General features: G+C 72.1%; 100 protein-coding genes and 1 pseudogene (1 of these 101 only partly in view). 52 read left to right on the top strand and 49 right to left on the bottom strand.

What is annotated here, in order from left to right:
• Both ABEA82_RS15045 and ABEA82_RS15040 read left to right on the top strand, forming a co-directional pair.
• Positions 1-1,248: the 3' portion of an NAD(P)/FAD-dependent oxidoreductase gene (locus tag ABEA82_RS15045; RefSeq protein WP_345661964.1), read on the top strand. 36 nt of this gene lie to the left of the window's left edge; the window shows 1,248 of its 1,284 coding nt (coding positions 37-1,284); its start codon lies off the left edge, out of view; its stop codon occupies positions 1,246-1,248.
• A 112-nt stretch (positions 1,249-1,360) separates the two neighbouring features.
• Complete coding sequence (locus tag ABEA82_RS15040; RefSeq protein WP_345661963.1) at positions 1,361-3,340, top strand: heavy metal translocating P-type ATPase; 1,980 nt, start codon at positions 1,361-1,363, stop codon at positions 3,338-3,340.
• A 10-nt stretch (positions 3,341-3,350) separates the two neighbouring features.
• Here ABEA82_RS15040 and ABEA82_RS15035 read toward each other — a convergent pair whose 3' ends face one another.
• From ABEA82_RS15035 to ABEA82_RS15020, 4 genes are all read right to left on the bottom strand, one after another.
• Positions 3,351-4,415, bottom strand: coding sequence for a LacI family DNA-binding transcriptional regulator (locus ABEA82_RS15035; RefSeq protein WP_345661962.1), 1,065 nt, complete (start codon positions 4,413-4,415; stop codon positions 3,351-3,353).
• 86 nt (positions 4,416-4,501) lie between these two features.
• Positions 4,502-6,889: a beta-galactosidase gene (locus ABEA82_RS15030; RefSeq protein ID WP_345662356.1), complete on the bottom strand. Its 2,388-nt coding sequence runs from the start codon at positions 6,887-6,889 to the stop codon at positions 4,502-4,504.
• A complete protein-coding gene (locus ABEA82_RS15025; RefSeq protein ID WP_345661961.1) occupies positions 6,883-8,652 on the bottom strand; it encodes a glycoside hydrolase family 35 protein in 1,770 nt (589 codons plus the stop codon). Before ABEA82_RS15025 ends, ABEA82_RS15030 begins: the two co-directional genes overlap by 7 nt.
• A 29-nt stretch (positions 8,653-8,681) precedes the next feature.
• On the bottom strand, positions 8,682-9,875 hold the full coding sequence (locus ABEA82_RS15020) for an MFS transporter (RefSeq protein WP_345661959.1): 1,194 nt from the start codon (positions 9,873-9,875) through the stop codon (positions 8,682-8,684).
• A gap of 367 nt (positions 9,876-10,242) precedes the next feature.
• Here ABEA82_RS15020 and ABEA82_RS15015 point away from each other — a divergent pair, with 367 nt between their 5' ends.
• Positions 10,243-10,902, top strand: coding sequence for a maltokinase N-terminal cap-like domain-containing protein (locus ABEA82_RS15015; protein WP_345661958.1), 660 nt, complete (start codon positions 10,243-10,245; stop codon positions 10,900-10,902).
• Positions 10,903-11,061: 159 nt separating this feature from the next.
• Complete coding sequence (locus ABEA82_RS15010) at positions 11,062-11,463, top strand: SseB family protein (protein ID WP_345661957.1); 402 nt, start codon at positions 11,062-11,064, stop codon at positions 11,461-11,463.
• A gap of 38 nt (positions 11,464-11,501) precedes the next feature.
• Here ABEA82_RS15010 and ABEA82_RS15005 read toward each other — a convergent pair whose 3' ends face one another.
• The 9 genes from ABEA82_RS15005 to ABEA82_RS14965 are packed head-to-tail and all read right to left on the bottom strand — an operon-like array spanning position 11,502 to position 20,226.
• Positions 11,502-12,878 (bottom strand): FAD-binding oxidoreductase, encoded by a 1,377-nt coding sequence (locus ABEA82_RS15005; RefSeq protein WP_345661956.1) that lies wholly within the window; start codon positions 12,876-12,878, stop codon positions 11,502-11,504.
• Positions 12,875-13,981 (bottom strand): acyl-CoA dehydrogenase family protein, encoded by a 1,107-nt coding sequence (locus ABEA82_RS15000; RefSeq protein ID WP_345661955.1) that lies wholly within the window; start codon positions 13,979-13,981, stop codon positions 12,875-12,877. Before ABEA82_RS15000 ends, ABEA82_RS15005 begins: the two co-directional genes overlap by 4 nt.
• On the bottom strand, positions 13,978-14,985 hold the full coding sequence (locus ABEA82_RS14995) for an ABC transporter substrate-binding protein (RefSeq protein WP_345661954.1): 1,008 nt from the start codon (positions 14,983-14,985) through the stop codon (positions 13,978-13,980). Before ABEA82_RS14995 ends, ABEA82_RS15000 begins: the two co-directional genes overlap by 4 nt.
• A gap of 10 nt (positions 14,986-14,995) precedes the next feature.
• Positions 14,996-16,093: an LLM class flavin-dependent oxidoreductase gene (locus ABEA82_RS14990; RefSeq protein WP_345661953.1), complete on the bottom strand. Its 1,098-nt coding sequence runs from the start codon at positions 16,091-16,093 to the stop codon at positions 14,996-14,998.
• A gap of 13 nt (positions 16,094-16,106) precedes the next feature.
• Positions 16,107-17,075, bottom strand: coding sequence for an ABC transporter substrate-binding protein (locus tag ABEA82_RS14985; RefSeq protein WP_345661952.1), 969 nt, complete (start codon positions 17,073-17,075; stop codon positions 16,107-16,109).
• Positions 17,072-17,785, bottom strand: a complete 714-nt coding sequence (locus ABEA82_RS14980) for an ABC transporter ATP-binding protein (protein WP_345661951.1) — start codon at positions 17,783-17,785, stop codon at positions 17,072-17,074. Before ABEA82_RS14980 ends, ABEA82_RS14985 begins: the two co-directional genes overlap by 4 nt.
• 3 nt (positions 17,786-17,788) lie before the next feature.
• Complete coding sequence (locus ABEA82_RS14975) at positions 17,789-18,667, bottom strand: ABC transporter permease (RefSeq protein WP_345661950.1); 879 nt, start codon at positions 18,665-18,667, stop codon at positions 17,789-17,791.
• A gap of 15 nt (positions 18,668-18,682) precedes the next feature.
• A complete protein-coding gene (locus ABEA82_RS14970; protein ID WP_345661949.1) occupies positions 18,683-19,525 on the bottom strand; it encodes a sulfurtransferase in 843 nt (280 codons plus the stop codon).
• Complete coding sequence (locus ABEA82_RS14965; RefSeq protein WP_345661948.1) at positions 19,522-20,226, bottom strand: alpha/beta hydrolase; 705 nt, start codon at positions 20,224-20,226, stop codon at positions 19,522-19,524. Before ABEA82_RS14965 ends, ABEA82_RS14970 begins: the two co-directional genes overlap by 4 nt.
• A 324-nt stretch (positions 20,227-20,550) precedes the next feature.
• Here ABEA82_RS14965 and ABEA82_RS14960 point away from each other — a divergent pair, with 324 nt between their 5' ends.
• Positions 20,551-21,420, top strand: a complete 870-nt coding sequence (locus ABEA82_RS14960; protein ID WP_345661947.1) for a LysR family transcriptional regulator — start codon at positions 20,551-20,553, stop codon at positions 21,418-21,420.
• 11 nt (positions 21,421-21,431) lie between these two features.
• Here the strand turns inward: ABEA82_RS14960 and ABEA82_RS14955 are convergent, their stop codons facing one another.
• From ABEA82_RS14955 to ABEA82_RS14935, 5 genes are all read right to left on the bottom strand, one after another.
• Positions 21,432-21,821 carry a MarR family winged helix-turn-helix transcriptional regulator gene (locus tag ABEA82_RS14955; protein ID WP_345661946.1) on the bottom strand — a complete coding sequence of 130 codons (390 nt, stop codon included), beginning with the start codon at positions 21,819-21,821 and terminating at the stop codon, positions 21,432-21,434.
• Between the two features lie 71 nt (positions 21,822-21,892).
• Positions 21,893-22,924 (bottom strand): LacI family DNA-binding transcriptional regulator, encoded by a 1,032-nt coding sequence (locus ABEA82_RS14950; protein ID WP_345661945.1) that lies wholly within the window; start codon positions 22,922-22,924, stop codon positions 21,893-21,895.
• Positions 22,921-23,826, bottom strand: a complete 906-nt coding sequence (locus ABEA82_RS14945; protein WP_345661944.1) for a carbohydrate ABC transporter permease — start codon at positions 23,824-23,826, stop codon at positions 22,921-22,923. Before ABEA82_RS14945 ends, ABEA82_RS14950 begins: the two co-directional genes overlap by 4 nt.
• On the bottom strand, positions 23,823-24,749 hold the full coding sequence (locus tag ABEA82_RS14940) for a carbohydrate ABC transporter permease (RefSeq protein ID WP_345661943.1): 927 nt from the start codon (positions 24,747-24,749) through the stop codon (positions 23,823-23,825). The genes ABEA82_RS14945 and ABEA82_RS14940 overlap by 4 nt, the downstream gene beginning before the upstream one ends.
• Entirely contained in the window at positions 24,746-26,065 is a 1,320-nt protein-coding gene (locus tag ABEA82_RS14935; protein WP_345661942.1) for an ABC transporter substrate-binding protein, read from the bottom strand. Before ABEA82_RS14935 ends, ABEA82_RS14940 begins: the two co-directional genes overlap by 4 nt.
• 184 nt (positions 26,066-26,249) lie before the next feature.
• On the opposite strand from ABEA82_RS14935, the gene ABEA82_RS14930 reads away from it, so the two are divergent.
• From ABEA82_RS14930 to ABEA82_RS14860, 15 genes are all read left to right on the top strand, one after another.
• Positions 26,250-28,271, top strand: a complete 2,022-nt coding sequence (locus ABEA82_RS14930) for a beta-galactosidase (RefSeq protein ID WP_345661941.1) — start codon at positions 26,250-26,252, stop codon at positions 28,269-28,271.
• A 112-nt stretch (positions 28,272-28,383) separates the two neighbouring features.
• Positions 28,384-29,943 (top strand): glycoside hydrolase family 53 protein, encoded by a 1,560-nt coding sequence (locus ABEA82_RS14925; protein WP_345661940.1) that lies wholly within the window; start codon positions 28,384-28,386, stop codon positions 29,941-29,943.
• A 207-nt stretch (positions 29,944-30,150) separates the two neighbouring features.
• A complete protein-coding gene (locus tag ABEA82_RS14920) occupies positions 30,151-30,408 on the top strand; it encodes an ArsR family transcriptional regulator (RefSeq protein WP_345661939.1) in 258 nt (85 codons plus the stop codon).
• 48 nt (positions 30,409-30,456) lie between these two features.
• Positions 30,457-31,416: an SMP-30/gluconolactonase/LRE family protein gene (locus tag ABEA82_RS14915; RefSeq protein WP_345661938.1), complete on the top strand. Its 960-nt coding sequence runs from the start codon at positions 30,457-30,459 to the stop codon at positions 31,414-31,416.
• Between the two features lie 215 nt (positions 31,417-31,631).
• Positions 31,632-32,087: a fluoride efflux transporter CrcB gene (gene crcB / locus ABEA82_RS14910; protein ID WP_345661937.1), complete on the top strand. Its 456-nt coding sequence runs from the start codon at positions 31,632-31,634 to the stop codon at positions 32,085-32,087.
• Positions 32,084-32,464, top strand: coding sequence for a DUF190 domain-containing protein (locus ABEA82_RS14905; protein ID WP_345661936.1), 381 nt, complete (start codon positions 32,084-32,086; stop codon positions 32,462-32,464). Before crcB (ABEA82_RS14910) ends, ABEA82_RS14905 begins: the two co-directional genes overlap by 4 nt.
• The gene (gene crcB / locus ABEA82_RS14900) at positions 32,461-32,808 is read left to right on the top strand and encodes a fluoride efflux transporter CrcB (protein WP_345661935.1); all 348 of its coding nucleotides are present in this window, start codon (positions 32,461-32,463) and stop codon (positions 32,806-32,808) included. The genes ABEA82_RS14905 and crcB (ABEA82_RS14900) overlap by 4 nt, the downstream gene beginning before the upstream one ends.
• A gap of 124 nt (positions 32,809-32,932) precedes the next feature.
• Complete coding sequence (locus tag ABEA82_RS14895; protein WP_345661934.1) at positions 32,933-33,769, top strand: undecaprenyl-diphosphate phosphatase; 837 nt, start codon at positions 32,933-32,935, stop codon at positions 33,767-33,769.
• Positions 33,770-33,955: 186 nt separating this feature from the next.
• Positions 33,956-34,633 (top strand): FadR/GntR family transcriptional regulator, encoded by a 678-nt coding sequence (locus ABEA82_RS14890; RefSeq protein WP_039931813.1) that lies wholly within the window; start codon positions 33,956-33,958, stop codon positions 34,631-34,633.
• Positions 34,630-36,072: an amino acid permease gene (locus tag ABEA82_RS14885; RefSeq protein WP_345661933.1), complete on the top strand. Its 1,443-nt coding sequence runs from the start codon at positions 34,630-34,632 to the stop codon at positions 36,070-36,072. The genes ABEA82_RS14890 and ABEA82_RS14885 overlap by 4 nt, the downstream gene beginning before the upstream one ends.
• A gap of 32 nt (positions 36,073-36,104) precedes the next feature.
• Positions 36,105-37,121, top strand: coding sequence for an asparaginase (locus ABEA82_RS14880; protein ID WP_345662355.1), 1,017 nt, complete (start codon positions 36,105-36,107; stop codon positions 37,119-37,121).
• 126 nt (positions 37,122-37,247) lie between these two features.
• A complete protein-coding gene (gene aspA, locus ABEA82_RS14875) occupies positions 37,248-38,660 on the top strand; it encodes an aspartate ammonia-lyase (RefSeq protein ID WP_345661932.1) in 1,413 nt (470 codons plus the stop codon).
• A 36-nt stretch (positions 38,661-38,696) separates the two neighbouring features.
• Complete coding sequence (locus ABEA82_RS14870; RefSeq protein WP_345661931.1) at positions 38,697-39,629, top strand: glutaminase; 933 nt, start codon at positions 38,697-38,699, stop codon at positions 39,627-39,629.
• A gap of 389 nt (positions 39,630-40,018) precedes the next feature.
• On the top strand, positions 40,019-41,413 hold the full coding sequence (gene mptB, locus ABEA82_RS14865; protein ID WP_425588520.1) for a polyprenol phosphomannose-dependent alpha 1,6 mannosyltransferase MptB: 1,395 nt from the start codon (positions 40,019-40,021) through the stop codon (positions 41,411-41,413).
• Positions 41,410-42,792 (top strand): glycosyltransferase 87 family protein, encoded by a 1,383-nt coding sequence (locus tag ABEA82_RS14860; RefSeq protein WP_345661929.1) that lies wholly within the window; start codon positions 41,410-41,412, stop codon positions 42,790-42,792. Before mptB ends, ABEA82_RS14860 begins: the two co-directional genes overlap by 4 nt.
• A 59-nt stretch (positions 42,793-42,851) precedes the next feature.
• Here ABEA82_RS14860 and ABEA82_RS14855 read toward each other — a convergent pair.
• The 4 genes and pseudogenes from ABEA82_RS14855 to ABEA82_RS14840 form a co-directional block, all read right to left on the bottom strand.
• Positions 42,852-43,616: pseudogene (locus ABEA82_RS14855) on the bottom strand (D-alanyl-D-alanine carboxypeptidase family protein); the annotation flags it as partial.
• Positions 43,617-43,817: 201 nt separating this feature from the next.
• Positions 43,818-44,960 carry a transcription termination factor Rho gene (gene rho / locus ABEA82_RS14850; RefSeq protein WP_345661928.1) on the bottom strand — a complete coding sequence of 381 codons (1,143 nt, stop codon included), beginning with the start codon at positions 44,958-44,960 and terminating at the stop codon, positions 43,818-43,820.
• Between the two features lie 251 nt (positions 44,961-45,211).
• The gene (locus tag ABEA82_RS14845; RefSeq protein WP_345661927.1) at positions 45,212-46,039 is read right to left on the bottom strand and encodes a class I SAM-dependent methyltransferase; all 828 of its coding nucleotides are present in this window, start codon (positions 46,037-46,039) and stop codon (positions 45,212-45,214) included.
• A 69-nt stretch (positions 46,040-46,108) separates the two neighbouring features.
• Positions 46,109-46,507 (bottom strand): nuclear transport factor 2 family protein, encoded by a 399-nt coding sequence (locus ABEA82_RS14840; RefSeq protein WP_345661926.1) that lies wholly within the window; start codon positions 46,505-46,507, stop codon positions 46,109-46,111.
• Positions 46,508-46,673: 166 nt separating this feature from the next.
• On the opposite strand from ABEA82_RS14840, the gene ABEA82_RS14835 reads away from it, so the two are divergent.
• Positions 46,674-47,429, top strand: coding sequence for a methyltransferase domain-containing protein (locus ABEA82_RS14835; protein WP_345661925.1), 756 nt, complete (start codon positions 46,674-46,676; stop codon positions 47,427-47,429).
• Here the strand turns inward: ABEA82_RS14835 and ABEA82_RS14830 are convergent.
• The 7 genes from ABEA82_RS14830 to ABEA82_RS14800 all read right to left on the bottom strand — a co-directional run bounded on the left by ABEA82_RS14830 (position 47,396) and on the right by ABEA82_RS14800 (position 53,329).
• Entirely contained in the window at positions 47,396-48,142 is a 747-nt protein-coding gene (locus ABEA82_RS14830; protein ID WP_345661924.1) for a GntR family transcriptional regulator, read from the bottom strand. The two genes, ABEA82_RS14835 and ABEA82_RS14830, sit on opposite strands and share 34 nt — an antisense overlap.
• 130 nt (positions 48,143-48,272) lie before the next feature.
• Positions 48,273-49,439, bottom strand: coding sequence for a serine hydrolase domain-containing protein (locus ABEA82_RS14825; RefSeq protein WP_345661923.1), 1,167 nt, complete (start codon positions 49,437-49,439; stop codon positions 48,273-48,275).
• Positions 49,440-49,550: 111 nt separating this feature from the next.
• Positions 49,551-50,519, bottom strand: coding sequence for an acetylxylan esterase (locus ABEA82_RS14820; protein ID WP_345661922.1), 969 nt, complete (start codon positions 50,517-50,519; stop codon positions 49,551-49,553).
• A 148-nt stretch (positions 50,520-50,667) separates the two neighbouring features.
• Positions 50,668-51,252 (bottom strand): Rv1733c family protein, encoded by a 585-nt coding sequence (locus ABEA82_RS14815; RefSeq protein ID WP_345661921.1) that lies wholly within the window; start codon positions 51,250-51,252, stop codon positions 50,668-50,670.
• A 182-nt stretch (positions 51,253-51,434) separates the two neighbouring features.
• Positions 51,435-52,190, bottom strand: a complete 756-nt coding sequence (locus tag ABEA82_RS14810; RefSeq protein ID WP_345661920.1) for a ferredoxin reductase — start codon at positions 52,188-52,190, stop codon at positions 51,435-51,437.
• Positions 52,183-52,788: a sulfite oxidase-like oxidoreductase gene (locus ABEA82_RS14805; protein WP_345661919.1), complete on the bottom strand. Its 606-nt coding sequence runs from the start codon at positions 52,786-52,788 to the stop codon at positions 52,183-52,185. The genes ABEA82_RS14810 and ABEA82_RS14805 overlap by 8 nt, the downstream gene beginning before the upstream one ends.
• Positions 52,789-52,891: 103 nt before the next feature.
• Positions 52,892-53,329, bottom strand: coding sequence for a MarR family winged helix-turn-helix transcriptional regulator (locus ABEA82_RS14800; protein ID WP_345661918.1), 438 nt, complete (start codon positions 53,327-53,329; stop codon positions 52,892-52,894).
• A 277-nt stretch (positions 53,330-53,606) separates the two neighbouring features.
• Here ABEA82_RS14800 and ABEA82_RS14795 point away from each other — a divergent pair, with 277 nt between their 5' ends.
• Positions 53,607-54,410, top strand: coding sequence for a putative protein N(5)-glutamine methyltransferase (locus ABEA82_RS14795; protein ID WP_345661917.1), 804 nt, complete (start codon positions 53,607-53,609; stop codon positions 54,408-54,410).
• 12 nt (positions 54,411-54,422) lie between these two features.
• Here ABEA82_RS14795 and ABEA82_RS14790 read toward each other — a convergent pair whose 3' ends face one another.
• On the bottom strand, positions 54,423-56,501 hold the full coding sequence (locus ABEA82_RS14790; RefSeq protein WP_345661916.1) for a SpoIIE family protein phosphatase: 2,079 nt from the start codon (positions 56,499-56,501) through the stop codon (positions 54,423-54,425).
• 241 nt (positions 56,502-56,742) lie between these two features.
• On the opposite strand from ABEA82_RS14790, the gene ABEA82_RS14785 reads away from it, so the two are divergent.
• A complete protein-coding gene (locus ABEA82_RS14785; protein WP_345661915.1) occupies positions 56,743-57,111 on the top strand; it encodes a hypothetical protein in 369 nt (122 codons plus the stop codon).
• Between the two features lie 7 nt (positions 57,112-57,118).
• On the opposite strand, the gene ABEA82_RS14780 is transcribed toward ABEA82_RS14785, so the two are convergent.
• Positions 57,119-58,285, bottom strand: coding sequence for a M20 family metallopeptidase (locus tag ABEA82_RS14780; protein WP_345661914.1), 1,167 nt, complete (start codon positions 58,283-58,285; stop codon positions 57,119-57,121).
• A 97-nt stretch (positions 58,286-58,382) separates the two neighbouring features.
• Between ABEA82_RS14780 and ABEA82_RS14775 the strand changes: the two genes are divergently transcribed.
• Together ABEA82_RS14775 and ABEA82_RS14770 are read left to right on the top strand one after the other, a co-directional pair.
• Entirely contained in the window at positions 58,383-60,398 is a 2,016-nt protein-coding gene (locus ABEA82_RS14775; RefSeq protein WP_345661913.1) for an oxidoreductase, read from the top strand.
• A 32-nt stretch (positions 60,399-60,430) separates the two neighbouring features.
• Positions 60,431-60,991, top strand: coding sequence for a PadR family transcriptional regulator (locus ABEA82_RS14770; RefSeq protein ID WP_345661912.1), 561 nt, complete (start codon positions 60,431-60,433; stop codon positions 60,989-60,991).
• A 107-nt stretch (positions 60,992-61,098) separates the two neighbouring features.
• Here ABEA82_RS14770 and ABEA82_RS14765 read toward each other — a convergent pair whose 3' ends face one another.
• Together ABEA82_RS14765 and ABEA82_RS14760 are read right to left on the bottom strand one after the other, a co-directional pair.
• Positions 61,099-61,644, bottom strand: a complete 546-nt coding sequence (locus tag ABEA82_RS14765) for a hypothetical protein (protein WP_345661911.1) — start codon at positions 61,642-61,644, stop codon at positions 61,099-61,101.
• Between the two features lie 183 nt (positions 61,645-61,827).
• Positions 61,828-62,820 (bottom strand): fibronectin type III domain-containing protein, encoded by a 993-nt coding sequence (locus ABEA82_RS14760; protein ID WP_345661910.1) that lies wholly within the window; start codon positions 62,818-62,820, stop codon positions 61,828-61,830.
• Between the two features lie 376 nt (positions 62,821-63,196).
• Here ABEA82_RS14760 and ABEA82_RS14755 point away from each other — a divergent pair, with 376 nt between their 5' ends.
• A complete protein-coding gene (locus ABEA82_RS14755) occupies positions 63,197-63,967 on the top strand; it encodes a glycoside hydrolase family 75 protein (RefSeq protein WP_345661909.1) in 771 nt (256 codons plus the stop codon).
• 230 nt (positions 63,968-64,197) lie between these two features.
• On the opposite strand, the gene ABEA82_RS14750 is transcribed toward ABEA82_RS14755, so the two are convergent.
• From ABEA82_RS14750 to dhaK, 3 genes are read right to left on the bottom strand one after another with little or no spacing between them, the layout of a single operon-like run.
• Complete coding sequence (locus ABEA82_RS14750; protein WP_345661908.1) at positions 64,198-64,608, bottom strand: PTS-dependent dihydroxyacetone kinase phosphotransferase subunit DhaM; 411 nt, start codon at positions 64,606-64,608, stop codon at positions 64,198-64,200.
• Positions 64,601-65,200: a dihydroxyacetone kinase subunit DhaL gene (gene dhaL, locus ABEA82_RS14745; protein ID WP_345661907.1), complete on the bottom strand. Its 600-nt coding sequence runs from the start codon at positions 65,198-65,200 to the stop codon at positions 64,601-64,603. The genes ABEA82_RS14750 and dhaL overlap by 8 nt, the downstream gene beginning before the upstream one ends.
• A gap of 49 nt (positions 65,201-65,249) precedes the next feature.
• Positions 65,250-66,242: a dihydroxyacetone kinase subunit DhaK gene (dhaK, locus tag ABEA82_RS14740; RefSeq protein ID WP_345661906.1), complete on the bottom strand. Its 993-nt coding sequence runs from the start codon at positions 66,240-66,242 to the stop codon at positions 65,250-65,252.
• Positions 66,243-66,764: 522 nt separating this feature from the next.
• On the opposite strand from dhaK, the gene ABEA82_RS14735 reads away from it, so the two are divergent.
• From ABEA82_RS14735 to ABEA82_RS14725, 3 genes are all read left to right on the top strand, one after another.
• Complete coding sequence (locus tag ABEA82_RS14735) at positions 66,765-68,180, top strand: family 2B encapsulin nanocompartment shell protein (RefSeq protein ID WP_345661905.1); 1,416 nt, start codon at positions 66,765-66,767, stop codon at positions 68,178-68,180.
• Between the two features lie 80 nt (positions 68,181-68,260).
• The gene (locus tag ABEA82_RS14730) at positions 68,261-69,586 is read left to right on the top strand and encodes a 2-methylisoborneol synthase (protein WP_345661904.1); all 1,326 of its coding nucleotides are present in this window, start codon (positions 68,261-68,263) and stop codon (positions 69,584-69,586) included.
• Positions 69,587-69,601: 15 nt separating this feature from the next.
• Complete coding sequence (locus tag ABEA82_RS14725) at positions 69,602-70,477, top strand: geranyl diphosphate 2-C-methyltransferase (protein ID WP_345661903.1); 876 nt, start codon at positions 69,602-69,604, stop codon at positions 70,475-70,477.
• Between the two features lie 140 nt (positions 70,478-70,617).
• Here the strand turns inward: ABEA82_RS14725 and ABEA82_RS14720 are convergent, their stop codons facing one another.
• Entirely contained in the window at positions 70,618-73,101 is a 2,484-nt protein-coding gene (locus tag ABEA82_RS14720) for a SpoIIE family protein phosphatase (protein ID WP_345661902.1), read from the bottom strand.
• 337 nt (positions 73,102-73,438) lie between these two features.
• Between ABEA82_RS14720 and ABEA82_RS14715 the strand changes: the two genes are divergently transcribed.
• The 3 genes from ABEA82_RS14715 (at position 73,439) to ABEA82_RS14705 (ending at position 77,611) form a co-directional block, all read left to right on the top strand.
• Complete coding sequence (locus tag ABEA82_RS14715; protein ID WP_345661901.1) at positions 73,439-75,670, top strand: alpha-L-fucosidase; 2,232 nt, start codon at positions 73,439-73,441, stop codon at positions 75,668-75,670.
• A gap of 120 nt (positions 75,671-75,790) precedes the next feature.
• A complete protein-coding gene (locus tag ABEA82_RS14710; RefSeq protein ID WP_345661900.1) occupies positions 75,791-76,285 on the top strand; it encodes a MarR family winged helix-turn-helix transcriptional regulator in 495 nt (164 codons plus the stop codon).
• A 270-nt stretch (positions 76,286-76,555) separates the two neighbouring features.
• Entirely contained in the window at positions 76,556-77,611 is a 1,056-nt protein-coding gene (locus ABEA82_RS14705) for a LacI family DNA-binding transcriptional regulator (protein ID WP_345661899.1), read from the top strand.
• Positions 77,612-77,660: 49 nt separating this feature from the next.
• Here ABEA82_RS14705 and ABEA82_RS14700 read toward each other — a convergent pair whose 3' ends face one another.
• Entirely contained in the window at positions 77,661-79,421 is a 1,761-nt protein-coding gene (locus ABEA82_RS14700) for a cellulase family glycosylhydrolase (protein ID WP_345661898.1), read from the bottom strand.
• A gap of 115 nt (positions 79,422-79,536) precedes the next feature.
• Positions 79,537-81,048, bottom strand: a complete 1,512-nt coding sequence (locus ABEA82_RS14695; RefSeq protein ID WP_345661897.1) for a glycoside hydrolase family 43 protein — start codon at positions 81,046-81,048, stop codon at positions 79,537-79,539.
• A gap of 217 nt (positions 81,049-81,265) precedes the next feature.
• On the opposite strand from ABEA82_RS14695, the gene ABEA82_RS14690 reads away from it, so the two are divergent.
• Positions 81,266-81,982 carry a FadR/GntR family transcriptional regulator gene (locus tag ABEA82_RS14690; protein WP_345661896.1) on the top strand — a complete coding sequence of 239 codons (717 nt, stop codon included), beginning with the start codon at positions 81,266-81,268 and terminating at the stop codon, positions 81,980-81,982.
• 204 nt (positions 81,983-82,186) lie between these two features.
• Here the strand turns inward: ABEA82_RS14690 and ABEA82_RS14685 are convergent, their stop codons facing one another.
• From ABEA82_RS14685 to ABEA82_RS14675, 3 genes are all read right to left on the bottom strand, one after another.
• Complete coding sequence (locus ABEA82_RS14685; RefSeq protein WP_345661895.1) at positions 82,187-83,803, bottom strand: glycoside hydrolase family 43 protein; 1,617 nt, start codon at positions 83,801-83,803, stop codon at positions 82,187-82,189.
• A 254-nt stretch (positions 83,804-84,057) separates the two neighbouring features.
• Complete coding sequence (locus ABEA82_RS14680) at positions 84,058-84,963, bottom strand: SDR family oxidoreductase (RefSeq protein ID WP_345661894.1); 906 nt, start codon at positions 84,961-84,963, stop codon at positions 84,058-84,060.
• 38 nt (positions 84,964-85,001) lie between these two features.
• A complete protein-coding gene (locus tag ABEA82_RS14675) occupies positions 85,002-85,778 on the bottom strand; it encodes an SDR family oxidoreductase (protein WP_345661893.1) in 777 nt (258 codons plus the stop codon).
• Positions 85,779-85,856: 78 nt separating this feature from the next.
• Between ABEA82_RS14675 and ABEA82_RS14670 the strand changes: the two genes are divergently transcribed.
• Genes ABEA82_RS14670 through ABEA82_RS14655 form a run of 4 tightly spaced genes read left to right on the top strand, consistent with a single transcriptional unit; the run spans position 85,857 to position 89,411 of the window.
• Positions 85,857-86,648 carry an enoyl-CoA hydratase family protein gene (locus ABEA82_RS14670; protein WP_345661892.1) on the top strand — a complete coding sequence of 264 codons (792 nt, stop codon included), beginning with the start codon at positions 85,857-85,859 and terminating at the stop codon, positions 86,646-86,648.
• Positions 86,645-87,508: a CoA transferase subunit A gene (locus ABEA82_RS14665; protein ID WP_345661891.1), complete on the top strand. Its 864-nt coding sequence runs from the start codon at positions 86,645-86,647 to the stop codon at positions 87,506-87,508. The genes ABEA82_RS14670 and ABEA82_RS14665 overlap by 4 nt, the downstream gene beginning before the upstream one ends.
• Positions 87,505-88,275, top strand: coding sequence for a CoA-transferase subunit beta (locus ABEA82_RS14660; protein WP_345661890.1), 771 nt, complete (start codon positions 87,505-87,507; stop codon positions 88,273-88,275). The genes ABEA82_RS14665 and ABEA82_RS14660 overlap by 4 nt, the downstream gene beginning before the upstream one ends.
• Positions 88,272-89,411, top strand: coding sequence for an NAD(P)H-dependent flavin oxidoreductase (locus tag ABEA82_RS14655; RefSeq protein ID WP_345661889.1), 1,140 nt, complete (start codon positions 88,272-88,274; stop codon positions 89,409-89,411). The genes ABEA82_RS14660 and ABEA82_RS14655 overlap by 4 nt, the downstream gene beginning before the upstream one ends.
• On the opposite strand, the gene ABEA82_RS14650 is transcribed toward ABEA82_RS14655, so the two are convergent.
• From ABEA82_RS14650 to ABEA82_RS14640, 3 genes are read right to left on the bottom strand one after another with little or no spacing between them, the layout of a single operon-like run.
• Positions 89,331-90,317: an acyl-CoA dehydrogenase family protein gene (locus tag ABEA82_RS14650; RefSeq protein WP_345661888.1), complete on the bottom strand. Its 987-nt coding sequence runs from the start codon at positions 90,315-90,317 to the stop codon at positions 89,331-89,333. The genes ABEA82_RS14655 and ABEA82_RS14650 overlap by 81 nt on opposite strands.
• Positions 90,317-91,486, bottom strand: a complete 1,170-nt coding sequence (locus ABEA82_RS14645) for an acyl-CoA dehydrogenase family protein (protein WP_345661887.1) — start codon at positions 91,484-91,486, stop codon at positions 90,317-90,319. The genes ABEA82_RS14650 and ABEA82_RS14645 overlap by 1 nt, the downstream gene beginning before the upstream one ends.
• Positions 91,486-92,343 carry an enoyl-CoA hydratase gene (locus tag ABEA82_RS14640; protein ID WP_425588519.1) on the bottom strand — a complete coding sequence of 286 codons (858 nt, stop codon included), beginning with the start codon at positions 92,341-92,343 and terminating at the stop codon, positions 91,486-91,488. The genes ABEA82_RS14645 and ABEA82_RS14640 overlap by 1 nt, the downstream gene beginning before the upstream one ends.
• A 90-nt stretch (positions 92,344-92,433) precedes the next feature.
• Here ABEA82_RS14640 and ABEA82_RS14635 point away from each other — a divergent pair, with 90 nt between their 5' ends.
• The 3 genes from ABEA82_RS14635 to ABEA82_RS14625 all read left to right on the top strand — a co-directional run bounded on the left by ABEA82_RS14635 (position 92,434) and on the right by ABEA82_RS14625 (position 95,092).
• Positions 92,434-93,222, top strand: coding sequence for an SDR family oxidoreductase (locus ABEA82_RS14635; protein ID WP_345661885.1), 789 nt, complete (start codon positions 92,434-92,436; stop codon positions 93,220-93,222).
• Between the two features lie 15 nt (positions 93,223-93,237).
• Positions 93,238-93,867, top strand: a complete 630-nt coding sequence (locus ABEA82_RS14630) for a TetR/AcrR family transcriptional regulator (protein ID WP_345661884.1) — start codon at positions 93,238-93,240, stop codon at positions 93,865-93,867.
• Positions 93,868-93,934: 67 nt separating this feature from the next.
• The gene (locus tag ABEA82_RS14625) at positions 93,935-95,092 is read left to right on the top strand and encodes an acetyl-CoA C-acetyltransferase (protein WP_345661883.1); all 1,158 of its coding nucleotides are present in this window, start codon (positions 93,935-93,937) and stop codon (positions 95,090-95,092) included.
• 43 nt (positions 95,093-95,135) lie between these two features.
• Here the strand turns inward: ABEA82_RS14625 and ABEA82_RS14620 are convergent, their stop codons facing one another.
• Positions 95,136-96,599 carry an aldehyde dehydrogenase family protein gene (locus ABEA82_RS14620; RefSeq protein ID WP_345661882.1) on the bottom strand — a complete coding sequence of 488 codons (1,464 nt, stop codon included), beginning with the start codon at positions 96,597-96,599 and terminating at the stop codon, positions 95,136-95,138.
• A 185-nt stretch (positions 96,600-96,784) separates the two neighbouring features.
• Here ABEA82_RS14620 and ABEA82_RS14615 point away from each other — a divergent pair, with 185 nt between their 5' ends.
• The 3 genes from ABEA82_RS14615 (at position 96,785) to ABEA82_RS14605 (ending at position 101,613) form a co-directional block, all read left to right on the top strand.
• A complete protein-coding gene (locus ABEA82_RS14615; RefSeq protein ID WP_345661881.1) occupies positions 96,785-99,214 on the top strand; it encodes a SpoIIE family protein phosphatase in 2,430 nt (809 codons plus the stop codon).
• 61 nt (positions 99,215-99,275) lie between these two features.
• Positions 99,276-99,971: a TetR/AcrR family transcriptional regulator gene (locus ABEA82_RS14610; protein WP_345661880.1), complete on the top strand. Its 696-nt coding sequence runs from the start codon at positions 99,276-99,278 to the stop codon at positions 99,969-99,971.
• A gap of 85 nt (positions 99,972-100,056) precedes the next feature.
• Positions 100,057-101,613: an MDR family MFS transporter gene (locus tag ABEA82_RS14605; protein WP_345662354.1), complete on the top strand. Its 1,557-nt coding sequence runs from the start codon at positions 100,057-100,059 to the stop codon at positions 101,611-101,613.
• Between the two features lie 35 nt (positions 101,614-101,648).
• Here ABEA82_RS14605 and ABEA82_RS14600 read toward each other — a convergent pair whose 3' ends face one another.
• Together ABEA82_RS14600 and ABEA82_RS14595 are read right to left on the bottom strand one after the other, a co-directional pair.
• Positions 101,649-102,878 carry an acyl-CoA dehydrogenase family protein gene (locus tag ABEA82_RS14600; protein ID WP_345661879.1) on the bottom strand — a complete coding sequence of 410 codons (1,230 nt, stop codon included), beginning with the start codon at positions 102,876-102,878 and terminating at the stop codon, positions 101,649-101,651.
• A 78-nt stretch (positions 102,879-102,956) separates the two neighbouring features.
• Entirely contained in the window at positions 102,957-103,976 is a 1,020-nt protein-coding gene (locus ABEA82_RS14595; protein WP_345661878.1) for an amino acid ABC transporter permease, read from the bottom strand.
• Positions 103,977-104,516: 540 nt separating this feature from the next.
• Between ABEA82_RS14595 and ABEA82_RS14590 the strand changes: the two genes are divergently transcribed.
• The 9 genes from ABEA82_RS14590 to ABEA82_RS14550 all read left to right on the top strand — a co-directional run bounded on the left by ABEA82_RS14590 (position 104,517) and on the right by ABEA82_RS14550 (position 112,894).
• Positions 104,517-105,653: an LLM class flavin-dependent oxidoreductase gene (locus ABEA82_RS14590; RefSeq protein WP_345661877.1), complete on the top strand. Its 1,137-nt coding sequence runs from the start codon at positions 104,517-104,519 to the stop codon at positions 105,651-105,653.
• Positions 105,650-106,147 (top strand): GNAT family N-acetyltransferase, encoded by a 498-nt coding sequence (locus ABEA82_RS14585; protein WP_345661876.1) that lies wholly within the window; start codon positions 105,650-105,652, stop codon positions 106,145-106,147. The genes ABEA82_RS14590 and ABEA82_RS14585 overlap by 4 nt, the downstream gene beginning before the upstream one ends.
• Positions 106,148-106,155: 8 nt before the next feature.
• Positions 106,156-107,097, top strand: coding sequence for an ABC transporter substrate-binding protein (locus tag ABEA82_RS14580; protein ID WP_345661875.1), 942 nt, complete (start codon positions 106,156-106,158; stop codon positions 107,095-107,097).
• A 3-nt stretch (positions 107,098-107,100) separates the two neighbouring features.
• Positions 107,101-108,033, top strand: coding sequence for an amino acid ABC transporter permease (locus ABEA82_RS14575; RefSeq protein ID WP_345661874.1), 933 nt, complete (start codon positions 107,101-107,103; stop codon positions 108,031-108,033).
• Positions 108,030-108,794 carry an amino acid ABC transporter ATP-binding protein gene (locus ABEA82_RS14570; protein WP_345661873.1) on the top strand — a complete coding sequence of 255 codons (765 nt, stop codon included), beginning with the start codon at positions 108,030-108,032 and terminating at the stop codon, positions 108,792-108,794. Before ABEA82_RS14575 ends, ABEA82_RS14570 begins: the two co-directional genes overlap by 4 nt.
• 35 nt (positions 108,795-108,829) lie before the next feature.
• Positions 108,830-109,813: an ABC transporter substrate-binding protein gene (locus ABEA82_RS14565; RefSeq protein ID WP_345661872.1), complete on the top strand. Its 984-nt coding sequence runs from the start codon at positions 108,830-108,832 to the stop codon at positions 109,811-109,813.
• 50 nt (positions 109,814-109,863) lie between these two features.
• On the top strand, positions 109,864-110,991 hold the full coding sequence (locus ABEA82_RS14560) for an MsnO8 family LLM class oxidoreductase (RefSeq protein WP_345661871.1): 1,128 nt from the start codon (positions 109,864-109,866) through the stop codon (positions 110,989-110,991).
• A 151-nt stretch (positions 110,992-111,142) separates the two neighbouring features.
• Positions 111,143-112,243, top strand: a complete 1,101-nt coding sequence (locus ABEA82_RS14555) for a winged helix DNA-binding domain-containing protein (RefSeq protein ID WP_345661870.1) — start codon at positions 111,143-111,145, stop codon at positions 112,241-112,243.
• Between the two features lie 69 nt (positions 112,244-112,312).
• Entirely contained in the window at positions 112,313-112,894 is a 582-nt protein-coding gene (locus ABEA82_RS14550; protein WP_345661869.1) for an Rv1733c family protein, read from the top strand.
• A gap of 235 nt (positions 112,895-113,129) precedes the next feature.
• Here the strand turns inward: ABEA82_RS14550 and ABEA82_RS14545 are convergent, their stop codons facing one another.
• Complete coding sequence (locus ABEA82_RS14545) at positions 113,130-113,588, bottom strand: hypothetical protein (protein ID WP_345661868.1); 459 nt, start codon at positions 113,586-113,588, stop codon at positions 113,130-113,132.
• Positions 113,589-113,666: the final 78 nt, after the last annotated feature.

The raw sequence follows: 113,666 nt of genomic DNA, 5'->3' as shown, positions 1-113,666 counted from the left end.
GCCCTGCCCGACCGCTCCCGGAAGGACCTGCCCGACGAGGCGGACGTGGTCGTGGTGGGCGGCGGCCTCACCGGCCTGTCCACCGCCTATCACGCCGCCCGCAAGGGAGCCCGGGTCGTCCTCGTCGAGAAGGACAAGGTCGGCTCGGGCGCCTCCGGGCGCAACGGCAGCATGTGCACCCAGGGCCTCACCATCGGTGTCGGTGAGGCCCGCAAGCGGTACGGCCAGGAGCGCGCCCGCGAGCTGTACGACGCCTTCCGCGAGGCGGTCGACGTGGTCGAGGAGATCACCCGGACCGAGCGGATCGACTGCGACTTCCACCGGGCGGGCCGGCTCGGAGTGGCCTTCAAGCCGCGGCACTTCGAGTCGATGCGGGCCACCCAGCGGGATCTGGCCGAGAACTTCGGCCACGAGACCCGGCTGCTGAGCCGCGGCGAGCTGAAGTCCGAACTGAACTCCGACCACTACCACGGCGCCCTGCTCGACCCGCTGAGCGCCGCCCTGCACGTCGGCAAGTACGTCCACGGTTTCGCCGAGGCCGCCGAACGCGCCGGGGCGGAGATCCACGAGCGCAACGCGGCCACCGGGCTCACCCGCCTGCCGGGTGGCGGCTTCGTCGTCGAGACCCTGAACGGCACCATCCGCGCCAAGCAGGTGATGGCGGCGACGGACGCCTACACCGACAAGTCGATGCCCTGGTTCCGCAAGCGGCTCATCAATGTCGGCAGTTTCATCATCGTCACCGAGCCGCTGGGGGAGGCCCGCGCGAAGGAACTGATCCCGAACGGCCGCCTGGTGGTCGACTCGAAGAACATCGGCCACTACATCCGGCTGACCCCCGACCACCGTCTCGCCTTCGGCGGCCGGGCCCGCTTCGCCCCGTCCAACCCGGCCTCCGACATCAAGAGCGGCGACGTTCTGAAGGCCGAGATGACCGAGATCTTCCCGCAGTTGGCGGGAGTGCGGATCGACTACGTGTGGGGCGGCATGGTCGGCTTCTCCTGGGACCGGCTCCCGCACGCGGGTGAAGCCGACGGCCTGTACTACTCGATGGGCTACTGCGGCCACGGCGTCCAGATGGCCACCTACATGGGCCGCGCGGTCGCCGAGATGATGGACGGCCGCCCGGAGGCCAATCCGCTGCGCGGGCTCGGTTTCCCCAAGGTCCCGGTCCCCTTCTACAACGGCACGGCCTGGTTCCTGCCCTTCGGCGGCGCCTACTACAAGGCGAAGGACAAGGTGCGCTGACCCCGTCCACCCCCGGCATCCCTGATGGGGAATGAAGACATGAATCAGTCTTCATATGTTCCTGTATGGTGAGGGGCCACGCGCCACGCGCACCCCGCCAGAAGGACCCCTGATGACCTCCACCCTCACGCCCCGGCCGGTCGAACGGGCGAAGCCCGCACCCGCCGGGGCCGCGGCCCGGCGGCGGACCCGCGTCCTCGCGCTCCCCGAGGCACGCTGGGCCGCCGCGGCCACCGTCTCCTTCCTGCTCGCGCTGCCCCTGCAGTTGACCGGCGCCCCCGCCTGGACCTGGGGCCCGCTCTACGCCCTGGCGTACGTCACGGGCGGCTGGGAGCCGGGCTGGGAGGGGCTCAAGGCGCTGAAGGACCGCACGCTCGACGTCGATCTGCTGATGGTGGTCGCCGCACTGGGCGCGGCGGCGATCGGGCAGGTGATGGACGGCGCGCTGCTCATCGTCATCTTCGCCACCTCCGGCGCCCTGGAGGCGCTGGCCACGGCCCGCACCGCCGACTCGGTCCGGGGCCTGCTCGACCTGGCCCCGGCCACGGCCACCCGGCTGGCCCCGGACGGCGGCGAACAGACCGTGCCCGTGGACGAGCTGGCCGTGGGGGACACCGTCCTGGTACGTCCGGGAGAACGCGTCGGCGCCGACGGCCGCGTGCTGGACGGAGCGAGCGAGGTGGACCAGGCGACCATCACGGGCGAACCGCTCCCCGTGGCGAAGGAACCGGGCGACGAGGTCTTCGCCGGCACCCTCAACGGCACCGGCGCCCTGCGCGTCCGGGTCGACCGCGACGCGTCCGACTCGGTGATCGCCCGGATCGTGCGCATGGTGCAGGAGGCCGCCGAGACCAAGGCGCCCACGCAGCTGTTCATCGAGAAGGTCGAACAGCGCTACTCGCTGGGCATGGTGGCCGCGACCCTGGCCGTCTTCCTGGTGCCGCTCGCCTTCGGCGCACACCTCACCGACGCGCTGCTGCGCGCCATGACGTTCATGATCGTGGCCTCGCCGTGCGCGGTCGTGCTGGCCACCATGCCTCCCCTGCTGTCGGCCATCGCCAACGCGGGACGGCACGGAGTGCTGGTGAAGTCGGCCGTGGTGATGGAGCGGATCGGTCAGACGGACGCGGTCGCGCTGGACAAGACCGGCACGCTGACCGAGGGCAGCCCGCGCGTCACCGACGTCCGGCCGCTGGCGGAATCCGGCCTGGACGCGGACGGGTTGCTGCGGCTCGCGGCGGCGGCGGAACGGCCCAGTGAGCATCCGCTGGCCCGGGCCGTCGTGGACGCGGCCCGCGAACGCGGACCGGTGCTGCCCGACGCGCAGGACTTCACCTCCGCTCCCGGCGTGGGAGTGACCGCCGTCGTGACGGGCCGTACGGTCCAGGTGGGCGCACCGTCCCGCCTGCTGGACGGCCCCCACCGCGCGGTCGCCGACCTGGCCGGGGACCTGGAGGAATCCGGCCGTACCGCCGTCCTGGTCGTCGTCGACGGCGCCCCCGCCGGACTGCTGGGCATCGCCGACCGGCTCCGCCCGGACGCCGCCGCCACCGTCACCGCGCTCGCCACGCTCACCGGCGCCGCCCCCGTGCTCCTCACCGGCGACAACCCCCGTGCCGCCGCGCACCTCGCCGCCGAGGCAGGCATCGACGACGTGCGGGCCGGGCTGCTGCCGCAGGACAAGCTGGCCGCCGTGCAGGAGATGGCGAGCGCGGGCCGCAAGGTGCTGGTCGTCGGGGACGGCGTCAACGACGCACCCGCCCTGGCCGCCGCGCACACCGGCGTCGCCATGGGCCGGGCGGGCTCCGACCTCGCCCTGGAGACCGCGGACGCGGTGATCGTGCGCGACGAACTCGCCGCGGTCCCCACCACCGTCGCCCTGTCCCGCCGCGCCCGCAGGCTGGTCGTCCAGAACCTCGTCATCGCCGGGGCGTTCATCGCCGGCCTCGTCGTCTGGGACCTGGCCGGGACCCTGCCGCTGCCGCTCGGCGTCGCGGGCCACGAGGGCTCCACGGTCCTGGTCGGCCTGAACGGCCTGCGCCTGCTGCGGGAGACGGCCTGGCAGCGTGCGGCCGCCCGGGAGAACGGCTGACGGAACGGTCTCAGCGCGGCGGCGGGCCGCTGCTGGCCCGCACCACGAGGTCGACGGGCACCAAGGTCTCCACTCGGGGCCGCTCCCCGGGACCGTCGATACGGTCCAGCAGCAGATGCAGCGAACGGGTGCCGATCTCGGCGAAGTCGGTGCGCACGGTGGTCAGTGGCGGCAGGAGATGCGCGGCCTCGGGGATGTCGTCGTAGCCGACGACGCTCACGTCGCCGGGGACGGACCGCCCCGACTCGTGCAGGGCGTGCAGCAGGCCCAGGGCCATCTGGTCGTTGGAGGCGAACACCGCCGTCACCTCCGGCCGCCGGGCCAGCCGGCGGCCCAGCTCGTAACCGGAGTCGGCGCTCCAGTCCCCGGCGAGCGGGGCCGGGACGTCGGCACCGGCCGCCTGGAGCGTGGCCTGCCAGCTGCCCAGCCGGTGATCGGCCGAGGTCCAGCCGGCCGGGCCCGCGATGTGCCACACGGTGGTGTGCCCGAGAGCGAGGAGGTGCTCGGTGGCCTTGCGGGCGCCGGTGCGGGAGTCGCCGGTGACCGGGGGCGTGCCGCTGTCGAGGGCGCTCTCCAGCACCACCAGAGGCGTGCCGAGGTCGGTCTCGGCCAGGGCCCGGCCCACCCACTGCTGAGGGGCGATCGCGATGACGCCGTCCGCGCCCTCGGCCGAGAGGCGGTTCACGGCCTCGACGACGGTGTCGTGGTCGGCCGTGTCCAGGGCGATGGAGCTCACGAGGTATCCGGCGTCCTGGGCCGCGGTGTTGATCGCCGTCAGGATGGAGGCCGGCCCGTACCGGGCGGCGTCGAAGGAGATGACCCCGAGCATCCGGGTCCGGCCGCTGGCCAGGGACCGTGCGCTGCGGCTGGGCCGGTAGCCGAGGGTGCGCATGGCGTCCAGGACCGCCTCGCGTGTCCCGGGGCGTACGGCCGGGTGGTCGTTGAGCACCCGGGACACGGTCTGCTTGGAGACGCCGGCCAGCCGGGCCACGTCGGCCATCACCGGCCGCGTCCCCGCGAAGTTGCGCCGGCTGCGGCCCCTGGGGACAGGGCTGTCGGTGGCGCTCGGTGTCATGGCGGGTGATTCCTCGACGTCGGATACGGCGGTCCTGGGCCGCCCGGCAGGAGCACAGCATAGGCCGGGCGGCGAGGGCAGGGGCTTCAACCGGCCCTGGCCGCCCAGGAGCGCGTGACCACCCACTCGGCGCGCCGCACCACCGCCTCGCGCCAGGCCTCGCCCACCTGCCCGGGCACATGCACCCGGGCCTTAGCGGCCAGCGGCAGCACCCGCAGCCGCAGTCCCCGCGCGCGCACCTCCTCGACGGGCAGCCGGTCCAGGCCGATGTCCCACACACGCCCCGAGTAGAACTGGTCGGCGACGAGGACGTCCCCCACGTAGGCCCGGGCCAGGTCGCCCGTCCAGCTCAGCCGCAGCAGCACACCTGCGGGCTCCCGCAGCAGGTCCTCCGGTACGTCGACGTGGTACTCGGCGGACACCGTCTCCACGTACTCGTCCGCCGGTGCGCTCGCCCGGCCCTGCACGCCGTACTCCGGCTCGGGCGCCGGACCGGCGGGCCTGACCAGGCTGACGGGCGCGGCGGTGTCCGCCAGGGGCTCCCCGGCCTCGATCGTGTACCGGGTGAAGGCACCGTCCGTCGCCTCCCGCACCCGCGCCCCCTGCACCACCGGAGCGGCCTGAGGTGCGGGCAGCACCGCGAACGACGGCTCGGCGGCCCGGCTGCGCAGCCGCACCTCGTCCCCGTCGAAGACGACACCGTCCCCGCACAGCACCAGCCGCTCGGCTCCCCACGCGGTACCCCGGTAGACGGTGCGGGCTGTCGCCGCGTCCAGGATCAGCAGGCCGACACGTGAACCGTCCGCCGTGTCCACCTCGACGAGGGCGTCGGTGCCGGGCCGCACTCCGCTGACCAGGATCCGGCCGGCGACCGGTGTCACGTCGCCGGACGGTGTCGCGACTGACTCCACCGTGCCCGCGTCGAGGGCGAGTTCGGGTGCGATGCCGTCGGTCGCGGCCAGCACCAGGACCGTACGGCCGTCCGCCTCGACGGTGCACACCGGTTGTGCGGTCGCCCACTCCAGCCGCAGCCCGGCCACCTCCAGCCGCAGTGGCCAGCAGAAGTACGCGCCGGAGGGCACCGTGACGGGAGTGCTGGGCAGCGTCAGGGCCGGCGCGTCCGGGAAGCCGATCGTGAAGGCCGTGTCCGGATGGTCGGGCAGCGGTTCGTGCGGCTGGTGGTTGGTCACGAAGAGAAAGCCCGAGGTGCCGTCGGTGCGGACGGCCCAGCGCAGGGTGTCCCGGTCGTGCTGTCCGGCGGGCCTCCGCTCCGGAAGCACGGACTCCATGGGCGCGATCCGCTGCCCGAAGCAGGCGAGCAGCAGGTGCTGGAGCCGCAGTTCGTGGTAGGAGGGACGCACTTGGCCGTACTCGCCGAGCGGGGCCTGGAAGTCGTAGCTCAGCACCGGCAGGTCGTTGGGGTAGCCGGTGGCGTGCGACTCCTGAAGGGTCGTCAGCTCGCCGGGCGGGTTGGTGCCGCCGTGGAACATGTAGTAGCCCTGCCACACCGAACCGCAGCCGATCTTGGTGAGCCCCAGCGCGCCGACGTCGGCGGCCTCGACCCTGGGCCGCCGGTGGTAGGCCGCCGCCATGCCGCCGCCCAACTCGCAGGTCGCCCAGGGGAATCGGTCCGCCGGAACCGGACCGGCTTCGCGCACCGAGGTGGGGCGCAGGTCGGCGCCGATGCCTTCGTCGTCGCGCTCGTGGGTGAAGAAGAAGTGCTTGCGGCAGGTGTCGGGCCAGCCGCCGTCGGCCTCCGTCCAGAACGCCTCCGGATAGCCGCCGTACAGCGGCAGCAGCTCCTCTCCCGGGAGCCGCACCCCGCCCCAGGCGGTCGACGTCCACAGCGGTGCGCTCAGCCCGGCCTCCTGGGCCAGGCGCTTCAGCGTCCGCAGGTGGCCCGGCTGGTCGTAGAGCTCGTTCTCGACCTGGATCGCGACGATCGGGCCGCCGTGCTCCCGGTCCAGGCCGCGCAGTTGGTCCGCGACGGCCGCGAACCAGGTGCGCACGGCCGCCAGATAGGCCGGGTCGTCGGTGCGCGGGGTGAGGGCGCGGGCGAGCAGCCAGTCGGGCAGTCCGCCGCCCCGGACCTCCGCGTGACACCAGGGCCCGATGCGGGGGACGAAGTCCAGGCCGTGCCGGGCACACAGCGCGGCGAAGCGCCTGAGGTCGCGGTCGCCGTCGAAGCGGATCCGTCCCTCGAGCTCCTCGTGATGGATCCACAGGACGTAGGAGGCGACGGCGGTCACCCCGCCCGCCTTCATCTTCAGCAGCTCCTCCTCCCACTGTCCGGCCGGGTAGCGGGAGTAGTGGAACTCGCCGGAGACCGGGAACCAGGGGCGGCCGCCCCGGGTGAGCCAGCGGCTGGTGACCTCGATGGGGTCGGGCACGCCCGGGGCGTCGGCGAAGGGGAGGTGGCCGGTTCGCGGGGGAGCGGAGGGCGCGGGTACGCGCAGCCGGTGCGGGGTCACCAGGTGTTCTCCGGGCCGAGGTCGGGCGTGTCGGTGAAGCGGGCGCGGGTGGCGGTCGTGCCGTGCAGCTCCAGCAGGACCAGCTCGTTCGCACCCGGACGCAGCACCGGCCCGGGCACGTAGAGCGTGCGCTGCGGCCCACGGTTCCAGTAGCGGCCCAGGTGGAAGCCGTTGACCCAGGCCTGCCCTTTCGTCCAGCCGGGCAGGGCGAGGAAGGCGTCGGCGGGCGCGGCCACCTCGAAGGTGCCGTGATGGAAGGCCGGTACGGTGACCGCCGCCGTCTCGCCGGCCGGGGAGAACGGCACCGCGCCGGGGTCGTCCAGCGGCAGCGGGTGGCAGTCCCAGCCGCGCAGGGTGTCGCCGTTGAAGGAGACCGGCCCGAGCAGGCCCTTGGGCGCTCCGATACGAGGCCCGTAGTTGACACCGCCCATGTTCTCGACGAGGACCTCCAGCGTCGCGCCGGATCGTGGGACGCGCACGGGCAGGGTCTCGTCGTGGCGTTCGCGCTCCAGTACCCCGACCGGCGCGCCGTCGACGAGGACCTGGGCACGATCGCCGACACCACCGCCGAAGTGCAGCAGGCCGTCTCCGGCGGCGGGGAGAGTGGTGCGGTAGAGGGCGTAGCCGGTGCGCTGCCCGAGCTCGCCCATGGTCAGCGGAGCGTCGGCACGGACGGGAGCGGCGAGCGCCTCGGCGAGGGGCAGCAGAAGTGCCCGGCCGTCCAACTCGACCTCGGCCGACGGGAGTTTGGCGCCCGGCTCCGGGGCCGGCTCGTCGGGAACGGACGCATGGCGGGCGATGACCTCGCGGAAGGCGTGGTACTTCGGGCCCGGGTCGCCGCACTCGGTGAGCGCGGAGTCGTAGTCGTACGACGTGATGGTCGGCGTGTACGCGTGCTTGTGGTTGGCGCCGTTGGTGAACCCGAAGTTGGTGCCGCCGTGGAACATGTAGATGTTGACGGAAGCCCCGGCGGACAGCAGCCGGTCCAGGTCGGCGGCGGCGTCCGCCGCGTCCCGCACGTGGTGCGGACCGCCCCAGTGGTCGAACCAGCCGATCCAGAACTCGGCGCAGAACAGCGGGCCTTCGCTCCGGTGCTCGCGCAGCCGCCCGAGTGACTGCTCGACGCGGCTGCCGAAGGTGCCGGCGGTCAGCACGCCCGGCAGGCTGCCCGCGGCCAGGTGCTCGGGATCGGCCTGGTCGCAGGTGAACAGCAGCTCCTCGACGCCCCGGGAGCGAAACGCGTCGGCCAGGTGCTTCAGATACGCGGAGTCGTCACCGTAGGCCCCGTACTCGTTCTCCACCTGCACCGCGATCACGGGTCCGCCCGCCGCCGCCAGATGGGGCCGGAGCGCCGGGAGCAGTTGGTCGAGGTAGCGGTCGACGGCTCCGGTGAAGCGGGGATCGCTGGTGCGCAGCCGGATGTCCGGGTCGGAGGTCAGCCAGTCGGGGAGGCCACCGCCGTCCCACTCGGCACAGATGAACGGGCCCGGACGCAGCAGCACGTGCAGTCCCTCGTCCTGGGCGAGCCGGAGGAACCTCGGCAGGTCGAGGATGCCGTCGAGGACCAGTGGCCCTTCGGGGTCGGGCTGGTGGTGGTTCCACGGCAGGTACGTCTCCACCGTGTTGAGCCCCATCAGCCGTGCCTTGCGCAGTCGGTCGGACCACAGGTCGGGGTGGACGCGGAAGTAGTGCAGCGCGCCGGAGAGGATCCGGAACGGCTCGCCGTGCAGCAGGAATCCGTCGGACGTCGTCGTCAGAGCGGGCATGCGGAGGCATCCCTTCGGGGCAGGGGCGGTCAAGAGGATCGGGTGCTGCGGATCAGCCAGAGCGTGGCGGCCAGACAGAGTGCCGAGACCCCGCACAGCAGGAGCGGCACCGCGCGGACCCCGGACCACTCGATGGCCTTGCCGAGGGCCGGCCCGGCCGCGACACCGCCGATCATGGAGGCCGCGATGACCAGCGCACCGGCCCTCCGGGCCCGGGGTGCCGCCCGGTTCAGCCACGGCAGTCCGGTGGGGAAGATCGGCGCGATGAACAGACCGACACCGGCGTAGGCGTAGGGCGCGAGCGCCGGTGCGGAGGCGGCCAGCAGGCAGAGCGTCATGCCCGCGCAGGAGACGGTGATGATGGCCTGGGCGGAGTAGCGCAGCGCGAGCGGGGCGACCAGGAACCGGCCGACGGTCATCATCAGCCAGTACACGGAGGTGGCGGTGGCGGCGACGCCCGCGCCGTGGCCGACGGTCTCCAGGTGCGTGGGCTCCCAGCCGCCGACACCGGCCTCGATGCCGACGTGCAGGACGTAGAGCGCGACGAAGACGGCGAGGACCGAGCCGAGGCTCCGCAGGAGAACCGGACCACCGCCGGTGTCGTCCGAGGCCGGGAGGGGGGCGTCGTTCCGTACGCCCCTCAGGCACAGCAGCAGAGGCAGGTTGGCGAGCGCGAAGCACAGGAAGACGGCCGGGTAGTGCTCGGAGCCGACCGCGCCGATCACGGCCGGGCCGAGGATGGCGCCGATGCCGAAGTGGGCGTTGAGGATGTTCAGCATCGCGGTCGAACGGTGTCCGAAGCTGACGGCGAACAACTGGTTGAGCCCGTAGTCGATGCCGCCGAAGCCGAGTCCGGCGAGCAGGGCCGCCGCCAGGGCGGCGGGCCAGCCGGGCGCCAGTGCGAAGCCGGCCGCGCCGACCGCCATGAGCAGGTAGGAGCTGCCGAGGAGCCGACGGTTGCCGATCCGGCCGTAGAGCCGGTCGAACAGCAGCACACCGGCCACGCCCCCGACGAAGTGGGCGCTGAGCCCGAGCCCCGCGGTGGACGGGGAGAGCCCGAACTCCGCACGGAAGGCGGGGATCGCGGGCCCGTACAGGGCCTGCAACGCACCGATGAGCACGAAGCCCACGCAGGAGGCGACGACGGAGGCCCTGCTGAACACGGGGGTGGACGGGGCGGGGGAGAGGGGGGTGGCGCGCTGTGCGGTGTGCTGGTCGGTCACGCGGACTCCGGGGGACGGCCCACGGGCGGGAGTGGGCGGAGGACACCGTCGCGTACGTCGGAAACAGAGGTGATGTTACCGGTAACATGACGTCCGTCAACACCGTTTCAGCGCTGGCGGAGTGGCCGCGGGTCCGGATCGCGGGTCCGCCCCCTCTGCTTGCCGCCCGCCGACTCGGATCACCCGAAAACGCCTGGTCAGACGGGCGCGGCTGCTGATCTAATGCGCGGGTGGACACCTCGCCGAACGCCGCACCGAAGGTCATGCGGCGCAACTGCCCGGCGCACCACCGTCCTCAGCGCGCACACGCCCTGACCGGCCAGTCCGGCTCACAGCTCGCACCGACACAACGGAAGGGAACCGCGGCATGGCCGTCATCCACCGCACCACAGTCCAGCCCACCAAACTGGAACTCCTCACAGCCTGGCTGTCCTCCCGCCCCTGGTACCGCGGTGGCCCCGCCGAACCGGAGCTGGCCAAGGCGGGCGGGTTCCGGCTGGACGACCCGGAGGGCGAGGTCGGGATCGAGTTCATCGTCGTCACCGACACCTCCGGCGACCGTTCGACCACCTACCTGGTGCCGCTCACCTACCGCGGCGCCCCGCTCGACGGCGCGGAGCACGCCCTCGTCGGCACCATGGAGCACGGCGTGCTCGGCCGTCGGTGGGCCTACGACGGCTGCCACGACCCCGTCCTGCTCGCCCAGTTGCCGGCCTTGATCGACGGCCGGGCGCAGGCCCAGGACCAGAACCTCACCGACGTCCCCGACCGCGACATCGTCGCCACCTACACCGGCGAAGGCCCCCTCCCCGCGGACTTCACGACCACCGACGACCAGGAAGGCACCCGGCTGACTGCGCCACACGGCCCGACCCTCCGCCTCCACCGCGTCCTGGAGCCCACCCCGGACGGCCCGTTCCCCTCCCCGCAGGGATCCACCGGTCACCTGACGGGCACCTGGCACTCACCGGACGGGGCCCGCACCCGAGGGGTGTACGCCGTCCTGTACCCCGCCCTCCCGGCCTAGCGCACGGCGGGCATCCTCCTGATCCCCAGAACCTCTCCCCTGAACCTCCAAGATCGAGAAGGGTTGCCCGGAGCCCGTTCGGGTACGCGAGCAGAACCGTGTCCGGGGCGGATCTTGCCCCGGGCAGGCCGCACGACCGCCGCTACCAGGGAATCTGCCATGGAGACACCCGCAAACGACCCCACGCCCACGCCCGCCCAGCGGGCACTGGACGTCCTCGCCGAGAACACCGAGGACGCGGCGGCTCTGGACGCGCTCGCCAACAGCGACGTGCTCATCCCCGTGCCCGACGACGCCAACGACGCCGACGCCGCCAACCCCTCCGCGGTGGCGCTGCCCGTGCTGGAGCAGCCGGGCGGCGAGCCGGTGGTGCCCGTGTTCACCTCCGAGGTGGAGATGGCCGGGCTGCTGCCGTTCGTCTCCCGCTACCGCATGGTGCCGCTCGGGGCCCTCGCCGCCCAGTGGCCGGCCGACGACCTGTCGCTCACCATCGACGGCAGTTCGGAGCACCGCCTGACGCTGACCTCGGAGGGAGTCCGCACCCTGCTGGCCCGTCCCTAGGACCCGCTCGAGCCGGGCGCCCACGCGGTCGTGGCAGGTCAGAGCGCCTTCCCGGGGTTCAGGATGCCCCGCGGGTCGAGAGCCTCCTTGATCCGCCGCTGCACCGCGTGGGCCGCCGGCCCCAGCTCCTCGGCGACCCACTGCCGCTTGAGCACACCCACGCCGTGCTCCCCGGTCAGTGTCCCGCCGAGCCGCAGCGCCAGCGCGAAGATCTCGCCCGCCGCTTCCCACACCGCGTCCGGCAGCCCGCCCAGGGCGGCGTCGACGACGATGATGGGATGCAGATTGCCGTCCGCGGCGTGCGCGATGGTGAACACCGGTACGCCGTGGCGTGCCGAGATCGCCCGGATCTCCCGGACCGCCTCCGCGAGCCGGGAGCGAGGGACCGCGATGTCCTCGATCAGCGGGCGGCCCAGACGCTCCAGTGACGGCAGCGCGAGCCGGCGCGCGGCCAGCAGCGCCTCCGCCCGAGCCGGATCCTCCGTCCGCTCCACCGTCGTCGCCGATGGTTCCAGCAGCCGGGCGACCGCCGCCGCCTCGCTCGCCGCGCCCGCACCGTCGCACTGCACCACCAGCAGTGCGGCTCCCCGTTCCCGCAGCGCCGGGTCCACGGCCCGCAGCACCGGCCCGTCGACCAGTTCCGCCAGGGCGGGCTCCACCCCGGCCCGGGTGATCGCGTACGACGCCTCGGCCGCTGCTTCGAAGGTGTCGAAGTACGCCGCGAGCGTCGCCGTCGCCACCGGCACCGGCCGCAGCCTCAGCGTCGCCGAGGTGATCACGGCGAGCGTGCCCTCCGAACCCGTGAGCAGCGCCGTCAGGTCGTAGCCGGTGACACCCTTGACGGTACGGCGGCCCGTACGCACCACCGTGCCGTCCGCGAGGACCGCCTCCAGGCCCAGTACGCTGTCGCGGGTCACCCCGTACTTCGCGCAGCGCAGCCCGCCCGCGTTGGTCGCGATGTTCCCGCCGATGGTCGACCAGGCCGCGCTCGCCGGATCCGGTGCGTAGCGCAGGCCGTGCTCACCGGCCGCCCGGTCCAGTTCGGCGGTGATCACCCCGGGCTCCACGACGGCCAGCTGGTCGTCCGCCGAGAGTTCGAGGATCCGGTTCATGCCGGACAGGTCCAGGACCAGCGAGCCCTCTCCGGCCGCCGCCCCGCCCGAGAGGCCGGTCCCGGAACCCCGTGGCACCACCGGCACGCCCAGCTCGTGCGCGTGCCGGAGGGTGACGATGACGTCCTCGGTACGGCGGGCCCGTACGACGGCCAGCGGCTCCCCGTCCGGCCGGGTGCCGGAGCGGTCGGTGGCGTGCGCGGTGATCGTGCCCGGGTCGGTGAGCAGCCGGTCGGGCGGCAGGTCACGGGCGAGCAGTCCGAGCAGACGCGCGGAGACGGTTGTTTCGGGTGCCACTGTCATGGGTTCAGTGCCTTCGTGCCGAGGGCGAGCAGGGCGATGTCCTCCTGTGGTGCGTGGACCGGGGCGCACTGGATGTCGCGGAAGTGCCGCTCCAGCGGATTGCCGCGGGCCAGCCCCGGGTTGCCGAGCAGCCGCACGGCCAGTTCCACGGCCCGCACCCCGTGCCGGTCGGCCAGGACCCGCGCGCCGAGGGCCTGTTCGGGGGTGTAGTCGGGGCTGGCGGTGTCCACCCGGGCGGCGCCGTCGAACACGAGCTGCTCGGCGGCGGCGAGCAGCACCTCGATCTCACCGGCGGTGCGCCGGAAGCGCTCCGTGCGGGCCACCGGATGACCGAGGTTGGCGGGCACGCGCGCGTGGGCGAAGGTGTGGAAGAAGGACTGGGCGGCGCGGGCCACTCCCAGGTAGAGGGCGGCGAGCGGGAGATGGAGACTGGCGCCCGCACGGTTGTCCTGCTCGGCGGCCGGTCCGTACGGCCCGAGCCCGATGACGTGCTCGTAGGGGATCTCGACCTCCCGGAACGTCACGTCGTGACTCCCGCTGGCCCGCAGGCCCAGCTGGTCCCAGCGGCCGGTGATCTCGACGCCGGGCGAGCCGCCGGGCACCAGGAACGTGCCCACGCGCGGCTCCGGTTCGTCGGTGGTCGCCCACACCAGGAACCAGTCGAGCCCCTCGGCGCCCGTGACGAACCGCTTGGTGCCGCTGACCGCCCAGCCGCCGGTGGTGCGCCGGGCCCGGGTGGCGGGCAGCCCGCCCCGCGCGGGGGAGCCCAGATCGGGCTCCACGCGCGCGTGGTTGAGGAGGACCGGCCGCTCGAACGACTCCTTCACCACCCGCGCGTACAACTCCTCGGGCCAGTGCGGCCGCACCGCCTGCCGGGCGTGGTTGGTGAGCGTCATCGCGGCGATCAGGGCGACGGACGGATCCGCCCGCCCCAGGCGGTGCAGGATCCGCGCGGTCTCCTCGACTCCCGCGCCCTGACCGCCGTAGGGCCGGCCGATCGTCGCGGTGAGCAGCCCGGCCTCGTGGGCGAGCCGGAGGGACTCGGCGGGGAAGGCGGCCGACCGGTCGTGCTCGGCGGCCAGTTCGGCGATGCGCTCGGTCACAGGGCCTTCTTCAGGTCGGCGTCGAGTGCGGTGGTCCAGAAGGACTTCACGTCCAGGTGCTCCTTCAGCGCTCCGAGTTCGGTGAAGGCGTCGGCGACCTTCTGCTGGGAGGCGATGGTGTCGTCGCCGACCGGGCGGGCTCGCGTCGGGCGCTGCTTCTGGGCGTCGACGAGGTCCTTCCTCGCCTGGGCCAGGGGCTGGTGGGTGGCGGCGGCGGTGATCTTCGCGAAGCCTTCCTCGCGGCCGTCGCGGACGTAGGCGTACGCCTTGGTGATCCGGGCGATCAGATCGGCCGCCGCGGCCCGCCGTGCCGGGCTCTGAAGCACGTTGTCGCGCGCCGACCACAGGAAGTTGCCCGACAGGATGTCCTTGCCCGAGCCGATCGTGCGGGCGCCCTGCTGGTGGGCGGTGATGATCGACGTGCCGTAGGAGGCGAGGGCGTCGATGCTGCCGCCGTTCAGGGCCGCGAGCCCGTCGTTCGGCAGCAGTGGTTTGGCGTCGATGTCCGACCACTTCAGACCGGCCTGTTTCAGCAGCGTGTAGAGGAAGTAGTGGGCGGTGGTGTTCTGGACGTAGCCGACCTTCTTGCCCTTCAGCGCCGCGATGCCGGTGAGCTTCGAGCCCTTGGCGGCGACGACCTCCTGGTTGAGGGTCGCCCCGCGCTGCACGGCGACGACCTTGAAGTTCGGGGCGCCGTCCGCGGCGGCGAAGACGGGTGGGATCTCACTGGACGAGGCGAGGTCAAGGGCTCCGGCCCGGACGGCCTGGAGCTGCTGCTCACCGCCCTGGAACTGGCTCCACCTCACCTTGTAGGGGGTGTCGTCGAGGTGGGCGTACTTCAGGACCGCCTCCTCGGTCTTCCAGCCGGTGGCGCCTACGGAGAGCGTGACGGACGACAGGTCGGACGGGGACTCGGCCTGCGCCGGGCCGCCGCAGCCCGCGGCGAAGGGCAGGATCAGGGCGAGGGCGGCGGCGGACGTACGCAGGGTGTGCCGGAACAACACGGGCTCTCCATCAGGCGGCTTGGGTGCTGGCGCGGTGGGCGAGTTCCTGGCGGACCAGGGGCAGGACGTGGCGGGCGTAGTCGATGGCGTCGTTCAGCGGGTCGTAGCCACGGATCGACAGCAGGTCGCAGCCGATGTCGACGTAGTCCAGCAGCGCCTTCGCGACCGTCTCGGGCGAGCCGACCAGGGCCGTCGACGCGCCGGCCGCGTTGGTGGCGGCCGCCGGGGCCGTCCACAGGCAGCGGTCGTGCACCTCGCCGCGCTCGGCGATGTCCAGCAGCCGCTGCGAGCCGACGTTGGCCGGGCGGCCGGTCGTGCGGTAGTGCCGCAGCAGCTCCGTGTTGCGCGCCTGGTCCTTCAGCACGCCCAGGGTGCGGTGCGCCTTCTCCCAGGCCAGTTCGTCGGTGGGCGCGATGATCGGGCGGAACGACACCCAGATACGGGGGTCCGGGCGCCCGGCCGCCGCCGCCACCTTGTTGACGGCCGCGATCTGCTCGGCCGTCTCCTTCAACGGCTCGCCCCACAGCCCGAAGATGTCGCCCTGCTGCCCGCCGACCCGGTACGCGTCCTGCGACGAGCCGCCCACCGAGATCGGCACCAGCCCGTTCACCGGCTTCACGTCCGAGTGGTAGCCCTCGAAGGTGAAGTACTTGCCCTCGTGCGAGACGGGGCCGTCCGCCTGCCACACCTTCCGCAGGATCTGTATGTATTCGTCGGACCGCTCGTACCGTTCCGCCTTCCCCAGGTAGTCGCCCTCCCGGCGCTGCTCCTCGTCGCTGCCGCCGGAGATGATGTGCACGGTCAGCCGGCCGTCGCTGATGCGGTCCAGGGTGGCCAGCGCCCGGGCGGCGTGGGTCGGGAAGATCACGCCCGGCCGGTGGGCCAGGATCGGGCGGATCCGCTCGGTGTGGGTGGCGACGAACTGGGCGATCTGGAAGGCGTCCGGCGAGGCCGAGTGGTAGGCGACCAGGGTGTGGTCGAAACCGCCGTCGTCCAGGGCGCGGGCGTACGTGCGCAGATGGTCGACGTCGAGCCCGGTGCGGCTCGCGGCGGCCGGCCCGGAGGCCCCTGCGTCCGTGTGGACGGCGCTGATGAATTCCACAGGCATGTACGGCTCCTGGTCAGTCGAGAAGGGAGGGGTCGGCGGACTTCGCCACGTCGACGTTCGGGTCGAGGACGCCGATGCCGTGCATGAGGTCGGCCACGCCCTGGACGGTGGCGTTCACATCGCCGGTGATGGGCAGGACCTCGCTGTAGCCGGCGGAGGCCAGCGTCTTCGCCACGGCCGGGTCGGCGCCGTTACGCGTCTGGATGGCCTTGGCGTAGGCCTCCCGGTGCGTGCTCGTCCACTTCAGGGCCGTGCCGAGGCGCTTGAGGAAGTCGGCGAGCGCGGCCTTCTTGGACGAGTCGGCGAGGGCCTTCTCACTGGCGTTGACGAAGCCTATGCCGCTGACCCGGCCGTCCCCGCCGTCGACGAGGAGGCGCCCGCCCTGCTTCAGCCCGACGGCCTGGTAGACACCGAAGGTCGCCCAGACCTTGACCTTCCCGGAGGCGAACGCGGCCTGCGCGTCGGTCGGCAGCAGGTACTGGACCTTGACGTCCTTGTAGTCGAGCCCGTTCTGCTTCAGCACGTTGGCCAGCAGGTACTCGGAGACGCTGCCCTTGGCGGAGGACACCACGACCCGCTGGCCCTTGAGGTCCTTCACGCTCTGGATGCCGGAGTCCTTGCGCACGACGAGGCCGACATGCCGGCCGTCGTTCTTGAGCGCGGCCACGTTCTTCACCTTCACCCCGCCGCTGAGCGCCTGGAGCGCCGGCAGGTCCGCGGAGTACCCGGTGTCGGCGGCACCCGCCTGCACGGCCTGATAGAGCGGGGCAGCGCCCTCGAACTCGGCCCACTTCACCTTGTACTTCGCGCCCTTCAGGGCATCGGCCGCTGCGACCATCGTCTGGAGCGTCCCGGCCTGGTCGCCGATGGTGAGGGTGGTCGCCTGCGGCGATGAGGCGTCCGCCGAGGAGTTCCCTCCACAGGCGGTCAGCGCCAGCAGGGTGGTCATGCTCAGCGCGGCGGCTGCGGTACGGCGGTTCACGACGGGGTTCCTTCCAGGGTGCGCACGCCCAGCCAGTTCAGGAGGCGGGCGCGCAGGGACACGAATTCCGGGGCGGTGAGGTCCCGGGGACGCGGCAGATCGACGCTCAGCTCATGCGCGATCCGTCCCTCGTCCATCACCAGGACCCGGTCGGCGAGCAGCAGCGCCTCCTCCACGTCATGGGTGACCAGGAGGATCGCGCAGCCGTGCCGCTGCCACAGCTCGGCCACCAACTGCTGCACCTTGCCCCGGGTGAGGGCGTCCAGGGCGCCGAACGGCTCGTCCAGGAGCAGCAGTTCGGGCTCGCGGACGAGAGCCCGGGCGAGCGAGACGCGCTGCGCCTGGCCGCCGGAGAGCGTCTTGGGCCAGAGGGTCGCGCGGTCCGCGATGCCCACCTCGTCGAGCGCCTTGAGCGCCAGCGCCCTGTCGGGGCGGCCGGGCAGCCCCAGGACGACGTTGCGCCAGACCTTCAGCCAGGGCAGCAGCCGAGGCGACTGGAAGGCGGCGCTGCGCCGGGCGGGCACGGTGACCTCGCCGCCGATCTCCTCGTCGAGCCCGGCCAGGATCCTCAGCAGCGTCGACTTGCCGCAGCCGCTGTGCCCGAGCAGGGCCACGAACTCGCCCTCCCGGATGTCGAGATCGAGATCGTGCAGGACGGTGTTGCCGTCGAAGGACCGCGAAAGTCCCCTGGTTTCCACACTGTTGGTCATGTCCTACGCCTCGCCCTCGAAGTTGGCGCGCCAGGTCAGCAGCCGGCGTGAAAGGATCCGTACGGCGAAGTCGCAGGCGAGCCCCAGCAGCGCGTACACGACGAGGCAGAGCACGATGACGTCCGTGCGGAAGTACTGCTGGGCGTTGCTCATCAGATAGCCGAGGCCCGCGTCGGCGTTGACCTGCTCGGCGAAGACCAGCGCCAGCCAGGCCGTCGACAGCGCGTACCGGAGTCCCACGAGGGCCCCGGGCAGGGCGCTCGGCAGGATCACGTACTTGATCAGCCCGAGCCTGCCGAGCCCCATCATGCGGGCCGCCTCGACGAGCTGGGAGTCGGTGGAGCGGATGCCGCCGTAGATGTTGAAGTAGAGCGGGTAGGTCACACCGAGCGCGACGAGCGCGATCTTCGGGGTCTCCTCGATGCCGAACCAGACGATGAACAGGGGTATCAGGCCCACCCACGGGATCGCCCGGAACATGCCCATCGAGGAGTCGATGACGTCCTCGCCGAGCCGGAACAGCCCGGCCAGCAGGGACAGACTCAGCGCGACGGACGCGCCGATGAGGAAGCCGACGGCGGCCCGGCGGCCCGACGCGGCGATGGCGGTGGGGAGTTCACCGTTGCGCGTGAGTTCCACGGCCTGGTTCACGACGTCGACGGGCGAGGCCAGCACGGTCTCGGGGAGGACGCCGGTGGCCGAGGTCAGGAACCACAGCAGGACCAGGCCGACCGGGCCCGCGGAACGGCGTACGGAACGGGGGAGGTGAAGGCGGCGGCCGGACTTCGCGGTGCCGCGCAGGGTGACACGGGTGGTGGCGGGCGGGCCGGGGTCGGCGGTCTGCTCGGGCAGCACCGCCGTGGCCGGTGTCGGGGTCGTCATGGCGGGTTTCCTTCGTCAGGACGGGAGTGGGCCGGTCACGGCCGGGCGGGCGGGGTCGGCGGACCAGGCGGACCAGGAGCCGGGGAAGAGCACCGCTTCGAATCCGGCGATCTCCAGGGCGGCGATCTGATGCGCCGCGGTGACTCCGGAACCGCAGTACACGCCGATGCGTGTGGCCCCGGCCGCCCCCTTCTTCTCGAACCGCTCGCGCAGTACCTCCGGCGGCAGGAAGGTGCCGTCGGCCGCGAGGTTCTCCCCGGTGGGCGCGGAGACGGCCCCCGGGATGTGGCCGGGGCGCGGATCCACGGGCTCCACCTCGCCGCGGTAGCGCTCGGCCGCCCGGGCGTCCAGCAGCAGGCCGTTCGAGGCGAGTTCGGCGGCACCGTCCGCGCCGGTGGCGGGCAGACGGCCTTCGGCCAGGACGACGTCACCGGGTTCCGGTGCGGTGGGCACACCCGTCTCCAGGGGCAGTCCGGCCGCTCGCCAGGCGCCCAGCGCCCCGTCGAGGAGTGTCACGCGCGTCAGTCCCGCGTACCGCAGCAGCCACCAGGCGCGTGCCGCCGCCGTGTTGCCGAGGTCGTCGTACACCACCACGGGCCGGTCCCGGCCGACGCCCCAGCGGCGGGCCGCCGCCTCCAGCCGCGCGAGGTCCGGCAGCGGGTGACGCCCGCCCTCCGGGCTGGGCGGCGCGGCGAGCTCGGTCTCCAGATCGACGTACACCGCCCCCGGGATGTGGCCGTCGGCGTAGTGCTCACGCCCGTGCGGGTCGCCCAGCGCCCAGCGGACGTCGAGCACCACGGGCGGCTGTCCGGAGGCCAGTCGCTCGCGCAGTTCGGGGACGCTCGTCGTCACCGTCATGCGAGACCCTCCGCGATCAGGGGGAGCTCGGAGGACAGGCGCAGCCGCTCCAGGAACAGCACGACGGTGGCGGCGGCGGTGCGGTGCAGGGCGTCGTTGAGGACGTCGTGCCGCCCTTGGTGGAAGGTCACCAGCTCGACGGGGTGGCCGGCGTATGCCTGCCGGGCCGCGTCGAGCGGGCTCACCACGTCGTCCGTGCCGTGCAGCGCCAGCACCGGGACTGCGACCCGGTCCAGGCCCGGTTCGGACAGCTCGGGGGTGACGTCCAGCGCCCCGCGCCGGAACTCCGGGTCGCCGGCGAGGCGCCCCTGGTGCGTGGGACAGGCGGTGCGGGCCTCGGTCTCCTCCTCCCAACTCCCCGCCGTCCAGGCACCGGTGGGCAGGCCCGCCAGGATCAGGGCGTCGACCCCCGGGGTCCGGTCGGCGGCCAGTCGCACGGCGTGGCGGGCGCCGGTGTCCGAGCCCACCAGCACCTTCGGGCCGGGCAGGGACTCGTCGGCGAGCAGCTTGGCGGCCGTGTCGAGCACGCCCGGGTCGGCGGACGGGTCGCCGAGGGCGCGGACACGGTAGGCGTCGAAGGCGAGCCGGCGGCCGAACCGCTCGTACACGCCGGCGTGTTCACCGCGCCCGGCCAGCACGATCAGCGTGCCGCGCGGGGCGAGACCTTCGGGTTCGTCCCAGGAACGGAGCGAAGAGGACATGAGGGGGCAACTCCCGTGTCGGGGCAGGGGGTGTCCAGGACAGGACGAGGCAGGGCAGGGCGTACCGGCTGTCACGTGTCAGTGCGGAAGGACGTGATCAGCTCAGATGCTGGAGCGGGGAAGTGCTGCGAAGGGTCAGCGACAGCGCGCGCTGCACGCCACGCCGAAGTCGATGACTCGGCGCTGCGTCAGAAGGGCAGCGGAAGCGGTGGCGTGCAGCATGCGTTCATCATGACCGGTCGTGACAACCGCCGTCCAACGACGATTCCTCATCGAAACCGATCAGAAATCGCGATCGATCGCTCAAGCGGCTACGGTCGCCGCATGCACCGACCTGTCCTCGACCTCGTCGCCCTGCGCAGTCTGACCGCCGTGGCCGACTGCGGCGGCTTCCACCGCGCCGCCCGGGCGCTGGACCTGAGCCAGTCGGCGGTGAGCCAGCACGTGCGCAAACTGGAGAAGATCCTGGGGCGGCCGGTCGTCGAGCGCGAGGGGCGCGGCATGCGCTTCACCGCCGACGGCCACCGGCTGCTGGAACAGGCCCGGCGCATCCTCGCGGTGCACGACGAGGCCGTGCGCACCCTGCTCGACGTCGACGCCGGCACGGTCACCATCGGCGCCACCGAGCACGCCGCCGACCAGTTCCTGCCCCGCCTGACCGCCGCCGTCCAGGACGTGCGCCCCGGCTGCCGGGTCCGCTACCGCATCGACCGCTCCGCCCGCCTCGTCGAGGCCGTGGAGCGCGGCGGCGTCGACGTCGCCGTCTATGTCACCGAGGCCGCCGCCACGGAGGGCACACCCGTCGGCGGCCTGCCGCTGACCTGGTACGCGGTGCCCGGCTGGCAGCCGCCGCCCGAGCCCGCCCCCGTGCCGCTGGTCGCCGTCGAGGACCCCTGCGCGATCCGCCGCAGGGCCATCGCGACGCTCGCCGCGCACGGCGTGCCGGCCCAGGTGGTCGGGGACGCCGGCTATCTCGCGGGCGTCCTCGACATCGCCCGCACCGGGCAGGGCGTCGCCCTGCTCGCGGCAGTCGGCGCCGCCCCCGACGGGCTCACCGCCTGCGCGGCGCTGCCCCCGGTCACACCCATACCGATGAGCGCGCTCGCCCGCTCCGGGGCGGACCCGGCGACCGTCGCGGCCGCGTTCGAGGCCGTGCGGGATCTGCTGCGGGAGGACACCCCGGCAGGAGCGTGACGCCCCGGGGCCTACTCGCCCAGCGTCCGGGCCAGCGCCGCCCGCTGGAGGGGCAGCACCTCGGCGTGCAGCTCACGGCCCCTCGCGGTCAGGGCGACCCACACGCCGCGCCGGTCCTCCACGCACACCGAACGCGTCACCAGCCCGTCCTTCTCCAGCCGGGCGATGAGCCGGGACAGCGCGCTCTGGCTGAGGTGGACCCGCCCGACCAGGTTCTGCACCCGGCACTGCTCGCCCTCCTCGGTCGCCGCGCTCACGAGCATGTCCAGGACTTCGAAGTCGGACGCGCCGAGGCCGTGCGGATGCAGCGCCCGGTCGATCTCGCACATCGTGCGCGCGTGCGCCGACAGGATGTCCCGCCACCGTTCCTCGAGCCGCGCACCAGCCGTTTTCGCCGCCATATCCGAACCGTACACCGGCCCGGGGTTCGATGACTGTGCATGCAGTGGCGTCTTTCCGGGGAGCGGGGGACCTACGTCGACTCGCGCTTCACCAGCTCCGTCGGCAGGATCACCGCCGCCGGGTCCTCGCCCCCGATCTGCGCGAGCAGCACCCGTACCATCTCGGTGCTGATGCGGTCCCAGGGCTGCCGGATGGTCGTCAGCCCGGGGCTGGTGGCCAGGGCGGCCGGTGAGTCGTCGAAACCGCCGACCGCGACGTCCTCAGGCACCCGCCGCCCCGCCCGCCGGAGGGCCGCGAGCACTCCCTGCGCCATGAGGTCGGACGCCACGAACACCGCGTCCATGTCCGGGGCCCGCTCGAGCAGCCGCTCGCCGCCCGCCTCACCGCTGGCCCGGCTGTAGTCGCCGGAGACGACGAGCCGCTCGTCGAAGTCCAGTCCCGCGTCCGCCAGCACCTCCCTGTACCCGGCGAGACGCTCGACACCGCCGGGCGTGTCCAGCGGACCGGTCACCATGCCCACCCGCTGCCGCCCGAGCGACAGCAGGTGCCGCACCATGTCGCGGGCGCCGTCGCGGTCGTCGGCCGCCACGTAACTCACCTTCGAGCCCAGCCCGATCGGCTTGCCGCACGCGACGAGCGGCACCCCCGCCCCGCGCAGCTGCTCGGCGACGGGGTCGCCGGAGTGGCTGGAGACCAGCAGCACCCCGTCGACGTGCCCGGCGGTGATGTACCGGGTGATCCGGCGCCGTTCGTCCTCGGTGCCCGCCAGCATCAGCAGCAGCGGGATGTCGTGCGCGGCGAGCGCCTGGGTGCAGCCGCGCAGCAGGACGTTGAAGTTGGGGTCCTCGAAGAACCGCTCCTGCGGCTCCGTGAGCAGGAAGCCGATCGAGTCGGACCGTCCGGTGATCAGGGAGCGGGCGTGCCGGTTGACGACGTAACCCGTCCTGCGGATGGCCGCGTTGACCGCCTCCTGGGCGGCGGGGCTGACGTAGTGGCCGCCGTTGAGCACCCGCGAGACGGTGCCGCGCGAGACCCCCGCCTCGCGCGCCACGTCATGGATCGTGGGCGGCCTGCGCCTGCCCCCCGCAGCGTTCATGGTCATGACTTTACGGCTCCGGAGAGCAGATCCAGACTCCAGAACCGCTGGATGACCAGGAAGAGCGCGACCAGCGGGAGCACCGCGAGGAACGCGCCCGTGATCACCAGGGTGTACAGCGCCGGGGTGTTGGCGCCCTGCTCCAGCAACGTGAACAGGCCGAGCGTGATCGGGAACTTCTCGTCGTCGCTGAGCATGATGTACGGCAGCAGGAAGTTGTTCCAGATCGCCACGAACTGGAACAGGAAGACCGTGACCATGCCGGGGATCATCATCGGCAGCGCGATCCGCGTGAAGATCCGCCACTCGCTCGCCCCGTCCATCCGCCCGGCCTCCACCACGTCGGCGGGCACGGCCGCGGCGGCGTAGATCCGCGCCAGGTAGACGCCGTACGGCGACAGGATCTGCGGCAGCAGCACGGACAGGTACGAGTCCGTGAGGTCCGCCTTCGCCAGCAGCAGGTACTGCGGGACGGCCAGGATCACCGGCGGCATCAGCACACCCGCCAGCAGCACGTTGAAGATCGCCTCGCGGCCCCGGAACCGGTAGGTCGCCAGCGCGTAGCCGCTGAACGCCGAGACGCACGTCGACAGCAGCGCACCGAGGCCGGCGTACAGGGCGGAGTTGCCCATCCACTCCCAGTAGACGCCGTCGCGGTAGGCGTTCAGGTCCCGGACGTTGCCGGCGAAACCCGTGCCCGGCAGGAACGTGAACGTGGAGAACAGTTCGCGCCCGGACTTGGTGGCCGCGATGACCACCCAGGCCACCGGCAGCAGACAGTAGATCGCGCCCAGGAACAGCGTGACCGTCGGGACCAGGGCGATCCGGCGGCGCAGCGGCGGGCGGCGGGCGGTGCCGGGCGTGGTGCCCGCCGGCGACTCGGCCCGGGGGGCGGCGAGAGAGCTCATCGAGCGGCCTCCTGCTTCTGACGACGGTTCGCGGCCCGCAGGAAGCCGAAGGACAGCAGGAGCGTGGCGACCGCGATGATCACGGCCTGCGCGGCGGCACTGTGCAGGTCGCCTTCGCCGAACGCGTCCCGGTACACCTTCATCAGCGGACTCCACGTCGTGGACACCGAGTTGGTGAGGGGTTTGAGGGTGGTCGGCTCGTTGAACATCTGGAGCGTCGCGATGACGGAGAAGAAGAAGGTCAGCACCAGCGAGGGCGCCACCATCGGGATCTTGATCCGCAGCGCGATCTGCGTCGGCGTGGCACCGTCCAGCTTCGCCGCCTCGTACACCTCCGCCGGGATCGCCTGGAGCGAGGTGTAGATGACGATCATGTTGAATCCGGTGCCGCCCCACACGGCGATGTTCGACAGCGCGAGGTACAGCGGCCCGCCGTCCAGCAGGTCCGGCTGCGGCAGCCCCAGCCTGTCGAGCACGAAGTAGAAGGGGCTGACGTCCGGGAGGTACAGGAAGCCCCACAGCAGCGCCGCCACCACCCCGGGGATGGCGTACGGCAGGAAGATCGCGAGCCGGGTGAAGGGCGCGAGCCGCACCTTCTCGGAGTCGAGCATCAGCGCGAACAGCAGGGCGAGGCCGAGCATGACCGGGACGACGATGCAGCCGTAGCCCAGGACGCGCAGTGTCCCGTGCAGCAGCTCGCTGTCGGTGAGGGCGTCGGTGTAGTTCTCCAGGCCCGCCCATACCTCCTTGCGGGCGCCGGAGCCGAGGCCGAGCCCGGAGACCTTCACCTTGCGGAAGCTGAGCCAGAGCGCGTAGCCGATGGGCAGCGCGAAGAAGAGCGCGAACAGGATCGTCGCGGGGATGAGGAAGGCGTACGGGGCGCCCTTGGCCCCGTACGACTGCCGCCGTGCCGTGCTTTTCACCGAGCGACCCCGAAGCCCTGCTTCTTCATGTCGGCGACGGTGTCGTCCTGCATCTTCTTCAGCGCGGCGCCGAAGTCGGACCTGTTCTTCGCGGCGGCGCCGAAGGCGTCCTTGAAGGTGGTGTAGGCGACGTTCACGTTCGGGCCCCAGGCGGCGGGCGCGGTGGTCTCCGCGATGTCGGCGGCCTTGGTGTAGAAGTCGGCCTGGTTCGAGAAGTAGGCCGGCGGCTTGAGGAAGGCGCCGCTGGTCTGGGCGTTCTTGGCGGCCGGGTAGATGCCGCTCTCCTTGGCCAGCGCGTTGAGGGCCTCGCTGTCGGTGTTCAGCCAGGCGGCGAACTTCGCGGCGGCGCCCTGGTGCTCGGAGTCCGTGGTCACGGCGGTGGAGGAGCCGCCCCAGCTGCCGGTGCGGTTCTCGCTCGCGGACCACTGGGGGAGCGGGGCCATGGCCCACTTGCCCTTGGTCTCGGGGGCGGCGGTGGTGAGCGTGCCCGGTGCCCACACGGCGCTGACCCAGGCGATCTGCTTGCCGGTGTTGAGCGCCTTGTTCCAGGCCGGGGTGTACATCGGCTGGTTGTCGATGACGCCCTCCTCGACCAGGCCGCCCCAGAACTTCGCGACCTTCTGCGTCGCCGCGTCGTCGATGGCGACCTTCCACTGGTCACCGGAGGTCGTCCACCACTTGGCGCCGGCCTGCTGGGCGAGGCCCGCGAAGAGGCCGGAGTCGTTGGCGGAGAAGGTGGTGAGGTCCTTGCCGGGGGCCGCCTTCTTCAGCTTCCGGGCGGTCTCGGCGAACTGGTCCCAGGTCGTCGGCACCTTCAGGCCGTACTCCTCGAACAGGTCCTCGCGGTAGTAGAACATCATCGGCCCGATGTCCTGCGGGACCGCGTACACGGCGTCCGTGCCGAGCGTCGTCTGCTGCCAGACGCCGTCGGCGAAGCTGCCCTTCGCGTCACCGACGTTCTCCGATATGTCCGCCAGCGCGTCGTTGCTGACCAGCGTGGGCAGCGCCTGATACTCCGCCTGCACCAGGTCCGGGGCCTTGCCCGCCTTGTGCGCGGTGAGGATCTTGGTGACCAGCGTGTCGCCGGACGCCTGCTTCTTCACCGTGACGGTGATCTGGTCCTTCTTGCCCGGGCCCTTGTTCCACAGGTCCACGACCTTGTCCATGCCGGGCGTCCAGGTCCAGTACGTCAGCGAGGCCGGGCCCGCCTCGGTCTCGCTGTCCGCGGTCTCGGTGCCACAGGCGGCGAGGGCGGTGGTGCCGAGCACCAGGGCGACGGCGGATCTCACGAGGCGGTGGCGCTTCGCGTACGGCATGGATCTCTCCCCTGACCTGGGGTCCTCGCCTGCTGCGAGAACCTGCCATGCTTCTGTGAGCGTTCACAGTAGAGAAACATCCCGGACACTTGTCAATGGTTGTTGCTGTGCGGTTATGTTGGGCTCCGCACTGCGCCGCTGTGTGTGCACGTTCCCATTTGATCGACCGACCGGGAGACCATCCATGCCGGAGACCACCCCCAGGGGCCTCACCAGGCTCGCCTTCGGCGGGGACTACAACCCCGAGCAGTGGCCGGAGAGCGTCTGGCAGGAGGACGTCCGGCTGATGCGGGAGGCCGGCGTCACCATGGTCAGCGTCGGGATCTTCTCCTGGGCGCTGCTGGAGCCCTCGCCCGGGGCGTACGACTTCGGCTGGCTCGACCGGCTCCTGGACCTGCTGCACGAGAACGGCATCCGCGTCGACCTCGGCACCCCGACCGTGTGCCCGCCGGTGTGGTTCTACCGCGCCCACCCCGAGGCCCTGCCCGTGACGGCCGACGGCGCGCGCCACGAGTTCGGCTCCCGCGCGGCGATCTGCCACAGCAACACCGACTACCGCACGGCCGCCGCCGGCATCACCACCGCGCTCGCCGAGCGCTACGGCGACCACCCGGCCCTGGCCATGTGGCACGTGCACAACGAGTACGGCGTCCCCGTCTCGGCCTGCTACTGCGACTCCTGCGCCGCCCACTTCCGCCGCTGGCTCGCGACGACGTACGGCACGGTCGACGCCGTCAACGAGGCCTGGGGCACGGCCTTCTGGGGGCAGCGCTACACGGACCTCGAGCAGATCAACCCGCCGCGTCTGAGCCCCACCGTCGGCAACCCGGGCCAGGCCCTGGACTACAAGCGGTTCGCCGACGCCACCATGCGCGAGAACTTCCGGACGGAGCGGGACATCCTGCACCGCCTCTCACCCGGCGTCCCGGTCACCACCAATTTCATGACGGCCCTCAGCCAGTGCGACTCCGTCGACTACTGGGCCTGGGGCCGCGAGGTCGACATCGTCACCAACGACCATTACCTGATCACCGACGGCCGCCGCACCCACGTCAACCTCGCGATGGCCGCCGACCTCACCCGCTCCGTCGCCGGCGGAGCCCCCTGGCTGCTGCTGGAGCACTCCACCTCGGGCGTCAACTGGCAGCCCCGCAACCCCGCCAAGGCCCCCGGCCAGATGGCCCGCAACTCCCTCACCCATGTGGCGCGCGGCTCCGAGGGCGCCATGTTCTTCCAGTGGCGTCAGTCCCGGCGCGGCGCCGAGAAGTTCCACTCGGCGATGCTCCCGCACGGCGGCACCGACACCCGGGTGTGGCGCGAGGTCGTCGAGCTCGGCGCGTCCGTCGAGGCGCTGGGCGAGATCCGCGGCACCCGCACCGAGGCCGACGTGGCCGTGCTGTGGGACTGGAACTCCTGGTGGGCGCAGAACCTCGACTGGCGCCCCAGCGAGGACCACGACGCCCGGGAGCGCGCCGACGCCTTCTACGAGGCCCTCTACGACCGCCACCTCACCGTCGACTTCGCCCACCCGGAAGCCGACTTGTCGAGATATCCCCTTGTCGTCGTACCGGCCCTGTACCTGATGACCGAGGCCGCCGGGGACAACCTCAAGGCCTACGTCGAGAGCGGCGGCACCCTGGTCGTCTCGTACTTCTCCGGCATCGTCGACGAGCACGACGCCGTCCACGAGGGCGCCTGTCCCGGCCCGCTCCGGGACGTCCTCGGCCTCACGGTGGAGGAGTTCTCACCGCTGCTGCCCGGCGAACGGGTGCGTGTCACCGGCCCCGACGGCTCCGGGCTGGACGCCGACGTGTGGACGGAGTTCGTGGTGCCGCGCGGCGCCGAGACGGTCCTCACGTACGCCGACGGGCTGACCGCCGGCCGGCCCGCCGTCACCCGGCACCGTCTCGGCGAGGGCACCGCCTGGTACGTCTCCACCCGGCTCGCCGCCGACGGCCTCGACGCGCTGCTCGGCATGGCCGGCGAGGACGCGCGGCTGGCCCCGCGCGCCGACCTGCCCCGGGACGTCGAAGTGGTGCGCCGCACCGGCGCGTCGGGCACGTACCTGTTCGCCGTCAACCACACGGCATCCGAGGTCAAGGTGCCGCTGGAGGTCTCCGGCACCGAGCTGCTGACCGGTGAGCGCCCCGCGGGACGGCTGGCGGTCCCCGCCGGAGCCGTCCGGGTCGTCCGGCTCGACGGCTGAACCGACTCCCTCCGCCCGCGCGAGCCACGAGCCGCGGGCGGAGGGCCCGCCCCTCGCCTGCCTCCTGGCGAGGGGCGCCACCACCCCCACGTCGAAGGGACGACGGACGACGATGTTCCATCCCAGACGCACGCTCCGGGCCCTGCTGCTCCCGCTCGCCGCGGGGCTCGCCCTCACCGCCCTGCCCGCCCGGACCGCCCATGCCGCGAGCACCCTCGCCAACGGCGGCTTCGAGACCGGCGGCGCCGGCGCGGCCACGCCGGCCGGCTGGTCCGAGTACGGCGACACCGGCGCCTCGTTCACCGAGTCCGGTGGCCACGGCGGGAGCTACCGCCTGAGCCACTGGGCCGCCACCGCCTACAAGGTGGAGACGTACCAGTACCTGTCCGGACTGGCCAACGGCAGCTACAAGCTCACCGCCTGGGTGCGCTCGGGCGGCGGCCAGAAGTCCGCGTACCTGGCGCTGAAGAACTGCGGCGGCGCCGAGCAGCGCACCGACCTGCCGGTCTCGGCCGGTGGGTGGCTCAGGATCGTCGTGCCGGTCGTCGTGACCGGCAACCAGTGCACGATCAGCGTCAACAGTGACGCGAACGCGGGCAACTGGATCAACGTCGACGACCTGACCTTCACGCCGGGCACCTCCGGTACGTCGGTCAAGGGCGCCGACATCTCCTCCCTGGCCAAGAGCGAGGCCAAGGGCGGCGTCTACCGGAACGGCTCCGGCACGGCCGGGGACGCCCTGGCGATCCTCAAGTCGTCCGGCATGAACTACGCCCGCCTCAAGGTCTGGGTGAACCCGGCCGACGGCTACAACGACAAGGCCCGCGTCCTGGCCGTGGCCAAACGCGTCAAGGCGCAGGGCATGAAGCTGCTGGTGGACTTCCACTACTCGGACTTCTGGGCCGACCCCGGCCGCCAGGACAAGCCCGCCGCCTGGGCCGGACACTCCTACGGTCAGCTCAGGACGGACGTGTACAACCACACGTACGACGTGCTGAACGCCCTGAAGGCGCAGGGCACCACCGCCGACATGGTCCAGGTCGGCAACGAGATCAACGGCGGCATGCTGTGGAACGAGGGATCGACGTCCGACTGGACGCGGCTGGCCGGTCTGCTCAACTCCGGCTACGACGCGGTCAAGGCGGTCAACTCGGCCACCACCGTCGCGCTGCACCTCGCCGAGGGCGGTGACCTGGACGGCACCCGCTGGTGGTTCGACAACGCCCGCTCCCACGGAGTGAAGTTCGACGCCATCGGCCTGTCGTACTACGGCTACTGGCACGGTACCCTGGCCGACTTCCAGACGACAATCGACGACGCGGCCACCCGCTACGGCAAACCGGTCTTCGTCGCCGAGACCGCCTACCCGTTCCGCCTGGACAGCGAGGACGCGCACCAGAACATCATCGACACCGGTGACGAACTGGTCGCCGGCTACCCGGCGAGCGTGGCCGGCCAGACCCGGTGGATGAACGACGTGGCGAGCATCGTGGAGGCCGTACCGGGCGGCCGCGGCCTCGGCGTCTTCTACTGGGAGGCGACCTGGACCGCTGTGGACGGCAACGGCTGGGATCCGACCGACGCCGCCTCCGGCAACGCCTGGGAGAACCAGGCGCTGTTCGGCTACGACGACCGGGCGCTCTCCTCGACGTCCTGGTTCCGCCACCGCTGACCCGACGGGGGGAGGGGCCCGGCCGCACCCACGCGGCCGGGCCCTTGCCCGTTCCCGCACGCAGCGCCCCGAACACGACGAACTCCCGCATGAGCAGGGGAGTTCGGTATCGGTCAAGGACACGGAGTGCCGGACGCGGCGGCCTGGACTGCGAGACAGTGGGAAGACGCGGTCATGAGGACGAGAGCCGCGAGGCAGGGGTGCGACATGCTGAGGACTCCCACCGACGAGACGCGGCTGCGCATCCTGGCCTGGATGAAGGAACCCGGACCCGCCGCGCACGGCGTCACCGCGGACGCCGTCGCCGAGCGGTTCTCCCTGCCCTGCCCGGTCGCCGTCACCCACCTCAGGCTGCTCGAGGCCACCGGCATGCTGCGCACCAGCCGCTCCGCGGGCCGCGTGCACTACCACCGCGACGAGATGCGGATCGCCGAGGTCGCCCGGATGTTTGAGAAGGGCTGGTAGGCGACCCGGTACGGCGGTATCTCCCCCGACCTGAAGGGCACACGCGTGATGGACCGTCCCACGGCACTCGTCCCACGCCACTACATCGCGCTGGGCCACGGCCCGGAGGACGTGGTCGCCGACCCGCGCGGCCGCGTCCTGACCGGGCTGGCCGACGGCCGCATCGTGCGCCTGGACGGCCTGACCGACCCGGTCGCGGCCCGCTCCGAGGTGGTCGCCGAGACCGGCGGCAGGCCGCTCGGACTCGAACTCCTCCCGGACGGCGCCCTGCTGGTGTGCGACGCCGAACGCGGACTCCTGCGCGTCGACACCGGCGACGGCTCGGTCCGTGTCCTCGCCGACTCGGTGGCGGGGGAGAAGCTGCGGTTCTGCAGCAACGTCGTGTCCCTCTCCGACGGCAGCGTGTACTTCACCGTCTCCAGCCGCCGCCACCCCCTGGACCACTGGATCGGCGACATCGTCGAGCACACCGGGACGGGACGGCTGCTGCGTCTCGCCCCCGGCGACGACACGCCCGAGGTGGTGCTGGACGGCCTCCAGTTCGCCAACGGGCTCGCCGCCGGTTCCGGCGAGTCGTTCCTCGTCGTCGCCGAGACCGGTGCCCGCCGGCTGACCCGGTACTGGCTGACCGGTCCGAAGGCCGGCCGCGGCGAGCCCTTCGCCCAGAACCTCCCGGGGATGCCCGACAACCTCTGGCGCGGTGCCCCGGACGGACCGGTCTGGGTCGCGCTGGCCGGTCCCCGCGTACCGGCCCTCGATCTGCTCCACCGTGGGACGCCCGCGGTCCGCCGCGCCGCCGCCCGCGCGGCCGTGCACGCCCCGTTCCGCCCGACCGGCACGGTCGCCGTCCTGGCCTTCGACGACGAGGGCCGTGTCGTCCACCACCTGGCGCGGCGCCGCTCCGGCTACCGCATGGTCACCAGCGTCTGCGAGGCCGGCGGGCACCTGGTGCTGGGCAGCCTCTGGGAGCGGGGCGTGGCGGTCTGCGAACCACCCGCCCCGAAGTGACCCGGACACCCACGCGGCGGTGACCCGAGCAGCCTCCCGGAGTGACCCCGTCACGCCCCCGGGGTTAATCTGAACCCCGGCCGCGACTCCCCCTCGCGGCGCGGCGGTGGGGCCCGCCGTACCCGAACCGCGGCGAGGACGCCGCCAACGGTCCCTACTTGCGACGGCACGCGCCCGGACCGTCCCGGGCTCCGGCGAGTAGGAGACGTACCCCCGTGAAAGCCCCCGAGAGCCTCCGCGCCCATGCCCCCACCCGGCGTCCGCCGTCCTGGCGCGCCCAGGTGCCCGTCGTCGCCGTCGTGGCGCTCGGCGGGGGAGCGGGGGCCGCCGCCCGCTACGCGGCCTCCCTCCGGTGGCCCGCGCCCGCCGGCGGCTTTCCCTGGACGGTCTTCTGGGTGAACATCGCCGGCTGCGCCGTGATCGGCGTGTTCATGGTGGTCATCACGGAGGTCAGGACCGCCCACCCCCTCGTCCGCCCCTTCTTCGGCACCGGTGTACTCGGCGGCTTCACCACCTTCTCGACCTACGCCGTCGACATCCGAAGGCTGATCGACGGCGGTCACACGGCCACCGGTCTGGCCTACCTCGCGGCGACCCCGCCGGCGGCACTCGCGGCGGTGTGGCTCGCGGCCCGGACGACCCGCCGCATCCTGGAACGGAGGCAGCCATGACGAGGCTGACCGGCAGCGCGCTGCGCCTGACCGTCTTCGTCGGCGAGAGCGACACCTGGCACCACAAGCCCCTCTACTCGGAGATCGTCCACCGGGCCCACGCCGCGGGCCTCGCGGGCGCCAGCGTCTTCCGCGGCGTCGAGGGCTTCGGCGCGTCCTCCCTGATCCACACCTCGCGGCTGCTCTCCCTGAGCGAGGATCTGCCGGTGGCCGTGGTGATCGTCGACACCGAGCCGCGCGTCCGTGCCTTCCTGCCGCAGCTGGACGAAATCGTCACCGAGGGGCTGGTGACCCTCGACGACTGCGAGGTCATCCGGTACACCGGCCGGAACGACATGACCGGCGAAACGGATCCGAAGGGTAAGAAGTCGTTGTGAACTGGCTCCTGGTCATCGGCGGCGCGATGGTCGGTGCCCCGCTCCGCTACCTCACCGACCGGGCGGTCCAGTCCCGGCACGACTCGGTCTTCCCCTGGGGCACCTTCACGGTGAACGTCTCCGGCTGCCTGGTCCTCGGTCTGCTCACCGGAGCCGCCACGCACCTCCAGCTGCTGCTCGGCACCGGTCTGTGCGGCGCCCTGACGACGTACTCGACGTTCTCCTACGAGACGCTGCGGCTGGCGGAGACGGGGGCCCGGCTGCACGCCGCCGTCAACGTGGCGGCGAGTGTGGCGGCCGGCCTCGCGGCGGCGTTCGCGGGGGCCGCGCTCGCGCGGGTGTGAGGTGGGCGGGTGAGGCGTGCGGGCGATCCGCGTGGGTGAGGCGTGTAGGTGAGATCCGTCCTCGTCCGGGTGTAGTAAGACTGTCCCCTCCGCTCCCGCCGCCCCCCGTACAGAACTGGATCCCATGAGCGTCATCAACGTCGGTCAGGCCGTCGTCCTCGGAGCCGTCGAGGGGGTGACCGAGTTCCTGCCCGTCTCCTCCACCGGCCATCTGAAGATCGCCGAGGGGCTCATGGGCATCCCCGTCGACGATCACGCCGTGGTCGGGTTCTCGGCCGTCATCCAGGTCGGCGCGATCGCCGCGGTGCTCGTGTACTTCTTCAAGGACATCGTGCGCATCGTCTCCGCCTGGGGGAGGGGCCTGCGCGACCGCGAGGAGCGGTACCACCACGACTACAAGTTCGCCTGGTGGGTCATCTACGCGACCATCCCGATCGTCGTCGTCGGACTCGCCGCGAAACCGCTCATCCAGGGCCCGCTCGCGTCGCTGTGGGTGGTGGCCGGCTCGCTGATCGCCGGCAGCGGGGTGATGTGGGCGGCGGACCGGCTGGGCCGGCACAAGCGCGGCGAGGACGACACCTCGTTCAAGGACGCGATGCTCGTGGGCAGCTCCCAGATCCTCGCCCTGCTGTTCCCCGGGTTCTCGCGCTCCGGCGCCACCATGTCCACCGCGCTGATGCTCGACCTGGACCGTGTCGCCGCCACCCGGCTCTCCTTCTTCCTCGGCATCCCCGCCCTGACCGGAGCCGGGCTCTACGAACTCAAGGACGCCCTGGGCACCGGTGTGGGCGCGGCCCCGCTGGTGGTGGGCACGCTCGTCTCCTTCGTCGTGGCCTACGGCTCGATCGCCTGGCTGCTGAAGTTCGTCGCCAAGCACTCCTTCAACGCCTTCGTGATCTACCGGATCGCCGTCGGAGTGCTGCTGTTCGGCCTGCTCGGGACGGGTGTGCTCAACAGCTGACCGTCCACGCCGGTCCAGCCCGCCGACCGGACGAGCCAGGGGGCCGGGAGCCTGAACGCAGGCTTCCGGCCCCCTGAACGTTTCGTTTCGGCCTCTTGACAGGTGCCTCCCGCGCCCCGCAGGATCGCCACCGTGAACCTGTCAGACAGCCGGACAGCCGGACAGCCTGTGCGTCGCGTCAGTGCCATGGAAGCGGTGCTGGCGCACCTGCGCGGTGCGATCGAACGAGGCGAGTACGCCATCGGCGACAAGCTCCCCTCCGAGGCGGAGCTGTGCCGGACCCTCGAGGTCTCCAGGCCCGTGCTGCGCGAGGCGTTGCGGGCCCTGCAGACCATGGGCCTGACCGTCTCCCGGACCGGCAAGGGCACCTTCGTCGTGGCCAGCACCGTCGAGGACCCCACCTTCGGCGACTACTCGGCCAGCGACCTGCTGGAGGTGCGCCGCCACGTCGAGATCCCGGTCGCCGGGTACGCGGCCCGCCGCCGCACCCCGGAGAACCTCGACCACCTGGCCCACCTCCTGGACCGGATGGAACGCGAGACGGACACCACCGCGTGGGTCGCCATGGACACGCTGTTCCACCTCGCCGTGGCCGAGGCCGCGCAGAACCCGGTGTTCCGCCGGGTCATCGAGGAGATCCGGGACGCGCTGGCCCGCCAGTCGGCCTTCCTCAACGAGCTGGGCGGGCGCCGCGAGCAGTCCAACCGCGAGCACCGCGCGATCGTCGAGGCGCTGATCGACGGTTCCGAGAACGACGCGGTGGAGGCCATGGCACACCACCTCGACCGCGTCGAGACGACCCTCACCGACATCGTGCGTTCTTCGCGCACGGACACCCCCACGGAAGGCGGACCCGAGGCGTGAGCGAGCAGTCCCTGCACGATGACGTGCAGAAACGTATCGGCCATGTCGACGCCGGAGACGCGGGCTACAGCAAGTCCCTGAAGTCACGGCACGTCAACATGATCGCCATCGGCGGTGCCATCGGCACCGGCCTGTTCCTCGGTGCCGGCGGCCGTCTCGCCGAAGCCGGGCCGTCCCTCTTCATCGCCTACGCGGTCTGCGGCCTCTTCGCCTTCCTCGTCGTGCGCGCCCTCGGCGAACTCGTGCTGTACCGGCCCTCCTCCGGCGCCTTCGTCTCCTACGCACGCGAGTTCATGGGGGAGAAGGGCGCCTACACCGCGGGCTGGATGTACTTCCTCAACTGGGCGACCACCGGCATCGCAGACATCACCGCCGTCGCCACCTACACCCACTACTGGGGCATGTTCTCCGACATCCCGCAGTGGGTGATCGCGCTGATCGCGCTGGCCGTCGTGCTCACCGTGAACCTGATCTCGGTGAAGATCTTCGGCGAGCTGGAGTTCTGGTTCGCGATCATCAAGGTCGGCGCGCTCGTCGTCTTCATGTGCATCGGCATCTTCCTGCTGGTCACCCAGCACCCCGTCGACGGACACACGCCCGGCCCGTCCCTCATCGGCGACAACGGCGGCGTCTTCCCGCAGGGCCTGCTGCCCATGCTGCTGATCACCCAGGGCGTCGTCTTCGCCTACGCCTCCGTCGAGCTGGTCGGCGTCGCCGCCGGCGAGACGGAGAGCCCCGAGAAGATCATGCCGAAGGCGATCAACTCGATCATGTGGCGTGTCGGGGTCTTCTACGTCGGTTCGGTCGTGCTGCTGTCGATGCTGCTGCCGTGGAACAAGTACACCGCCGGCGAGAGCCCCTTCGTGACGGTGCTGTCCAACATCGGCGTCCCGGCGGCGGGCGGCGTGATGAACCTCGTCGTCCTCACCGCCGCCATGTCCTCCCTCAACTCCGGCCTCTACTCCACCGGCCGCATCCTGCGCTCCATGGCCATGGCCGGATCCGCGCCGAAGTTCACCTCCGTGATGAGCCGCAGCCAGGTCCCCTACGGCGGCATCCTGCTCACCAGCGGCATCTGCGTCCTGGGCGTCGGCCTCAACTTCGTCGTGCCCGCGGAGGCGTTCGAGATCGTGCTGAACTTCGCCGCGATCGGCATCCTCGCCACCTGGGGCATGATCATGATCTGTCACCTCCTCTTCTGGCAGAAGACCCAGAAGGGCGAGCTGACCCGCCCGGGCTACCGGCTGCCGGGCTCCCCCTGGACCGAGATCGTGACGCTGGCGTTCCTCGCCTCCGTCCTGGTCCTCATGTACGCCGACGGCGGCGCGGGACGCACCACGGTGCTGTGCCTGCCGCTGATCGTCGGGGCACTGGTCGCCGGATGGTTCGGCATCCGCGGCCGTGTCGCGCGCAAGTCCACCACCGGAGCCGGCGCGTGACCGACGCGCCGCTCCCCGAGAAGCAGGCAGTGATGTTCAGCAGTTCCCTTGCGGACGCACCCCTTGTCCGTGAACCCGTCCACGCCCCCGTCGCCCACCTCGTACGCGGCGGAATCGTCGAAGGCATCCACTACGGCTCCGTCGTCGTCCTCGGCGCCGACGGAGAGGTCCAGCTCCAGATCGGAGACATCGAGGCCGCCTTCTATCCGCGCTCCGCGCTCAAGCCCGTCCAGGCCGTGGCCATGGTACGGGCCGGGCTGCCGCTCGACGGCGAGCTGCTGTCGCTGACCGCGGCCAGCCACTCCGGCGAGGACCGCCACCTCGCCGGTGCCCGGCGCATCCTCGACCTCGCCGGGCTCGCCGAGGAGCAACTGCGCAACGTTCCGGACATGCCGTTCGACCCGGTCGTGCGGGACGCCTGGGTGCGTGAGGGCCGGCTGCCCTCACGGCTCGCCCAGAACTGCTCCGGCAAGCACGCGGCCATGCTCTACACCTGCGCCCTCAACGGCTGGCCGCTGGAGGACTACCTCGACCCCGGCCACCCGCTCCAGCAGGCCATCGCCGAGATCGTCGAGGACCTCACCGGGCAGCGCATCGCCCGGGTCACCGTCGACGGCTGCGGCGCGCCCCTGTTCTCCATCTCGCTGCACGGCCTCGCCCGCGCCACCGGCCGGATCGCCGCCGTGGCGACGGGCACGCCCGAGGCCCGGGCCCGGGACGCGGTGCGCGAGCACGCCGAGATGGCTTCCGGCTCCGGCCGGGACGTCGCCGCGTTGATGCGGGCCGTGCCGGGGCTGTTGTCCAAGGACGGCTTCGAGGGCGTGCAGGTCGCCGCGCTGCCCGACGGGCGGGCCGTCGCGGTGAAGATCGCCGATGGGGCGAACCGGGCGCGTGTGCCGGTGGCCGCCGCCGCGCTGGCCCGGGCGGGTGTCGACCCGGACCTGCTCACCGAGTTCGCGGGTGAGCCGCTGCTCGGGGGAGGCGAGCCGGTGGGGTCCGTGCGGGTGGTGCGTGCCCTGGATCCTCTTCCGGTGACGGCCGGCAGGTAGTTCCGGGCCGCCATCCGACGGGGGGCTGCGGGCGTCGCCGGTCCGCGGACCGTATGTGGTTGACCGCGCAGTTCCCCGCGCCCCTGAAGGGGCGCTCACCCACCCCTGACCTCAGAAAGTGCTCTTATGACCGCCGCCACCCGTTCCGAACACGACCTGCTCGGTGACCGTGACGTTCCCGCCGACGCGTACTGGGGCGTCCACACCCTGCGCGCCACGGAGAACTTCCCCATCACGGGCACGCCCATCTCCGCCTACCCGCACCTGATCGACGCCCTGGCCGCCGTGAAGGAGGCCGCCGCCCTCGCCAACGAGGAACTCGGCCTGCTGGGCCCGAAGAAGGCCGCCGCCATCGTCGCGGCCTGCCAGGAGATCCGCGACGGCGCGCTGCACGACCAGTTCGTGGTCGACGTCGTGCAGGGCGGCGCCGGCACCTCCACCAACATGAACGCCAACGAGGTCGTGGCGAACCGGGCGCTGGAACTGCTGGGCCACGCCAAGGGCGAGTACCACCACCTGCATCCCAACGAGGACGTCAACCTCGGCCAGTCCACCAACGACGTCTACCCGACCGCCGTCAAGATCGCGACGGTCTTCGCGGTGCGCGGCCTGCTCAAGGCGATGTCCGCGCTCCAGGACTCCTTCGCCCGCAAGGCGGTCGAGTTCCGCGACGTGCTCAAGATGGGCCGGACCCAGCTCCAGGACGCCGTCCCCATGACGCTCGGCCAGGAGTTCTCGGCTTACGCCGTCATGATCGACGAGGACCGGTCCCGTCTCGCCGAGGCCGTCGAGCTGATCCACGAGATCAACCTGGGCGCCACGGCGATCGGCACCGGCCTCAACGCCCCCGCCGGGTACGCCGAGGCGGCCCGCCGCCACCTCGCCGCGATCACCGGTCTGCCCCTGGTGACGGCGGCGAACCTGGTCGAGGCGACCCAGGACTGCGGGGCGTTCGTGCAGATGTCGGGCGTGCTCAAGCGGATCGCGGTCAAGCTGTCCAAGAGCTGCAACGACCTGCGGCTGCTGTCCTCGGGCCCGAGGGCCGGGCTCGGCGAGATCAACCTGCCGCCCGTGCAGGCCGGTTCGTCGATCATGCCGGGCAAGGTCAACCCGGTGATCCCGGAGGTGGTCAACCAGGTGGCCTTCGAGGTCATCGGCAACGACGTCACCATCACCATGGCCGCCGAGGCCGGACAGCTCCAGCTCAACGCCTTCGAGCCGATCATCCTGCACTCCCTGTCCGAGTCCCTCACCCACCTGCGTGCCGCCTGCCTCACGCTCGCGGAGCGCTGTGTGGACGGCATCACCGCCAACACCGAGGCCCTGCGTGCCACGGTCGAGAACTCCATCGGCCTGGTCACCGCCCTGAACCCGCACATCGGCTACACGGCCGCCACCGACATCGCCAAGGAGGCCCTCGCCACCGGCCGGGGAGTCGCCGAACTCGTCCTGGAGAAGGGCCTGCTGCCCGCCGACACCCTCGCCGGCCTGCTGCGCCCCGAGGTCCTGGCGGGCAGCGGTACGGCGCCGGCGGTCTGAGCCACGCGAGCGCACCGGGACCGGCCCGGAGAGAGAATGGTGATCATGACGTCGCCGACGACCTTCCAGCCGGTCCTGGAGCGCATCGCCGAGGAGATCGAGCGAACCCCCGGCCGCGGCCGGCCCGCCGACTACATCCCGGCGCTCGCCGCCCGCGACCCGCGCAGCTTCGGCATGGCCGTCGCCGAACCGGACGGCACGGTGTACGGCGTGGGGGACTGGCGGCAGCCGTTCTCCGCGCAGTCCATCACCAAGGTCTTCACCCTCGCCCTGGACCTGGCCCGCGAGGGCGACGCCCTGTGGGAACACGTGGGCCGCGAGCCCAGCGGCAACCCCTTCAACTCCCTGGTCCAGCTGGAGTACGAGAACGGTATCCCGCGCAACCCGTTCATCAACGCGGGCGCTCTCGTGGTCACCGACCGGCTGCACACCCGGACCGGCGACGCCTCGGGCGAACTGCTGGCGTTCCTGCGGGCGGAGAGCGGCAACCAGGACCTGACCTTCGACGAGGAGGTCGCCGCTTCCGAGACGGCCCACGGCGACCGCAACGCCGCCCTCGGCCATTTCATGGCCGCCTACGGCAACATCGACAACCCGGTGCCGGTCCTGCTCGACCAGTACTTCCGCCAGTGCTCCGTCACGGCGTCCTGCGCCGATCTCGCCCTGGCCACGACCGTCCTGGCCCGCCACGGCATCCGCGCCGACGGCACCCGCCTGCTCACCCGCAGCCAGGCCAAGCAGATCAACGCGATCATGCTGACCTGCGGGACGTACGACGCGGCGGGCGACTTCGCCTACCGGGTCGGCCTGCCCGGCAAGAGCGGCGTGGGCGGCGGCATCATCGCGGTCGTCCCGGGCCGCTGCACGCTCTGCGTGTGGAGCCCGGGCCTGGACGAACGGGGCAACTCGGTGGCAGGCGTCGCGGCCCTGGACCGATTCACGACCCTGACAGGCCTCTCGGTGTTTTGACCGCCCCAAGGGCGCACAGAGAACCGCGCGACAAGCCCCCACCTTCAGGGACGCGGGGAACTACGCGACAAGCCCCCACCTTCAGGGGCGCGGGGAACTGCGCGAAGTGCCCCCACGGGCCCGCGGCCGGGGTCGCACCTTCAGGGGCGCGGGGAACTGCGCGAAGTGCCCCCACCCGCCCGCGGCCGGGCTCACACCCTCAGGGGCGCGGGGAACTGCGCGACCAGCCACGACGCACCCGCACCCTGCGAACCACCACACCCGCCGGACGGGACGCAGCCCGCACGCACCGCACCTGATCACCGGCCGGTCACTCCACCGCTTCGTCCCGGAACCCACCGCGTCAACTTCCAGCCACCCGGCACAGAAACTCTGACCGAGTGTTGGCCATGGCTCCCTTCGTCGATCTCCGCCGCTGCCAGATCCTGGGTCTGGCCGGCACCACCTTCCTCGCGGCGGGCGGTGAGACGGCCGGAGCCCTGCCCGTGAGGGACCTCCTCCACCCGGCCTCCGCCCGTGCCGCCCTCGGACTGGTCGGGGTCTACTTCGGCCTCGTCCTGCTGATCGCGGCCTGGGCCCTGCTGGGCCGCCTGGTCCGCGGACCGAGACCGCCCACGCCCCGCGCCCTCCTGACGGTTCTCGCGGTCTGGGCCGCCCCCCTGCTGGTCGCTCCGCCGCTCTTCAGCCGGGACGTCTACAGCTACCTGGCCCAGGGGGCGATGGTCGAGGCGCACATGGACGTGTACGCGCACGGCCCGTCCCAGCTCGGCGGCCCGCTCGCCGACGAGGTCGCACCCCTCTGGCAGCACACCGGCGCCCCGTACGGCCCGGTCTTCCTCGCCGTCGCCGCGGCACTGTCGGGTCTGACCCGTGGTCAACTGCCCGCCGGGCTGCTCGGGATGCGACTCGTCGCGCTCGCGGGCGTGGCCCTGATGGCCGCCGCGCTGCCCCGCCTCGCCCGCCACAGCGGCGCCGACCCGTCCGCCGCGCTGTGGCTGGGCGCCCTCAACCCGCTCGTCCTGCTGCACCTGGTCGCGGGCGCCCACAACGACGCCGTCATGCTGGGCCTGCTCGGCGTCGGCCTGGTGGCCGCGCTCGGCCGGTGGCCGGTCCTCGGAGCCGTCCTCGTCACGCTCGCCGCCCTGGTCAAGGCGCCCGCCGCGCTCGGGCTGGCCGCCGTCGTCGTCCTCCAGGTCCGCGCCGGGCGCGGACCGGCGAGGGCCGTCCTGACCACCGCCGTCGCCGCGGCGGGGACGACCGTCGCGGCCACGGCCGTGGCCGGTACCGGCTACGGCTGGATAGCCGCCCTGAACACGCCCGTCTCGCCCCAGAACTGGGCCCTGACCACCCTGCTCGGCCGCGCAACCCGGGCCCTGTTGCACCACCTCGGCAGCGATCTCGCGCCCCTGGCGATCCCCGCCTGGCACACCCTCGGCGTCGCGGCGGCCGTCGTCGCGGTCGCGCTGATCTGGATCCGGCTGCGCCCACGACCGGTGTACGCCCTCGGCCTGAGTCTGGCGACGGTGGCCGCCCTCGGCCCGGCGATCCGCCCCTGGTACGCCCTGTGGGGGCTGTTCCTCATCGCCGCCGCCGCGCCCAGCACCTCCGTACGCCACCGTATGGCGGCCGTGACCGGCGTGCTCGCGCTCTGCGTCCTGCCCAGCGGCGGCCCGCCGGACACGGGGCAACTCGTGCTGGCCGTCTGTGGCGGCGCCCTCGCGGCCGTCGTGCTGTGGCAGGCCCACCAGGCCGAACTGGCTCCGGCGCTGGGTCGCACGGCATGACCCCGGCCCTGCGCCGCACCGACCGGGGACGCCTGCTGCTGGTGCTCGTCCTCGCCGCGGTGGTCACCGTCTTCACGGTGACCGTGCCCCTGCTGCGCGACTGGTTCGATCTGCGCGTCTACTACGGAAGCGTCGACAACTGGGTCCACCACGGCGGTCGTATCTACGACTACCGGGTGCCGGGCACGGCGTACGGCTTCACCTATCCGCCGTTCGCCGCCGTCGTCATGCTGCCGATGGCCCTGCTGGACCTGCGCACCGCCATCGCGGCCGCCCTGCTGCTCAACCTGGCGGCCCTCGCCGTGGTGCTGCGTCTGCTCGCGGGTCCGTCCTGGCGGCGCCACGGCTGGTACGGCTGGGCCCTGGCCGCCTGCCTGCTCGCCCTGTTCGAACCGCTCCGCGACACCTTCAGCTTCGGCCAGGTGAACCTGCTGCTCCTCGCCCTGGTGCTCACCGACGCGACGCTGCTGGCGGGCGGACGCACCCGCTGGGCGGGCATCGGCATCGGACTCGCGGCCGCGATCAAGCTCACCCCGGCGCTGTTCATCGGTCTGCTGCTGGTGGCCGGACGACGGCGCGCGGCGGCCCTCGCCACGGCCGTCGCCCTCGCGGCCACCGCGGTCGCGGCCCTGGTGGACCCCGACGCCTCGCGCTTCTACTGGACCGAGGCGCTGTGGGACACCAACCGCGTGGGCCACCTCGGCTACGTCTCGAACCAGTCGGTGCAGGGCATCCTGGCGCGTCTGGGGGAAACGGACCGAGCGGTGTGGGCGTCCGTGGTGCTGCTGGTCCTCGCCGCGTGGGCGCTGCGGGCCCGCCGGGCGGCCGACGCGGGGGACTGGACGGCCGCGTTCGCCCTGACCGGCCTCGCGGCCTGCCTCGTCAGCCCGATCACCTGGGTGCACCACCTCGTGTGGCTGCTGCCGTCCTTCGCCGTGCTGATCCGTGCCGGGCGCCTCCGGGTCGCGGGCGCGCTGTACGCGGTGCTGTGCACCAGTGTGGTGTGGCTGTGGTTCGACGACGCGTCCGGCGTCGGGGGGTTCCTGGGCAGCAACACCTACGCCTGGATCACCCTGGGCCTGCTGTTGTGGCTGCCGGTCGGTCACCCCCGCCCGGACCGGCGGACCGGAAGCCGCAGCACCAGCACCACGATGGTGACGCCCAGCCCGGTGGCGCCCGCGATCAGTCCCGCGTCCGTCCAGCCGGCGCCGGCCTCCTCCGGCACCGCGGCCGCGGCGGCCGGTGTCTGCGCCGACGGACTCGGGGCGGGCCGCCAGGCGTCGAGCGAACCCACCGGGTCGACCCGCCCGGCGGCTCCGAAGCCCCAGTCGAGCAGCGAGCGGGCCTCCTCGTACACGGTCGATCCGCCGCCCTCCTGAGGGTTCATCACCGTCACGACGAGGGTGCGCCCGTCCCGGCGCGCCGCCGCCACGAGTGTGTTGCCCGCATGGGTGGTGTAGCCGTTCTTGATGCCGATCAGCCCGCGGTACGGCTTCACGCCGGGGGCGCCGCTCAGCAGCCGGTTGGTGTTGCGGATCGGGTACGACCAGCCGCCACCGGCCGGGAACCTGGCCTCGACCGTGGCGCAGTACTGCGCGAAGGCCGGGTCGCGCAGCCCCACCCGGCCGAAGACCGCCAGGTCGAACGCCGAGGACACCTGGCCCGGTGCGTCGTAGCCGTCGGGTGACACCACGCGCGTGTCGAGGGCGCCCAGGGACCGGGCCTTGGCCTGCATGCGCCGGGCGGTGGTCCGCCAGCCGCCGCCCAGCTCGGCCAGCACGTGCACGGCGTCGTTGCCGGAGTTGAGGAAGACTCCCCGCCACAGGTCGGCGACCCGGTAGGTACGGCCCTCGGTGATCCCGACGAGGCTGCTGCCGTCACCGATGCCGAGGAGTTCGTCCTCGCGGACCGTGTGCCGGGCGCCCGCCGGCAGTTCGGGCAGGACGGTGACGGCGAACAGGGTCTTCAGGGTGCTGGCCGGGGGCAGCCTGCGGTGCGCGTTGTGCGCGGCGAGCACCACTCCGGTGCGCGCGTCGGCCACCAGCCAGGACAGCGCGGAGACCCGCGGGACGCGCGGTGCGCCGGTGCGTGGGCGGACATGGACGCCGGGCCGGTGCAGCAGCAAGGGGTGCGGGGCCGCCGCCCGGGGCCCGGCCGGCGGACTGGGCTCCGCCCTGCCGCGACCGGCCGCCGCGGCCGGCATGAGGGTCAGCAGCCCCGTCGCACACAGCACACCCGCTGACACGGCAACCCGGGAAGAGAATCCGAGGATCATATGATCAACGTAGGAACAGACTCGTTCCGCACCGCGTCAACGGGGCCGAGAACCAGGCGCGAACACCCGTATGCCACACGTGCGGCCCCCGCAGGGCGGCCTCATCGCGCCTGCTCGGCCGGTCGCGCCTCAGTCCGAGGGCAGCGTCGGCTGGATGCGCCGTAGGAACGTCGCGTTGTCCGGGGTGTCGCGCATGCGCTCCAGCAGGGTCTCCAGGGCACCCTGGCCGTCCCGGTTCTGGAGCACGCGGCGCAGGCCGTGTACGGCCGCCAACTCGGCCGGGGGGAGCAGGATTTCCTCGCGCCGGGTGCCGGATGTGGCGATGTCGACCGCCGGGAACACGCGACGGGACGCCGGCTCGCGGCTCAGGCGGAGCTCCATGTTGCCGGTGCTCTTGAGCTCCTCGAAGTAGAAGTCGTCGGCCCGGGAACCGGTCTCCACCAGCGCGGTCGCGAGGATCGTGAGGGAACCGCCCTCCTCGGCCGACCGGGCGGCGCCGAAGAACCGCTTGGGGCCGCTCAGCGCGGACGCGTCGACGCCGCCGCTGAGGATGCGGCCGCCGGGACCGGCCGCGTTGTTGTGCGCCCGGCACAGCCGGGTCAGCGAGTCGAGGAGGAGGACGACGTCCTCACCGGCCTCGACCAGCCGCTTGGCCCGCTCGATCACGAGTTCGGCCAGCGCGATGTGCTGCTTGGCGCTGCGGTCGAAGGTCGAGGCGTACACCTCGCCCCGCACCCCCCGCCGCATGTCCGTGACCTCCTCGGGACGCTCGTCGAGCAGCAGCACCATCAGCCGGCACTCGGGGTGCCGGCCGGCGACGGCGGCGGCGAGCTGCTGGAGGAGGACGGTCTTGCCGGTCTTGGGCGGGGCCACGAGGAGCCCGCGCTGGCCCTTGCCGACCGGCGCGATCAGGTCGACGACCCGCCCGGCGAGTCCGGCGGCGGGGTGCTCGAGACGGAGGCGCTCGTGCGGATGCAACGGCGTCAGGTCCCGGAAGTGACGCCGGCCGCGCAGTTCCTCGGGCGTACGGCCGTCGACCCGTACGACGTCGGTCAGACCGTGGCGGTCGCCGCGCAGCCCCTCGACGAGGTCGCCCTTGCGCAGGCCGTACCGGCGGGTCAGGGCGGGGGAGACCGCGAGGTCGGCGGGCGAGGGCAGGCAGTTCACGCCGCGCAGATGCCCCTTCCCGGACGCGTCGATGTCGAGGACGCCGGTGGCGGTGCGGGTCGTGGGCTGCTGCTGGGCGAGTGGGTTTTCGAGTGTGGTGGTCATGGTGGTGGGTGTCCTTTCACGGACGGCAGGCATGAGACATGCGAAGGGAAGGGGGGAGTGAGCCGCGAAGGGAGGGCCTGAGGCACGACTCCGTGCGGCGGGGAACAGCACCTCGGCTACGACGAGATACGTCGTGGTGCTGGAGATGAAAGAGAGATTCGGAGAACCGGCACCGGCGCCCGGAAAGAGGGGGCGTGCACGAGTGCTGTTCGCAATGTACCACCGAACGCGGCGGATGCGCGCCGGTTACCTCAACGAGTGGCCAGCAGCCCGTACAGCAGCGGGATCCGCGGCTCGGGCAGCTGCCACCAGCCGGATTCCGTGCGCACCATCTGCGGCCAGCGCGGCCAGGGAAGTTCGTCGCCCTCCCGCAGTCGGCGCACGGCGAGTCCCGCTTCCGTCAACGCGGTGACGACTTCGCCCATTCCGTGCATCCACTCGTAACTGTCCGTGGCGCCCTCGACGGCCGGGCCGTCGGTGTAGGTGTGGGTCCCGTCGCGGTGCACCGGACCGGCGCCGCCCAGGTAGTCGTGGCGCAGCAGCAGCTCGGGGCCCTCGCCCGGCGCGGGCTTCGGGCCGAGCGAGTTCAGCAGGGGGTGGAACTCGACGACGTACAACCGGCCGCCCGGACGCAGGAGCCTGCCGACGGTCTCCGCCCAGCGGTCCAGGTCCGGCAGGTAGCACAGGGCGCCCTTGCCGGTGTAGACGACGTCGAACCGCCGTCCGTCCAGGGCCTCGACGGCGTCGTACACGTTGGCCCGCACATACGTCACGTCCGCGCCGGCCCGGGCGGCGATGTCCTGCGCGGCCGCCACGGACGCCTCGGAGATGTCGAGGCCGACGGCCCGGGCCCCGCGGCGCGCGAAGGCGATCGTCTCCGTGCCGAGATGGCACTGGAGGTGCAGCACGTCACGGCCGGTGAGCTCGCCGAGGTCCTCCCACTCCCACGGGGCGAACCACCGCTCCGGGTCGAGGTCCTGGTCGAGGCCGTAGAACCGGCTGGCGAGATGGACGGGCGTGCGGGCGTCCCAGTTCGCCTGGTTGGCCCGCATCAGCCGGTCGTGCTCGGCGGACGTCATGGGGACATCCAACCGCGAACGGGCCGCGAACGGCGGAAGAACGCGGAAAAGGAGCCCGGGACGTGTCGCTCACACCGAGCGTGTCCGCGCCTCCTCGGCGATCCGCTCGAACTGCTCACCCATGGCCGCCGCGAGTGCCTGCGCCCCCGACAACGGACGCACCATCACGGTGAATTCGTCGATGAGCCCGTCCTCGCCGACGTGGATGAAGTCGCACCCGCTGATCTCCCGGTCGCCGACCCGGGCGGTGAAGACCAGGGCGTGGTCACGGCCGTGCACGTCGTTGATCTCGCGTACGTAGCGGAAGTCCTTGAAGACACCGGAGACGGCACGCAGGATGGCCGCCGTGATCGCCTTTCCGGTGTACGGCTTGAACACGACCGGGCTGGTGAACACCACGTCCGGCGCCAGCAGCGCCTCGGCGGCGTCGAGGTCGAGCGCCTCGATCGCCTCTCGGAATGCACGCATCGAACTCCGCCTTAGTCAACTAATTGAGTAGATGCGGAGTAGATTAGTCAACCGCTACTACCGTGTCCACACGTCTCTGAGGAACGCCGTCCTGGCCGCCCTCCAGGAGGGCGAGGCCTCCGCGCACTGACGGTCCTGGAACAGCGGGCTCCTCTAGGCTGAGCAGGTGTTCAGCCCCGAAGGCCCCAGTCTGCGCGAGCTGGCCGTCCAGGCGCTCTCGTCCGTCGAGCGCGGCTACGACCTCCTCGCGCCGAAGTTCGACCACACGCCCTTCCGGACGCCCGAAGCGGTCCTGGACGCCGTCGGGTCGGCGCTGCGGCGGGCAGGGCCCTTCGACGCCGGCCTCGACCTGTGCTGCGGCACCGGCGCGGGCATCGGTGTCCTGGCGGGGGTGTGCCGGGAGCGGGTCACCGGGGTCGACTTCAGCGCGGGCATGCTCGATGTCGCACGACAGCGGGTCCGGCCGGACGGTCCGCCGGTCTCCTGGGTGCGTGCGGACGCCCGCGCGCTGCCCTTCGCGCCCGTCTTCGACCTGGTGGTGAGCTTCGGGGCGTTCGGCCATTTCCTGCCCCGCGAACTGCCCGGACTGTTCGCCCAGGTCCGTTCCGTGCTGCGGCCGGGCGGCAGCTTCGCCTTTCCGCTGGTGGCCCCGCCCCGCCCGGCCTCGCCCGGCTACTGGATGCTGCTCGGCTTCGACATGGTGATGCGGGTGCGCAACGCGCTGTGGCGGCCCGCGTTCGTCATGTACTACCGCGCCTTCCGCCTCGGGGACGTGCGGCGTGAACTCGCCCTGGCCGGCTTCGAGGTGGAGTTCCAGGCGCTCCCGGAGTTCGGGCGGCGACGGGACGGCAGCCCCCGGGTGCGGCTCGTCGTGGCCCGGCTGCCGGGTCAGCCGGCCCGGCCCGGCAGCGTGAACTCGTAGATCAGCGCGTCCTGCCGGGCGTCCACGACCAGGTCGGTGATCTCCAGCGGGCGCGCGTACTGGTCGTGCACCCGCCGGGTGACGCGCACCGACGGCGTGCTGGCGAGGCGGGTGATGGCATCGCGGTGGTGCAGCGTCAGTCCGGCCCGGCGCATCCAGTCGTACGCCCTGCGAAGCTGCGCCGCGGCGGTGCCGTCGGCGCGGTCCCGGTAACGGCCCAGCTCCTCGACCTCCGCGAGCGCCACGGCGGAGAACGACGTCACGGCCGTACGCAGACCCCGTCCGTCGGCGGTCGCGTACCGGTAGCGGTGGACCAGGGTGGGGCGGCCCGGGGTGAGTCCCAGCGCCTCGGCGTGGTCCGGCGGGGGCGGCTCCCAGGTGACGGTGGCGCGGGCGACCGTGCCCGGGGTCGCGGCCCGGGCGCCGACCGGGAAGGCGAGCGAGGCCGGGGTCTCGACCGGCGCTCCGGGCAGGGTGGCGTGGCTGCCGCGCCGGTCGGTGGCGACGAGGCCGTCGCGGCGCAGCAGCTCCAGTGCCTGCCGCACGGTCTCCCGGCTGACCCCGAAGTGCCCGGCCAGCCGCCGTTCCCCCGGCAGCCGTTCGCCGGGTGGGATGGTTCCGTCGCGCAGTTCGCCGAGCAACTCCGTCGCGATCCGCCGGTACAGGGGCTCTCCTCGGGTCGGCGGGTGGTCGTGCGGGGTGGTGCGGGCCATGCCGCGCCTCCTGTTGGTGACGTCCGGTAGTCGTGCGGGTTCGGTGCGCCACCAGGTCTAGCATTGGTCTAAACCAGCAGGGAAGGGCGGCCGGGCGGTTCGGCCGAAACCGGCCCGCCCGCGCCGGCCGTCACCGTGCCCTGTAGAGGGCCTCGACCAGCGCCGTCTTACGAGGGTCGTCCGCGATATGAGGCCCCATACGGTTCATCACGTACCCCATCGACACCTCCGCCTCCGGGTCGGCGAGTCCGCAGGAGCCGCCGTAGCCGTCATGACCGAAAGCGCGCGGGTTGGGTCCGTAGGAGCCGCTGGGTCCGCTGAGCCACAGTCCGAGCCCCGCCTCCGTCTCGCGGTCGAGCCCGGCGCCGAGCACCAGATCCCGGCAGCTGCCCTGCCCCTCGCGCACCCGCTCGGCCGCGTCGGCGGACAGCACGCGCCGGCCCCCGTACGAGCCGCGCCCGGCGAAGACGCCGTACAGTTCGGCGACCGCTCGCGCGGTGCCGTGCCCGTTCGCCGCGGGGATCTCGGCGGCCCGCCACCCGGGAGTGCCGGCGCCGGCGGCGGAGACCGGAGGGTTGGTCAGCGCGGCCACCGCCGCGGGCGCCAACTGCGCGAATGCGGCGGCTTGTTCGCTGCTTCCCGCGGGCGGCGGACCGACAAGTTCGGCCGCCCGCCCGGATTCCTTCTCCGGCAGGCCGATGGTGAAGTCGATCCCGAGCGGCCCGGTCACCTCCCGCTCCAGGAAGGCTCCCGGCGTCAGCCCCGACACCCGTCGTACCACCTCGCCCACCAGGTGCCCGTAGGTCAGCGCGTGATAGCCGGACCGGGTGCCCGGCTCCCACCAGGGCTGCGTCGCCGCGAGCCGCTTGGTGGTCAGCTCCCAGTCGCAGAGCTGCTCCAGCGTGTGCGGTTCACGCAGCCCGGCCAGGCCGGCGCGGTGCGACAGCAGATGCCGCACGAGGACCTTCTCCTTGCCCGCCGCGGCGAACTCGGGCCAGTACACGGACACCGGAGCGTCGAGGTCCACGAGCCCCCGGTCGGCGAGGATGTGCGCGCACAGCGCCACCGGCCCTTTGGTCGTCGACCACACGTTGACCACGGTGTCCCGCTCCCACGCACGGGTGCGCGCCGCGTCCGACCAGCCGCCCCACAGATCCACGACCGTCCTGCCGCCGACGGTGACGGCCACCGCCGCGCCCAGCTCGCCGCGCTCCCGGAAGTTCTCCTCGAACGCCTCGCGTACCGCCGTGAACCGCGCGTCGCAGTGACCGCGCACCTGTGCCTGGTTCTCGGACATGGACCCTCCCGCCGACCGTCCCCGGTCCGGGCCGCCGAGGAGCGGCCCGGGCCCGAAGAACGTACCGACTGGTCGGACCGGGCGGAAGCCCGCGGTCCGGGAACGGCCGGATCAGATGTACGAGCGCATCCAGCGCAGCTGGGCCGCCTCCTGGAAGGGGCCGCCGCCCTCGTGGTCGTTGAAGTCGTACACCTCGACCGTCTTGTCCTCGTGGCCCCAGGCGTTGAACGCCGCGAACACGGTCGAGGGCGGGCAGGTCTGGTCCTCGAGCGCGGCCGAGAAGAGCGCCGGGGACTGTCCGCGGGTGGCGAAGTGCACGGCGTCGAAGTAGGAGAGCGTGCGCAGCACCTCCTCGGTGCGGCCGCGGTGCGTCTTGAGGTACGAGCCGATCTCCCGGTACGGCTGGCGGTCCGTGAGCGTCGCCGCGCGGGGGAAGTCGCACAGGAACGGCACGTCCGGCGCGATGCCCGCCAGGTCCGGGACCAGGCCGCCCACCGCGATGGTGATGCCGCCGCCCTGACTCGCCCCCACGGCCACCGTGCGCGCCGAGTCCGTGCGGGGGTGCGAACGGGCCGCCTCCACAGCGCGCACGGCGTCCGTGAACACCCGGCGGTAGTAGTAGTTCTCCGGCGCGTCGATACCGCGCGTCATGAAGCCCGGGTAGGCGGGTGCGCCGCCCACCGGATCCGCCGTGCCGCCGCCCGCGCCCCAGGCGCTGCCCTGCCCGCGGGTGTCCATCACGAAGTGCGCCCGGCCGGTCGACGCCCACAGCAGGTGCTGGTGCGGCAGTCCGCGTCCTCCGCCGTAACCGATGAACTCCACGACCAGCGGCAGCGGGCCGTCCACCCCCGTCGGCAGCGTCAGCCAGCCCTTGACCGGATGACCGCCGAACCCGGCGAACGTCACGTCGAAGACCTGCACGGTCGACAGTCCCGTGTCGACCGGTTCGAAGCGGGCGTCCAGATCGTGCTCACGCGCCTCCTGGAGCGTCTTGGACCAGAACGCGTCGAAGTCCTCTGGCTCGGTGGACGCGCTGCGGTACTCGCGGAGTTCGTCGAGAGGAAGATCGAACAGGGCCATGCAGGACCGCCTTCGGTGAGGAAGAGCTGCGGGGAGGGACAGTGCGGACGATCACATTACGTGGGCGGTCCGAGGCCTCGCCAGGCCTTTACCGCGGGCCCCCGCCGGTGCGTACCCCGGTCGTCCCTGACCCGGCGGCACCCGTGTGTCAGGCGCGGCGGTGCGTCCACTGAGGTTCCGTACGCGCCCAAGCCCGTTCCCATTCGGCCAGCCGTCGGCGCAGAGCCACCCTGCGTACGACGTTTTGGATCAGGAGCACCGCGAGCACCGCACCGCCCGTGGCACAGGTGCCGATGGTCAGGGTGTGCTGCCAGACGCCCGTTCCGTCCACCGGCGGGGTCACGCTCCGCCCCTGCGAGTCGAACCAGACGTGCACGACCTCACCCGGCCGGGTACCGGCGGGGACCCGAGCCGTCGCGGTGCGCGTGCCCTCGCCCGGCTCCGTCCAGCGCACGGTCGCCCGGAACGCCTGCTGCCCGCCGGCCTGCACCGACGGCAGGGCGTCGCCCTTCCTGCCGACCACCTCGGCACGGACGCGATGACGCTCCGCGCGCTGCTCCATCGAGACCGAGCGCGCCTCGCCATGGGCCCACCAGGCGGCGGCCGCCCCCGCCAGAGGCGCACCCACGAGTATCAGGACCGCGACGACCAGCACCGTCCATGCCTCGACGACATCGGACCGGCGTCGCAACGGACTGCGCCGCCACCGCCAGCCGCGCACCCGGGTTCGCATCTCGACCTCCTCGCCGCTACCGCGCCGGCGCACCCATCAACGGCTCGGCGCGACCCGGGCCGCCGCGAGCCGTAGCCCTCCGGCTGGGGTGCCCGGGCCGACCGTGGCGAAACACCGGGCCCCCGCCCCTGTGGCGAGCCACACGTCAGGTTCGCCGGCCTGGGGGAGAGGGCGTCGCGAGGTCAGCCGAACCGCTCGATACGGATGCGGTCCACGGGCTGACCGGCGGCGACCAGCAGCCGGGAGGCGTGCTCGGCAAAGGAGTTGGAGCCGCACACATAGGCCTCCCACCCAAGGCGCGGCCGCTCAGCCAGGAGCGGCACCACATGTGCGGCCGCCATACGTCCGACCCGCACACCCTCCGGCGCGCTCCGCGTGAACACGGGCGTCGTCTCCGCGCCGAACTCCCCGGCGTAGATGAGCTCCTCGGGACTGCGCGCGGACACCAGCAGCCGCAGCGGCACCGTCAGATTCCGTGCCCGGTGGTGCCGGACCATGGACATCAGCGGCACGACGCCGGAACCGGCGCCGATCAGCAGCGCGGGCCGGTCGCCCGGCCAGGCGAAGAAGCCGCTCACCGGGCCCCGCACCTCGACCTGGTCGCCGGGCCGGGCCACCGTGTGGAACCAGCCCGAGACCTCGCCGCCCTCGATGTGATCCAGGGTCAGCTCGACATACCCGGAGTCGTCCGGCGCGGACGCGATCGAGTAGTGGCGCTGCGCCACATAGCCGTCCTCGGCGGTCAGCCGCACCATCAGGTGCTGGCCGGGCAGATGACCGGGCCAGCCGGGCACGGCGAACCGGAAGGTGGCGGCCCTCGGGGTCTCGCGGCGGATCTCGGCCAGCGTGGCGGTCTGCCACACGGCGGCGGACTGCTCGCTCACGGCGATGCGCCCGGGCACGGCGAATCGCGTGGGAGGAACGAAGGTGTCAGTCACCCGAGTACCTCTGCTCGTCCCAGGGGTTGCCCCGCTCGTGGTAGCCGTTCCGCTCCCAGAAACCCGGCTCCTCGTGGTCGAGGATCCGCAGGCCCGCTATCCACTTGGCGCTCTTCCAGAAGTACAGGTGCGGCACCACCAGCCGCGCGGGGCCGCCGTGCTCCGGGGCCAGGGGCCTGCCGTCGTACTCCCACGCGATCCAGGCACGCCCACCGGTCAGGTCGGCGAGCGGGAGGTTCGCGGTGTAGCCGGTGTGCGCATAGGCGACGGCATGGGTCGCCGACCCATGGGGCCGGACCACATCCAGGAAGGCGTCCAGCGACACCCCCGCGAACCGCACCCCGAACTTCGACCAGCCCGTCACACAGTGGATCGCGCCCTGGTACGCCGACGCCGGCAGCCGGTGCGCCTCGTCCCAGTCCCAGGTACGGGGCTCGGCCACCAGACCGTCGACGCGGAACGTCCAGTCGCCGGGCGCCAGGTCGGGAGTGACCTCGGCGGACAGCACGGGCCAGTCGTCGCCCGCGTCGTACTGACCGGGCGGCAGACCGGGGTCGTCGACGCGTGGGCGCCCGGTGAAGCCTCGGGTGATGTGCATGTGGTGGTGCCTCCGGACCGGCCCGACGGTGCCCCGCCGGGCCGGCGTGATCGGTAATTGCGTATTCAACCGTACGGGTCGAGCCGCCGTGCTCGCGCCGCCTTCAGCCGGGCGGGCCGGAACCGGCTCCCGTGTTGTAGCGCACGAGGTAGTCGGCGAAGCGCGACAGATCCTCGGCGGGCCAGTCGGCCAGCCGCTCCTCGAACGCGGCCCGGCGCCTGTCCGTGACCTGGGCCAGGATGCGCCGGCCGGCCTCGGTCAGATGCAGTACCAGGACCCGCTGGTCCGCCGTGTCGGGGCGGCGTTCGATGAGGCCGGTGCGCTCCAGCGAGGCCACCTGGCGGCTGACGGTCGACTTGTCCAGGGCGTAGTGCGCGGCCAGATCGGTGGCACGGCACCCGCCGCTCTCCTCCAGATGCCCCAGCAGGGTGTACGAGACCAGCGACAGCTCCGGGTGCATCCGCCCGGCCGCGGCCCGGGCGCGGCGGGCGAACACCGTCATCTCCCGCTGGACGGTCTCCACGGCGTCGGCTGCGTGCACCGGACCTCCCTCACCACAAGCCTGCTCAGGCCTCCATGGTTGCATAACCCAACCACCTGCCGTCGGGCTGTCGGCCTGCCGTGCCGTACCGGCCGACCAGGCCGTCGGGTAGTGTTGCCGTCCGGCTGGGGACGGACCCGGCCGTCGCAGGCCGAGGAGGTGAGACCCATTACCGCTGTGTCAGCCCGGGTGCTCTCCTCCTCCCGATGTCGCGCGGATCGCCGGCCGTAGGCGACCGCCGGAGCGCCCTTCGGTCCTCGAAAGGCTCCTGGCTCCCATGCAGTCCGTTTCTCCCGTGCCGCCGTCCGCGCCGTCGCCCCGTGCCGACATCGTCGCGGCCCTGCGCACCGCGGGGTGCGTCTTCGCCGAGGACGAGGCCGAGTTGATCCTCGCCACCGCCCGCACCCCGGCCGAGACCACCGCCATGGTCGAGCGCCGCGTCGCCGGCCTGCCCCTCGAACTCGTCGTCGGCTGGGCCGAGTTCCGGGGACTGCGCGTCACCGTCGCCCCGGGCGTCTTCGTGCCGCGCCGCCGCACCGAGTTCCTGGTGGAACAGGCCCTCGCCCGGGCGCCCCGCGCCACCGTCGTCCTGGACCTGTGCTGCGGCTCGGGCGCCGTCGGCGCGGCGCTGGCGTCCGCACTGGGGCGCGTCGAGCTGCACGCCGCCGACATCGACCCGGCCGCCGTGCGCTGCGCTCGCGCCAATGTCGCCGCGGTCGGCGGTCACGTCCACCAGGGCGACCTGTTCGACGCGCTGCCCGGCGCGTTGCGGGGCCGTGTCGACATCCTCGCGGCCAACGTGCCGTACGTCCCGAGCGACGAGATCGGGCTGCTGCCGCTGGAGGCCCGTGACCACGAGCCGCTGGTCGCCCTCGACGGCGGCACGGACGGCCTCGACGTCCTGCGCCGGGTCGCCGCCGAGGCGCACCGCTGGCTCGCCCCCGGCGGCTGTGTCCTGGTGGAGACGAGCCGAGGGCAGGCACCGGCCGCCCTCGCCGCCTTCGAAGGCAGCGGCCTGACGACTCACCTGGCCGTCTCGGAGGAGCTGTACGCCCACGTGGTGATCGGCGTCAGGCCGTAACAGCGCCCCGGTTCAGTCCGGTGCCGTCGCCCGCGCGATGAGCAGGGCCACGTCGTCGAAGTTGTCCGGCTCGTGCAGGGTGCGCAGCAGCAGGTCGCAGACCTCCTCCAGCGGACGGTCGGGTCCGTCGAGCAGGGAGAGCAGGGTCTGGAGCCGATCGTCGAGCGGGTCGCGGCGGGTCTCGACGAGACCGTCGGTGTAGAACACCAGCCGGTCGCCGGGTTCGAGGTCGACGGTCGTCGTGGCGAAGGCGACCCCGCCCACACCGAGCGGCACTCCGGTCGGCAGGTCGAGCAGCTCCGGAGGCCGCCCGGCCCGGACCCGCACCGGCGGCAGATGCCCGGCGTTGGCGATGCGGCACTGCCGCAGGCGCGGATCGTGAACGGCGTAGGCGCAGGTGGCGATGGCCTCTTCCAGCCCTGCCGTGATCTTGTCGAGGTGCTCCAGGAGCAGAGCCGGATCCAGGTCGAGGGAGGCCAGCGTGTTGGTCGCCGTACGCAGCCGGCCCATGGTCGCGGCCGCCGGAATGCCGCTGCCCATCACGTCGCCCACGACGAGAGCCGTCTTGCCGCCGTCCAGCTCGATCACGTCGAACCAGTCGCCGCCGACCTCGCTCGTGGCCCCGGCCGGCTGGTAGCGGGAGGCGACCTCCAGCCCGCCCGTCATGGGCGGATGACTGGGCAGCAGGCTGCGCTGCAGGGTGAGCGCGGTGTCCCGGGCGCTCTGGTACCAGCGGGCGTTGTCGATCTGCACCGCGGCCCGGGCGGCCAGCTCGCGCGCCAGCAGCAGGTCGTCCTCGCTGAACGGCAGCGGGTTGCGGGTGCGCTTGAGGTCCAGGGCGCCCAGCACCTCACCGCGCGCGATCAGCGGCACCGCCAGATAGGAGTGCACCCCCGCCCGGCCGAGCAGCTCGGCCGCCTCCGGGGACCGGGCGATGCGCGGCAGGTCCTCGTCCTTGACCTGCGGCAGCATCACCGGACTGGCCGTGCGTACGCACTGGGTGACCAGCCGGTCGGGTGCGTACCGGGCCACGTGCCCGGGCTGGTCGGCCGCCTCCAGTGCCTCGGCGGAGTCGTACCCCTGGACCGCCAGCGCCCGGATCACCGCCGACTCGGCCGGACCGAGGCTGGTGCGACGGCCCTGCACCACCGCGTCCAGCAGATCGACGGCCGCGATGTCGGCGAGCTCCGGCACGGCCACCTCGGCGAGCTCGTGGGCCGTGTGATCCAGGTCCAGCGTGGTGCCGATCCGCCCCGAGGCGTCGGCGATCAGTGCCAGCCGGCGACGGGCCGCCTCGGCCTCGATGCCCGCCCGGTACTGCTCGGTGACGTCGACGATCGAGACAGCCACGCCGAGCACGGTCCCGAAGGCGTTCTCCAGCCGGTACAGCGAGATCGACCAGGCGTGGTCCTGGTCCGGGTCCGCCGGGGTGCGGCCGATGGTGGACTGGTCGACGACCGGCCGGCCCGTGTCCAGGACCCGGCGCGCCGCGGTCTCCAGGGCGTCGACGTCCATCCGCGGCACCACCTCGCGGACCGTCCGGCCCAGGTGCTCCTCGGCGGGCACGCCGTTGATCTGCTCCAGGGCCGCGTTGACCGAGACGTACCGCAGCTCGGTGTCCAGCACGGCCAGCCCGATCGGGGACTGCGCGATCATCCGCGTGGACAGCGCCACGTCGCGCTCCAGCCGGTGCACGGTCGACTGGTCGGCGCACAGCCCCAGCGCGTAGACCTCCCCCTGGTCGTCCAGCAGCCGCATGTTGCGGAACTCCACGAGCCGCGTGGTGCCGTCCTTGCGCCGGATGGGGAAGGCCCCGGCCCAGCTCTGTCCGGTGCCCATGACGTCGGCGAACAGCTTGACCACGAGATCGACGTGCTGGTCGTGGACCATGATCCGGGCGGCGTACTGCCCCAGCGCCTCATGCGCCTGGTAGCCGAACAGCTCCTCGGCCTGCGGACTCCACAGCACGATGCGGCCCTCGGCGTCCAGGACCACCGAGGCCACGCGCAGGACGTCGAGCAGCCCGCTCGGGCGCGCCGACCCGCGCGCCGGTTCGTCGCCCTCGGCCACGGGAGACCCGGCTGCACTCATCCCACGCTCCGCCTTCGCCGATCCTCGCGGCACGCCGTCATGGTGCCGACACCCCATGTTCTACCGCGCGGAGCCGAAATACCGAGGCCCCTTCCGTCACCTACCACCATCCCCCAACACGGAGCCGCCCGCTCCGTAAACCCGTCGTCACCGCAGGGCCGTCGGCGGTAGTGCTCGGCGGAAGGTGGTGCTTTGCTGGGGGAGGGGCGGATACGAGGTGGCCGTGAGAGGAGCGATCACCATGGACCTTGAGCAACCGCACCCCCACTCCGTCTCGGTGGAGATCAGCGGGTGCAGCAAGCACGACGCCCGGATCGTGTTCGACACGCTGTGCGCCTGCTTCGAGTCCGACCGGTGCGCCGACGACGTCCCCGAGGAACTGCACGAGACCCGCCCGACCGTATGGCTCGGCACCTTCGACGTGGCCGACGAGCACGAGGGCGGCCGGCCGGCCCGGCTGGCGTCGTCCGTCGACGCCGACCTGCACGGCGGGTACTGGGCGATCGAGCACTTCCGGATGCGGCTGGACTCGCTCTTCGCCGTACGGGACCTGAGCGCCGTCTCCGGCGACCAGGAGACGGAACTGCACCTGCGCCTCGAGAGCCGGTGACCGCCCCTCACACCCCCAGCAGGCCGAGCACGGCGCGCCGGTAGACGGCGTGCACCACGGGCAGATCCGCGAGGCGGACGCGCTCGTCCACACCGTGCAGTCCCTCGTGGGACAGACCGAAGCCGGCCGTGGCCGGGATGCCTTCGGCCGCCAGCAGGTTGCCGATGTTCGACGGACCCGCCGTCTTCGCCCGCACCCGCAGCCCCTCGCCGGCCGCGGCGCCCAGGAGCGCGGCGGCCGGCTGCTCGTCCGCGGCCAGCCGGTACGGAGGCCAGGCCGCCACCGGGGTGACCCGCGTCGGCCGCGGGGCGGGCAGCAGCGCGTCCAGCTCGGCCACGGCCGCCCGGACCAGGCCCTCGGCGGCTCGGGTGTCGAAGTCCGGCGTGGTGCGGATGTCGACGCCGACCTCGCACAGGTCCGGGACGACGGAGAAGCCCTCACCGCCGTGACAGGAGGTCACCGTCAGCTTCGGTGGCAGCGGGAAGTCCCCGCCGGTTGCGGGCAGGGGGGCCTCGTCGAGCAGACGGACGAGCTGTGCCGCCCGCGACACCGCGCCGACCGTCGTCCGGCGCGACCCGGAGTGTCCTGACGCCGCGTGCACGGCGACCCTGGCCCGCCACAGACCGCGACCGCCGACCACGACCTCCTCCAGCCCCGGGTAGCCGATCATCACACCGGCCGGGCGGGCCGCGTCCGGATCGTCGAGATACGCCCGGGCGCCGCCGAAGCCGCCCGTGTGCTCGTCGGCGTCCAGCAGCACCGCGAGCCCGCCGCGCACCTCATCGGCCCGGCCGTGCAGCTCGGCCGCGAGGTGGCAGAACAGGGCCGCGGCGAGCTTCGAGTCGGCCGCGCCCCTGCCGCGCAGCCAGCCGTCGACCACGTCCCCGGCGTCGGGCGGGAAGGACCAGGCCGCCTCGTCGCCGTAGGGCGCGGTGTCGACGCAGGCGTCCAGCGCCCACCAGGGCCCGGGCCGGCCGCCCTCGATCTCCACCAGCAGCGCGACCGGGCGGCGTGTGCCGTCGTGGAGGCGGCGGTACGGCAGCCCCCGGGCGGTGAGCCAATCCTCCAGGACGGCCAGGACGGGCTCGTGGTCGTCGACACCGGCCCGGCTCGGGCGACGGATCAGCTCACCGGCGAGATCCACCACGCGGGAGAGGCCAAGGTCCCTGGTCATGGACCTACTGTGCCCTCCATCACCTTGTGCAACTAGTTGCATAAACCGGCGGCGGTCCTCTACAACTACAGACACGACACCGCGCACGGAGGGCCCGATGAGCCGTTACCCGCACCTGCTGACCCCCCTCGACCTGGGTTTCACCACCCTGCCCAACCGGGTCCTCATGGGCTCCATGCACGTCGGTCTTGAGGAGGCCGAGGGCGGTTTCGAGCGCATGGCCGCCTTCTACGCCGCCCGCGCCCGCGGGGGAGTGGGCCTGATCGTCACCGGCGGTATCGCACCCAACGACGAGGGGCGCCCCTACGAGGGCGGGGCGAAGCTCACCACGGAGGCCGAGGCCCAGCAGCACCGCGTCATCACCGACGCCGTGCACCGCGAGGGCGGCCGGATCGCGATGCAGATCCTGCACTTCGGCCGGTACGCCTACCACCGGGACCTGGTCGCGCCCAGCCCGCTCCAGGCGCCGATCAGCCCCTTCCCGCCCCGCGAGCTCACCGACGCCGACATCGAGCGGACGATCGACGACTACGCCCGCACCGCCCGCCTCGCCCGCGAGGCGGGATACGACGGAGTCGAGATCATGGGCTCCGAGGGCTACCTCATCAACGAGTTCATCGCCCGGCAGACCAACGAGCGCACCGACCGCTGGGGCGGCTCGTACGAGAACCGCGTGCGCTTCCCCCTCGAGATCGTGCGCCGGGTCCGCGAGGCCGTCGGCGAGGACTTCATCGTCATCTACCGGCTGTCCATGCTCGACCTCGTCCCCGGCGGCTCGACGCTGGACGAGGTGATCACTCTCGCCAAGGCCGTCGAGGAGGCCGGGGCGACCATCATCAACACCGGCATCGGCTGGCACGAGGCCCGCATCCCCACCATCGCGACCTCCGTGCCGCGCGGCGCGTACACCTGGGTGACCAAGCGGCTCATGGGCGAGGTGTCCGTGCCGCTCGTCACCACCAACCGCATCAACACCCCCGAAGTCGCCGAGGAACTGCTCGCCGAGGGCGCCGCCGACATGGTGTCGATGGCTCGCCCCATGCTCGCCGACCCCGACTTCGTCACCAAGGCCGCCGCCGGCCGGCCCGAGGCGATCAACACCTGCATCGGCTGCAACCAGGCCTGCCTCGACCACACCTTCAGCGGCCTGATCACCTCCTGCCTGGTCAACCCGCGCGCCTGCCACGAGACGGAACTCGTGCTCTCCCCGACGCGCCTGCGCAAGCGCGTCGCGGTCGTCGGCGCCGGACCGGCGGGCCTCGCGTGCGCGGTGTCCGCCGCCGAGCGCGGACACGACGTGACGCTGTTCGACGCCGCCGGAGAGATCGGCGGCCAGCTCAACGTCGCCCGTCAGGTCCCCGGCAAGCAGGAGTTCGACGAGACGCTCCGCTACTTCCGCACCCAACTCGACTGGCACGGCGTGGACGTACGCCTGAACACGTCCGTCACGGCCGCGGACGTCGACGACTACGACGAGGTCGTCGTCGCCACCGGCGTCACCCCGCGCACCCCCGACATCCCCGGCGTCGACCACCCGAGCGTCGTCGGCTACCTCGACGTCCTGCGCGGCGGCGCCTCCGTCGGCGACCGGGTCGCGATCCTCGGCGCGGGCGGCATCGGCTTCGACGTCGCCGAGTACCTCACCGACACCGGCGACAAGGCCCACGAGGACCCGGCGACGTACTTCCGCCAGTGGGGCGTCGACATGGACTACAACGGCCCCGGCGGCCTCGCCGCCCCCGAGCGGCCCGCCCCGCCGCGCACCGTCCACCTGCTCCAGCGCAAGACCTCCAAGGTCGGCGCCGGCCTCGGCAAGACCACCGGCTGGATCCACCGCACCGAGCTCAAGCACCGAGGCGTCACCATGGTCCCGGGTGTGCGCTACGACCGGATCGACGACGCCGGACTCCACATCACGGTCGACGGCGAGAGCACGGTGCTGGAGGTCGACACGATCGTGCTGTGCACCGGCCAGGAGCCGCGGCGCGGCCTGTACGAGGACCTGGTCGCCGCCGGGCGCAGCACGCACCTCATCGGCGGTGCCGACGTGGCCGCGGAACTCGACGCCAAGCGCGCCATCAAGCAGGGCACCGAGCTCGCGGCGGCCCTGTAGGGGGCCTGAGGTCCGTCCCTAGGATGGCTGGCATGTCACTCCCGCACGCGATCCTCGTCGCCCTCCTGGAGAAGCCGTCGTCCGGACTGGAGCTGACCCGCCGGTTCGACCGGTCGATCGGCTACTTCTGGTCCGCGACGCACCAGCAGATCTATCGCGAGCTGGGAAAACTGGAGACCGACGGCCTGATCCGGGCCCTGCCGGCACAAGCGCCGGCCCGCGGGCAGAAGAAGAGCTACGAGGTCCTGCCGGCGGGCCGCGCCGAGCTGGCCCGCTGGACCGCCGCCTCGCAGGACCCCAAGCCGCACCGGGACGCGCTGCTGCTGCGGCTGAGGGCGGCGGCCGTGGTCGGCACGGCGGGCCTGGAAGCGGATCTGCGACGCCATCTGGAGCTGCACGAGCGGCAGCTGGCGGAGTACCAGGAGATCGAGAAGCGGGACTTCCCGCCCGGGCGGGACGGAACCGAGGACCGGCTGCGGCACCTCGTGCTCCAGGCCGGCATCGACCTGGAGACGTTCTGGACCCAGTGGCTCAGGCGCGCCCTGGCGGACTTCGCCGAACTTCCGGACGGAGACCCGCCCCGCACGGCCTGACCACGACGCACTCCTTCGGCGGCGGCCCGGTCCGCCGGTGACCACGACGTGACGGCGGCCCGCCCGACCGGAGCGCTTCGGGAGGGCGGGCCGACGTCCGTACCGGGTCAGAGCCGGTACGGCTTGTTGCGCCGGCGCAGGTACCAGGCCGTCCCGAGGAGGCCCGCCCCGACCAGCGTGCCGCCCGCCACCAGCGTGACCGTGCCGTAGTCCGTCGCGGAACCGCCGACCCCGCCCATGACACCGCGCGACGGCGAGGCGGAGGCCGTGGGGGACGCGGACCTCGAGGGAGTGGGAGCGGGGGAGACGACGACGGACTGGGTGCCCGCGGTGGTGCCGTCCGAGCAGATGACGATGACCGTGTACGTTCCAGGGGAGACGTTCGACCAGGCGGCGGACTGGCTGGTGGACGTCCCCGAGAGGGTCACCTGGCGCCCTTGGGCGAAGCTGCCCTGGCTGCTGGTGAGGAGCGAGGCGGTGCCCCAGCTGCCGTTGACCTGGGTGCAGGAGCTGGTGGTGACCGACACCGTCGAACCCGTGGTGCTGACGGAGATGCCGGGGCCGGCGGCGGCGGGCACGGCGGCCAGGGCGAGAGGCAGCGCGGCGGCTGCCACGGTCAGGCCGGAGCGGAGAACTGGCGAAGTCTTGCGCATGTTGACTGCCCTCCGGCGGCACGGTCGGCGGTACATCCCTTGCGCCGCCGAGGGTCGGGAACGCCCGTGCTGCCTCGCAGTCAGCCAAGGCGCCCCCGGGCCGGGCCGCACGCCGGGCGCCCCCGTGCAGGTGACGGGTTCCTTCGGCCGGCCGATGCGGGGCGGGCCCCTGCGGCCGGGGTGTCACCTCCGCGCGCCGGTCGTCACGGTCCGCTCCGCCGAGAAGCCGCCCCATGTGCCGTCCGGCAGCATCGCCCGGATCCGGACCCGACGTGTGACGCCGGAGACCTGCCCCGCGTAGAAGCTGTACGTGGCGTGGTCGCGCGGGGCGCTCCCGCCGTAGACGAGGGACGTGGCCGGGTGGCCGTCCAGGTGGATCTGGTACTCGGCGATCTCGCCGTCGAGGCGGGGCGGCACCCAGCTCAGGTCGATGTAGTAGGCACGGTCCTCGCGGTGGCTCGTCGCCCGGAAGCCGGTGGGGGCCGTGGCGCGCCCGTCGTCCGTACCCGGAGTGGTGACCCGGACGGCGGTACTGGCGGGGGAGACGTTGCCGGCCGCGTCCCTGGCCCGGACGGTGAACGCGTAGGACGTGCCGGGCCGCAGCCCCGTGACCACAGTGGCCGTCTGGCCCCCGCCCACGCTGTGGATCTTCGTGCCGCCCTGATGGATGTCGTACGACACCACGTCCCGGTCGTCCGTCGACGCGGACCAGGACAGCTGGACCGCCCGGCTGCCGGCGGCGCGGCCGGCAGCCGCCGGCGGACGGCTGGGCGCGGAGCGGTCGTCCGCGACGGCCGCCGGTGTCCTCGCGCGCACCCCGCGGCTGAGCGGTCCGAGCCGCCCGTCGGCGGCCCGCGCCCGCACGCTGAAGACGTACACCGTGGCAGGCCGGAGCCTGGTGACATCCACCATGTGCTGCGAACCTGGCACTTCTTCGACCTTCCTGGTGCCGCGATACACCTCGAAGACCTCGGCCCGCTCGGTCGCGTTCCACATGACATGCACGCTCGTCGCGCTGCCCGCCGCGGCGGTGACGCCCGTCGGCGCCCCGGGCACCCCACCGCCGTCCTCCGCGTCCGCACCGGTCCAGCCGCAGGAGGCGACCAGCACGAGGACCCCGCAGAGCGCGGCGAACCGGAGGAGAGCGGCGGTAACGGGAACGAGGACGCGTCGCACGGCACTGCCTCCCCGGCGGCAACTCGGGAATGGTCCGGACCAATATGACGCGGCTGATGCGCTCACATCAAGAGGCGAGCGTCACCCACCGCAGCTCGTGACCACCCGGAAGAGTTACGTATGCTGAAGTCCTCCGGCCGAACTCCTGGCGGACAGCGAGGGGTTCGAGCCTGTCGCGCGGACCGCTGTCGTCGCAGATCCCGCGTCGGCACTGGTGGCCGGGGGCCTGGGTCCTCACGCGGACTCAGACCCCCGGCCCCTGCCAGGGGTTGGGGCCTTTGCGCCGTCCGGTCCTCCCATGGTGGCTCGGTGATCACACCCCGGGAACAGATGGGCCTGATTGCCCGTCAGGTTTCCGAGGAGAGGACCCCGCATCGTGCATGCCCAGTCGCTCACACTGGCCGTGGCCGGCGCCGCCCTGCTGGCCCCGACGACGCTTCCCGCCGGAACGCACCGGGACCGCCCCCAGCCGCATGCCCGGCGAGTGGAGTGGCGGGAGGACCCCGTCCGCGCCGCCGACCTGCTGGCCGCGGTCCGGGACTGCGCCTCCGTCTCCCGCGGCCGGTACCGCAGCGACAACGGCGCACCAGCGAAGATCCCGATCTGCGGCACTGAAGACGCCGTGTTCTGGAAGGCCGACATGGACATCGACTGCGACGGCCGCCCCGGCTCCCGCTGCAACCGGCGCACGGACCCGCACTTCTCCGCCAGTACGTCCTACGCGCAGTCGGACGGCCGCCCGCTGAACGCCGAGCGGCTCCCCTTCATCGTCGTGCCCGCCCCGAGCCGCATCTGGGACTATCGCGACCACGGTGTGGGCGGCGGTTCGGTCGTGGCCGTCGTGTACCGCGACCGCGTGCGGTACGCGGTCGTCGGCGACACGGGTCCGCGGAACATCATCGGAGAGGCGTCCTACGCGACCGCCAAGGCACTGGGCATCCGCCCCGACCCGCACGGCGGTGGCGCACGGTCCGGCGTCACCTACATCGTCTTCAAGCACGCCCGCGTGTCACCCATCGAGGACCGCGCGGCAGCGGTGGCCACCGGGGAGCGGCTGGCGCGCGAGTTCGTCGACCGCCCTGATGGGGTGACGGGGCGTCAGCGGTACGCCGGATACCCGGGGCTGACACCCGAGGCCCGGGAGTGACGCCTGGAGACCGGGAACGACACTCAGGGTTCGGGGCGCCCGGCGTTCGGGGCGGGCCCAGGGGGTGTCACGGCGGGTGTCACGCCGGCACCGGCGTACGGCCCGGTGCCCCTCGCCCGGCCGCGAGACCGCGAGCCGCGACACCGGGGCGCGGCCCGGGAGCCGAGCCGCGCCCGGCGTCGAGAGGCGCTGCCGGGGCACACCGCTCCCCGGTGTGCCCAGGTCCGGCCTCACACCTTCCGGTACGTGTACGCCTCCGTGGCGGCCGACTCCACCGCCGCCAGGTCGGCCCCGGTGGCCGCCGTGACGACCGCGGCCACGGCCCCCTCCACGAACGGCGCGTCCACCAGGCGCGTCTGCTCCGGGAGTTCGTCGCCCTCCGCGAGCAGTGCCTTCACGGTCAGCACCGCGCTGCCCAGGTCGGTGAGGACGGCGACGCCGGCACCGCGATCGACGGCCGCGGCCGCCGCGGAGATCAGTTCGGCGCTGGTGCCGAGCCCGCCGCTCTCGGTACCGCCCGCCGCGGCGACGGGCACCGCCGACCCGCCTCCCGCGAGCCCCTTGGACAGCTCGGCGACCGACGAGGCCACCTCCGCGCTGTGCGACACCAGCACGATTCCCACGAGCCGCTCGTCACTCACCGGAGGCCTCCACGAGTCCCGCCACGAGCAGCGCCGCCGACGTGGCTCCCGGGTCCTGATGGCCGATGCTGCGCTCACCGAGGTAGCTCGCCCGGCCCTTGCGCGCCTGCAGTGGCGTCGTCGCCACGGCGCCCTCCTCCGCGGCGGTCCGCGCCGCCTCGAACGAGTCGCCGAGCACGTCCACCGCGGGCACCAGCGCGTCGATCATGGTCTTGTCGCCCGGTGCCGCACCGCCGAGGGTCATGACCGCGTCCACCCCGGCCCGCAGCGCCTCGGCCAGCTGCTCCGCACTCACCTCGGCGGCATCGCCGAGCGCCTTGCCGGTACGGCGCAGCAGCGTCCCGTACAGCGGCCCGGAGGCGCCGCCGACCGTCGAGATGAGCTGGCGGCCGGCCAGTGTCAGGACCCCTCCGGGCGTGCCGGGGGGGTCCTTCTCCAGCGCGGCGGTCACGGCGGTGAAGCCGCGCTGGAGATTGGTGCCGTGGTCGGCGTCCCCGATGGGGGAGTCGAGGGCGGTGAGCCGTTCCGCCTCGCGGTTCACGGACGCGGCGGTCACCGTCATCCAACGGCGGAAGAAAGCGGCGTCGAGCACTGGATCTCCTTGCCTGGTAGGTATGTGCTGATCGTCTACCCCTTCCGCGTCACATGCCCCAGCGCAGCCCCGGCGCCTTCACCGGCGCGTCCCACAGGCGCAGCAGCTCCTCGTCGGCCTGGCACAGGGTGACGGAGGCGCCCGCCATGTCCAGGGAGGTGACGTAGTTGCCCACCAGGACCCGGGCCACGGGAACGCCGCGTGCCTCCAGCACCCGGTGCACCTCGGCGTTGAAGCCGTACAGCTCGAGCAGGGGCGTCGCGCCCATGCCGTTGACGAGGACCAGGACGGGGTTGCTCGGCTGCAGGTCCTCCACCACCGCCTCGACGGCGACCTCGGCGATCTCGCCGGACGTCATCATGGCCCGCCGCTCCCGGCCGGGCTCGCCGTGGATGCCGATACCCAACTCCAGCTCGCCGGAGGGCAGATCGAAGGTGGGGCTGCCCTTGGCCGGAGTGCTGCATGCGCTCAGTGCGATACCGAAGCTGCGGGAGTTCTCGTTGACCTGCCGGGCGACGGCCTCCACGCGCTCCAGCGGCTGGCCCTCGTCGGCGGCCGCGCCCGCGATCTTCTCCACGAACAGGGTGGCGCCGGTGCCGCGCCGACCGGCCGTGTAGAGGCTGTCGGTCACCGCGACATCATCGTTGACCAGCACCTTCGCGACCCGGATGCCCTCGTCCTCGGCCAGCTCGGCGGCCATGTCGAAGTTGAGCACGTCGCCGGTGTAGTTCTTCACGATGAACAGCACCCCGGCGCCGCTGTCCACGGCGGCGGCCGCACGCAGTATCTGATCGGGCACGGGGGAGGTGAACACCTCTCCGGGACAGGCCGCCGACAGCATGCCGGGACCCACGAAACCCCCGTGCAGCGGCTCGTGCCCCGAGCCTCCGCCCGAGACCAGCCCCACCTTTCCGGCCACGGGAGCGTCCCGCCGTACGATCACCCGGTTCTCCACGTCCACGGTCAGCTCCGGGTGGGCAGCCGCCATACCGCGCAACGCGTCCGCTACCACGGTCTCCGGGACGTTGATCAGCATCTTCATGGGTGTCTCCTAGGGGGCTTGGCAGGCGAGCTTGTGGCCTGCGCTTTCACTGGTCAGGGCATATATCTGTCATTTTCGATCTTGGTGGTGAGTGGTAGTCGGCGGGTTGTGTGCCCATCGGTGGGAGTTCCCTATCTGAAGTATCGACCTTGCGGATGCGAAGGTCACGTGGGCGGCGCTGGGGGAGGGCTATCGGCACGCTGCTCCCGGATGCAGGGTCGTAAACCACCGAGGGGGAGCCACATCAGGTGTCCCCCGTGAGCGCCGGCGGACTCCGAGGCCGGCATCCCTCCGGCGAGGACGGGCGGATGACGCGTAACGGACTGATAAACCGCATTCAACTGATTGTCACCGCTTCGAGGTAAGCATCTCGTCTCCCCGGCGGATCCGGCCCACTCAGCGGCTACCTTTCCGCAGGTGGACGGATCCTCGTGATCCTTCCCGCTCGTTGTCCGCTCCCTGTCTCCCGGTCGGCGCACCCGCGCGCGCCGGACGTCCCGTCGTGCAAGGAGAAGCTCCTCGATGACCGTCGACAGCATCCCGGAAGCAGAGACCACACCCGACGCGCCACAGCAGTCCCTGAGTACCGCCGCCGCCCGCAACCTCGCCACCACCACCAAGTCCGTCCCGCAGATGCAGGAGATCACCTCCCGCTGGCTGCTGCGGATGCTGCCCTGGGTCGAGGCCAAGGGCGGTGCCTACCGGGTCAACCGGCGCTTGCGCCACACCGTCGGCGACGGACGGATCGAGTTCGTCCAGGAGGGCGCCACGGTCCGGGTGATCCCCCGGGAACTCGGGGAACTGGCCCTGCTGCGCGGATTCGAGGACACGGACGTCCTCACCGCCCTCGCCGGCCGTTGTACGCAGCGCGACTTCGCGGCGGGCGACGTCCTCGTCGAGCGCGGAAGCCCGGCGGACCGGATCCATCTGATCGCCCACGGCCGCGTCAGGCAGACCTCCACGGGCAAGTACGGCGCAGAGGTCGCCATCTCGACGCTCGCGGACGGCGAGCACTTCGGTGAGCAGGCCCTGCTGGACTCCGGCGCCCGACACGACTGCACGGTCACCGCCGAGACCGCCGGCATCCTCCTCACCCTCTCCCACGACGACTTCGCGGCCGTCCGGGCCTGCACACCCCACCTTCAGGCCCATGTCGACGAGTTCTGCTCCCGCAAGCGGCAGCGTCAGAACAAGCACGGAGAGGCCGAGATCGCCCTGTCGGCCGGCCATGTCGGCGAGGCCGAACTGCCGGGCACTTTCGTCGACTACGAGCTGGAGCCGCGCGAGTACGAGCTCTCCGTCGCGCAGACCGTGCTGCGGATCCACACCCGGGTCGCCGACCTCTACAACGATCCGATGAACCAGAGCGAGCAACAACTCCGGCTCACCATCGAGGCCTTGCGCGAGCGGCAGGAACACGAGCTGATCAACAACCGGGAGTTCGGCCTGCTGCACAACGCCGACTTCAAGCAGCGCATCCAGCCCCGTTCCGGCCCGCCCACCCCGGACGACATGGACGATCTGCTCTGCCGCCGCCGCGGCACCAAACTGTTCCTCGCCCACCCCAGGACGATCGCCGCCATCGGACGTGGCTTCAACGCCTGTGGCCTCTACCCCGACCACGTCGACCTCGGCGGGCAATCCGTCCCCGCCTGGCGCGGGGTCCCCATCCTGCCCTGCAACAAGATCCCGATCAGCAAGGAACAGACCAGCTCGATCATCGCGATGCGCACCGGCGAGAAGAACCAGGGCGTCATCGGCCTGCGCCAGACCGGACTGCTGGACGAGTACGAAGAGGGTCTCTCCGTGCGCTTCATGGGCATCAACGAACAGGCGATCATCTCCTACCTCGTCAGCACCTACTACTCCGCCGCGGTGCTCCTGCCCGACGCCCTCGGCGTGATGGAGAACGTGCAGATCGCCCCCAGGCCGCACTGAAGCCCTGATCCGTCTCACAGGCCCACGTCCGTCGCCCTCCCGCAAGGAACGCCCACTCCCACCGCAGCAAGGAGCTGCCGATGCCCGACTCCGGGCCCCTCGGATCATCCCTCCCGGAGCGGCGGCCGACGCCGCCCGCAGCCGTGCCGGACGCCCTCACGCCCACGGTTTCCGACCTTTCGGTCACGCCGACCGCCCTGCACTTTCTGGCCGCACTGCATCCGCCGGTCACGATCCCCGACCCGCCACCGCCCCCGACAGGGGCCTCCGCCGTACGGAACACGCCTGACACTGACACCGACGCAGCCGACTCCGTCCTCCAGCGGATCCTCCGGGGACCGACCGGACCGGGCACGGCCTCGCTCTCCCTGGCGGGCAGGCACAGACCCCCGCCCCCGGATCCGGTGCCCGCGGCCCAGCCCGCCGCGGGGCGAGCCGTCCCCGGCCTCTACTACCACCCTGTTCCGGAGCCCGACCCCGTACGCGTCGAGGAGGTGAGCCGCCGGATCAAGCGCTGGGCCGAGGACGAGGTCCAGCTCTATCCCGAGGAGTGGGAGGGGCAGTTCGACGGTCTTTCCGTCGGCCGTTACATGGTCGCCTGCCATCCCGACGCCCCGACGGTCGACCACCTGATGCTCGCCACGCGGCTGATGGTCGCGGAGAACGCGGTGGACGACTGCTACTGCGAGGACCACGGCGGGTCACCCGTCGGTCTCGGCGGGCGCCTCCTGCTCGCGCACACCGCGCTCGACCACGTCCACACCACCGCGGAGTACGCGCCGGCGTGGCAGGAGTCGCTCACGTCGGACGCCCCGCGCCGGGCGTACCGCAGTGCGATGGACTACTTCGTCCGCGCGGCCACGGACTCCCAGGCCGACCGCTACCGGCACGACATGGCCCGGCTGCACATGGGCTACCTCGCCGAGGCCGCCTGGGCGGAGACCGGTCACGTACCGGAGGTGTGGGAGTACCTGGCGATGCGCCAGTTCAACAACTTCCGCCCCTGCCCCACGATCACCGACACCGTCGGCGGCTACGAACTCCCCGCGGACCTGCACGCCCGGCCGGACATGCAGCGGGTCATCGCCCTCGCCGGCAACGCGACCACCATCGTCAACGACCTCTACTCGTACACCAAGGAACTCGACAGCCCGGGCCGCCATCTGAACCTGCCGGTGGTGATCGCGGAACGCGAGCAGCTCAGCGAGCGCGACGCCTATCTCAAGGCCGTCGAGGTCCACAACGAACTCCAGCACGCCTTCGAGGCCGCCGCGGCCGATCTCGCGGAGGCCTGCCCCCTGCCCACCGTGCTGCGGTTCCTCAGGGGCGTGGCCGCCTGGGTCGACGGCAACCACGACTGGCACCGCACCAACACCTACCGCTACACCCTGCCCGACTTCTGGTAAGGAACGGACATCTCTGTGACCGCTGAAACGACCTTCACCGCCTCCGCGAAGATCCCGGCCCCCGCGACGCCGTACCAAGGGGACATCGCCCGCTACTGGAACAACGAGGCACGGCCGGTCAACCTCCGCCTCGGTGACGTGGACGGTCTCTATCACCACCACTACGGCATCGGCGCCGTGGACCACGCCGCGCTCGGCGACCCCGCCCACAGCGAGTACGAGAAGAAGCTCATCGCGGAGCTGCACCGGCTGGAGTCGGCACAGGCTGAGTTCCTCCTGGACCACCTCGGTCCCGTAGGCGCCGACGACACCCTCGTCGACGCCGGCTGCGGGCGCGGCGGATCCATGGTCATGGCCCACCGCCGCTTCGGCTGCAGGGTCGAGGGCGTCACCCTGTCCGCCGCCCAGGCCGACTTCGGCAACCGGCGGGCGCGGGAACTGCGGATCGAGGACCACGTCCGCTCCCGTGTGTGCAACATGCTCGACACACCGTTCGACAAGGGCAGCATCGCCGCCTCGTGGAACAACGAGTCGACCATGTACGTCGACCTTCACGACCTGTTCGCCGAGCACTCCCGCTTCCTGAAGGTGGGCGGCAGGTACGTGACGATCACCGGCTGCTGGAATCCCCGCTACGGCCAGCCGTCGAAGTGGGTCTCCCAGATCAACGCCCACTTCGAGTGCAACATCCACTCCCGCCGCGAATATGTGCGTGCCATGGCCGACAACCGGCTCGTGCCACAGGCCATCGTCGACCTCACCCCCGAGACTCTGCCCTACTGGGAGCTGCGGGCCACTTCCTCGCTGGTCACCGGTATCGAGGAGGCGTTCATCGAGTCCTATCGGGACGGGTCCTTCCAGTACGTCCTGATCGCGGCGGACCGCGTATGACCCCGGCCTCGCGCGGCCGGGGCCCTCACCGGCAGCCCGGCCGCGCGAGGCGCCCCTCTGGCAGCGCCCTCCTCAGCTCCTTGCCGGCTCCGCCCGGAGGCTACGGTCCCACCCGGGCGACCCAGGGGGGATCCGCCGCGTCAGGTTGCTTCTGGCGGGCCGGGCGCCCCGGTGGCGACCGGTAGATCCTGCTCTGCCCAGATGATCTTGCCGTCGGCGGTGTACCGAGTGCCCCAGCGGCGGGCGAGCTGGGCGACCAGGAAGAGGCCGCGGCCGCCCTCGTCGGTGGTGCGCGGGTGCCTCAGGCGCGGGGAGGTGGCGCTGGCGTCGGACACCTCGCAGACCAGGACGTGCTGGCGGAGCAGCCTGAGCCTGATCGGTCCCGACGCGTGGCGGATGGCGTTCGTGACCAGTTCGCTGATGATCAGCTCGGCGGTCATGGCCAGTTCGCCCATGCCCCAGCTTTCGAGGTGCCGGACCGCGAGGGCCCGGGTGGCCGCCACGGCCGCGGGGTCCGGCGGAACATCCCAGGTCACGACCTGGTCGGCGGTGAGGGGGTGAGGACGGGCGAGCAGGAGGGCCACGTCATCGGGCTGCGGGCCGGGGAGCAGCCGCTCGACCGCCGCTTCGCACAGCTCCTGGAGCCCCAGGCCGGTCTGGGCGAGAGCGCGTCCCAGACGGGACATCCCGACATCGACGTCCCGGTCCGCGGCCTGGACGAGACCGTCGGTGTAGAAGCCGATGAGGCATCCCTCGGGCACTTCCAGATCGGCTGTCTCGAAAGGGAGGCCGCCCAGGCCCAGGGGCGGGCCGACCGGCAGGTCGGGAAAGCTGACCGTGCCGTCGGGCAGGACCACGACGGGCGGCGGATGCCCGGCCCTCGACAGTTCGCAGTGCCCCGTCACCGGGTCGTAGACCGCGTACAGACAGGTCGCGCCGAGCACGGCGGTGCCGGTGGGCTCGGCGTCGGGGTCCTCGTCGGTGAGGCGTATCACCAGGTCGTCGAGGTGGGCCAGCAGCTCGGCCGGCGGCAGGTCCATGTCCGCGAGGGTGTGCACGGCGGTACGCAGCCGTCCCATGGCCGCCGCCGCGGTGATGCCGTGCCCGACCACGTCACCCACGACCAGGGCGACCCGGCCGCCGGACAGGGTGAGGACGTCGAACCAGTCGCCTCCGACACCGCCCTTCACGTCCGCGGGGAGATAGGCGGAGGCCACCTCGAGGACCGGACTGTCGACGAGAGTCTGCGGGAGCAGGCTCCGCTGGAGCGCGAGGGCCGTGGCGTGCTCGCGGCTGTAGCGGCGAGCGTTGTCGATGCACACCGCCGCCCTGGCGACGAGTTCCTGGGCCAGCAGCAGGTCGTCCTGCTCGAAGGAGGCCAGGTTCTCCGACCGCATGAAGGTCGCCACGCCCAGGACGGTCTCCCTGGCGCGCAGGGGCACCGAGATGAGGGTGTGCAGCCCGAACTCCCGGATGTTCGCCGCTCTCTCCGGTTGTTCGACCGCCCACACCGGATCGAAGGGGTCGAGAACGGGGATGAACACGGCCTCCCCGTGGAACATGTGGTTGGCGTCGTAGTGGGGGGTGGTGAAGCCCACGGGGTCCGCGACCTGGACGACGGCCTCCGGGCAGCCCTCCCGGATCGACTGCATCCCCGCACGGCGCATCTTCGGCTTGTCGCCGGGCGCCGCGGGCACCGGCAAGTCGGTGCTGAGCACCGACTCCAGAAGGTCGACGATGACGAAGTCGGCGAAGCGCGGCACCGCCAGGTCGGCGAGTTCCTGGGCGGTGCGCGCGACGTCCAGCGTGCTGCCGATCCGGGCCCCGGCGTCGTTCATCAGGGCCAGGCGCTGCTGGGCGTTCCAGCGGTCGGTGACATCGGTGACCATGTAGCACACGCCGGTGATGGAGTCCTCCGCGTCGACCAGGGGGAAGAAGGACGTGGAGTAGGCGTGTCGCCGGTGCGGGTCGGCCCAGCTCCAGCCCTGGTACTCGTAGTCGATCACGGGGACGCCCGTGTCCAGCACGCTCTGCATCAGAGCCTCGATCGTCTCGCCCTGCAGTCCGGGGACCACCTCGCTGAGCCGGCAGCCCAGTCGCTGCTCGCGGGGCACGCCGCCGAAGCTTTCCAGGGTGTCGTTCAGCCAGACGTAGCGCAGATCCGTGCTCATGACGGCCATACCGATCGGCGAGCGGGTCAGGAAGCCGTCGAGCACGGACTGGCCGACCGTCCACTCGGGCCGCCGCTCCCGGCCCGAGACGAGGAAGCACTCGTGACCTTCCAGACGGAACGCGGCGGAGACCCGCAGGGCCACGTCGATGGTTCGGCCGTCCCGGCGCTTGACCGCGATCACGCCGCTCCACCCCGGCCCTGTCCGGCACCGCTCGACGGTCCTGGCGGTCCGCGCGCGGTCCTCGGGCGCGGCCAGCAGAAACGCACCGGACCGGCCGGCCACCTCCTGCGCCGCGTATCCGAGGAGTTCCTCCGCGCCCGAGGTCCAGCCGATGATCGTGCCCGCGGCGGTGACCACCGCCGTCGCGTCGGCGGGTTCCACCCCGCTGGGGCTCCCGCTGATCGCCGAAGCACTCGCTCCGAGCGATCCGTGCTGGTTCGCAGACGACATGTCACTCACCACCACACCGACGAGATCTTCATGGTCCCGCCCAGAGGAAGGCTCCGCCAGCCGGCCGGCCTCGCCGTGTCGGCGGTGTCGCCCGTAACGCCGACGACAACACATCCAGTGTCCCAGCGGCACCCCCGTCGGTGAGATTGATGGGATGGATACCGGCGAAAATCGCTGAATTCCCCTGCGAAGTCGCGGCCGGAAACGTTATCCATCCCATCAATCATCCGCATGCCTGTTGACATGGGCAGGCCGCATGGTTGACCTTCGACCGTGGCACCAGGGCGCTCCGGACTGTCCGGGCGCATCCCCCTTCCCCTTCGTCCCAGGGACGCCCATGTCGAGTCGGACCAACAGACGCCAGTTCCTCGCGGCCGCCACAGGCGTGGCCGCCGCGACCGCCGCGGGCGGCGTGTTCGGCGCCGGTGGCGCCCAGGCGGCGCCCCGCCGCTACACGCCCGACTGGAGCTCCGTCGACCGCCATCCGCCGGCCCCGGAGTGGTTCAAGGACGCCAAGTTCGGGATCTACTTCCACTGGGGCGCCTTCAGCGTCCCCGCCCATGACAACGAGTGGTACCCGCGCAACATGTACATCGAGGGCAGCGCGGCCAACAAACGCCATGTCGCCACCTACGGCCCGCCCTCGGCCTGGCCCTACCGCAACTTCATCGACGGAGGGAAGGATCTCGCGGGCGACACCGTGCAGTTCGCGCCGAAGCCGAAGTCGGCGGGCGGCGGCTTCGACCCCGACGAGTGGGTGCGGCTGTTCGTCGACGCCGGTGCCAGATTCGCCGGCCCCGTCGCCGAGCACCACGACGGCTTCTCGATGTGGGACAGCAAGGTCAGCGAGTGGAACTCGGTCGCCAAGGGCCCGAAGCTCGACCTGCTGCGGCTCTTCACCGAGGCCCTCCGCGCCAGGGGCCTCAAGGTCCTGGTGGCCATGCACCACGCGTACCACTTCAACGGCTTCTTCGACCATGTGCCCGCCCAGACGGATCCCAGCCTCAAGAAGCTTTACGGGCAGCTGAGTTCGGCGGAGGAGAACCGACTCTGGTACGACAAGCTCAAGGAGGTCGTCGACCGGGCCCGGCCCGACATCCTCTGGCAGGACTTCAAGCTCGACGCCGTCGACGAGAAGCGGCGGCTCGACTTCCTGGCGTACTACTACAACCAGGCCGACGCCTGGGGCAGGGAAGTCGTCGCCACCTACAAGGACGGCATGAGCGACCGCGGCCAGGTCTTCGACTACGAGCGGGGCGGCCCGGCCGACCTCACCGCCCCGTACTGGCTCACCGACGACAGCATCTCCAGCTCCAGCTGGTGCTACACGGAGGGCATCGGCTACTACAGCGTCCAGCAGATGCTGCACGCGCTCATCGACCGGGTGAGCAAGAACGGCAACATGCTGCTCAACATCGCGCCGAAGGCGGGCGGCACCATCCCGCAGGCGCAGAAGGACATCCTGCTGGGCATCGGCGACTGGCTGAAGCGCTTCGGGGAGTCCGTGTACTCGACCCGCGCCTGGACCGCGTACGGCGAGGGCCCGACGAAGATGGGCGGCGGCGCCTTCACTCACCCGACCGCCGGCACGGCACAGGACATCCGGTTCACCCGTAACAAGTCCAGCACCGCGTTGTACGCCACCGTCCTGGGCTGGCCCGGCAGTTCACTGACGATCAGTACCCTCGACTCCGGCCGGATCGACCTCACCTCGCTGCGGTCGGTGAAACTGCTCGACGGCAAGGCCGGTCACTACATCACCCTGCCCGAGCCGGTACAGGACGCGAGCGGACTGCGGCTGGCCCTGCCGGCGTCAGCGCCGTTCCGCGCCCACGCCTACGTCCTGAAACTCGAGTTCGCCGGTCAGATCCCGGCGCTGCGCCCCCTGCACGGCGCCGTGGCCTTCCCGGACTCCGATTACCGCGGGGCGGGGGTGGTCCTCACCGTCGGCGACTTCGACAGCGACCGGCTCGAGCTCGCCGGTCTCGGCCCCCGCAGCCTGTCCTCACTGCGCCTGGCCCCCGGCTACCAGGTGATCGGCTACTCCGGGGAGGACTTCACCGGTACCTCCTGGACGTTCACCACCGACCACCGCGACCTCCGGGGCACCGGCGGCAAAGACAAGGTCGCCTCGCTCCGAGTCCAGTTCAAGCCGTCCTCGTACTTCCGGATCACCAACGTCACGGACGGCCTGGCCCTCGACTCCGGCGGCGACGTCGGGGCCGGTTCCGACCTCAAGCAGTGGAGCTGGGACAGCAGCCCCAACCTCCAGTGGCAGGTGGTCGAAGTGGGCGGCGGATACTGCAAGTTGGTCAACCGCGCCAACGGCATGGTCGCCGACGGCTGGGGCGCCACCGCCGACGGCTCCACCGCCCGGCAGGCCGTCTGGAACGGTGGCACCGACCAGCAGTGGCGGATCACCCACCGGGGCGACGGCCGCTACTCGATCGCCAACCGCACCACCGGCCTCGTCCTCGACGGTGGCGGCACAGTGGCCTCCGGCTCCGTCACCAAGCAGTGGACCTACGACGGCAGCACCAACCTGATGTGGACCTTCACCGCCCTGTGAGGCCAACCGGCGCCACCGTCAAGGCCCTCACCCGCGCCCGCACCACCGCCACAGCGGCCGGCCGCCGTGGGGCATGATCGGTGGGCAGGGCGAGAGGCAGACGGAAGGGGCGCCGCAGTCGTGGACGAGAACGCGGAGATCTCGACGCCGAGGGATGCCGCGAACAACGCGCTCATCCTGGCTTTCGGGCGCTTGCAGGGTGCCGCCAACCGGCTGGAGTACATCCTGGGCCGGGCTCTGGAGGTCGAGTGCGGCATCAGCCACCTGATGTTCGAGGTGCTGCTCATCCTGGGCCGCGCGGGGGAGCCCGGGCTGTCGATGCGGGCCATCGCCCAGGAGCAGGTGCTGACCACCGGAGGGGCGACCCGCCTGGTGGACCGCATGGAGGCGGCGGGACTGGTCGAACGGATCGAGGATCCCGGTGACCGCCGCGGGCGCCTGGTGCGCCTCACCCCGCTGGGATCGGAGACGACGGTGGCCGCGTCGCGCATGCACATGGAGAACATCAGGCGCTACTTCCTCGCCCCCCTGCCGGCCGAGGAGCGGGACCGGTTCGCCGAGAACCTCCGCGTCCTGAGCCATTCCGCCCGGGACGTACTGCCCAAGCTTCCCTGACGGCTCCCGGAGGGGGCGGACGTCCGTCGACGTAGCGACCGAGCCGCCCCCTGGGCGCCGGACGACGGAGGCCCGGTGCGAAAGTATCGCGGTGGTCCGTACCGTCCGACGGGCCCCAGCGGGGGCGGCGACCCCCTGTCGGCCTGTTCAGGAGGTGTTCCTGAGGCGAGTGCGGCTCTGCCGCGGGTCGCGAAAACGGTCGGTATGGTTTCGTCGACCGGTGCTGTCAGAATGACGACTGCACCGGGCGAGAGATGGGGGAAGGCGACCGTGCCGGACAACCGATCAGCGACACCTTCGACGGAGGAGCCGGACGAGCGGGGCGCTCGCGGTGACGGGCCGGCCGCGGTCACCATCGCCTACATCGCCGAGTCCGCCGGCGTCTCGGTCCCCACCGTCTCCAAGGTGCTGAACGGCCGGTCCGGCGTTTCGGACGACACCCGCGCCCGTGTCGAGGAACTGATCCACCGGTACGGCTACCGCAAGCCGCCGAAGAGCCGCAGCAACCTCGTGGAGCTGGTGTTCCGCGAGCTGGAGAGCATGTGGGCCGTGGAGATCATCCGCGGCGTCGAACGGGCGGCCCGCAGGAACAGGGTCGGTGTCCTGGTGTCGGAGTTCGGTCTCCAGGGCACCCCGGCCAGAACCATCGACGACACCGTGGGACGCCGCCCCCAGTGCGTCCTGTCGGTGGCGCAACTGTCCGAGGACGAACGGGACCAGCTGAAGGCGAAGGGCATCCCCTTCGTCGTCTTCGACCCCAACGAGGACCTCCCCGACGACGTGCCGTTCGTCGGCGCCACCAACTGGCGGGGCGGCCAGGCCGCCACCCGGCACCTGATCGAACTGGGACACCGGCGCATCGCCATGATCAGCGGCCCTGATCACCCCTTCTGTCTCGCCCGGCTGGCCGGCTACTCCTCGGCACTCGCGGAAGCCGGTCTGCCGGTGGAGCCGGACCTCGTGGTGAAGACCCTCCTCACCCGCGAGGACGGTCACAAGGCCGCGCGGGACCTGCTCTCCCGGCCCGACCGCCCGAGCGCCGTCTTCACCGCCAACGACATGCAGGCGCTCGGCGTGTACCAGGCGGCGCGCGAGCTCGGGCTGAGCATCCCGGCGGACCTGAGCGTGGTGGGCTTCGACGACGTGCCGGCGGTCTCCTGGGTCGACCCGCCCCTGACCACGGTGCACCAGCCCCTCGCCGAGATGGCGGTGGCCGCCACCGAGCTGGCACTGGCGCTGGGCCGCGGCGAGGACGTGCCCCAGGTCGGACTGGAGATCGCGACGACGCTCACCGTCCGGGAGAGTACCGCTCCGCCCAAGGACTGAGCGCGGGCGAGACCCCGGGTGCCGGTGCGGCACCCGGGGCGGGAGCAGGTCAGGCGACGGTCCCGGTCACCGAGCCTCCGTTCTTGGTCACGCGGTACGTCACGGTGGCGCCGCTCCAGAAGTGGAAGGTGAGTGTCGCCTGCGCGTTGTCACGCAGCGCGTTGAGGAACGCGGACGTGAGCGAGATGCCGTTGCCCGGATAGTCGGGGGAGAAGGTCTCGTTGAACTCCTGGAAGGGAGTCCAGTCGGTCGGTCCGGCGTTGCCGCCGTCGGAGTACTTGGCCTCCATGGTCGCCAGCAGGTCACCGCGGAACTGGGTGGGGACGGTGAGACCGCCGGTGCCGCCGGACGCGTCGGAGAGCACCGGCCGGTCGTACGTGGTCACGTGGATCTTCCAGGGCAGGCCCCGCGAGAACCGGGCTTCGATCGTCGAGTTGATCCCGTAGGCACGGCTGCCCGCCAGCCTGGTGAGTGCCGAGGCCGTCAGCGTGAGCCGGCCGTCCGAGACGGTGTAGTCCCGGCCCTGCACGAGGCGCGTGCCGCCCTGCCAGAGTCCCTGGAACGTGAGGCCGTTGGGGTTCAGAGTGAGCGTCTTGGCCGTGATGGAGCTCGACTTCGCCAGGAAGATCCGGTCCGAGGAAGCGGTCCCCGAACGGGTCGTCCAGCTCGACTTGATCGCGGCGATCAGCGCGGGGTCGGTCCACTGCAGCGTCGCGCGGTCCATGAAGGCGAAGGTTCCGGGGTCCCACAGAGCCGTGGTCACGCCGGCGGCGCGGGCCTCGTACCCGAACTGCTCGAAGTACTTCAGCGCCTCACCCGCTTCCACGCGGGACGGATGGTTCTGGTCGGGATAGTGCAGCAGGCTGTACTCACCCAGGTAGACGGGGATTCCCTTGGAGGTGAGGGTGTCGCGGATCCGGGTGAAGTGGTCGGTCATGTCCTTCTGCGCGGTGGCGTCGAACCGGGTGCCGCCGGCGATGTTCACGCTGAAGGGGTACCAGCCGTAGTAGTGCACGGTGGCCACGAGGTTGGGGTCGTTCAGCGACTTCATCTCGCTGACCAGGGCGTCCAGGTAGATCTGGTCGGAGTTGGTGTGCAGGCTGGGCAGCACGAGCAGACGGGTCGCGTTGTTGCCGCCGGACTGGCGCACGACGGTGTGGAAGGCGGTGTCCAGTTCCTTGAGGTACTGGATGCCCTGGGCGTCGGTGGTGTTGTCGAACTGAGGCTCGTTGACGCTCTCGAAGAGCAGGGCCTGCGAGGAGTCCCTGAACTTGGCGGCGATCTGGGTCCAGGCCGCCCGGAACCGGGCCACGACGTTGTCGTGGTCGGTGGACATGCCGGAGAGCCACTGCCACGAGTCGTGATGGACGTTGATCACGACGTAGAGCCCGTCGGCCAGCGCCCAGTCCACCACCTGCTTGACACGGCTCATCCAGGCCGCGTCGATCGTGTAGGGGGCGGTGGAGGACTGATGGTCGGTCCACGTCACGGGGATCCGCACACTGCGGAAGCCCTGGGCCTTGATCGTGTCGAACAGGGCCTTGGTGACGGGCGGATTGCCCCAGGACGTCTCGCCCGGGACGGCGTCCAGCGAGTTGCCCAGGTTCCAGCTGGGCTGCATCGCGGCCACGGTGTCCATCGGTCCGGCGGCGAGCCGGGGCGGCCGCGCCGGGGACGTGTCCCGGTGGCTCGGAGCGGCGAATGCCGTGGTGCCGGTCAGCCCGATCAGGGTGACCAACGCGAGCAGGAGACCGAGCACACGACCGGGACCGTCACTGCGGCGTCCGGTCGGGTGGTGCGTTCCCTTCATCTCTGACCTTTCTCTGTCGGCCGAGCGGGGGATCCGCCCGTGGGGGGATGGTGCGGAGGTGGTCGAGACAGGGGTGGACCGGGCCGCGGCGGTGGTGCCCGGCGCTCGTGCCGGTTCAATCGGCGAGCGGCTCGTAGTCGAACCAGTCGAAGGCGACCGTGCCGGCCGCGGCGTACAGGCCGATCACCCGGCCTGTGAAGCCGCCCGCCACCTCCGTCGACAGATAGCGGCCGTCGAGGGTGCCGAGCGCGCTGAACGTGCCGTCCGGTTCCTCGATGCCGAACGTGAGGGAGTCGGGCCCGGTGCGGGCCTCCCGGGACGGGGCGTCGGCGATCCGGACGCCGAGGACCACGGGCCCGGCGGGCGCCGGCCGGGACGCCACCACGGCGCGCAGCGGGCCGACGCGGCCGAGCACCCGCACTTCCCCGTCCGACGCCTCGATCTCGTAGTGGTGCTCCTCGTCCAGCCGGACGGCCAGGCCGCCACGTCCCTGTGACGGATCGATCCTGGTGCGCACCCGGCACCTCAGATGCTGCTGGCGGCGGCCGGCGAACACCACGTCCCGCTCGTCCAGTGAGTCGCCGCGGGCGCGGAGCGTCAGCCAGCCGGGCCGCTCCTTGGTGGTGCAGTACTCCTCCGCACGGTCACGCACGGAGATCCACCGCGGGCCCAGTTCACTCAGGTCGAAGTCGTCCCGGTCGGCCTCGACGGGCCCGGGGACGAGCGGCCAGCCGGGAGCGGCCAGGCCGGGGGAGAGCTCACCGACGACGGGCCAGCCGTCCACCCACTCCACCGGTGCCAGGAACGTCTCGCGGCCCAGCACATGCCAGCCCGGGGTGCCACCGCGCGGCCGGACGCCCAGCAGCACCATCCACCAGGAGCCGTCGGGCCCCTGCACCAGGTCCGCGTGGCCGGTGTTCTGGATCGGACGGTCCGAACTGCGGTGCGTCAGCACGGGGTTGGCCGGGCAGGGCTCGAACGGGCCGGTGGGAGCGTGCCCGCGGGCGATGGAGACGCCGTGGCCCCGCTCCGTGCCGCCCTCGGCGATGAGCAGGTACCAGTAGGCGCCGATCCGGTACAGGTGAGGGGCTTCCGGGGCCATGGCCCCGGGGGTGCCCGACCAGAGCTTGCGCGGCTCTCCGAACGTCTCCCCGGTGTACGGGTCGATACGGACCTGTCCGACCCCGGCGACCGTGCACCAGCAGGTGCCGTCCTCGTCCCAGGCGAGGTCCGGGTCGATGCCGGGGACTCCGGGCAGGCGAACCGGGTCGGACCACGGTCCGGCGGAATCGGTGGCGGTGAACAGCATGTTGCCGCCGCCCTCGGTCACCAGGGTGACGATCAGCCAGAAGCGGCCGTCGTGGTGGCGCAGCGTGGGGGCGTAGATGCCGCCGGACGAGGGAGTGCCGGCGTCGAGGGGGAGCTGGCCCGGCCGGTCCAGCGCGTTGCCGAGCTGAGTCCAGTGCACCAGGTCGCGGCTGTGGAAGACGGGGATCCCGGGGAAGTACTCGAAGCTGGAACAGACGAGGTAGTAGTCGTCGCCCACGCGACAGACGCTCGGGTCCGGGTGGAAGCCGGGGATGACGGGGTTGGTCACGGTGGCGTCCGTGTGCTGCTGGCCTGACACTCGGTCAAGTCCTCTCAACGGTGTACGAGTTGTCGCGACGCGGGTTCGGAGCGAGGACCGAAGCGCTTCACCTGGGCGCGAACGCTAATGACATGTTTCTCGCGAAACAAGAGGAGTGTCAGGAAGAAACTTTCGTACCTTTGTGAAGCGCCGGCGCCGGACGTGCGACGGGTTGCTACCGTGCCGCTGCGCACGCACCAGGAGGGGACGGCGACGCATGTCACTGACCGACAAGGCCATCGACCGGATCCGGGAGCTCATCCGGTCCGGTGAGCTGTCGCCCGGAGCCAAGCTGCCGCCCGAGCAGCAGCTCGCCGCGGATCTGGGCCTGTCCCGCAACCTGACCCGGGAGGCGGTGAAGGCGCTGGTGGTCTCGAACGTCCTGGAGATCAGGCGCGGCGACGGCACCTATGTGACCAGCCTGGAGCCGGAGCTGCTGCTGAGCGGCGTCGGATCCGCGGTGGAACTGCTGCGCGGCGACACACTCCTGGAGCTCACCGAGGTGCGCCGGCTGTTCGAGCCGGTCGCCACGGCACTCGCCGCGACCCGCATCTCGGCGGCGGAGCTCGCCGAGGTGGAGCGCCACCTGGATGCGATGCGCGCCGCCCGCGACGACGTGGGACGGCTCAACGAGCACGACGCCGCCTTCCACCGGGCGGTGATCGCGGCCACCGGCAACGCGACGCTCGCCACCCTGCTGGAGGGCATCTCCAGCCGTACCGTGCGTGCCCGTATCTGGCGCGGGCTGGTCGACGAGAACGCCTCGGCCCGCACCGTCGCCGAACACGAGGCCATCTACCAGGCCCTGGCCGACGGGGACGCGGCACTCGCCCAGGCGGCGGCGCTCATGCACGTGACCACCACGGAACGGTGGCTGCGCGAGCACGGGGACCGGGAGCACCACGGCTCGACCCGGCGTCTCACGGAAAAGTGACGCCTGATCCGCCGGGCGCCGGCCCGCGGGCGGCCTTGAGGACGCGCGCGGGCCCCGCACGAGTGGCGGGGCCCGCGGGAGGTCAGCAGGTCGAGTTGGTCCGGGTGAGCAGGCATAGCCGCCACGGCAGGCTGTTGTAGTCGCCGCTCGCGTTCGGGTCCAGGCTCTGGGCCGAAGAGCGAGCGGCATGGGAACGTCGGTCGTTCAGGGGGTGGACAGTTCGAACCGCGTCACGCGGACCGAGCCGCCCAGTGCCTGTGTGGCGTGGTTGAAGAGGGCGAACCGGTAGCCCATGAAGAACCGCCAGTCGTTGCCCATGGCGAAGGCCGGGCCGAGGCGGGTGAACGTGACGCCGTCGGTGCTGTAGGAGAAGGTGCCGGGCCGGGACGCCCCGGGACGGATGTCGGCCTCGGCCCGCAGCCAGAGGCGACCGCCCGGCACGCTCGCACCCGCCCGCTCGGTCCCGGTGCCGGTGGTGTTCCAGCTGCCGTCCATGGTCAGTCCGTCGACCATGACCACCCGTGTGGCACCGCCGTCACGCTTCACTCCGATCCACGCCGAGGAGTCCCGCAGCAGTGCCAGTCCCGCCCGGTCGCCGTCCCGCATCGCGGAGTGGTCGAGCTGGACCGTCGCCGTGGACGTGGGCCCCTGGATGCGGTGGGTGAGGGTGTTGCGCGCCCAGTACAGGTCGCCGGTGACGGTCGCGGTGCGCAGGGTCAGGCCGTTGTCCACCGACCACTTGGCGTTGTCCGGGTTGTGGTTCCACTCCCACCTCGGCTTGAGGGCCGTGCCGTCGAAGGTGTCGACACCGGTCAGCGGAGTGACCTGCCGGGGCGGCGGCGGTACGGCCGGGGCGGGATACGACCTGCCCCACGCGTTGTTCACGAGCTGGACGACCGGCCAGCCGTCGGAGGTCCAGGTGACGGGAGCCAGGGCGGGCATCCGACCGCCGGGATAGGCGTCGACGAAGGCCATGTAGTACCAGGCCCCGTTCTGCGTCCGCACCAGGCCGCCCTGGTGCGGCACACCTCCGCCGGAGATCGGTCCGGGCAGGTCGAGCAGGACCTGCCGCAGCGTGTACGGGCCGAAGGGGCCGCTGGTCGACCTCAGGATGTACTGGCCGTTGGCCGGGCGGGTCAGGAAGATGTAGTAGTTCCCGTTGATCTTGTAGAAGCGGGAGCCCTCCAGGGTGCCGATGCTCGACGGGGTGCTGAACACCTGTTGCGTCCGCACTTGGCTGCGGCCGTCCGCGGCGAGCTGGGCCACGTTGATCGTGCCGTTGCCGTACGCCACGTACAGGGTGTTGTCGTCGTCCACCAGCAGCCCCGCGTCGTAGTACACCTGGGGGAGCGTCGCGCGCCGGCTCCAGGGCCCTTCGACGGACCTGGCGGTGTAGAGGTGGGTCCGGGCGAAATCGATCTGGCCGAGCCAGTAGAACGTCCTGTCGGCGGGACGGTAGGCCAGCGACGAGGCCCAGATCCCCCTGACGTAGCCGCGCCCGCCGTTCAGGTCGTACTTGGAGCCGAAATCGAGGACGGGTACCGCGTGCCCGGCGATCTCCCAGTTCACCAGGTCGTACGAGCGCAGCACGGGCGCACCGGGCGAGTAGTGCATCGTCGAGGCGGAGCAGTAGTAGGTGTTCTCGACGCGGATGACGTCGATGTCCGCGAAGTCCTGCCAGATCACGGGGTTGGTGTATGAGGCGGCCGGGTCCGGGGCAGCCGCTCTCGCCGGATCGGGGGGCAGCAGGGCGCCGACGGTCAGGCCGGTGGTGGTGGCCAGTGCCGCACGGCGGGTGATGGATTGATCTGACCATGTCATATCGATCGCCGCCTTTTCGGTGGGGCTGCCGGGGTAGGGGAGTGGGCGGCCGTCGGCCAGGCGAGCCGGACATGGCCTCCGGGAGGGCGTCGTGGATGCTGCGGGGCCTGGTCGGAGCCTCGTGCGTGCGGGGGTGTGTGTTCCGCATCTCGAACGACAACTGCTCTATCGAACGTCATGGATGATAGGAGGCCCTGACGGCGCGTCAATATGTTTCGCACCATTCGGTGTCGGCGCCGAAATGTTTCGCTCCGTCAGCAGCCGTACACCGGCTTCGGTGTCGTCGCCTCCGCGAGGAGCTTCAGCGCGGTCTCGCCGGCCTCGGCCGGGGACCAGCGACCGCCCTTGTCGGCCGTGGGGCCGGGGCGCCACCCCTCCATGACGGTGATGCGGCCGCCCTCCGCCTCGAAGACGCGCCCCGTCACTCCGGCGGAGGCTGCGGAGCCCAGCCACACGACGAGCGGGGACACGTTCTCCGGTGCCATGGCGTCGAAGCCGTGGCCTGGGGCCGCCATGGTCTCGGCGAACGCCGCCTCGGTCATCCGGGTGCGAGCCGCCGGTGCGATGGCGTTGACCAGGACTCCGTAGCGGCCCAGCTCGGCGGCGGCGACCAGGGTCAGCCCGACGATCCCGGCCTTGGCCGCGGAGTAGTTGCCCTGACCGACGCTGCCCAGCAGCCCGGCCCCGCTGCTGGTGTTGACGACACGGGCGGCCGGCACCCGGCCCGCCTTGGTCTCCGCCCGCCAGTGCGCCGCCGCGTGCTTCAGCGGAAGGAAGTGCCCCTTGAGGTGGACGCGCACGACGGCGTCCCAGTCGTCCTCGCCGAGGTTCACCAGCATGCGGTCGCGCAGGAAACCGGCGTTGTTGACCAGAGTGTCGAGCCGACCGTACGTCTCGACGGCGGTGCGGATCAGCGAGGCCGCGCCCTCGGTCGTGGCGATGTCCCCGTGGTGGGTCACCGCCTGCCCGCCACGTGCCCGGATCTCGTCGACGACGAGCTGCGCGGGCCCGACCGCGCCACCGGTGCCGTCCGGATCGACACCGAGGTCGTTGACGACGACCTTCGCGCCCTCGGCGGCGAGAGCGAGGGCGTGCGCCCGTCCGAGTCCGCGCCCCGCCCCGGTGACGACGGCGACACGTTCGCTGCACAGTCCGGACATGTTCTGGGTCCTTTCGTCGCTCGGGGGTGTTCGGTGGATCAGTTGCCGGCGGTGGCGGCGTCGAGGAAGGCGGGGCGTTCGCCTCCGCCGTGGACGAGCAGGCTCGCGCCGCTGATGTACGCGGCGCGTTCGGAGGCCAGGAAGACACAGGCGTCGCCCACCTCCGCCGGGTCGGCGAGCCGGCCGAGCGGCACGGTGCGGCCGACGGCCTCGATGCCACTGTCGTCGCCGTAGTGCAGGTGCGACAGCTCGGTGCGGACCATGCCGAGGACCACGGTGTTGACCCTGACCCGAGGAGCCCACTCCACGGCCATGCTGCGGGCCAGTTGCTCCAGCCCCGCCTTGGCCGCTCCGTAGGCCGCCGAACCCGGTGACGGACGGCTGCCGCTGACACTGCCGATCATGACGATCGACCCGCCGCCGGGCTGGGAGCGCATCTGCTCGTAGGCGGCGAGGGAGGCGGTCAGGGGGGCCAGCAGGTTCAACTCGACCACCCGGGAGTGCCGTGCCGCTCCGCCCTCCTCGAGCAGCCGGTACGGCGTGCCCCCGGCGTTGTTGACGAGGACGTCCAGCCTGCCGTGCTCACCGCTCACCTGTGCGAAGAACGCGCGGACGGCGTCCGGGTCGCGCAGGTCGGCGGGGAGGAACCGGGCGGCGCGGCAAGCCGCTTCGACGGGTTCGTCCGGAGGCCGCCGGGCACAGGTCACCACCTCGGCTCCCGCCTCCAGCAGGGCCCGGGCGATGCCCGCCCCCACGCCCCTCGTCCCGCCGGTGACCACGGCCACCCGTCCGCTCAGATCGGTGATCGTGGCCATGGGGACCTCCCGGGGCGCGTGCTCCGCTGCTACCTTCGTGCCTAACAAACGTTTGGTGGAAAGGTAGCTGATCCGCTCATGGGTGTCTCCACCACAAGCCCCGAAGAGGGCGTCACCGTCATCACCGTGGACTTCCCACCGGTCAACGCCCTCCCCGTCCAGGGCTGGTACGACCTGGCCGCCGCGGTGCGCGCCGCCGGATCCGATCCCGGCGTGCGCTGCGTCGTCCTCGCCGCGGCGGGGCGCGGGTTCAACGCCGGTGCGGACATCAAGGAGATGCAGCGCACCGAGGGGCATGCGGCGCTCATCGGCACCAATCGCGGTTGCTACGAGGCGTTCGCCGCGGTCTACGAATGCGAGGTTCCGGTGGTCGCGGCGGTGCAGGGCTTCTGCGTGGGCGGCGGCATCGGCCTGGTGGGCAACGCCGATTCGGTCGTGGCGAGCGACGACGCGACCTTCGGGCTGCCGGAGCTGGACCGGGGCGCGCTCGGCGCGGCCACCCATCTCGCCCGGCTGGTCCCGCAGCACCTGATGCGGACGCTGTACTACACCTCGCGCACCGTGACGGCCGAGGAACTGCACCGTCACGGCTCGGTGTGGCGGGTCGTCCCGCGCGAGCGGCTGCACGCCGCGGCCATGGAACTGGCCAGGGAGGTCGCCGCCAAGGACGGGTTGCTCATCCGCTTCGCCAAGGCGTCGATCAACGGCATCGACCCCGTGGACGTCCGGCGCAGCTACCGCTTCGAGCAGGGCTTCACGTTCGAGGCCAACCTCAGCGGGGTCTCGGACCACTACCGCGAGGCGTTCGTGTCGTCCAAGTCGTCCAAGTCGTCCGAGTCGTCCAAGTCGTCTGAGGGGGAAGCGCGTTGAGCGACAAGACGATGACCGCCGACGAGGTGGTCGGGCGTCTGCGCAGCGGCATGACGATCGGGATCGGCGGCTGGGGATCCCGGCGCAAGCCGATGGCACTGGTCCGTGCGCTGCTGCGCTCGGACGTCACCGGCCTCACCATCGTCTCCTACGGAGGCCCGGACGTCGGGCTGCTCGCCGCGGCGGGCCGGATCCGTACGCTCGTGGCCCCGTTCGCCACCCTCGACTCCATCCCGCTGGAGCCGCACTTCACCGCGGCCCGGCAGCAGGGCGGTCTCGAACTCGTCGAACTGGACGAGGCGATGTTCATGTGGGGCCTGACCGCCGCCGCCCAGCGGCTGCCCTTCCTGCCGGTCCGGGCCGGTCTCGGGTCCGACGTGATGAGGGTCAACCCGCACTTACGCACGGTGATCTCCCCCTACGAGGACGGCGAGGAGTTCGTCGCGGTCCCGGCCCTGCGCCTGGACGCCGCGCTGGTCCACCTCAACCGGGCGGACGCCCAGGGCAACGCGCAGTACCTGGGGCCCGATCCGTACTTCGACGACCTCTTCTGCCAGGCCGCCGACGCCGCGTACGTCTCCTGCGAGCAACTCGTCGACACCGCCGACCTGCTCAAGGACGCGGCCCCACAGACCCTGCTGGTCAAGCGCGCGTTCGTGACAGGCGTGGTAGAGACACCCAACGGCGCGCACTTCACCTCCTGCGCACCCGACCACGACCGCGACGAGGCCTTCCAGCGCGCCTACGCCCTGGCCGCCCGCGATCCGGAGGCCTGGCATACGTTCACCGACCGTTACCTGTCCGCGGACGAAGAGACGTACCAGGCCGCGGTCGCGGCATTCCACGAGGAGCGGGCGTGAGCAGTCCTACGACGAACACGACGACCCGGGCAGAGTACTGCGTCGTGGCCTGCGCGGAGGCATGGCGCCATGCCGGGGAGGTCCTGGCCAGTCCCATGGGCACGGTTCCCGCCATCGGCGCGCGGCTGGCGAAGCTGACCTTCGCGCCCGATCTGCTGCTGACCGACGGCGAGGCGCTGCTGATCGGCGATGTCACGGCGGTCGGCTCCCGCGCCCGGGTGGTGGAGGGCTGGCTGCCCTACCGGCAGCACTTGGCCCTCGCGGCCACGGGACGGCGGCACGTGATGATGGGCGCCAGCCAGATCGACCGCCACGGCAACCAGAACATCTCCTGCATCGGCGACTGGGCCCGCCCCACCCGGCAACTGCTGGGCGTACGGGGTGCGCCCGTCAACACTGCGAACAACCCCACGAGTTACTGGGTGCCCAGGCACTCCCGGCGCGTCTTCGTCGAGCGGGTCGACCTGGTGTGCGGAGTCGGCTACGACCGTGCCGCCGAGGCCGGCCCGTCGGCCACCCGGTTCCACCACGTCACGGAGGTCGTCAGCGACCTGGGCGTCTTCGACTTCGCCACCCCGGACCACACGATGCGGCTGCGCTCGCTGCACCCGGGGGTCACGGTCGAGCAGGTCGTCGAGGCCACCGGCTTCACGCTCACCGTCCCGGACGAGGTGCCGCACACCCGGGAGCCCACCGCCGAGGAGCTGCGGATCGTCCGGGAGGTCGTCGACCCGACGGGCGCCCGCGACCGTGAGGTGCCCGCATGAGCGGCGCCACGATCGCCACCGCCCTCACCGAACTGGTCGGAGTGCGCACCCCCATCGTCCAGACCGGCATGGGGTGGGTGGCAGGCCCCCGCCTGGTCTCCGCCGCCGCCGACGCCGGTGCCCTCGGGATCCTGGCGTCCGCCACCATGACCCCGGACCAGCTCCGTTCGGCCGTACGTGAGGTCAAGTCCCGTACGGACGCGCCTTTCGGGGTCAATCTGCGGGCCGACGCCGCGGACGCGGGGGACAGGGTGCGGATCATTCTCGACGAGGGCGTGAAAGTGGCCTCGTTCGCACTCGCGCCGCGGCCGGAACTGATCGCCCGTCTGAAGGACGCCGGAGTCGTCGTCATCCCCTCCGTGGGCGCCCGGCGGCATGCCGAGAAGGTCGCGGCCTGGGGCGCCGACGCCGTTCTCGTGCAGGGAGGCGAGGGCGGCGGCCACACGGGCAGCGTCGCCACCACCGTGCTGCTGCCGCAGGTCGTGGACGCCGTGGAGATCCCGGTGATCGCCGCCGGCGGATTCCGGGACGGACGCGGCCTGGTGGCGGCTTTGGCCTACGGCGCCGCCGGAGTGGCCATGGGCACCCGCTTCCTGCTCACTTCCGACAGCACCGTCCCCGACGCCGTGAAGGCCCGCTACCTGGCGGCGGGCGTCCAGGACGTCGTCGTCACCACCAAGGTCGACGGCCTGCCCCACCGGATGCTGCGCACCGACCTCGTGGACGCCCTGGAGCGGTCCGGCCGCACGGCCGCCCTCCTGCGCGCGTTCCGCCATGCCTCCGCCTTCAGGCGGGAGTCAAATATGAGCTGGGCCGGCCTGGTGCGTGACGGCCTGGCGATGAAGCACGGCAGACAACTGACCTGGAGCCAGGTCCTCCTGGCGGCCAACACCCCGATGCTCCTCAGGGCCGCGATGGTCGACGGCCGCACCGACCTCGGCGTGATGGCCTGCGGCCAGGTCGGCGGACTGATCGACGACCTCCCCTCCTGCGCCGAACTCGTCGAAAGGATCATGGCGGAGGCACACGCCACGCTGGGGCGGCTGCCGGCCCCGTCATGCGAGCACCCGGGCGCGGCATGCGGCCGGTGTGCCCCAGGCGTCGCGCAGCGGGCGGGCCTTGCGGATCCACAGTGACAGGTCCAGTTCCCAGGTGTAGCCGAGGGCGCCGTGCAGTTGCAGGGCCGTACGCGCCGCAGCGTGGGCGGCTTCGCCTGCCGCCACCTTCGCCGCGGCGACTTCCCGGCCCGCCGCCGGATCGTCCGCCGCCAGGGTCAGGGCCGCGGCGTGCACCAGCGGCTGGGCGAACTCCAGGGCGACGAGGGTGTCGGCCAGGCGGTGTTTCACCGCCTGGAACGAGCCGACGGCCACCCCGAACTGGGTGCGCCGCCGGACGTACGCAACGGTCCGTTCCAGCAGGGTGCGTCCCAGCCCGAGCGCCTGCGCGGCCGTGGCCAGCGCCGCGACATCGGCGGCGTGCGCGGCTGCCGCCGCGACCTCCGGTCCCTCCAGCAGGACGGCCCCGCCGAGCGGGCGGGCCAGTCGCCGCGCCGGGTCGGCCGACGGCTGCACCGGGCCGTGCGATTCCGCGAGGCGTACGGTGTCGCCCGCCACGACGAACACCGCGTCGGCGGCGTCGGCGTCCAGGGCGTACGGGCTGCCGCCGGGGGAGGGGACGCACAGGGACGCCACAGCCTCGCCGGACGCGAGCCGCGGCAGCCAGTCACGGGCCGCGTCGCCCCCGAGCCGGCCCAGCAGCGCACCGGCGGCCGCCGTCTCGGCCAGCGGGCCGGGAACCGCATGGCGGCCCAGTTCGCCGAAGGCGACGGCGAGTTCGACGGGCAGCGGACCCAGACCCCCGTGCTCCTCGTGAACGGCGAGGGCGAAGACGCCGGCCTTCGCGAGCCGGGCCCACAGGGCGCGTCCGGGCCCGGGATCGCCGGACGCCCAGGCCCGTACGACGCCGGGTGTGCCGGCGGATCCCAGCATGCCGTCCAGAGAGCGGGCGAACTCCCGCTGCTCGTCGTCGAGGAGGAACCGCATCAGCGGCGGCCCTTCGGCAGGCCCAGCAGCCGCTCGGCGATGATGTCGCGCTGGATCTCATTGGTGCCGGCGTAGATCGGCCCGGCCAGGGAGAACGTGTGCCCCTCCGCCCAACTTCCGTGCGCAGGTGCCTCGGTGGCCTCGTCGGACAGCTCGCCGTAGGGGCCGAGCAGATCGAGGGCGGTCTCGTGCAGGGCGATGTCCAGCTCGGACCAGAAGACCTTGTTGAGGCTGGACTCGGCGCCGATCTCCCCGCCCGCGGCGATGCGCGAGGCATGGGCGTAGGTGAACAGCTGGTAGGAGCGGGCGCCGATCACCGCGTCGGCGACCCGGTCGCGCAGCGCCGTGTCGCCGGGGTCGGCGGTGGTGCGCCACAGCGCGGTCAGCCGGTCCGCCGCGGCGGTGAACCGGCCGGGGCTGCGCAGGGTCAGCCCGCGCTCGTTGCCGGTGGTGCTCATCGCGACCCGCCAGCCCTGGCCCGGCTCGCCGATGACGTCCTCGTCCGGTACGAACACGTCGTCGAGGAAGATCTCGGCGAAGGCGGGCTTGCCGTCCAGCCGCCCGATGGGCCGAACGGTCACCCCGTCCGCGTCCAGTGGGAACATCAGGTACGTCAGGCCCCGGTGCGGCCGGTCCGCCTCCGGTTCGCTGCGGAACAGGCCGAACGCGCGGTCGGCGAAGGCCGCCCGGGACGACCAGGTCTTCTGGCCGCTGATGCGCCAGCCGCCCTTCGCCCGCACGGCGGTGGACCGCAGCGAGGCCAGGTCGGACCCCGCCTCCGGTTCGGACCAGGCCTGTGCCCAGATCACCTCACCGCTCGCCATGGGCGGCAGGACGCGCTCACGCTGCTCGTCGGTGCCGTGCTCGAAGAGGGTGGGCGCGAGGAGGCTGATGCCGTTCTGGGAGACCCGGGCCGGCGCGCCGGCCCGGTGGTACTCCTCCTCGAAGATCAGCCACTCCAGCAGGGAGGAGCCCCGGCCGCCGAACGCCTCGGGCCAGGAGACCACCGACCAGCGGTTGGCGAACAATGTGCGCTCCCAGTCCCGGTGGGCGGCGAACCCCTCGGCGGTCTCCAGCGACGGGAGCGGGAGGGCCGGCACATGGGAGGCGAGCCAGTCCCGGACCTCGGTGCGGAAGGCGTCCTCGGCCGCCGTGAAGTCGGGGTCCATCAGCCGCCCGCCTCCTTCATCGCGCGCACGTCCATCCCGCCGAGCGGGTCGTCGCCCGTCTCCGCGTTGTGGGCGTGGGCGAGATGGTGCAGCCCGAAGACCGAGTCCAGCCCCGAGTGCAGGCCCTGGAGGTCCTCGGCCTGATTGACGGCCCGCTTCGTCAGCGCCAGTCCCATCCGGGGCATCGCCGCGATCCTCTCCGCCAACTCCAGGCTGTGCCGGCTGAGTTCCTCCCGGGGCACGACCCGGTTGACCATGCCGACCTCGTAGGCGCGTCGCGCGCTCATCCGGTCGCCGGTGTAGAGGAACTCCTTGGCGATCCGCGGCGGCATCACCCACGGGTGGGCGAAGTACTCCACCCCCGGGATGCCCATACGCACCACCGGGTCGGCGAAGAAGGCGTCCTCGGAGGCGACGATCAGATCACAGACCCAGGCGAGCATCAGCCCCCCGGCCACGCACGCACCCTGCACCGAGGCGATGACCGGCTTGGGCAGTTCGCGCCACCGCCGGCACATGCCCAGGTACACCTCGGACTCGCGGGCGAAGCGGCTCTCCGCCCCCGACTTACGCGAGTGGTCCCACCACAGCCCGGCCCTGCGGTCGAACGGCAGATGCGCGTCCCGCTCCGGGGTGCCGATGTCATGGCCCGCGGAGAAGTGCCGCCCCGCTCCGGCGAGGATTACGACCCTCACCTCGTCGTCGTCCGCCGCCCGGTAGAAGGCCCGGTCCAGGGCGTAGGTCATGGCGGAGTTCTGGGCGTTGCGGTATTCGGGCCGGTCCATCGTCACCAGGGCGACGGAGCCGCGGCGCTCGTAACGGACGGGCTCCGAGGGCGTGGTGCGGGCAGTGGGCATCCGCATCCTCCTTCCCTAACAAGTGTTTGGTAGGTTAACCTACGGTGCGTCAGCCGTCGAGAGACGCCGGGAGCCCCGGGAGGTACGCCCATGACGTCGGCCCCGCCGCCGTACCTGCCGGGCCATCACCTGCTGGACGGCCGTACGGCCGTCGTCACCGCCGCCGCCGGTGCCGGGATCGGCGGCGCGACCGCCCGGCGGCTGCTGGAGGAGGGCGCCCGGGTCGTGGTCTCCGACGCCCACGTCCGCCGGCTCAAGGCGTCCGAGGCGGAACTGGCCGGTGAGTTCGGCGCGGACCGCGTCACCGCACTGCCTTGCGACGTCACGGACGAGGAGCAGGTCGGCGCGCTGTTCGAGCACGCCGAGGAACAGCACGGACGCCTGGACATCGTCGTCAACAACGCGGGCCTCGGCGGCACCGCCGACCTCGTCGACATGACCGACGAGCAGTGGGACAAGGTCCTCGACGTCACGCTGAGCGGCACCTTCCGCTGCACCCGCGCCGCGCTGCGCCGGATGAAGGCCGCGGGCGGCGGCGGTGTCGTCATCAACAACGCCTCGGTGGTCGGCTGGCGCGCACAGCGGGGGCAGGCGCACTACGCCGCCGCGAAGGCCGGGGTCATGGCGCTCACCCGGTGCGCCGCGGTGGAGGCCGCCGCGTACGGCGTGCGGGTGAACGCCGTCTCCCCGAGCCTGGCCATGCATCCGCACCTCGCCAAGGTCACCACCCCTGAGCTGCTGGAGGAACTGACCGGCCGGGAGGCCTTCGGACGCCACGCCGAACCGTGGGAGGTGGCCAACGTGATCGTGTTCCTGGCCAGCGGCTACTCGTCGTACCTGACCGGCGAGGTGCTGTCGGTCAGCAGCCAGCACCCGTGAGGCGAGAATGGCCCGGTGCCGAACAGCAAGAGCAACAGCGACCGTAAGAAGAGCTCGGTGAGCCCGCCCGAGCGGCGCGAGGAACTCCTGGCCATCGCGGCCCAGGTGTTCGCCGCGCAGGGCTACAACGCCACCACCGTCCGCAAGATCGCGGACGCGGCGGGGATGCTGGCGGGCAGCCTCTACTACCACTTCGACTCCAAGGAGTCGATGCTGGACGAGATCCTCTCGGGCTTCCTGGACGAGCTCTGGGCACGGTACGACGCCGTGCTCTCCGCCGGGCTCGGCCCCCGGGAGACGCTGGAGGCCCTCGTCACCGAGTCCTTCCGGGAGATCGACCGCCACCTCGACGCGGTCGCCATCTACCAGAAGGAGTCCAGACACCTCGGGACGCAACCGCACTTCGCCTATCTCGTCGAGTCGCAGCAGAAGTTCGAGAAGGCGTGGCTGGGCACGCTGGAACGCGGAGTGTCCGCCAAGGTCTTCCGCGCCGACCTGGACGTACGGCTCACCTACCGCTTCGTGCGCGACACGGTCTGGGTCGCCGCGTCCTGGTACCGGCCCGGCGGTCGGCACAGCCCGGAGGAGATCGCCCGCCAGTACCTGTCGATGGTGCTGGAGGGCATCGCGCCACGCGACTCGTAGGCGGAGCCGCACATCGCAGACCCGCACCTCGCAGACACGGAGAAGCGAACACGGAGAAGGAGACGCCATGGCCGAGGCCTACATCGTCGAAGCGGTGCGCACCCCGGTCGGCCGGCGGGGCGGCGGGCTGTCCGCCGTCCACCCGGCCGACCTCGGCGCGCACGTGCTGACCGCGCTGATGGAGCGCTCCGGCGTCGACCCGGCCGCCGTCGAGGACGTGATCCTCGGCTGCCTCGACACCGTCGGCCCGCAGGCCGGTGACATAGCCCGCACCAGCTGGCTGGCCGCCGGACTGCCGGAAGAGGTGCCCGGGGTGACGGTCGACCGTCAGTGCGGCTCCTCGCAGCAGGCCCTGCACTTCGCCGCACAGGGCGTCCTCTCCGGCACCCAGGACCTGGTCGTCGCCGGCGGTGTGCAGAACATGTCGCAGATCCCCATCGCCTTCGCCACCCGGCAGGCAGCCGAACCGCTGGGCCTGACCGAAGGGCCGTTCGCCGGCTCGGTCGGCTGGCGGTCCCGCTACGGCGACCGGCCCGTCAACCAGTTCCTCGGCGCCGAGGAGATCGCCCGCAAGTGGGACATCACCCGGGAGGCCATGGAGGAGTTCGCGCTGCGCTCCCACCAGCGGGCGATCCGGGCGGTCGACGAGGGCCGCTTCGACCGGGAGACCGTCGCGTACGGCGACATGACCCACGACGAGGGGCCGCGCCGCGACACCAGTCCCGAGCGGATGGCCGCACTGCAGCCGCTGGTGGAGGGCGGCCGGCTGACGGCCGCGCTCTCCTCCCAGATCTCCGACGGCGCCTCGGCCGTGCTCCTCGCGTCGGAACGGGCCGTACGGGAGCACGGTCTGGCCCCGCGCGCCCGCGTCCACCACCTCTCGGTGCGCGCCGAGGACCCGATCCGCATGCTGTCCGCCCCGATCCCCGCCACCGCGTACGCCCTGAAGAAGTCCGGGATGACGCTCGACGACATCGACCTGGTCGAGATCAACGAGGCCTTCGCGTCGGTGGTACTGGCCTGGCTGAAGGAGACCGGCGCCGACCCGGAGAAGGTCAACGCCAACGGCGGCGCGATCGCCCTCGGCCACCCCCTCGGCGCCACCGGTACCCGGCTGATGACCACGCTCCTGCACGAACTGGAACGCACCGGCGGCCGCTACGGCCTGCAGACGATGTGCGAGGGCGGCGGTCAGGCCAATGTGACCATCGTCGAGCGCCTCTGACGCGACGGCGCCCCGCCGGCGGCCCCCGCCCTCACCCGCAGGGTCACAACGACCCGGGCGCCGTCATCCAGCGCCACTGGGTGAACTGCTCCAGGCTGGCGGTCCCGCCGATGCGGGAGGCGTTGCCCGAGACGCCCATGCCGCCGAACGGCGCGTTCGCGGCGTCCTTGGCGGACACGTCGTTGATGTGGATCATGCCGGTGCGCAACCGCTGCGCGAAGGCGGTCGCCCGGGGGACGGACCGGGAGTGGACGGCGGCGGTCAGGCCGTAGGCGGTGTCGTTGGCGATCTCCACGGCCTGGTCCTCGCCGTGGAACGGGATGACGGGAGCGACAGGTCCGAAGATCTCCTCGGTGAAGACCGGCATGGTCCGGTCGACGCGGTCCAGCACGGTGGGCGGATAGAAGAGCCCCTTGCGGGTGCCCCCGGCCAGCACACGCGCCCCGCCGGCCACGCTCTCGTCCACGATCCGCTCGATCCGGGCCGCCTGCCGCTCGCTGATGACCGGACCGATCGCCACGCCGTCGGCGCGGGGGTCCCCGATGGGCAACGCCTTCGCCTGCCGGACGAGCGCCTCGATGTACGCCTCGACGACATCCGCGTGCACCACATGGCGTCCGGCGGCGACGCAGGCCTGGCCCTGATAGCCGAACGAGCTGACGGCCCCCGCCGCGGCGGCCGCCTCCACGTCCGCGTCCGACAGCACGACGATCGAGTTCTTGCCGCCCAGCTCCAGCGACACGCGTTTGAGCCCCTCGCCCGCGACCCGGGCCACTTCCCGCCCGGCCTCGGTCGAGCCGGTGAACGAGACCATCGCGACATGCCGGTCGGCGACGACCGCGCGCCCGGTCTCCGCGCCGCCGGGAAGGACGTGCAGCACGCCGTCGGGCAGCCCGGCCTCCTGGAACAGCCGCGCGACGAGAACACCGCCGGACACCGGGGTGAGTGGGTCCGGCTTGAGCAGCGCGGCGTTGCCGAGGACCAGCGCCGGCGCCAGTGCCCGCATCGCGAACAGCAGCGGCGCGTTCCACGGGGCGATGACCCCCACCACCCCGAGCGGCACCCGCCACGCCAGACTCGTCCCGCCGGGCACCTGCGGGGTGAGGACCTCGCCCGGGGGCAGCGACGCGAGCCCGATCGCGTGCTGCAACTGACCGAGCCCGGCCGCGATCTCGTAGTCGCCCTTGGCGGGGACGCCACCCGACTCCTGGACGATCCATTCGCGGACCGCCTCGCTGTGCTCACGCAGGGCACGATCGGCACGCGACAGGACGTCGATCCGTTCCGACACCGTGGCCGCCGCCCATGCCGCCCCGGCCCGGGCCGCCCGGGCACCGGCCCGCGCGACATCCGCCGGGGAGGCCACGCCCACCTCCGCCAGTGGCTCGCCGGTGGCCGGTTCGATCACCCCGAGGGTGCCGCCCTCGGCGGCCCGCCAGCCCTCGCTGTAGATCCTTCCGGTCCACTCGGCCGCGCTGGGCCAGGTCCGCTCGCCGGTGACAGTCATGTCACGCCCTCCGCCCTGGTCGGTGGATCCGGGCCCCGGCCCTCCCGCGCGGCCGTTCAGCGTTCCAGGCCATTCAACTCGGGAAAGGGGGTATCTGCCATTCTTGGGACATAGATGAACGAAAGGGAAAGAGCGCGGCAAGAATGCGGCAAAAACACTGAGCGGCTGAGGCGGATTGAGGCTTCATGGCGAGATCAGCGTCCGTTCCGGGTGAGGACCGCGGTGCCTCGCCGCAGGACCTCGTCGACGAGGCGGGCACCGCGAAGGCCGTCGTGGACGAACGCGGCATCGTCCGGGGATGGAGCGAAGGGGCCCGCAGGCTGCTCGGCTACCGGGACTCGGAGGTCGTCGGCCGGTCAGGGGCCGCACTGCTCGCCCACGGAATCCCGCCGGACCTGCCCGGCTCCCTGAACACCCTCCCCAGGTGGAGCGGAAGGGTGACGCTGCTGCACCGCGAGGGGCGCCCCTTGACCGTGAACCTGCTGGCACACCTCCGGCAGGACGGCGACGGCCAGGACGAGTGGCTGTTGCTCGCGGCGGTCACCCCTTCCCGGGTCAGCCCCGATGACGACGGGTTCCTCAGGAGGAGCTTCACCCAGTCCACCTGCACGACGGCGCTGTACGACACCCGCCTGCGGCTGGTCATGGCGAACGCGGACATGGAACGGGTGATCGGCCTGCCCGAGGAGGCGATGCGCGGGCTGCGCGTCTCCGAGATCGTGCACCACCCGCAGGCCGACCGCACCGAGCGGCACATGCGGCGTGCGCTGGAGACCGGCCGGCGGCAGGACCTCGAGGTGTCGCTGCACCTGGCGGGCCACGAACGCGCCACCGTGTGGACGGTGGCCCTGGCCCCGGTGCGGGCGGCCGACGGCCGGACGCAGGGTGTGCTGCTCTCGGCGCACGACATGACCGAGCAGCACCTTTCCCGGCAGCGGCTGGCCCTGGTGAACGAGGCGAGCCGGCGCATCGGCAGCACGCTCGACCTGGTCCGTACGGCGCAGGAACTCGCCGATGTGGCCGTCCCCCAGCTCGCCGACTTCGTCACCGTCGACCTGCTGCCCTCCATCGAGGGCGATGCGGACCCGCCCTCGGGAGCCCCCCGCGGCCCTGTGCGGCTACGTCGGGTCGCCCACCAGTCGGTTCTCGAGGGCTGCCCCGAGACGGTGGTCCCGAACGGGACCGTGGCCGTCTATCCGCACCGGTCGACGGCGGCCGAGTGCCTGGCCGCGGGCCGGCCGCTGATCCAGCGGGTCACCGCCGAGGCGATGGAGTACGTGCTGCGCCAGACCCCCGAGCGGGCCGAACGCATGCGACGGTTCGGGTTCCACTCGGTCCTGGCCGTGCCCCTGCGGGCACGGGGCATCACCCTGGGCGTGGCCACCTTCTCCCGCCACCGGACCCCGGAACCCTTCGAACAGGACGACCTGCTGCTCGGCCAGGAGATCACCGAGCGGGCCGCCCTCAGCATGGACAACGCACGCCGCTTCACCCGTGAGCGCACCACCTCCCTCACCCTGCAGAGCAGTCTCCTGCCGCAACGGCTGCCCGAGCAGTCCGCCCTCGACATCGCCTCCCGCTATCTGCCCGCCAGCGCACAGGCCGGGGTCGGCGGCGACTGGTTCGACGTCATCCCGCTGTCCGGTGCCCGCGTCGCACTGGTCGTCGGCGATGTCGTCGGTCACGGCATCCAGGCCTCGGCCTCCATGGGGCGGCTGCGGACCGCCGTCCGAACCCTGGCCGACGTGGACCTCCCGCCCGACGAACTGCTGACCCACCTGGACGACCTGGTCACCCACCTGGCCGCGGGAGCCGACACCGCGGGCGAGGTCGGAGCCACGTGCCTGTACGCCGTGTACGACCCGGTGTCCCGCCGATGCTCCCTGGCGCGCGCGGGGCACCCCGTCCCGGCGCTGGCCACACCGGGCGGTGTGGTGGAGTTCCTCGACATCCCGGTGGGGCCTCCTCTGGGGCTGGGCAATCTGCCCTTCGAGGCCGTCGATCTGGAACTGCCCGAAGGCAGCGTTCTCGCGTTGTACACCGACGGCCTGGTCGAATCCCGGTTCCGTGACATCGACGACGGCATGGACACCCTGCTCCAAGTGCTGGGGCGGTCCGGCAGCTCGCTCGAGAGCACCTGCGAAGCGGTGCTGCGGGCCATGCTCCCGGACCGGCCGGCCGACGACGTGGCCCTGCTCGTGGCCCGCACCCGCGCCCTCGACGCCGCCCGCGTGGCCACCTGGGAGGTACCCCCCGACACCGCCGCGGTCGCCGCGGCACGCAAGAACGCCTGCCGGCAGCTGGCCGACTGGGGTCTCGACGAGTACGTGTTCGTCACCGAACTCGTGGTCAGCGAGCTGGTCACCAACGCCGTCCGGCACGCACGACCGCCCATCGAACTGAGGCTGATCTACGACCGCGCCCTCATCTGCGAGGTGTCGGACGGCAGCACCACCGCCCCGCACATGCGCCGGGCCCGCACCTATGACGAGGGCGGCCGCGGACTGCTCCTCGTCGCCCAGCTGTGCCAGGGCTGGGGCGCCCGGCAGACACCCAACGGCAAGATCATCTGGGCTGAGCAGGCGTTCCCCGAGGCGGGACTTCCCGACGCGTGAGTGTCCGGCGGGCGCGGAGCGGACTTTTTGCAGAGTCTGCATCTTTGCGTACTATGAAAATATGACGGAGGGGAACCCGGCGGGCGTCGGGCTGCGTGAGCGGAAGAAGCGGGCGACACGCGCCGCGCTGGTCGCGGCCGCGGTGCGCCTGGCCGCCGAGCACGGGGCGGAGAACATCACCGTCGACGCGATCAGCGAGGCGGCCGGGGTGTCCGCTCGCACGTTCTTCAACTACTTCGACTCCCGTGACGACGTCTTCGTGATGATCGGTGCCGAGTCGAGCGCGAGGGTCCGGGACGCCGTGCTGGCGGCGCCCTCCGGCCTCTCCCCGTTGCGGGTGCTGCGCGACGCCATGGCGACCGAACTGGCGGAGGTCGAGCAGCACCAGGAACTGTGGCGCCTGTACTCCGAGGTGCTGCGCCGCTCGCCGCATCTCCTCGCGCGCAGTCTCGGCGCCCACATGGCCGACGAACTCGCCCTGGCGGAAACGCTCGCCGAGCGCATCGGCGCCGGCTCCCCGCTCTTCCGCGAGGACCGCACCGAGCCGGCGTCGCCGGACGACGAACGCCGCAGGCGGGCACTGGGCCTCTACCCGCGCCTGCTCGCCGCTGTCGGCGTCACCGCGGTCCGGGTCGCCGTCGAGCACTGGTGCGTCCGGCAGGACGACCTCGCCTTCGTGGATGTCTTCCGGGAGACGTTCGAGCATCTCGCCGCCGGCCTCCCGGCCCCGTCAGCGGCGGAACCGGCGGACCGGTAGCCCCGCGTCGCCATCGCCCTCTCCACACCGTGAAAGAGAACAAGTGAATCCTTCAGCGGCGCCCGTCGAGGCGTCACCGTCCGCCATGTCCAACCGGCAGATACTCCAGGCCATGTCAGGCCTGATGGCGGGCATGTTCGTCGCCATCCTGGCCGGCACCGTGGTCTCCAACGCCCTGCCCCGCATCATCGCCGACCTCGGGGCCAGCCAGTCCTCCTACACCTGGGTCGTCACCGCCGAACTGCTGGCCATGACGGCGACCGTGCCCCTGTGGGGCAAGCTGTCCGACCTCTACAACCAGAAACTGCTGCTCCAGCTCTCCCTGGGCCTGTTCGTCGTGGGCTCGCTGCTGGCCGGCTTCTCCCACGACGTGGGGCTGCTCATCTTCAGCCGGGTGGCGCAGGGCGTCGGGGCCGGCGGCCTCACGGCACTGGCCCAGGTCGTGATGGCCGCGATCATCCCGCCGCGCAGGCTCGGCCGGTACGCCGGGATCTTCGGGGCCGTGTTCGCCGTGGGCACCGTGGCCGGCCCGCTGATCGGCGGAGTCCTGGTGGACACCTCCTGGCTCGGCTGGCGCTGGTGCTTCTTCATCGGGGTGCCCTTCGCCCTGCTCGCCATCGCCCTGCTCCAGCGCACGCTCCACCTGCCCACCGTCCGCCGCGAGGCGAAGATCGACTACCTGGGTGCCTTCCTGATCGTCGCGGGCGTCTGCGCCCTGCTGATCTGGGTGACGCTCGCGGGCAACGAGTTCGACTGGGCGTCGTGGCAGACGGCCGCGCTGACCGGCGGGGGAGTGCTGCTGCTGGTCCTCGCGGTCCTCGTCGAGGCGAAGGTCGCCGAGCCGGTCATCCCGCTCGGCATCTTCCGCAACCGGACCGTCACGCTCACCACCGTCGCCAGCCTGTTCGTCGGCGTGGCCATGTTCGGCGGCACGGTCTTCCTGTCGCAGTACTTCCAGGTCTCCCTGGGCAAGTCCCCGACCATCGCGGGCCTGATGAGCCTGCCCATGATCCTCGGCCTGCTGCTCTCCTCCACCGTCGCGGGGCAGATCATCAGCTCGACCGGCCGGTGGAAGGTGTACCTCGTCGCGGGCGGCGTCACCATGACCGTCGGGCTCGGACTGCTCTCCACGATCGGGGCCGACACCCCCTTCGGTCTGCTCAGCCTCTACATGGCGATCATGGGTATCGGCGTCGGCATGCTGATGCAGAACCTGGTGCTGGCCGCGCAGAACGACGTTCCCGCGGCCGAACTGGGCGCCGCGACCTCGGTGTTGTCCTTCTTCCGCAGCATGGGCGGCACCATCGGGACCAGCGTGCTCGGCGCGATCCTGGCGAACCGGGTCGCCTCCGAGATGACCAAGAGCCTCCAGGGCGCCAAAGCCGCCGGGGGCGGAGGCCAGGCCGGGCACGGGGGAGTGCCCGACATGAGCGCCCTGCCGGCGCCGATGCGGGACATCGTGAAGCACGCCTACGGGGTCGCCACGGCCGAACTCTTCCTCGTGGCCACGCCCTTCGCGGCGCTCGCGCTGATCGCCGTGCTGTTCATCAAGGAGAAGCCGCTGAAGACCACCAGCGGAATGGAGCGGCTCTCCGAGGAGGCCGGGGACGGAACGCTTCCGCGCGTCGAGGCAGGCACCTGACCGGACGGGATGCCGCAGAGCCCGCCGGTGGCCGGTCAGACGGGGAGGACGAACGGAGGATGCGCGCCGTTGAGGAAGTAGTCCCCGACGTCGCGGAGCCGGTGGGCGACGGGCTCGTACAGGGTGTGGGTACGGGCGTTGCGCCAGAAGCGGTCGAAGCCCAGCCGCGCGGACGCCGAGCGGGCGCCGATGATGTCGAGGGCACGGGCGGTGCACTCCTGCGCGGCCCCGGAGGCGGCGGCTTCGGCCATGGCCACGAGGACGGAGATCTCCGCGTACTCCTCGTAGCCGAGGTCCTCGCCCCGGGCCAGCCCGTCGAGCACGGCATGCCGCCCCTGGTCGGCGAGAGCGGACGCGGAGCGGGTCAGCACCGTGAGCTCCCCGTACGCGGTCAGCACCTGCGGGTCCTGCGGCGAGCCGACCGGCCAGTCGGGGTGCCAGTGGGAAAGGCCGGCCCTGCTGTACTCGCGGGCCTCGGCGAGCACTCCTTCCGCCATGCCGAGACGAAGCTGCACCGACAGGAGTCGGCCCACCGGTGACGCCATCGAGGTCAGGGGCGACAGGGCGTCCTCGTCCACGGCGAGCGAGCCCAGGATGTCCTGCGCGCTGACGGGCACGGAGTCGAACTCCACGCTGCCGCCGGCCGCGAGCCGCTGGCCGAACGGATCGGCGTCACCGTCCGTCACCACGCCCGGAAGGGCGGGATCGACCACGAGGGCCACCGGCTCGCCGGTGTCGGCCCGCACCGCCCGCACGGCGAGGCGGTCGGCGACCAGGGCACCGGCGGCATAGCTCTGCCGGCCGTTCAGTACGTACCCCGTCGCGTTCCTGGCCAGCGCCAGAGCCGGCTCCTGCCGCGCCAGACCACCACCCCAGCACCACTGCTCCGCGGCGGAGCGCTGCTCCAGCCGGACGGCGAGAGCGGGGTCGGTGAGGAGCCGCGCACTCCACGACATGAAGTAGTGACAGCCGAGCAGTTGGCCGATCGCGCCGTCGGCCGCCGCGATCTCCCGGACCACCGCGTAGGCCGTGGTCCAGTCCCCGCCGCCGCCCCCGAGCCCGGCCGGGACGAGGAGCGTCAGCAGCCCCGACTCGCGCAGCCGGGACACCTCGTCGAACGGGGGCTTGCCCGCCTGCTCCCTGGCCACCGCGTCCGTGGCCAGGTCGTCCGCGGTCTCGCGGGCCACGCGCAGCCAGTGCGCGCTCCCCGGTCCGGTCCGGTCGAGCTCGGAGTCGGGGCCGGACGGCGCAGGGGCAACGCCCATGGCTGAGGTCTCCTCACATGGTTGTGTGGGGCATGCACATCATCCTGCGCAGCAGTGCAAGGCCCCGTCAATACTTTCCTAGTAATTCCATAGGGAACGTAGGGAAAGGCGATACGCGGCCAGCCGGGCCCGCAACCGCTGCACCGGCGTGGGCGGCAGGGCCCGCGCGGCCCCGCGGGCGTAGTGGCGCTCGACGTAGAACTGCCCCACGCTGAGCACGGTGGTGACGGCGATGTACCAGAGCGTGGCGACCACGAGCAGCGGGATGACCTGGTACGTCTGGTTGTAGACCAACTGCACCGAGTACAGCAGGTCGTGCACGGCCAGAACGCTGACGATGCTCGTGCCCTTCAGGGTGCCGATCAGCATGTTGCCGGCGGTCGGGACGATCGAGCGCATCGCCTGCGGCACGACGATCCGGCGCAGGGTGCGTGCCCTGCCGATCCCGAGGGCCTGCGCGGCCTCGGTCTGCCCGGCATCGACCGAGAGGATGCCACCGCGCACCACCTCGGCGGCGTAGGCGGCCTCGTGCAGGGTCAGGCCGATGACGGCCGTGAGGGCCGGTCCGAGCAGGTTGACGGTCTTGACGGTGACGAACTGCGGGCCGAACGGGATGCCGAGGCCGAGCGTCGGGTAGAGGGCGCCGATGTTGAACCAGAACAGCAGCTGCACCAGCAGGGGAGTGGACCGGAAGATCCACACGAAACCCCAGCTCAGCGTGGTCAGCACCGGGTTGGCGGACAGCCGCATCACGGCCAGCGGAATGCCGAGCAGAAAGCCGAGCACCATCACCAGCCCGGTGAGCCACAGGGTGAGCAGCAGACCGTCGAGCACGGCGGCACTGGTGAAGTAGCCGCCGACCACGTCCCACTGGAAGGCACGGTTGCGGACGACGGAGTTCACCACCATCGCGAAGAGCAGCAGCGCGACGGTGGCCGACAGCAGGCGGCCGACGCGCCGGCGCGGCACGATCCGTGGGAGATCCTCGGCGGCCCCGGACCTGGGCTCGGAAGCCTGGCCGGAGGTTTTCGCGCCGCCCGTGGACGGTGCGGGCGCGGGGTTGTGGAGCGACGCGGTGAGGTCGGAAGGCGAGGCCATCAGGGCTCTCCAGGGGAGGGAGGCGTGGCGTGGATACGGGGCCTGAGCCCGGCTGGGGCGTCATCACGCTCGCCGCGTCCCTCAACGCGGTGCCGCCGATGGTAAGGGCGGTGCGCCCGGCCGTGTCAACCGGGCACAGGAAAAGCTCACCTCACGTCCGGCATCCGAACCACGGTTGACGAGGAGCGAGTTGTCCTGCTCAATTGGTCGTATGAATGCCGAGCAGCGCCTGGTCATCCGTGGCCACATCGACTTCGGTCGGGTGTGGTCCGCGGCGTGTTGCGCCTGACGCGGCAGCGGGCCGTCTGACCGGCCCTTCCCTCCCTCGGTGTCCCCGTAGCGGGCCGAGTCCTCTTTTCGACACGCGCTGCCGCCGCTCCACCTTGCCAGGGGCCCGCACCCCGGCGTCATCACCCCTGCTCTTCTCCCGGATCACCCCGCCCTGAGGCGCCGTCGCACACGACCGTGCCGAGGGCTGCCCCGCCCTGCCCGCGTACGAACGCGACGCAGTGCCAGAGGACTTGAGGAAAGGCCGTACCCATGCCCGTGGAATTCCTCGGCATCGCCGCGACCAACGACGGTTCCGAAATCACCCCGCGCTCCGGCGCGGCCTTCGACAAGGAGTACACGCTCCGGCTCGCCCGGGCCCACGAGGAACACGGCTGGGACCGGGTGCTGTTCGCCTACGGCTCCGGCTCGCCCGACCCGGCACCGGCCGCCGCCTACATCGCGAGCAGGCTGGACCGGCTCCAGATCCTCCTCGCCCACCGGCCGAACGTCTCGTACCCGACATACGCCGCGAAGACCTTCGCGACCCTCGACCAGATCAGCGAGGGCCGTCTGACCGTGCACTTCATCACCGGAGGCAACGACCGGGAACAGGGCCGCGAGGGAGACGTCCTCACCAAGGACGAGCGCTACGCCCGCACCCGGGAGTACATCCGGATCGTCAAGAAGATCTGGACCACCCACGAGCCGTTCGACCACGAGGGCGAGCACTACCGCTTCCACGACTTCGTCAGCGACGTCTTCCCCGTCCAGCAGCCGCGCCCGAACGTCTCGTTCGGCGGGTCGTCACCCGCCGCGTACGCGGCGGGCGGCGCCGAGGCCGACATCTACTGCCTCTGGGGAGAGCCGCTGGAGAGGACCGCCGAGCAGATCGAGGCCGTGAAGGCGGCGGCCCGTGCGGCCGGCCGCACCGACGTGCCGCGCATCCAGGTGGCGTTCCGCCCGATCATCGCCCCCACCGAGGAACTGGCCTGGGAGAAGGCCCACCGCACGGTCGGCGCGATCAAGGCCCGCAGGGAGCGCGGCGAGGCGGTCACCAAGCGCCACAACGGACAGGCCGGGCCCCAGAACACCGGATCGCAGCGGCTGATCGCCATCGCCGAGGCGGGGGAGCGCTACGACCGCGCCCTGTGGACCCCGACCGCCGCCGCCACCGGCGGCGCGGGCAACTCCAACGCCCTGGTCGGCACCCCCGAGACCGTCGCCCAGGCCCTGCTCGACTACTACGACCTCGGCGTCGACATCCTCTCCGCCCGCGGCTACGACCTGCTGGGCGACGCCATCGACTTCGGGCGTCACGTGATCCCGATCGTCCGCGAGGAGGTCGCCAAGCGGGACGCCGAGCGGGCGGCCCGCGGGACGCAGACCCTCACGGCGGTGCACGGATGACCTCCGCACCGGAACTGACGTTCCTGCACGTCCCCGTCTCCGACCCCCGCGTCGAGCCACTCCTGCGTGAACTCGGCGACGAGTACTCCAGACGCTACGGCGGGGACGCGCACGCCGAGATGGCCCGCTACCCGGACGAGGAGTTCACCGCACCGTACGGCGGTCTCCTCCTGCTGCTCCTGGAGCGCGGCGAGCCCGTCGCGGGCGGCGCCTTCCGCCGGTACGACCCTGCCACCGCCGAACTGAAGCGGATCTGGACGCACTCCGCCCACCGGCGGCGCGGGCTGGCCCGGCGCGTCGTCGCCGAGCTGGAGGCCGAGGCGGCCCTCCGCGGCTACCGGCGGATCTACCTCACCACCGGTCCGCGCCAGCCCGAGGCCCGCGGCCTCTACCTCACCACCGGCTACACCCCCCTGTTCGACACGGACGCCGACCCGGAGACCATCGGCCCGCTGCCGTTCGAGAAACACCTCTCAGAGGTCCGCACGAAGTGAGCATCCGCATGATCAGAACCCGCCTGCGCAGCGCCGCCGCCCTCGCGTTGCTGCCCGCCCTCGCGCTCACCGCCTGCGGCTCCGGCGGCACCGCCGGCAGCACCACCGCGGCCGCGCAGTCGCCCGCGCCCACCGACGACCCGGTCGCCGCCGTCCGCAAGGTGGACTCCGCCGCCGCCCTGCTGCCCGCCGACGTCCGCCGGTCGGGCAAGCTCCGGATCGGCAGCTCCGTCGGCTTCCCGCCCGGGGCCTACTACCCGAACGGACCCGGCAAGGCACCCGCCGGCCAGGACATCGACATCGCCGACGCGGTGGCCAAGGTCCTCGGCGTGAAGGCGGTGCGCCAGGACGCCTCCTTCGAAACGATCCTGCCCGCCCTCGGCAGCGGCAAGTACGACGTCGGCACCGGCAATTTCGGCGTCACCACGCAGCGCCTGAAGACCGTCGACTTCGTCACCTACATCAACGACGGCCAGGGCTTCGCCGTGAAGAAGGGCGGCACCGCCCTCAAGAAGAAGGTCACCGACCTCACCCAGCTGTGCGGCCTGACCATCGGAACCGGCGCCGGCACCACCTTCGAGACCACCCTCGCCGAGCAGCGGGGCGTGTGCGCGAAGGCCGGCAAGAAGCCGTACGAGGTGAAGGTCTACTCGGAGAACGCCGCGACGCTCACCGCGCTCCAGCAGGGCCGCATCGACGTGATCATGTCGACCATCAACGGCCTGCGTTACCAGGCGGCCCAGCCCGCGGCCGGGACCGCGTTCCTCGGCGAGTACCACCGCCTCGACGTCGGCTTCGCCTTCCGGAAGGGCTCCCCGCTCACCAAGGCCTTCCAGGCCGCCGTCAACGAGCTGATCGAGGACGGCACATACGCCCGGATCCTCAAGAAGTGGGGCACCTCCGCCTCCGCGATCGACACCTCGCGGATCAACCCGCCAGAGCACAGGTGACCCATGAGCAGTGACACCATCACCGAACCGGCCCCCCGAGCGGTCGAGGACCCGGCCGCGCTGAAGATCGTGCCCACCCGCCACTACGCCCGGTGGGCCGCCGGGGCCGCCGTGGTCGTACTGGTCGCCCAGTTCGTCCACGGCCTGGCCACCAACCCCGTCTGGGAGTGGAACGTCTTCCGCGACTACGTCTTCTCCGAGACGATCGTCCAGGCGGTGTGGGTGACCCTCCAGCTCACCGCCTACGCCACCGTCCTCGGCTTCCTCCTCGGCACCGTCATCGCCTTCATGCGGCTCTCGCGCAGCCCGGTGCTCTCCACCGTCGCCTGGACCTACATCTGGATCTTCCGGTCCATCCCGATGATCGTCCAGCTGGTGTTCTGGTTCAATCTCAGCGCCCTGTACGAGGAGTTGGGCCTCGGCATCCCCTTCGGCCCGGTGTTCTTGTCCGTCGACAGCAACACCCTGATCGGCACCATCGGCGCCGCTGTCATCGGGCTGACCCTGCACCAGGCCGCCTACGCCGCCGAGATCGTCCGCGGCGGTGTCCTCGCCGTCGACCACGGACAGCTGGAGGCCGCCGCCGCGCTGGGCATCCCCCGGCTGCGGCAGATCCGCCGGATCGTGCTGCCGCAGGCCATGCGCGCCATCCTGCCCACCGCCGGCAACGAGATCATCGGCCTGCTCAAGGGCACCTCGGTGGTCTACGTGATGTCCATCGGCGAGCTGTTCTACCAGGTGCAGGTGATCTACGGCCGCAACGGCCGGGTCATCCCGCTGCTGCTCGTCGCCACCGCCTGGTACGTCGTACTGACCTCCCTGCTGTCCATCGCCCAGTACTACGTGGAACGCCGCTACGCCCGGGGCGCCGACCGCACCCCGCCGCCCACCCCCCTCCAGCGCGCCCGGCGCTTGGTGACGAAGGAGAGCACATGAGTGCCGTCATGGTCGACGTCCACGGCGTCCACAAGAGCTTCGGCGCCCTGGAGGTGCTGCGCGGAGTCGACCTGGAGGTCCGCGCCGGCGAGGTCACCGTGATCCTCGGCCCGTCCGGCTCCGGCAAGTCCACGCTGCTGCGCACCATCAACCACCTGGAGAAGGTCAACGCCGGCTGGATCAGCATCGACGGTGAACTCGTCGGCTACCGCCGCTCCGGCGACAAGCTGCACGAGCTGAAGGAGAGGGACGTTCTGAAACAGCGGACCAACATCGGGTTCGTCTTCCAGAACTTCAACCTCTTCCCGCACCTGACCGTGCTGGAGAACCTCGTCGAGGCTCCCGTCTCCGCGCTGCGCCGACCGCGCAACGAGGCCGAGGACACCGCCCGGCGGCTGCTGGAGCGGGTCGGACTCGCGGACAAGGCCGCCGCCTACCCCCGGCAGTTGTCCGGCGGCCAGCAGCAGCGCGTCGCCATCGCCCGCGCACTCGCCCTCGAACCCAAGGTGCTGCTCTTCGACGAACCCACCTCGGCCCTCGACCCGGAACTGGTCGGTGAAGTCCTCGACGTCATCAAGGACCTGGCCCGCTCCGGCACCACCATGATCGTCGTGACCCATGAGATCGGCTTCGCCCGCGAGGTCGCCGACACCGTGGTGTTCATGGACGACGGTGTCGTCGTGGAACAGGGCCCGCCGGCGGCCGTCCTCGACGCCCCGCAGCACGAGCGCACCCGCGCCTTCCTCTCCAAGGTCCTCTGACCACCCCCCTCTTCCCCTACGCAAGGAGCACCCCCGTGGCCACCCTCGTCGCCCGCCGCACCACCGCGGCCGCCCTCGGACTCGCCGGCGCCCTCGTCCTCGCCGCCTGCGCCAACCCCACCGACGGCGGCACCACCGACGTCTCGGCCACCACCGGCGGCAAGACGAAGATCAACATCAGTCCCGACCAGAAGCGCGTCACCACCGGCAAGGTCGACTCCATAGCCGCCGAAGTACCCGCGAAGATCCGCAAGAGAGGCACGCTGGAACTGGTCGCCTCCTCCGGCTCCGCCGCACCGCTGACCTTCTACGCCACCGACAACAAGACCGTCATCGGCGTCGAGCCCGACCTCGCCCACCTGGTCGCGGACGTCCTGGGCCTCAAGCCCCACATCAACACGGTGTCCTGGGAGAACATCTTCGTCGGCCTCGACAGTGGCAAGTACGACGCCGGCCTCAGCAACATCACCGTCACCGAGGAACGCAAGGAGAAGTACGACTTCGCCACCTACCGCGAGGACAACCTGGCCTTCGAGGCGAAGAAGGGCAGCGGTCTGAAGGTCACCGGACCGAAGGACGTGGCGGGCCGGACCGTCGCCGTGGGCAGCGGCACCAACCAGGAGAAGCTGCTGATCGAGTGGTCCAGGGAGAACGAGAAGGCCGGCCGGAAGCCCGTCGACATCAAGTACTACCAGAACGACAGCGACACCTACCTCGCTCTCCAGTCCGGCCGGATCGACCTCTACCTCGGACCCAACCCGACCGCCGCCTACCACGCGGCCACCACCGGGAAGACGGAGGTCGTCGGCACCTACTCCGGCGCCGGCGCCCGCCTCCAGGGCCTCATCGCGGCCACCACCAAGAAGGACAGCCAACTGGCGAAGCCGCTCGCCGACGCACTCGACCACGTCATCGAGAACGGGACGTACGCGAAGGTCCTGAAGCGCTGGGGCCTGTCCGACGAGGCCGTGAAGAAGTCGGAGATCAACCCGCCCGGCCTGCCGAAGAGCGGCAGCTGACCCTCCGCCCGGAACCCTCCCGTCGTCCGCCTGCTGAGGAGCACCCGACCATGTCCGGCATCCCGCTCGGAGTCCTCGACCTCGTCCCGGTCCCGTCCGGCTCGACCGCCGCCGAGGCCCTGCACCGCACCATCGACCTCGCGCGCCGCACCGAGCGGTTCGGCTACAGCCGCTTCTGGTTCGCCGAGCACCACCTCAACCCGGGCGTGGCCGGTACCTCGCCCGCCGTCCTCCTGGCCCTGACCGCCTCCGCGACCTCCACGATCAGGATCGGATCCGGAGCCGTACAACTCGGCCACCGCACGGCCCTGTCCACCGTCGAGGAGTTCGGACTGATCGACGCCCTGCACCCCGGGCGACTCGACCTGGGCCTCGGCCGCTCCGGCGGCCGCCCGCCCGGACAGACGGCGCAGCCCCGCCCCACCACGACCCCGGTCGTCGACGGGCACACACCCAACGGTCTGAAGATCCCGCCCCGGTTCTCCTTCGACCACCTGCGGGGCTCACCCCGACTGAAACTTCAGCGGGAGCTGTTGCAGCAACCCGGCGCCACCCACCAGGACTACGGCGAGCAGGTCGGCGACATCCTCGCGCTGCTGCGCGGCGACTACCGCTCGGCGGACGGGCTGGAGGCGCACGCCGTCCCCGGCGAGGGCGCCGACGTGCAGGTGTGGATCCTCGGCAGCAGCGGCGGGGAGAGCGCCGACGTCGCCGGCCGCAACGGCCTCCCCTTCGCCGCCAACTACCACGTCAGCCCGGCCACCGTGCTGGAGGCGGCCGAGGGCTACCGGGCCGCGTTCCAGCCCTCCGACTACCTCGACAAGCCCCATGTCAGCGTCTCCGCCGACGTCGTCGTCGCCGAGGACGACGAGACCGCCCGCGAACTGGCCACCGGCTACGCCCCGTGGGTCCGCAGCATCCGCACCGCCGAGGGCGCGATCCCCTTCCCGACCCCCGAGGAGGCCCGCGCCCACACCTGGACCGAGGAGGACCGGGCCCTGGTCGCGGACCGTGTCGACACCCAGTTCGTGGGCTCGCCGGGGCGCGTCGCGGACCAGCTCGAACAGCTGCGGGAGGCCACCGGCGCCGACGAGCTGCTCATCACGACCATCACCCACGACCACGACGACCGGGTGCGCTCGTATCAGCTCCTCGCGGAGGAATGGCAACGCCGGTGAGAGGTGCGCGGTCTCACCGGCCGGCGGCTCACGCGTGGTGACGCGGGTTGCGGTCACGAGCTGACCGCAACCCCTGCGACGGTGATCGGGCAAGCCGCCCGGACCTCTCGAACCACGGGTCGGCACACGACTCGAAGGCCGAGGTGCCGCGATGACCGTTCTCGATGCCCGGGCGCTCAACCGTGCCGCTCTCGCACGGCAGTTGCTCCTCGACCGTGCCGGCCTGCCGGTGCTGGACGCGGTCGGGCACCTGTGCGGTCTCCAGGCGCAGGAACCGCAGGAACCGTTCGTGGGCCTCTGGTCGAGGCTGCGGGCGTTCGAGCCGGCCGGACTGTCGGACCTGCTGACCGGGCGGAGCGTGGTGCGGACCCACCTCATGCGCCGCACCGTCCACCTCGTCACCGCCGCGGACGCCCTGGCCTGGCGGGCGCGTCACGAGGGCATGCTGCGTCAGCGGGTGCTCGGGACCTACCGGCGCGAGCTCACGGAAGTGGACCTCGGCGAACTCGCCGCGGCGGGACGGGAGATCATGGCCGACGGGGAGCCCCGCTCGATGGGCGAACTCGCTCGCGCCGTCGTCGGCCGCTGGCCGGCCGCGGGGCCACGGCCCCTGGGTGAGATGCTGGTCGCCGCTCTGCTCCCGACGGCACAGCTGCCACCACGTGGGCTGTGGCGCACGACGGCGGGGGCGCGCTACGCGCTGATCCCGTCCTGGCTGGGGCGGGAGATCGACCCGCCGGAACCGGACGGCTTCGACCTCGTGGGGCAGGCGCTGCTGCGGCGCTACCTGGCGGCGTTCGGACCCGCCGCCTCGGCCGACCTGCGCGCCTGGTGCGGGCTGGCCGGACTGCCCGCCGCGGTCGCCGCGCTGCGCGAGGAACTGGCCGCCTTCCGGGACGAACGGGGCCGGGAACTCCTGGACCTCCCCGACGCTCCGCGCCCCGACCCCGACAGCCCCGCCCCGGTGCGCTTCCTCCCCGCCTTCGACAACGCCGTCCTCGGCTACCACGACCGGAGCCGGATCATCGACGACGCCCATCGCGGGCTGTCGGTCCAGGGCGCCCGCGTCGTCCTGGTCGACGGGCGTGTCGCCGCGACCTGGACCCTCCAGGCGGACACCGTCCTGGTCACCCCGCTGCGCCGGCTCTCCCGGACCGACCGGGCGGATGTCGCCGAGGAGGGGTGGGCGCTGGCGTCCTTCCTGACCGGCGGCGAGAGCGACCGGGTACGGATCGCCCCGCTCCCCGGCTGACAGGCCCGCCGGGGGTGCCGGGCGCACACTGGAAGAGGACCGCCGGTGCTCACGAGGGGGTGTCGGCCGATGAGAACCTCAGAGCGTGTGACCGTGCGCGGCTGGCGGTGGCGGCGCAACGCGCTCAGACGACGTGTGGACGTCGTCGAGGCGTGGGTCGTGCTCGCCGGCTGGCTGCTGGCCCTGGTGGGGGGAGCGCTCGCGGGGCTGCTGGCGGCGGGTGCGGTCGAGACGGCCGTCGAACGGCAGCGGGCGGAGCGCCGTCAGGTCTCGGCGGTCGTCGTCGAGGACGCGCCCGGCCCGTCCCCCGCCCGCGCGGCGAGCGACTACCGGGTGTGGGGCAAGGTGCGATGGACCGCGCCGGACGGCTCGACGCACAGAGAGCAGGCGCGGGTGCCGCCCCGGGCTCCCGCCGGGAGCACGACCCCCGTGTGGGTGAACAGGAGCGGTGACATCACCGCTCCACCGGTGAGCGAAGTCGAGGCGTGGCTGCACACGGCCGTGGGTGGCGGGCTCGCCGGGGTCTTCGCGGGCGGTGTGGTGCTGGGGGCCGTCTGGCTGACCCGGCTGTCCCTGGACCGGCGACGGATGGCGCAGTGGGACGCGGAGTGGGAGCGGCTCGACACGCGGCGGGGCTGGAAGACGGGGTGAACCGGACGACGTGCTGAGGGCCCGCGGGCTGCCGCCGCCCACCGAGGCGAACCCACCCCGCGAAAGCCCCCCGGGCGAACGCCCGCACCGTCCCTGTCACACGACCAGGTTCGGCCGTCCGTGTCCCGGCCCTCGACAGCCTCGTGGGCGCCGGACGGAACGGACGCCGCCTCTTCGGGGGCGGCGGTGTTCCTCCGGCGCAGTCGGCCGGTCAGGCGCGCGGCCAGTGGCTCGGTCACCTGGACGGCTGCTGGAACGGCGTTCCGGACGGGAGGGGAGTGGCCGCGGGCGTCCTCGCGGTCGCCCCTTCCACCTGCCGTACGGTGCCTGTGCCCGGCCTGTCGCCGGCGCCCGCCCCGGTGGACAGCTGGGACCAGGCGCCCAGGGCCAGGGCGACGGCCGCCGCGGTGGCGACGACCCGTCCCACGCGCCGGGCCCTGGCACGCCGGTCCAGATCCCGCCAGGACACCCGGACCCACGACTCCTCCGGCTGCCACAGGTCACCGACGGCGTGTGACGGCTGGGGCCTCTGTCCCGCCGCCCGCTCCCGCGCGGAGGGTTCCTTCGGGGCGGAGGCGCTTATGGCGGACTCGCTGTCCGTGAGGAACTTCAGCCACACCTCGTCCGGGACCGGGGAAGCGCCGTCCGGCTCGTCGGGCGTCTCCCGTCCGCTGCCCGTTCCTTCGGTGGTCACGTCCCGCCATCCCCTCTCCGACCGTCGGCCTGATCATCACGCACCGCAAGATCAGTATGCCGCCCGGCGGCCGGAGTT

This window comes from Streptomyces venetus (assembly GCF_039540295.1).
GTDB lineage: Bacteria > Actinomycetota > Actinomycetes > Streptomycetales > Streptomycetaceae > Streptomyces > Streptomyces venetus.
The sequence above is the reverse complement of the archived record's forward strand: the minus strand, read 5'-3'. Positions and strand labels throughout refer to the sequence as shown.

Excerpts from the sequence above, each read along its gene's own strand:
- ABEA82_RS14975 (WP_345661950.1), bottom strand. The coding sequence starts at position 18,667 with ATGACGACCCCGACACCGGCCACGGCGGTGCTGCCCGAGCAGACCGCC.
- dhaK (WP_345661906.1), bottom strand. The coding sequence starts at position 66,242 with ATGAAGATGCTGATCAACGTCCCGGAGACCGTGGTAGCGGACGCGTTG.
- ABEA82_RS14700 (WP_345661898.1), bottom strand. The coding sequence starts at position 79,421 with ATGAAGGGAACGCACCACCCGACCGGACGCCGCAGTGACGGTCCCGGT.
- ABEA82_RS14890 (WP_039931813.1), top strand. The coding sequence starts at position 33,956 with ATGGAAGCGGTGCTGGCGCACCTGCGCGGTGCGATCGAACGAGGCGAG.
- ABEA82_RS14840 (WP_345661926.1), bottom strand. The coding sequence starts at position 46,507 with ATGCGTGCATTCCGAGAGGCGATCGAGGCGCTCGACCTCGACGCCGCC.
- ABEA82_RS14860 (WP_345661929.1), top strand. The coding sequence starts at position 41,410 with ATGACCCCGGCCCTGCGCCGCACCGACCGGGGACGCCTGCTGCTGGTG.
- ABEA82_RS15035 (WP_345661962.1), bottom strand. The coding sequence starts at position 4,415 with ATGACACCGAGCGCCACCGACAGCCCTGTCCCCAGGGGCCGCAGCCGG.
- ABEA82_RS14870 (WP_345661931.1), top strand. The coding sequence starts at position 38,697 with ATGGTGATCATGACGTCGCCGACGACCTTCCAGCCGGTCCTGGAGCGC.
- ABEA82_RS14625 (WP_345661883.1), top strand. The coding sequence starts at position 93,935 with ATGGCCGAGGCCTACATCGTCGAAGCGGTGCGCACCCCGGTCGGCCGG.
- mptB (WP_425588520.1), top strand. The coding sequence starts at position 40,019 with ATGGCTCCCTTCGTCGATCTCCGCCGCTGCCAGATCCTGGGTCTGGCC.
- ABEA82_RS14825 (WP_345661923.1), bottom strand. The coding sequence starts at position 49,439 with ATGTCCGAGAACCAGGCACAGGTGCGCGGTCACTGCGACGCGCGGTTC.
- ABEA82_RS14590 (WP_345661877.1), top strand. The coding sequence starts at position 104,517 with ATGCCCGTGGAATTCCTCGGCATCGCCGCGACCAACGACGGTTCCGAA.
- ABEA82_RS14560 (WP_345661871.1), top strand. The coding sequence starts at position 109,864 with ATGTCCGGCATCCCGCTCGGAGTCCTCGACCTCGTCCCGGTCCCGTCC.
- ABEA82_RS14635 (WP_345661885.1), top strand. The coding sequence starts at position 92,434 with ATGACGTCGGCCCCGCCGCCGTACCTGCCGGGCCATCACCTGCTGGAC.
- ABEA82_RS14950 (WP_345661945.1), bottom strand. The coding sequence starts at position 22,924 with ATGACCATGAACGCTGCGGGGGGCAGGCGCAGGCCGCCCACGATCCAT.
- ABEA82_RS14930 (WP_345661941.1), top strand. The coding sequence starts at position 26,250 with ATGCCGGAGACCACCCCCAGGGGCCTCACCAGGCTCGCCTTCGGCGGG.
- ABEA82_RS14690 (WP_345661896.1), top strand. The coding sequence starts at position 81,266 with ATGTCACTGACCGACAAGGCCATCGACCGGATCCGGGAGCTCATCCGG.
- ABEA82_RS14550 (WP_345661869.1), top strand. The coding sequence starts at position 112,313 with ATGAGAACCTCAGAGCGTGTGACCGTGCGCGGCTGGCGGTGGCGGCGC.
- ABEA82_RS14675 (WP_345661893.1), bottom strand. The coding sequence starts at position 85,778 with ATGGCCACGATCACCGATCTGAGCGGACGGGTGGCCGTGGTCACCGGC.
- ABEA82_RS14780 (WP_345661914.1), bottom strand. The coding sequence starts at position 58,285 with ATGACCAGGGACCTTGGCCTCTCCCGCGTGGTGGATCTCGCCGGTGAG.
- ABEA82_RS14770 (WP_345661912.1), top strand. The coding sequence starts at position 60,431 with ATGTCACTCCCGCACGCGATCCTCGTCGCCCTCCTGGAGAAGCCGTCG.
- ABEA82_RS14730 (WP_345661904.1), top strand. The coding sequence starts at position 68,261 with ATGCCCGACTCCGGGCCCCTCGGATCATCCCTCCCGGAGCGGCGGCCG.
- ABEA82_RS14570 (WP_345661873.1), top strand. The coding sequence starts at position 108,030 with ATGAGTGCCGTCATGGTCGACGTCCACGGCGTCCACAAGAGCTTCGGC.
- ABEA82_RS14820 (WP_345661922.1), bottom strand. The coding sequence starts at position 50,519 with ATGGCCCTGTTCGATCTTCCTCTCGACGAACTCCGCGAGTACCGCAGC.
- ABEA82_RS15015 (WP_345661958.1), top strand. The coding sequence starts at position 10,243 with ATGGCCGTCATCCACCGCACCACAGTCCAGCCCACCAAACTGGAACTC.
- ABEA82_RS14795 (WP_345661917.1), top strand. The coding sequence starts at position 53,607 with ATGCAGTCCGTTTCTCCCGTGCCGCCGTCCGCGCCGTCGCCCCGTGCC.
- ABEA82_RS14575 (WP_345661874.1), top strand. The coding sequence starts at position 107,101 with ATGAGCAGTGACACCATCACCGAACCGGCCCCCCGAGCGGTCGAGGAC.
- aspA (WP_345661932.1), top strand. The coding sequence starts at position 37,248 with ATGACCGCCGCCACCCGTTCCGAACACGACCTGCTCGGTGACCGTGAC.
- ABEA82_RS14965 (WP_345661948.1), bottom strand. The coding sequence starts at position 20,226 with ATGTCCTCTTCGCTCCGTTCCTGGGACGAACCCGAAGGTCTCGCCCCG.
- ABEA82_RS14650 (WP_345661888.1), bottom strand. The coding sequence starts at position 90,317 with ATGCGGTTCCTCCTCGACGACGAGCAGCGGGAGTTCGCCCGCTCTCTG.
- ABEA82_RS14645 (WP_345661887.1), bottom strand. The coding sequence starts at position 91,486 with ATGGACCCCGACTTCACGGCGGCCGAGGACGCCTTCCGCACCGAGGTC.
- ABEA82_RS14915 (WP_345661938.1), top strand. The coding sequence starts at position 30,457 with ATGGACCGTCCCACGGCACTCGTCCCACGCCACTACATCGCGCTGGGC.
- ABEA82_RS14640 (WP_425588519.1), bottom strand. The coding sequence starts at position 92,343 with ATGCCCACTGCCCGCACCACGCCCTCGGAGCCCGTCCGTTACGAGCGC.
- ABEA82_RS14785 (WP_345661915.1), top strand. The coding sequence starts at position 56,743 with ATGGACCTTGAGCAACCGCACCCCCACTCCGTCTCGGTGGAGATCAGC.
- ABEA82_RS14880 (WP_345662355.1), top strand. The coding sequence starts at position 36,105 with ATGTTCAGCAGTTCCCTTGCGGACGCACCCCTTGTCCGTGAACCCGTC.
- ABEA82_RS14680 (WP_345661894.1), bottom strand. The coding sequence starts at position 84,963 with ATGTCCGGACTGTGCAGCGAACGTGTCGCCGTCGTCACCGGGGCGGGG.
- ABEA82_RS14980 (WP_345661951.1), bottom strand. The coding sequence starts at position 17,785 with ATGACCAACAGTGTGGAAACCAGGGGACTTTCGCGGTCCTTCGACGGC.
- ABEA82_RS14615 (WP_345661881.1), top strand. The coding sequence starts at position 96,785 with ATGGCGAGATCAGCGTCCGTTCCGGGTGAGGACCGCGGTGCCTCGCCG.
- ABEA82_RS14555 (WP_345661870.1), top strand. The coding sequence starts at position 111,143 with ATGACCGTTCTCGATGCCCGGGCGCTCAACCGTGCCGCTCTCGCACGG.
- ABEA82_RS14620 (WP_345661882.1), bottom strand. The coding sequence starts at position 96,599 with ATGACTGTCACCGGCGAGCGGACCTGGCCCAGCGCGGCCGAGTGGACC.
- ABEA82_RS15005 (WP_345661956.1), bottom strand. The coding sequence starts at position 12,878 with ATGACAGTGGCACCCGAAACAACCGTCTCCGCGCGTCTGCTCGGACTG.
- ABEA82_RS14815 (WP_345661921.1), bottom strand. The coding sequence starts at position 51,252 with ATGCGAACCCGGGTGCGCGGCTGGCGGTGGCGGCGCAGTCCGTTGCGA.
- rho (WP_345661928.1), bottom strand. The coding sequence starts at position 44,960 with ATGACCACCACACTCGAAAACCCACTCGCCCAGCAGCAGCCCACGACC.
- ABEA82_RS14585 (WP_345661876.1), top strand. The coding sequence starts at position 105,650 with ATGACCTCCGCACCGGAACTGACGTTCCTGCACGTCCCCGTCTCCGAC.
- ABEA82_RS14805 (WP_345661919.1), bottom strand. The coding sequence starts at position 52,788 with ATGCACATCACCCGAGGCTTCACCGGGCGCCCACGCGTCGACGACCCC.
- ABEA82_RS15025 (WP_345661961.1), bottom strand. The coding sequence starts at position 8,652 with ATGCCCGCTCTGACGACGACGTCCGACGGATTCCTGCTGCACGGCGAG.
- ABEA82_RS14905 (WP_345661936.1), top strand. The coding sequence starts at position 32,084 with ATGACGAGGCTGACCGGCAGCGCGCTGCGCCTGACCGTCTTCGTCGGC.
- ABEA82_RS14920 (WP_345661939.1), top strand. The coding sequence starts at position 30,151 with ATGCTGAGGACTCCCACCGACGAGACGCGGCTGCGCATCCTGGCCTGG.
- ABEA82_RS14830 (WP_345661924.1), bottom strand. The coding sequence starts at position 48,142 with ATGGCCCGCACCACCCCGCACGACCACCCGCCGACCCGAGGAGAGCCC.
- ABEA82_RS14895 (WP_345661934.1), top strand. The coding sequence starts at position 32,933 with ATGAGCGTCATCAACGTCGGTCAGGCCGTCGTCCTCGGAGCCGTCGAG.
- ABEA82_RS14775 (WP_345661913.1), top strand. The coding sequence starts at position 58,383 with ATGAGCCGTTACCCGCACCTGCTGACCCCCCTCGACCTGGGTTTCACC.
- ABEA82_RS14765 (WP_345661911.1), bottom strand. The coding sequence starts at position 61,644 with ATGCGCAAGACTTCGCCAGTTCTCCGCTCCGGCCTGACCGTGGCAGCC.
- ABEA82_RS14735 (WP_345661905.1), top strand. The coding sequence starts at position 66,765 with ATGACCGTCGACAGCATCCCGGAAGCAGAGACCACACCCGACGCGCCA.
- ABEA82_RS14655 (WP_345661889.1), top strand. The coding sequence starts at position 88,272 with ATGAGCGGCGCCACGATCGCCACCGCCCTCACCGAACTGGTCGGAGTG.
- ABEA82_RS14580 (WP_345661875.1), top strand. The coding sequence starts at position 106,156 with ATGATCAGAACCCGCCTGCGCAGCGCCGCCGCCCTCGCGTTGCTGCCC.
- ABEA82_RS14970 (WP_345661949.1), bottom strand. The coding sequence starts at position 19,525 with ATGACGGTGACGACGAGCGTCCCCGAACTGCGCGAGCGACTGGCCTCC.
- ABEA82_RS14935 (WP_345661942.1), bottom strand. The coding sequence starts at position 26,065 with ATGCCGTACGCGAAGCGCCACCGCCTCGTGAGATCCGCCGTCGCCCTG.
- ABEA82_RS14600 (WP_345661879.1), bottom strand. The coding sequence starts at position 102,878 with ATGGGCGTTGCCCCTGCGCCGTCCGGCCCCGACTCCGAGCTCGACCGG.
- ABEA82_RS14610 (WP_345661880.1), top strand. The coding sequence starts at position 99,276 with ATGACGGAGGGGAACCCGGCGGGCGTCGGGCTGCGTGAGCGGAAGAAG.
- ABEA82_RS14945 (WP_345661944.1), bottom strand. The coding sequence starts at position 23,826 with ATGAGCTCTCTCGCCGCCCCCCGGGCCGAGTCGCCGGCGGGCACCACG.
- ABEA82_RS15010 (WP_345661957.1), top strand. The coding sequence starts at position 11,062 with ATGGAGACACCCGCAAACGACCCCACGCCCACGCCCGCCCAGCGGGCA.
- ABEA82_RS14790 (WP_345661916.1), bottom strand. The coding sequence starts at position 56,501 with ATGAGTGCAGCCGGGTCTCCCGTGGCCGAGGGCGACGAACCGGCGCGC.
- ABEA82_RS14670 (WP_345661892.1), top strand. The coding sequence starts at position 85,857 with ATGGGTGTCTCCACCACAAGCCCCGAAGAGGGCGTCACCGTCATCACC.
- ABEA82_RS14990 (WP_345661953.1), bottom strand. The coding sequence starts at position 16,093 with ATGCCTGTGGAATTCATCAGCGCCGTCCACACGGACGCAGGGGCCTCC.
- ABEA82_RS14605 (WP_345662354.1), top strand. The coding sequence starts at position 100,057 with ATGTCCAACCGGCAGATACTCCAGGCCATGTCAGGCCTGATGGCGGGC.
- ABEA82_RS14720 (WP_345661902.1), bottom strand. The coding sequence starts at position 73,101 with ATGTCGTCTGCGAACCAGCACGGATCGCTCGGAGCGAGTGCTTCGGCG.
- ABEA82_RS14960 (WP_345661947.1), top strand. The coding sequence starts at position 20,551 with ATGCACCGACCTGTCCTCGACCTCGTCGCCCTGCGCAGTCTGACCGCC.
- ABEA82_RS14595 (WP_345661878.1), bottom strand. The coding sequence starts at position 103,976 with ATGGCCTCGCCTTCCGACCTCACCGCGTCGCTCCACAACCCCGCGCCC.
- ABEA82_RS14925 (WP_345661940.1), top strand. The coding sequence starts at position 28,384 with ATGTTCCATCCCAGACGCACGCTCCGGGCCCTGCTGCTCCCGCTCGCC.
- ABEA82_RS14845 (WP_345661927.1), bottom strand. The coding sequence starts at position 46,039 with ATGACGTCCGCCGAGCACGACCGGCTGATGCGGGCCAACCAGGCGAAC.
- ABEA82_RS15040 (WP_345661963.1), top strand. The coding sequence starts at position 1,361 with ATGACCTCCACCCTCACGCCCCGGCCGGTCGAACGGGCGAAGCCCGCA.
- ABEA82_RS14955 (WP_345661946.1), bottom strand. The coding sequence starts at position 21,821 with ATGGCGGCGAAAACGGCTGGTGCGCGGCTCGAGGAACGGTGGCGGGAC.
- ABEA82_RS14715 (WP_345661901.1), top strand. The coding sequence starts at position 73,439 with ATGTCGAGTCGGACCAACAGACGCCAGTTCCTCGCGGCCGCCACAGGC.
- ABEA82_RS14685 (WP_345661895.1), bottom strand. The coding sequence starts at position 83,803 with ATGACATGGTCAGATCAATCCATCACCCGCCGTGCGGCACTGGCCACC.